This window comes from Paraburkholderia phymatum (assembly GCF_038900715.1).
Taxonomy (GTDB): domain Bacteria; phylum Pseudomonadota; class Gammaproteobacteria; order Burkholderiales; family Burkholderiaceae; genus Paraburkholderia; species Paraburkholderia phymatum_A.
In genome coordinates, this window is record NZ_JAYMRZ010000009.1 from 170,136 (window position 1) to 285,478 (window position 115,343).

Consider the following 115,343-nt stretch of genomic DNA (forward strand, 5'->3'; position numbering starts at 1 on the left):
GGGCTCGACTATCACCCGGTGCGCGCGGGCGAGCGTCAGCGGCCGCCGTTCGTCGACCGCGCCGGACCCGATGACGGCGATTTCCGCGTCTGGATGCTGCCGCCCGGCGCCGCCGCACGGACCAAGCGCGACGCGCAGCGCGCGGCGAGCGAGGCGTGCGCGGCGGAGATCGTGCGTCTGTTGCGCGGCGCGCGCGATGGCAGTGTGACGATCGGCGACAAGCCGCTCGCGCCCGGCAATATCGCGGTGCTCGTGCAGACGCACAAGCAGGGTAGTCAGATCAAGCGCGAGTTGTCCGCGTGGGGCGTGGGTAGCGTGGAACTGGCGCAGGCATCCGTGTTCGAATCGCTCGACGCCGAGCAGATCGAACGCGTGCTGGCCGCCGTCGATACGCCCGGCGACTTGCGCCGCCTGCGCGCCGCGCTCGCGACGGACTGGTTCGGGCTCGACGCCGCGTCGCTGTGGCGACTCGAGCATCTCGACGACAGTGCGTCCGCCTCGGGCGGTGCCGCGCAATCCATCGATGCGATGAGCTGGGTCGAGCGCTTTTCACGCTACCGGATGTTGTGGCACGAGCGCGGCTTCGCCGTGATGTGGCGCACGCTGATGCGTGAACTGAACGTCGCGCAGCGCGTCGTCGCGGGTGTGGAAGGCGAGCGGCGGCTCACCAACGTCAACCATCTCGCCGAACTCGTGCAGGCGCGCGCCGCGACCCAGCCGGGCATCGCGCCAACGCTGCGCTGGCTGGCCGCCCAACGTGCGGGCGGCGCAGGGGGCGGCGAGGAGGCGCAATTGCGGCTCGAATCGGATCGCAATCTTGTGCAGATCGTCACTGTTCACAAGTCGAAGGGTCTCGAATACGCGGTCGTGTTCTGTCCGTTTCTCAACGACGGCGGCATGCGCGAGCCGCCGTCTTCGGGCTTGCCCGATGCGCGCGAATATCACGACGACGACGGCGCGGCCGTGCTTCACTACGGCTGCGACGACGAGCAGAAGGACTACGCGAGCCGACAGGCCACGCGCGAGCAGGCGGCCGAGCGCGCGCGCCTCGTCTATGTCGCGTTGACGCGCGCTGTGTATCGCTGCTACCTGGTGGCGGGCACGTATCTGTCGCATAACTCGGTGAAGGAATCGGCGCGCAGCGTGTTGAACTGGCTGGTCGCGGGCAGTGGACGCGATTTCGACGAATGGCTGGCGAAGCCACTCGACGAAAGCGCGATCTATCAGCGTTGGCAGGCGCTCGCGGGCGGGTCGGTCGCCGTCGGCGCGCTGCCCGCCGTCGCGCGCCGTGTGCCGCTGGAAAGCATCGCCGACGGCACTGCGCTGATGCGCGCGCGCACGAACCGGCGCACGCTGCGCGACGCGTGGCGCATGGCAAGTTTCAGCTCGCTGATCGCGGCCGGTTCGCGCGCCGAAGAAACGACGTCGGCGAACGACGAGGCGCGTCCCGATCACGACGAACTGGCCGATGTTCCGGCGCCGCTGCACGCAAGCGCATTCGATGCCGCACCGGCCCCCGTCGAACTCGCGCCCGACGATATCCTCGCGTTTCCGCGCGGCGCGGCGGCAGGCGAATGTCTGCACCGCATGTTCGAACTCGCGGATTTCTCCGATCGCAGCACATGGGCGTATGCGATCGAACGCGCGCTGCACGAGCGGCCCGCGCCCGCCACGCCCGAGCTTGCGCAACGGCTGCCGGCGATGATGCATCGTCTGCTTGGCGACGTCGTGAGCACGGACCTCGTGCCGGGCATGACGCTCGCGGCGCTCGATCCGAAGCGCCGGCTCAACGAACTGGAGTTTCTGTTTTCGGCGGCATCGCTGGATTTTCCGGCGCTGCGCGCGCTGCTTTCTGAGCACGGCTTCCCCGACGTCGCGCTGGAGCCCGGCACGCTGCGCGGCTACGTGAAGGGGTTCATCGACATGATCGTCGAGCATCAGGGGCGCTACTGGGTGATCGACTGGAAGTCGAACCATCTCGGCGATACGCGCGAGGACTACGCCGCCGCGCCGCTCGACGAAGCGATGACGAGTCACGCCTATCACCTGCAGGCGCTGCTTTATGTCGTCGCGCTGCATCGGTATCTGCGCGTGCGGCTCGCCGGCTATGAGTACGACAGGCATATCGGCGGCTATCTGTATCTCTTCGTGCGCGGCGTGCGACCGTCGTGGCGCGGCGCGGACCACGCGGCGGGCGTACATGCGCGACGGCCGGAGTACGCGCTCGTCGCCGCGCTCGACGCATTGATGGACGGAGGCACGGCATGAGCACATTCGATCAGCCATTGCCCGACGTCGAAGTGAACGTGCCCGCGCCCGCGGATTTCAGCACGGCGCTCGCCGAAGGTTTTGCACGGCGGGTGAGCGCGCTCGCGCAGCGCGGTCGCGCGTCGGCGGACGGCGTGCGCTGGGCCGCGCGCGCCGCATTCGCCGCGAGCCGCGCGACGTCGGAAGGCCACGTGTGCGTGTCGCTCGATGAACTTGCGCGGCGCTACGATGCAAACGCCGACGATGTGCGCGCCGCGCTGCTCGCAAGCGGTGTCGCAAGCGACGGCAAGGAGACGGCGCAGGCGTTGCGGCCGCTCGTCGTCGATGGGCAAGGGCGGCTTTATCTCGCGCGTTACTACGATTACGAGCGGCGGCTCGCGCAGTCGCTCGTCGGCCATGCGCGCGCGCCGCGCGGCGAAGCGCAACAGGCCGATCCCGTTTCGCGCAGCGCGTCGCCGCACGCGTTGCGCGAAAGGCTGCTGCGCTATTTCGGAGAGCCCCGGGACGACGAGATCGACTGGCAACGCGTGGCCGCCGTGATGGCGCTGTCCGGGCGGCTCACGATCGTCAGCGGCGGGCCGGGAACCGGCAAGACCACGACCGTCGTCGGCGTGCTTGCGTGCCTGCTGGATGCGCGCGCCGATCTGCGCATCGCGCTCGCCGCGCCGACGGGCAAAGCCGCGCAACGGATGCAGGAAGCGTTGCTCGCGCGCGCCGGCTCGTTGCCGCCTGAACTCGCCGTGCGTCTGCCGCAAACGTCGTTCACGCTGCATCGCTTGCTGGGCACGGGGCCGGACGGGCGCTTCAGGCATCATCGCGACAACCCGCTGCCTTATGACGTGATCGTGATCGACGAGGCGTCGATGATCGACGTCGCGATGGCCACGCATCTGTTCGATGCGCTCGCACACGACACGCATCTCGTGATGCTCGGCGACAAGGATCAGCTGGCGGCTGTCGAAGCGGGTGCCGTATTCGCCGAGCTGAGCGCGCAGCCGGCGTTCAGCGACGCAGGCGTCGGCGCGATTGCGACAGCGCTGGGCATCGACCAAGACCGGTTGCGCGTGGCGTTGTCCAGCGCCAGTCGCGATACGCAGCGCAGCGAGGCGCCGCCGTTCGCCGACGATCTGTTCGCCGCGCCGTCGGACGCAACGAGCGACGCGCAATCGCGGCCCGCGCCGCTGGCCGACTGCGTCGTCTGGCTGGAGCGCAACTATCGCTTCGGGCTGGAGTCGGCGATCGGCCGGCTGTCCGTCGCGATCCGGCGCGGTGACGCGCAGGCCGCGCTCGACGTGCTGGAGACCGATCCCGTTGCGCATCGCGCGGCGGCATTGCACGTGGATGCGGAACCCGCGCCTTCGGAGCGCACGATCCAGCGGCTTGCCGCCGGTTTCGCGCCGTATGCAGACGCGCTGGCCGCGACGCTTGGCGAAGCGGCATCCGGCACGGCGCCGCAGCCGCTTGCGCTGTTCGACGCCCTCAACCGCTTTCGCATTTTGTGCGCGACGCGCCTCGGGGCGCGCGGCGTCGATCAGATGAATGCCGCGATGGCGGCGCAGGTGCGCCGTGCCGCGCGCGTGCCGCTGACGGCGGGCGCGCAGTGGTTCGCAGGCCGTCCGATCATGGTCACGCGCAACGACTACGCGCTGGGTCTCTTCAATGGCGATATCGGCATCGCGCTGCCGGGCGCGGACGGCTCGCTGCGCGTGCACTTCCGTGGCGCGGACGGCAGCTTGCGCGCAGTGTCGCCCGCTGCGTTGCCGCCGCACGATACCGCGTTCGCGCTGACGGTTCACAAGTCGCAGGGATCGGAGTTCGATCATGCGGTGCTGATGCTGCCGTCGACGTTCAGCCGCGTGCTATCGCGGGAGCTCGTCTATACGGCGATCACGCGGGCGCGCGAGCGGGTCGAGGTGATCGGCTCGCGGGCGGTGCTGACGCGCGCAATCGCGACGCCGACGCAGCGTGACTCGGGCCTCGCTGCGCGGATCGCCGAAGCGGCGCAAGAAGGCGGTTGCTGATTCGAGACGAGGAAGGCGCGCGGAATACGGGGAGCGCGCCAGGAAGACGTGGAAGGCGGGAGGCAGACGAGAAGGCGGCGAAGCAAATTAGGAAGCCGCGAGGAAAACGGGGAAGCCGCGAAGCGAACGAGGAAGCCGCGAGGCGAACGAGGAAGGTGCGAGGCGAACGGGGAGGTGCGAAGCGAACGGGAAAGCCGCGAGGCAAACGGGAAAGCGCGAGGCAAACGGGGAAAGCGCGAGGAAAACGGGGAAGCCGCGAGGCGAACGAGGAAGGTGCGAGGCGAACGAGGAAGGTGCGAGGCGAACGAGGAAGGTGCGAGGCGAACGGGGAGGTGCGAAGCGAACGGGAAAGCCGCGAGGCAAACGGGAAAGCGCGAGGCAAACGGGGAAAGCGCGAGGCAAACGGGGAAAGCGCGAGGCAAACGGGGAAAGCGCGAGGCAAACGGGGAAAGCGCGAGGCAAACGGGGAAAGCGCGAGGCAAACGGGGAAAGCGCGAGGCAAACGAGAAAAGCGCGAGGCAAACCAAGAAGCCGCGAAGCAAATAACGCGTGCAGCAGACGGCCGCTCAGTTCGCGGCCGTCCCGCGCGACGCTTGTGCTTCGGATTCCGGCGCCTGGCCGACAAGGTCGCGCATCGTGCGCCGATACCAGAACGTCCAGACCATCAGGCCGCCGAAAATCCCATAGCCGACCACGGGCGACACCACCAGCACCCGCTCGATCGGCCAGTGCCACGCCATCCAGATGCGCAGCGAGGTTTCGGTGATGAGGCCGACGCCCCATGTGACAGTCAGCACACGCAGCGCGCGAGCGAAAGCGGGCCGCTCGCGCCACAGCATGTCGACGTGCGCGGCGCCGTTCGTCATTTCGCGGGCGACGAAGGCGCGTGTCAGGTAGAAAATGATCGGCCGGCGCAGCAGCAGCGACAGCAGGAACGCTGCGCCGATCGCGCCCGATACCAGCGACTCGCGCATCAGCAGCACGCGCGAATCGCCGCCGAGCGCCATCGCGCCGATCGACAGCACGATGCCGAGCAGCACCATCAGGGCAAGCGCATCGACGCGTCGAAAGCGCACGAGCTCGATGACGCTCCAGATCACGGGCGGCGCGGCGGATGCGATCAGGCCACCCGTCTCGCCCCAGTACGGCTGCGCGAGGCGATACGTGACCCAGGGCAACAGCAGGTTGACCACCAGTTCCAGCACCTGCGCGGGGCGCATCTTCATCACGATGATTGGCCTATGAGCTAGAGACGTCAGTATTGGCGAGATCGGCGAATTGAAGCAAATGCGTCGCGCATACTGCGAGCGTTCATGCCGTGCGGCACATGCGAGTCGTCTGATACAGCATAGCCGGTACACGATACAGCATAGCCCGTACACTTGTTTTGCATCGTCCGACCATTTGACATGACTTCACGCTATCCGATCCCGCCGAACGAAATCGAACTGACGGCCGTGCGCGCGCAAGGCGCGGGCGGGCAGAACGTCAACAAGGTGTCGAGCGCGATCCATCTGCGCTTCGACGTGCGCGCGTCGTCGCTGCCCGACGTGCTGAAGATGCGTCTGCTTGCGTTGCAGGATCATCGGCTGACACGCGATGGCGTCGTCATCATCAAGGCACAGGAATACCGGACCCAGGAATTGAACCGCGCGGCGGCGCTCGCGCGGCTCGATGCGCTGATCGACAGCGTCAGCGTCACCCGCAAGGCGCGCGTCGCGACGCGTCCGACGCGCGCATCGAAGGAGCGCCGGCTCGAAAGCAAGGCGAAGCGCGGCGATGTAAAGGCGGCAAGGCGGCGCATCGAGCACGAGTAGCACACATGCGGCGCATGGCCCGCGGCGCGCAAGTCGCGCGCGGCGAGTGTCTCCGTTGAAAACCGAGTGGTGGAAGCGGCCGATCCTTCAGACAGGACTCGCCTTGCGCAGCTCGGGCAGAAAGTCGACGCAGAACACGCGCGTGACGCCGTCGCGCTCGACGGTCACGGCGGCTGTATAGCAATCCTGGCCGTCCATCTGCGAGCAGTGCGGCCCCATCATCGCGACGCGTCCCGGTGCCGCGAGCGCATGCTTGAAGTAGGCGCGCCGCGACCAGTTGTTGCGCGTGTCGGGTACGAGGGGGGCAAGGCGCGCCGGCGGAGGCGGCGTGCCGCAGGCGGCGATCGACGGCTCCAGCTGTTCGCCGCGGTCGCTCAGTATGAACACGCGGCGCGCGTCGGGCACGAGAAAAACGGGTTGCGCGGCCTGCTCGAGATCGCCCGTCTGCATGTACACGTTCGCGCCCGCGAGCACCGCTTCCGTGAAGCCCTCGAAACCCGGACGCTGATAGCGCGAGTGCGTGCGCTCGAAGCTCGCGAAGCGCTGCCACATGTCATTGATCAGTTCGGGCACGCGTGCGTTCGCCGCCTGTATCGACGCTTTCGGATGACCGAACCAGTAACCCTGGACGAAATCGACGTCGGCCTGCATCAGCGTCATCAGTTCGTCTTCCGTCTCGACGCCTTCGGCCAGCACCAGCGTGCCCGACTGATGCAGCATGTTGATCAGATGGCCGATCAGCGAATTGTCGTTGTCCTGGCGGCCCGCGCGCGCAACCAGCGAGCGGTCGAGTTTCACGATGTCCGGCCTGAAGCGCCACACGCGATCGAAGTTCGAGAAGCCCGTGCCGAAGTCGTCGATCGCGATCAGGAACTCGCGCGGCTGCGATGCCGCGAGCATGCTGGCGACAGCGGACTCGTCGTCGGCGGGCTGTTCGAGCACTTCGATCACGATGCGCTCCTGCGGCAGTCCGAAATGCTCGGACAGCTCGTCGATGAACGGGCGCTGCGGCCAGCCCGTCTCGAACACCTGCGGCCGCGTGTTGAGGAACAGCCAGCCCGTCTCGATGCCTTGCGCCATGAAGTTCGCGACATGCAGGCAGCGCGCGAGCCGGTCGAGCGCGCGCGCATCGGCCGTCGAGCGGGTGCCCGAAAACAGCACGGCGGGCGAGATCGGGTGGCCGACGGGATCGAAGGCGCGCAGCAGCGCTTCATAGCCGACCACGCGCTGATGCGTCACCGAGATCACCGGCTGAAAGACGCTGCGCAACGTAATGGTTCGCCACGGCGCGGCCCATCCGGCTTCGTCCCGCGCCATATGCTGCAGGAGGCCAGGGAGCGTCGTATCGTCGACGTTTGGCATGACGGCAGATTTGTCCTATGCAGCGTGCGGCGCGTGCCCGGACCAGGCGACATGTCCGCGGCAGGCATGCGCAACTTCGGCGCAATGGAGGTCGGGCCCGAAGGCAGTCGGATCAATGCCCGTCACGCGCGACTCCGCTTGGTTGTGCAGCTCAGATGCAGTCCAGTTCGTCGAATCAGTCTAGCAGTTCGCATGCTTAATGAATGTTCGGGTAATCACAGACGGAGTGAGAGTCTGTGCGGTTTCGTCTTGATGTTGGCGCGGAGAAACGGTGCATTTATGGCAGCGGCGTTATGCTGCTGATTTCTCAAAAGTGGAGTCCAGCATGTCGGAAATCGCGGTGGTGGCGATCTCGGTAGCGAAGCCGGGACACGAGGAGCAGCTGCGCAAGGCGCTTGAAGGCATCGTCGGGCCGACGCGCAAGGAACGCGGCGCATTGCAGTACGACTTGCACCGCGATCTGCGCGAGCCGCGCCGCTTCATCTTCTTCGAGCGATGGGAAAGTGAAGAGGCGCTCGCCGCGCATGCGAAGTCCGCGCATATCGAGGCGTACAGAAAGGCGTCGGCGGACTGGATCGAGTATGCGGAGTTACGCATCGTATCGAAGATCGCGTGAAGCGCGAGAGCAGCGGGCGACGCCGAAACAGGAAAGCCCGGCAATGCCGTTGCCGGGCTCGCGCTTGCTGGCGTTGCCACCGTGGGTGCTTGCCGCTTCTCCATGCGCATTTCGTTGATGTGCGCTTCGCGTGGTCTCATGCGGCCTTCATGCTGACCACGACTTTTGCGCCGGCGCGCGCATGAGGCTTGATGCGATCAATGCGTCGAGTGCGGCACGTCGAGGATCAGGATGATGGTCCAGTCGGCGTCGCCGTCGTGATGGTACTGACGTTCCGCGACGATGAACGGCTGCTGCTTGCCGGCCGGTCCGAGAAACAGCACGTCGCCTTCCATCGGCAGACATTCGACGGGCGGCAGCGCAAGGAACGCCTCCTGACTGCCGCGCGGCATGAGTTTTTCGATCTTGCGGGATGCTGCTTCAGTCCATTCGATGTCCAGCTGGATGTTGCTCATTCTGTCCTCCGCACAGGGTGCGCACGGGTTGGGTGGGTCATTCGGTGCGCGACTTTAGCATACCGTCAGCGCAGATCCCGCGACACGCGCTGCGCGGTCGGCCGCTCGCGGAAAACGCGCTGGAGCAATGAAAAAGCCGAGGCCGTGCGGGACGGCGTCGGCTTCTGTTCGAGCTTTCGCATCAAGGACGACAGCAGGCGCATGACATGGCGCCATCACGCAGTTGCCGCGTGTGGCGGCGCATGGAGCCTGACTGCGAGGGCCTGTCGCGAGGGCTTGCCGCGGTGGCTTACTGCGCCGGCTCGGCCTGCTTCTTGTGATGCATCGAGCCCTTGTGATGCTTCGGCATCGGCGCAGGCGGCGCGCTTTCCATTGCCTGCTGCTTCGACTGCAGTTCTTGCGCGCGCTGTTCGACGTCGGCGGCCTTCGCCGGATCGGTGCTCATCGTCACCCCCTGGTCCTGCTGCGCGTGCGCCGCGCCCGTCAGTGCCGAAAGGGAAACCAGGATTGCCAGGGACACTTTCTTCATCGCTGCCTCCGTAGAGAGTGGTTGTGGACCCGAGTATGGCTGTCCGTTGGAACGACAGTGCATTCTAGCCAGCAATGTTTGATCCAGCGTATTGTCTGTAACAGAATTCACAGACGGTTACGTTTCGTTACATCGACTCGCCGTCGTCACAGAGCCGCTTCCCAGAAGCCATTGCGCATCAAACCTATTGTGCTTCCGTTCGCCGCATTCGTCTCGACAAGTCAGATTTTCCCGCTCGTGCGTTGCACCGATGATTGTTCGACGCGCTCGAAAAATTCCATCGGATAGCTAAGCAAATTGCGGCCCGCCTGTCGGTTGCCCGCGATCAGAACCGGCCGATCTGCCGGTAGACATGGAACTGCGCAAGGCCGACCAGTTCGTGCAGCGCGATTTCCGCGTCGAACAGATTTTCGCCGCGCGGCAAGAAGCCGAGTTTCGCGTGGCGCGTGTTCGACACGACGGGCAGCGGCTGCATCCCGAAACGGTGAAAGTTGAGCAGCGCCCGTGGCATCTGGTAGGCGGATGTGACGAGAATCAACGAACCGTAATATCCGTCGTGCAAAATCGCTCTGACGTTGCGTGCGTTTTCGTAGGTCGTCAGGCTGCGGTTCTCGAGGATGATGTCGCCGCGCGGCACCTGGGCGCGCAGCAGGTAGGGCAGATAGGTGTCGGCTTCCGTCGCCTCGTGCTCCTGCGGATTGCCGCCGCTTACGATCACGTGACAAACGGGACTGACCTGCTTGCAGCGGGCGTAGAGGTCGGCGCTCTTGTCGATGCGGGCGTAGGCGTCCTTGGGCGGAACGAGCTTGCCGTCATGGTCATGGATGGTGCCCGTGCCGAGCAGCACGATCGCCGTATGGGGCGCGTACGTTGCGGGGGCAACCGTCTGCCCGCCGGGCGGCGCGTGACGCTGGGTCAGGTCGAGCAGCGGCTGGGCGAGCCAGCCCGAACCAAGCGCCCAGTAGAACGCAATCGCTGCCGCGCCGATTATCGTGCGCGCGCTGCGCAGCAGCACGAAAGCTGCAAAAAAAAGCAGCAATAAAGTTAAGAGAATCAATTTTATTGGGGTAACGTATGGTATTCGGACATTTCCACCCGCGGGCCATCGCGCCGATACGGTCGCATCGCCGCCATCTGGAAGCAGAACGCTAGCACGGCGTTCACACGGGGACCGAAAAAAACGGCGGCCAATGCCGTAATCGCGGACCTACGGGGGAAATCTCCGGCCATCCGCGATGCGCGCGTCGACAGACGCGCCATTGTGTCGCGAACAAATAAGTCATGGCTGCACTTAAAGAAAGAAGTGAGATGACCACTTATTCCAACGAAGCCGTACTTGAGGCGCTGCGACGGGCGCAATACCGTCAGGTGCCATGGGCCAAGCGCCCAGGCGTTTTTGAATATCTGCGTTCGCTTGGCATGATGGACACCGTTCGTCAACGGACGGTCGCTCCCGCGCCGGGTTTCCATGCTCCCGTGGACATCGCGGTGCTGACCGAACGTGGCCGCTCCGAATTTGCGCGGCTCGCCCGCGACGAGCGTTCGCTCGACTGGGACGCGCGCCGCATGCGCAACTACGTTTTTGCCGGCGCGGTCGCCGGAGAGAGGGCAGCTGCCGTCTAGACGACGGGCTCTCGCAGGACGCGCGCTCACCATGACAGTGCGGCGTGCGGAAAACGCGTCGTGCGAGGCGCGTCGAGGGCATGTCGCCGCCATTTCCGCTTTTAACACTTTCTTTACGTATGCCGGGCGATGTCGCGCGGCATGCGCGCCGAGTGGCTCTACAGAAGCATTGGACGAAAAAAAGCCCGTATCGCGAGGATACGGGCGTACCGGAATTACTTCTGCCACGCTGTGCTAATGGCAATTGTGAGACTGGCGACCCGGCAGGTGGTTCCCGATTTCACGGATCTTCGTCGCCGCTGCTGCAAAAGCAGCGCTGCGGCGGCCAGTCCGCCTGCTCGCGGCGCGAGTCAGTGCGCGTCCGCCGCCCGCCGTTGCGTGGGCTCGTCTCGCTGCCCGTCGGGCCGCGCCCGCACGTTGCTGGCGATATCGCCGCGCAAATCGCCGCGCGGCGAAGGCGGCGTGAACCCCTGATTACGCGCTTCCGTCTGCTGCCACGCCTGAAGCGTGGCCGGCTGTTCCGGCCGCCAGTTCCAACCCTGCTGCGGGCGTTGCTGCGCGAACGCGGTCGCGGCAATCACTGAAGCGACCATGCCGCAGAAACGCAGTGACATTGGCCTCATGATCGACTCCCGACAAGCCAGTCGGGGCTTGTTTGCATACTTGTACGGTATGCCGCACTGCGAAAGCGTGCTGTAAATAAAAGTAAATGGATGTTTCGCCCCGTCACGGAAGGTATGCAGGTCGCAAAAACGGGAATCGGCGGGCGGCAGGCGCGGGCGCGCGCGGAACGTGGCGGAACTGTGAAGCTGGAAGGCATGCGGTAACGGATGGAAAAATCCGCGGCACGCCTGATGCGTCGTCAGCGAAAGGCGCGAGGCGTCGCGATCGGACGGACGTGCGGCACCGCCGATCTCTCAACGGATCGCCTTCCGCTCTGAACGGGACGCAGGGAAGACGGGGAGGGAATTGGGCGAAAGGCGGTCCCAGAAACGCACCGGGCGCCCCAAGAGGCGCCCGGTGGCGTGGATTGCTACGTCAGGCCATCTTGACGGGCGCGCGCCAGGATTCCGGATTGGTCCAGAACGCGCCGCGCAGACGGTCGCGGCTCGGCGGTGCCGGTGGTTTGGCCGCCGTTGCGCCAATGCGTCCGCGCAACGAGATCTCACGGCCGCTCGTGCCCAGCCGCTTGACTATTTCGGCGAGCGTGCCGTCGGCTTGCCATTCGTCGAAACGGCGACGGCACGTCGGCGGCGACGGATAGCGGCCCGGCAGCTTGGACCAGCCTTCTCCCGTCGACAAAACCCACAACACGGCGTTGACTACCGCGCGAGCTTCGACGCGTGGTCGACCACGGCGTTCGCTCCGTGCCGGCTCCGCACAGAACAACGCCTCGACCAGCGCCCACTCGTTGTCTCTCAAATCGTCGAACACCATCATGTTTCACCTCAGCGAAGCTAACTCCGGTGCGCTGCCCCGCGCTGCGCACTCTTCATGCACCCGAATCCATATCGGGCGCCGGCGGAGAGCCGGCCTGTACCGTTGCGAACTGCTTTTTTCGCCAGTCCGAATCGGCGCCGACTCCTGTGCAAGGGGAAACGCACGAAGCGTGCCATCTTTCACCCAACTGCCTCGAAGCCCCGCCGCATCAAGCCGTTACGGGCGTTAGCCTGGCCCGTATGAGAATCCAAAAAACCCATCCAGCAAATCGGGACAATCACCAATCTTGTGCAATCAGGCCCGCCCCGCGTGCGTTTGCGCCTTCCTGCTGCATTGCAGCGACGCGAAAGAGACGATGCGTAAATGCATCGCAAGTCATAAAATCGGCATCAAACGACATTATTCATGAGGGGAAGAGATGAATGTGACGCTGCGTCAACTGCGCGTGTTCATCGAGGTGGCGCGACTGCAGAGCTTCAGCCGGGCGGGGAGCGAGATTGGGCTGACGCAGTCGGCGGTGAGCCGGTGCGTGCGCGAGCTGGAAGCGGAAATCGGCCTGAAGCTGATCGATCGGACGACGCGCGAAGTGCAGCTCACGGACGTCGGCGGCAATCTGGTCGCGAGCGTGTCGCGGCTGCTCGGCGATCTCGACGATGCGCTGCGCGAAATCCGCGAGATCGGCGAGCAGCGGCGCGGCCGCGTGATGGTGGCCGCCAGCCCGACGATCGCTTGCCGGCTGATGCCGCCGATCGTCGCGGCTTGCGGCAAGCAGTATCCGTTCATCACGCTCGGCCTGCGCGACGACGTGCAGAGCGACGTGGTGCGCAAAGTGAAGTCGGGCGAAGTGGATTTCGGCGTCATCATCGGCCCCGTGTCCGCCGACGATCTGATCGCCGAGGCCTTGATGACCGATTCGTTCTGCCTCGTCTCGCGCGACGATCATCCGCTCGCGGGGCGCAGCGAGGTGGCGTGGCGCGAGCTGGAAGGCGAGCGTCTCGTGTTGCTCGACCATGCGTCGGGCAGCCGGCCGATCATCGATGCCGCGCTGGAGGAGTACGGCGTCAGCGCCAACGTCGTGCAGGAGCTCGGGCATCCGTCGACGGTGTACGGCCTGGTGCAGGAGGGCATCGGCGTGAGCGTGCTGCCGTGGCTCGCGATGCCGTTGCCGGCGGGGTCGTCGCTGGTCACGCGGGCGCTCGTGCCGCGCGCCGAGCGGACCGTCGAGCTGGTGCGGCGGCGCGACCGCTCGCTGTCGCCAGCCGCCGATGCCGTGTGGAACCTGATCCACCAGGTGCCGGGCCGCACCGAGGACTTGCGCTGAGCGCGAGCGTGGCCACGTTGCCGGATTTGCGGCCCCGTATTTTGCGACACGCTACACTCCCATTTCTTGCCGACCCGCCGGAATCTTCGATGAGCGAAACCGATTTGCCCCAGTTCCCCCATGCACGCGATGCCGTGCGCTCGCTGCGCGCGTCGCAGATCCGCGAAGTGGCGAACGCCGGTTTCGGCGTGCCCGACGTGCTGCCGTTCTGGTTCGGCGAATCGGACCGCGTGACGCCGCCGTTCATCCGCGTTGCCGCGAGCGCGGCGCTCGCGTCGGGCGCGACGTTCTACACGCACAACCTCGGCATTGCGCCGTTGCGCGAGACGCTCGCCCGCTACGTGAGCGCGCTGCACGGGCCGACGTCGGTCGAGCATGTGGCCGTCACGAGCGCGGGCGTCAATGCGCTGATGCTGGCCGCGCAGCTGGTGGTCGGCGCGGGCGACCGCGTGGTGGCCGTGACGCCGCTGTGGCCGAATCTCGTCGAGATTCCGAAGATTCTCGGCGCGCACGTCGAAACCGTGTCGCTTGCTTACGGTGCAAACGGCTGGCAACTCGATCTGGACCGGTTGCTCGCGGCGCTCACGCCGGACACGAAGCTGCTGATGCTGAACTCGCCGAACAATCCGACGGGCTGGGTGATGAGCCGCGACGACCAGCGCGCCGTACTCGATCATTGCCGGCGCCTGGGCATCTGGATCGTCGCCGACGAAGTCTACGAACGTCTCTACTACGCGGGCGAGCCGGGGCAATGTGCGCCGTCGTTCCTCGATCTCGCGGGTCGGGACGAGCGCGTGATCTGTGTGAACTCGTTTTCGAAGGCCTGGCTGATGACAGGCTGGCGACTCGGCTGGATCGTCGCGCCGGCGTCGTTGATGGACGATCTCGGCAAGCTCGTCGAGTACAACACTTCGTGTGCGCCGGCGTTCGTGCAGCAGGCGGGCATCGCCGCCATCGAGCAGGGCGGACAGTTCACGCGGGAACTTGTCGGTGAGTTGTGGGCGTCGCGCGATCATCTGGTCGGGGCGCTGTCGGCGCTGCCGGGCATCGATGTGAAAGCGCCGCCGGGTGCGATGTACGTGTTCTTCTCGTTGCCGGGTGCTTCGCGCAGCCTCGATCTGTGCAAGGCGCTCGTGCGCGAGGCGGGGCTCGGTCTTGCGCCGGGCAGCGCGTTCGGCCCGGAGGGAGAGGGCTTCGTGCGCTGGTGCTATGCGTGCGACCCGGCGCGTCTCGATGCGGGCGTCGAGCGTCTCAAGGGCTATCTCGCGCGCCAATGAGCGCATCGACATGTTCGGAACGCGGGGCGACGCAACGGCGCAGCGCCTCGCACCGTGATGCACGGCAGAGTATGCCGATTAAGGTGCAGTTTGGATTTCGTCTTTACGCACCGATTGTTTTTGCGTAATATGGCAGCCAGTCACGCGGATCCCTCGCGGAATTTCGCTGCTCCGTCGTCCGGCTGGGTTTGGCTCGATGCCTGTTTCGCCGCCCCCCGGTGCGTGCTCCCATCAATATGACCGATCAAAATCGGGCGAGCGCGTCTTCAGTTCCACATCGTCTGTTTGATCCGGTTCTTTGACCACAGGGTCTGACCTAGCTGCATGAATACCCAAGAGGCGAAGATCGTCCTCGAGACTGCCTTGATCTGCGCGCAGGAGCCGTTGAAGATCGGCGATTTGCGTAAGCTCTTCGCCGACGGCGTGTCGGCAGACACGGTTCGCACGTTGCTTGAAGACTTGAAGCAGGAGTGGTCCGGACGCGGTGTCGAACTCGTCGGACTCGCTTCCGGCTGGCGTTTTCAGAGCAAGCCCGCGATGCGCGCGTATCTCGACCGCCTGAATCCCGAGAAGCCGCCGAAGTACTCGCGCGCGGTCCTCGAGACGCTCGCGATCATCGCGTACCGGCAGCCTGTCACGCGCGGCGATATCGAGGAGATTCGCGGCGTGACCGTGAACACGCAGGTCGTCAAGCAGCTCGAAGACCGCGGCTGGATCGAAGTGATCGGTCATCGCGACGTGCCGGGACGCCCTGCACTGTATGCGACGACGCGTTCGTTCCTCGATGACCTCGGCCTGAAGTCGCTCGAAGAACTGCCGCCGCTCGACGATCCGTCGGCACAGTCGAACATGGATCTGCTCACGCAGCACGCAATCGAATTCGCGGATGGCGAAGCGGGCGACGAAAGCGCCGCAGCGGATCTCGGCGACGTCGAAGGCACGGCTCATGCTGCATCGGAAGCAGCGGAACCCGCTGGTGTCGCCGAAGCCGAGACTCACGGCGAGCAAACGGAACAAGCTGGCGAGCAACCAGAGCCTGCGGAAGAAGTGCATGCACTGCGCGGCGTAATGCACGACATGCACGACGCGCAAGGCACGCAAGACGCCGCGCCCGACGACGCCAAAAGCAGCATCGGGCAAGCGGACGTGTTGCCGTCCACCGAACAGCACAGCACCGCGCAGGCGGCGCATGAAACGGAGTCGGCTCACCCAGCCGGATCTGCCGCGCAGTCGGAAGACGAACACGAAGACACGCGCAAATCGCATAACGAGACCGGGCACGCGCAGCGCGCCAATCCGGCCGAAACAGACCAGACTCACGCGGTGCATGACGATCGGCACGATCGTCGCGACACCGCCCAGGACGCAGGCGAGCTGACCGACGACGAAGCCGAGTCGCGCAGCGCCTGACGTAACCGTACCTTTTGGCGCGCCCGCAACGGGCGCGCGACCAGACATTTTGAGGTTGTTTTGACAGACATCCACGACACCGATTCGCCCGAATCCGAGCGCGCCGTTGCCGCCGCGCGTCCCGACGAGACGCGTACGGCGCGAGCATCGGCAGCCGACAGCGAGCGGCCCGCGCAGGCGTCCGAAGGCGAAGGCGAAGAGCGTCCGCGCCGCGGCTTGCGCCGGGGGCCGCGCAGCCTGATCGCGCGTCGCCGCGCCGGCACGAAGGCGAAGACGGCCGAAGCCGCCGACGCGCAGCCGGCGCCCATCGCGGCGGAAGCGCCGCCCGACGGCGAAGTCGTCGCGCAGGTGCGCACGCCGCGTAAGGACGCGGGCGTGAAAGGACACGGTGGCCAAGGCGGCCAGGGCGGCCGCCGCGCGGGCGGCAAGCAGGGCGGGCAGCAAGGCGGCCAGCGCAAGAATCGCGGCGGCGGTAGTGTCGCGGCGCCCGCAGCCGCCGCTGAAGGTGACAAGCAGGATGACCTGTTCGCGTACGTGACATCGCCGGCGTTCGACGCCGACAACTCGACGACGGGCGGCGTGCGCGCGCCGATGCTGCGGCGTGGCCGCGCGGCGGCGCCCAAGCGCGTGCTGGCGCCGGACGACGACGCACCGAAGCTGCACAAGGTGCTCGCCGAAGCGGGCATGGGCTCGCGTCGGGAGATGGAAGAGCTGATCGTCGCGGGCCGCGTGTCGGTGAACGGCGAGCCGGCGCACATCGGCCAGCGCATCATGCCGACCGACCTCGTGCGCATCAACGGCAAGCCCGTCAAGCGCAAGCTGCAGAACAAGCCACCGCGCGTGCTGCTGTATCACAAGCCGACGGGCGAAATCGTCAGCCACGCCGATCCGGAAGGCCGTCCTTCCGTGTTCGACAAGCTGCCGCCGATGAAGACGGCAAAGTGGCTCGCCGTCGGCCGTCTGGACTTCAATACGGAAGGCCTGTTGATGCTCACCACGTCGGGCGATCTGGCCAACCGCTTCATGCATCCGCGCTACAGCGTCGAGCGTGAATATGCGGTGCGCGTCGTCGGCGAACTGACGGAAGGCAACCGGCAAAAGCTGTTGCACGGCGTCGAGCTGGACGACGGTCCGGCGAACTTCCTGCGCATCCGCGATGGCGGCGGCGAAGGCACGAATCACTGGTATCACGTCGCGCTCGCCGAAGGGCGTAACCGCGAGGTGCGCCGCATGTTCGAGGCCGTCGGCCTGATGGTCAGCCGGCTGATCCGCACGCGTCACGGCCCGATCCTGCTGCCGCGCGGCCTGAAGCGTGGCCGCTGGGAAGAGCTCGAGGACAATCAGGTGCGCAGCCTGATGGCGTCGGTTGGCCTGAAGGCGCCGACCGAAGAGAAGAGCGGCGGCCGCCGCAACGAAACGGAGCGTCGTCAGCCCGATCCGATGCAGACGTCGATGGGCTTCATCAACCGCGAGCCGGTGCTGATGTCGCATGGCCGCTTCGATCAGCAGCCGCGCGGCGGGCAGGGTCGCCGCGGCAAGGCGCCGAGCGCGTTCGGCGCGGTGAATTCCGGCCTGGGTGGATTCGGCAACACGAACGGCAATCGCGAAGGGCGTGGCCGTGGTGGCCGGGATGGCCGCGACGTCGACGGCAATCGCGCGCCGTCGGGCAATCGCGCGGCAGCGGGCGGCAATGCGAAGCGCAGCGGCGGTAATCGCACGCCGAACGGCAACCGTCCTAACAACGGAAATCGCGCCGGCGGCAATCCGAACGCCGGCGGCAACCGCAGCGGCGGCGCGCCGCGCAACCGTTCGCGCGGACGCTGATCGCCCCGGCGCGGCAGGCGGTCTCGGGCTCGAGCCGTCCGCCGCGACGTTGTGATCGCGCTGCGGCGTCGGTGTCTCGATTCAGCTCCACCGTTTGCAGGCGCATTCAAGCTGTTTGAAGCGCGGGTGCAAACCCGCGCAAACTGCCCGAAAAAGCCCAGCTTTAACCCTTGATTGCGGCGAAATCAGCCGCAAATGCGGCTGGCGAGCCCACCGGCTGTTTGCGTTTGTCCTGAAAAATGGCTACAATCACAAAGTCACTGGGCGTGCGGTTTCATGTGCGGCTCAGGTGCGACCACCGGCAATAAGATGATGGGCGTTTCGCCCATTTTTTTTTGCCGCTCAGTTCTTACGTGGGTCGGCATCTCGGGTAGCACGAACGTGCGCCGGCTTGGCGCGCAGCTCGCGGGTGTATCGCAAGGCTTGCAGCGCGAACATCTTAGAGGGCAGCACTGTGCAACTGACGGAACTGATTGAAACCACGGTCGTGGGCCTCGGCTACGAGCTCGTCGATCTCGAGCGCACCGGGCGCGGCATGCTGTGCATCTATATCGACCAGCCTGCCGGCATCGCGATCGAAGACTGCGAAAAAGTTACTCGTCAGCTCCAGCACGTTCTGACGGTCGAAAATATCGATTACGAGCGGCTTGAAGTATCGTCGCCGGGTCTGGACCGGCCGCTGAAGAAACTGGCGGACTTCGAACGCTTCGCGGGCAGCGAGGCGGTCATCACATTGAAAAAACCATTGGACGGACGGAAATCGTACCGGGGCATCCTGCATGCACCCGAAGGCGAAACGATCGGTCTGGAATTTGAAGGGAAGGAAGGCGCCGCGATGCTGGATTTCACGCTCGCGGATATCGACAAGGCACGCCTCGTTCCGAAAGTTGACTTTAGGAGCCGCAAACAATGAGTCGCGAAGTGTTGATGCTGGTGGATGCGCTGGCACGCGAAAAAAATGTCGACAAGGACGTGGTTTTTGCCGCGCTCGAGGCAGCGCTCGCGTCTGCATCCAAGAAACTCTTCGACGAAGACGCGGACATCCGCGTCCATATCGACCGTGAAAGCGGCGAGCACGAGACGTTCCGTCGCTGGAAAGTCGTGCCGGACGAGGCGGGCCTGCAGGAGCCGGATCAGGAAATCCTGTTGTTCGAAGCGCGCGAGCAGAAGCCCGACGCGGAGATCGACGACTTCCTGGAAGAGCCCGTTCCGTCGATCGAATTCGGCCGCATCGGCGCGCAGGCCGCCAAGCAGGTGATCCTGCAGAAGGTGCGCGACGCGGAGCGCGAGCAGATCCTGAACGACTTCCTCGAGCGCGGCGAAAACATCATGACGGGCACCGTCAAGCGTCTCGACAAAGGCAACTTCATCGTCGAGTCGGGCCGCGTCGAAGCGCTGCTGCGCCGCGATCAGCTGATTCCGAAGGAAAACCTGCGCGTCGGCGACCGCGTGCGCGCCTATATCGCGAAGGTCGATCGCACCGCGCGCGGCCCGCAGATCGAACTGTCGCGCACCGCGCCCGAGTTCCTGATGAAGCTCTTCGAAATGGAAGTGCCGGAAATCGAGCAGGGCCTGCTGGAAATCAAGGCGGCGGCACGCGATCCCGGCGTGCGCGCGAAGATCGGCGTCGTCGCTTACGACAAGCGCATCGATCCCATCGGCACCTGCGTCGGCATTCGCGGCTCGCGCGTGCAGGCCGTGCGCAACGAGCTCGGTGGCGAAAACGTCGACATCGTGCTATGGTCGGAAGATCCCGCCCAGTTTGTGATCGGCGCGCTCGCGCCGGCAGCCGTCCAGTCGATCGTCGTCGATGAAGAAAAGCATTCGATGGACGTCGTCGTCGACGAGAACGAACTGGCCGTCGCTATCGGCCGCAGTGGCCAGAACGTGCGTCTTGCCAGCGAGCTCACCGGCTGGCAGATCAACATCATGACGCCGGACGAGTCTGCGCAGAAGCAGAACCAGGAACGCGGCGTACTGCGTGACCTGTTCATGGCTCGTCTCGATGTCGACGAGGAAGTCGCCGACATCCTGATCGACGAAGGTTTCACGAGTCTCGAAGAGATTGCGTACGTGCCGCTCAACGAGATGCTCGAAATCGAAGCATTCGATGAAGACACGGTTCACGAACTGCGTAATCGCGCTCGTGACGCACTGCTGACGATGGCGATTGCGAACGAGGAGAAGGTCGAAGGCGTTGCGCTCGACCTGAAGAGCCTGGAAGGCATGGATGCCGATCTGCTCGCGAAGCTGGCTGAACATCAGATCCAGACGCGCGACGAACTGGCAGAACTGGCTGTCGACGAGCTGGTCGAGATGACGGGGATGAATGAGGACGCCGCGAAGGCGTTGATCATGAAGGCCCGTGAACACTGGTTTCAATGAGATCCACGACCATGAACCACTGATCTGATCGCGGCCGCAAGGCTGCATGACCCGATGCTAACCGCAAGGAATCGGTCCTTGCATTAAGAGGAATGAATGGCGAGTAACAACGTAGCCCAATTTGCCGCGGAACTGAAAATGCCTGCAGGCGTGCTGCTCGAGCAGCTGCAGGCGGCGGGCGTCCAGAAAGCGAGTGAAGACGATGCCTTGTCTGAGACGGACAAGGCGCGTCTGCTCGACCACTTGCGCAGGTCGCACGGCTCGAACGATGCTGACAAGCGCAAGATCACGCTGACGCGCCGGCATACGTCGGAAATCAAACAGTCCGACGCCACGGGTAAAGCTCGCACCATTCAGGTCGAAGTGCGCAAGAAGCGCACGTTCGTCCGCCGCGATGAAGCGGCCGAACAGGCGGAAGTAGCGGGCAACGGTCAGGAAGCGGAAGATCTCGAACTGCAGCGTCGCGAGGAAGAAGCGCGTCACGCGGCGGAGCTGCTCGAAAAGCAGGCGCTGGAGCTGAAGGAGCGCCAGGAGCGTCTCGCGCGCGAAGAAGCCGAGCGCCAGGAACGCGAGCAGGCGGCCGAGGCGGAGCGTCGCCGTGCCGAAGATGAATCGGCGAAGAAGCGCGCAGCGGCCATGGCCGAAGCGGCGGCTCGCGAGCAGGCCGAGCAGGAGCGCGCATCGCAGGATGAAGAGCGCGCAGCGGCGGAACGCGCAGCGCAGCGCGAAGCGGCGAAGAAGGCCGAAGACGCTGCACGCGAGCAGGCCGAGAAGGCACGCCTCGAACAGGAAGAAATCGCGAAGCGCCGCGCGGCGGCTGAGGCCGAAGCACGCGCGATCCGCGAAATGATGAGCACGCCGCGCAAGGCGCAGGTGAAGGCGCCGGAACCGGCACCGAAGCCCGCCGAGCCGGCCAAGCCCGCCGAAGCGAAGGGCACGCTGCACAAGCCGGCGCGTCCCCCTGGCGAAACGTCGGCGCGTCCGGCCGCGAAGAAGCCTGCGCCCGCAGCAGCGGCGCAACCGGCTGCGACTGCGCAGCCGGCGGGTCCCGCTGGCGACAAGAAGAAGCCGGGCGGCAAGGGCGGATGGCAAGACGACGCAGCGAAGCGCCGCGGCATCAAGACGCGCGGCGACACGAGCGGCGGTGTCGATCGCGGCTGGCGCGGTGGTCCGAAGGGCCGTGGCAAGCATCAGGAAGCCACGACCTTCCAGGCGCCGACCGAGCCGATCGTGCGTGAAGTGCACGTGCCGGAAACCATTACGGTTGCCGACCTCGCTCACAAGATGTCGGTGAAGGCTTCGGAAGTCATCAAGGTGATGATGAAGCTTGGCCAGATGGTCACGATCAACCAGATGCTGGACCAGGAAACGGCGATGATCGTCGTCGAGGAACTGGGCCACCATGCCGTCGCGGCGAAGCTGGACGATCCGGAAGCGATGCTGATCGAAGGCGATGCGTCGGATGCGCCGCAACTGCCGCGTCCTCCCGTCGTCACGGTCATGGGTCACGTCGACCACGGCAAGACCTCGCTGCTCGACTACATCCGTCGCGCGAAGGTTGCGGCGGGCGAAGCGGGCGGCATTACGCAGCACATCGGCGCGTATCACGTCGAAACGCCGCGTGGCGTCATCACGTTCCTCGATACGCCGGGTCACGAAGCGTTCACGGCAATGCGTGCGCGCGGTGCGAAGGCAACCGACATCGTGATTCTCGTCGTCGCAGCCGATGACGGCGTGATGCCGCAGACGAAGGAAGCGATCTCGCACGCGAAGGCGGGCGGCGTGCCTCTCGTCGTCGCGATCAACAAGATCGACAAGCCGGAAGCGAATCCGGAACGCGTGAAGCAGGAACTCGTCGCGGAAGGCGTGGTGCCGGAAGAATACGGCGGCGATTCGCCGTTCGTTCCGGTGTCGGCAAAGACGGGCTCGGGCATCGACGATCTGCTCGAAAACGTGTTGCTGCAAGCCGAGGTGCTGGAACTGAAGGCACCCGTCGAAGCACCGGCGAAGGGCCTCGTGATCGAAGCGAAGCTCGACAAGGGTAAGGGTCCTGTTGCAACGATCCTCGTCCAGTCGGGTACGCTCAATCGCGGCGACGTCGTGCTGGCAGGCAGCGCCTACGGCCGCGTGCGCGCGATGCTCGACGAAACCAGCAAGCCGACCAAGACGGCGGGTCCGTCGATCCCGGTGGAAATCCAGGGTCTGTCGGAAGTGCCGGCGGCGGGCGAAGAAGTCATCGTCATGCCGGACGACCGCAAGGCTCGCGAAATCGCGCTGTTCCGTCAGGGCAAGTTCCGCGACGTGAAGCTCGCGAAGCAGCAGGCCGCGAAGCTCGAAAACATGCTCGAGCAGATGGGCGAAGGCGAAGTGCAGCATCTGCCGCTCATCGTCAAGGCCGACGTGCAGGGCTCGCAGGAAGCACTGGTGCAGGCGCTGCTCAAGCTGTCGACGGACGAAGTGCGCGTGCAGATCGTGCACAGCGCGGTCGGCGGCATCAGCGAATCGGACGTCAACCTGGCGACGGCATCGAAGGCGGTCATCATCGGCTTCAACACCCGCGCGGACGCGCAGGCTCGCAAGCTGGCGGAGACCAACGGCATCGACATCCGCTACTACAACATCATCTACGACGCAGTGGATGAGGTGAAGGCGGCGATGTCGGGCATGCTGGCGCCGGAGAAGCGCGAAGTCGTCACGGGCATGGTCGAAGTGCGCCAGGTCTTCAAGGTGCCGAAGGTCGGCACGGTGGCGGGCTGTATGGTCACGGACGGTGTGGTCAAGCGTACGTCGTCGGTGCGCGTGCTGCGCAACAACGTCGTGGTTCACACGGGCGATCTCGATTCGCTCAAGCGCTTCAAGGACGACGTCAAGGAAGTGCGCCAGGGCTTCGAATGCGGTATGTCGGTGAAGAACTTCAACGACATCCAGGAAGGCGACCAGTTCGAAGTCTTCGAAGTCACAGAAGTCGCGCGTACGCTGTAATTCAGGCGTCGAGCGCATGAGGGGCGGGGCGGGCGCTTGAGCCCAATCCCGCCCCTTTGTTTTTTGCATCGAATGTTGAGTTGTCGTGTTTGCGTTGGAGTCCGTGGCTCGTTGCCGCCGAATGCGCGAACACATTGCCACCGGATCACGGATTCACCATGCCTAAGAAACGTACATCTCCCAACCGCAACGTACAGATCGCCGATCAGATTCAGCGCGATCTGTCCGAACTGATTCGCGAGGTTAAAGACCCGCGCATCGGTATCGTCACTTTTCAGAGCGTCGAGCTGACGCCTGACTATGCGCACGCGAAGGTCTACTTCACGACGCTGACGGGCGATCCGCTCCAGACGCAGGACGCGCTCAATCACGCGGCCGGTCATCTGCATAACCTGTTGTTCAAGCGCCTGCATATCCACACGGTGCCGACGCTGCATTTCCACTACGACAAGACGATCGAGCGAGCGGTGGAGATGTCGCGCCTGATCGACGAGGCGAACGCCACGCGCGCGAAAGACGACTGATCGAAGTCGAGGCACGCGCGCATATGACTCAGAATCCACGTCCCAAAGTGCCGCGCCGCGCGCTCGATGGCGTGTTGCTGCTCGACAAGCCAGTGGGTCTGTCGAGCAACGACGCGCTGATTCGCGCGAAGCGTCTGTATCTCGCGAAGAAGGCGGGCCACACGGGCACGCTCGACCCGCTCGCATCCGGACTCCTGCCGCTTTGCTTCGGCGAAGCGACGAAGTTTTCGCAAGACCTGCTCGACGCGGACAAAACCTACGAAGCGACGATGCGCCTGGGCATACGCACGACAACGGGCGATGCGGAAGGCGAAGCGATCGAAACGCGCGACGTAGCGTGCGACCAGCCCGCCGTCGAGCGGGCGCTCGCGCAATTTCGCGGCGACATCGTGCAGGTGCCTCCGATGTATTCGGCGCTCAAGCGCGACGGCAAGCCGCTGTACGAGTATGCGCGCGCCGGGCAGACCGTCGAGCGCGAAGGACGTCAGGTGACGATCCATGCGCTGGAGCTCGTCGCGTGTGCGCTGCCGGATGTGACGTTTCGCGTGACGTGCAGCAAGGGTACCTATGTGCGCACGCTGGCCGAGGACATCGGCGAGGCGCTTGGTTGCGGCGCGCATCTGGTGATGCTGCGGCGAACGGGCGTCGGCGTGCTGACGCTCGAGCACTCGGTCACGCTCGACGCGCTGTCCGACGCGACGGAAAGCGAGCGGGACGCGTGGCTGCAGCCTGTCGACGCGTTGCTGACGACGTTCCCGTCGGTGCAACTCGATGCGGAAGCGACGCGTCGCTTCCTGCACGGCCAGCGCTTGCGGCTTGCGGATCTTTCCGTCGGTGACGATGTGCTGCACGCCGCCCGGACGCGCGTTTATGCGAGCGAAGGCAAACTGCTTGGCGTGGCGAGAGTGGGCGAGGGCGTGCTTGCGCCCGAGCGACTGATCGTGACGGCCTGATAACGGTCTCGCAACGATCTGATAACGGCCTGACGGCAGCAAGACTCGCTAACAGACAATCTGCGCAAGCAGCAAAAAAGGCGGACCGCAATCGAGCGGCACCGCCTTTTTTCTTGCCGACTGATTGATGCGACGACGAATCGAGGCATCAGCCGGCAATGAGCAGAATCAATGCGCCGCTGACGCCGCCGCGCTCGCGTCGCCGCTGGCCGCGCGTTCGGGACGCGTGACCCAGATCAGCGCAATCAGCGCAACGAAAATTCCCGCCGACACATAGAACAGATCGTTCACGCCGAGTTGCGCGGCCTGCTGCGTCGTCATCGAGTTGAAGAGCCCGTACGCTTGCGCCTGGTTCAACCCGACGCCGCCCATCTGCGTGATCGACTGGTCGAACACCGGGTTGTATGCGTTCGCGCGCTCGGTCAACTGCGCGTGATGCAGGATCGAGCGATGGTCCCACGCGGTCTCGAAGATCGAGGTGCCGATGCCGCCGCACATGATCCGCACGAAGTTCGACAGACCGGAAGCGGCCGGAATCCGGTTGCCGGGCAAGCCCGACAGCGTGATCGACACGAGCGGGATGAAGAAGCCCGCCATGCCGATGCCTTGAATCAGCGTCGGCAGCATCAGCGAGTACGTGTCGACGCCGGTCGTGTACCGCGAGCGCATCCAGAAGCACAGCGCGAACACGAGAAACGACGCCGTCGAGATATAGCGCGGATCGGTGCGCGGCAGGATCTTGCCCGTCAGCGGCGACAGCAGGATCGCGAACACGCCGACGGGGGCCATCACGAGGCCGGCGTCCGTCGCCGTGTAGCCGATGTCGGTTTGCAGCCAGAGCGGCAGCAGCACGAGATTGCCGAAGTACAGGCCGTAGCCGATCGCGAGCGCGACCGTGCCGCCCGTGAAATTGCGCAGCTTGAAGAGCGACAGGTCGACGACGGGATGCTTGTCCGTCAGCTCCCACACGATGAAGAACGCCAGCGCGATCACCGCGGTGAGCGCGAGCACGACGATCGTCGTCGACGAGAACCAGTCGAGGTCCTTGCCCTTGTCGAGCATGACCTGCAGCGAGCCGACCCACGTAATCAGCAGCACGAGGCCGACGATGTCGATCGGCGCTTTCTTGATGACGGAATCGCGGTTGCGGAAGATCGCCCACGTCGCGGCCGCGGCGACGATGCCGACAGGGATGTTTACGTAGAAAATCCACGGCCACGAGATGTTGTCCGAGATCCAGCCGCCGAGAATCGGACCGGCGACGGGCGCGATCAGCGTCGTCATCGCCCACATCGAGAGCGCCATCGGCGCCTTCGCGCGCGGATAGCTCGCGAGCAACAGCGTCTGCGACAGCGGAATCATCGGGCCGGCGACCGCGCCCTGAAGCACGCGCGACGCGAGCAGGAACGGCAGATTCGGCGAGAGGCCGCACATCCACGACGAGATCACGAACAGCACGATCGACGCCATGAAGAGACGCACCTGGCCGATGCGGTCCGTGAGCCAGCCCGTCAGCGGCACGGAGATCGCGTTCGCGACCGCGAACGACGTGATCACCCACGTGCCCTGATCGGCGGATACGCCGAGGTCGCCGGAAATCGACGGAATCGAGACGTTCGCGATCGACGTGTCCAGCACATTCATGAAAACGGCGAGCGACACCGCGATGGTGCCGATCACCAGTTGCGCGCCCTCCAGCGGCGGGTGAGGGACGTGCGCTTGAGCCTGAGCCATCTATTGTTCGAACCTTGTTGAATGCAGATGGATGCCGCTCACATCAGCTTCGGCGTGGCCTTCGAGCCGGACGCCGCCTTCTGCGGCGCGCCGGCGTTCGGACCTGCGTTTTCCGAAATGATGCGTGCGATTTCCGAGTCGGCTTCGTCGCCGTACTTGTCGAAGACGTTGGTCTGATAGACGGTGTTCTGCGCGCTGCCGAGCTCGCCGCCCGTGTCATCCTTGATGCTCACGTCGACCTGCATCGACAGGCCGATGCGCAGCGGATGCTTTTCGAGCTCCTGCGGATCGATCGCGATACGCACGGGCAGACGCTGCACGACCTTGATCCAGTTACCCGTCGCGTTCTGCGCGGGCAGCAGCGAGAACGCCGAACCCGTACCCGCCGAGAAGCCGACCACCTTGCCGTGATACTTCACCGACGAGCCGTAGACGTCCGCTGTCAATTCGACGGGCTGACCGATGCGCATGTGCTTCAGTTGCACTTCCTTGAAGTTCGCGTCGACCCACACGGCGTTGAGCGGCACGATCGCCATCAGCGGATTGCCCGGCGACACGCGCTGGCCGACCTGCACCGAGCGCTTCGCGACGTAGCCCGTGACGGGCGCGGGCAGCGTGTTGCGCGCGTTGTTCAGATACGCGTCGCGGACCTTGGCGGCTGCGGCCTGCACGTTCGGATGGCTTGCGATCGTCGTGTTGGCCGTCAGCGCGCGGTTGGACGCGAGTTGCTGCTGAGAGGCGTCGAGCGCGGCTTGTGCGCTCTTCACGGCATCGCGTGCGTGCGAGATTTCTTCCTGCGACACGGCGCCCGTTTGCGCGACGGTCATGCGGCGCTTCAAGTCGTCCTGGGCACGCGACAGATCGGCCTGACGAACGGCGACTTGCGCCTGGTACTGGCTGTCGTCGGCGTAGAGGCCGCGCACCTGGCGCACGACCTGGCCGAGATTCGCTTCCGCCGATTGCAGAGCGATGCGCGAATCGGCGGGATCGAGCACGACGAGCGGATCGCCGGACTTGACGGTTTGCGTGTCGTCCGCGTTCACGGCGATCACCGTGCCCGTGACTTGCGGCGTGATCTGCACGACGTTGCCGTTCACGTATGCGTCGTCGGTGTCCTCGTGGAAGCGCGCGACGAGGAAGTAGTAGAGGCCGTACGCGATCGCGGCAATCAGGATCACGATGACGAGCAGCGTCATCATGCGCTTGCGTTTGCCGTTGCTGGCCGGCTGCGCGTTAGCGGGTTGTTGGGGCGTGCTCATGAATAGGCTCCGGATTCTGTCAGTCTGTATCGTTTATTCGGATCGCAATGTGCTGTGCGTGTGCTTGCTCGCTTCGCGCGCTCAGTTCGACGCATGGGCCGCCGACGCGGGCGAGGACGCCGCCGACGACGATGCGGGCGCATCCGTCGGCACGACGAGTCCCGTCTGCGTCGCGTCGAAGCCGCCGCCGAGCGCCTTGATCAGCGCGATCTGCAAGTCGCGGCGGCGCATCTTCAGGTTCGTCACAGTCTGCTCCGCGGCGAGGCGGTTCTCGTCGGCGTTCAGCACCTGCAGTTGCGGCGAGAGTCCTGCCTTGTAGCGGATCACGGCGAGTTCATACGCCTTCGTCGACGCGTCCAGTGCGCGTTGTGCATCGCCTTGCTGGCGGTCGATCGAGCGGATCGACGAAATCTGCGTGGCCACGTCGGACAGCGCGTTGATCAGCGTCTGGTTGTAGTTCGCGACGTCCAGGTCGAAGTCGGCGTAGCGGCCCTTCAGTTGCGAGCGCAGCGCGCCGGCGTCGAAGATGGGCAGGTGGATCGCGGGGCCGAACTGGATCTGACGGCTCGAAGCCGTCAGGAAGCGGCTCCAGCCGAACGCGTCGAAGCCGAACGCGGCGGCGAGGTTCACGTCCGGGAAGAACTCGGCCTTCGCTTCCTTCACGTCGTGCATCGCGGCTTCGACCTGCCAGCGCGCGGCGACGATGTCGGGGCGGCGCGAAACGAGGTCGGCGGGCACGTTGTCCGGCAGCGTGACGGCGCCGCCCGGATTGAACACAGGCTTGGCGATTTGCAGGCCGCGGTCCGGGCCTTTGCCGAGCAGCGCGCCGAGCTGGTAGCGGGTGGTCGTGATCTGGCCGTCGAGTTCGGTCAGGTTCGACTGGCTGGTCGCGATGTTGCCGTTCGCCGTCTGACGCTCGACGTTCGTATCGAGACCGGCGGCGACGCGGCCGTTCGTGATCGAGCCGACCGTCTGGCGGTTCTTGATCTCGCGCTCGGCGATGTCGCGCAGCGCGTAAAGCTGCGCGAGCGCGTTGTACGTGCGCGCGACGGACGCGGCGAGCGTCACGCGTGCCTGTTGCATATCGGCTTCGGCGGCCTTTTCCTGCGACACAGCCTGGCCGAGCCGCTGACGGTTCTTACCCCAGAGGTCGAGATCCCAGGAGGCACTGGCGAGCACATTGTTTTCGCTATACCACGTCCCGCCGAACGGCGGCGGGAACAGCGCGTTTTCCGAATACAGCTCGCGGGTCCACGAGTAGCTGCCCTCGACTTTCGGATACAGCGCCGATTTCGACGACTCGATATAGGACGACGCCTTTGCGATACGCGCCTGCGCCTGCGCGATCGACGGATTGCCCTCGAGTGCTTCCGAGATCAGCTGAGGCAGCTGCGAATCGCCGAACTGGTTGGCCCAGTCGAGCGTCGGCCACTGGCCGCCTTCGGCGGGCAGGCTTTGCGCGGACTCGAACTGCGAACTGGGCGCGATCTGCTTGTCGTCCTTCAGATCGAAGTAGTTCGCGCAGCCGGCCAGGGTCAGCGCCGCGACGGCGGCAGCGACGGCGGCCCGGCACGACGATGCGCGCGCGCGCGTCGTCAGGAATTTCATCGCTGGACTCTCTGCGTGTAATGGCATTTTTCTTTAATGGACGGTGCAACTATTTTCTTACGATTTGCTGTCGGTATTGCTTGCCGAGTCACGGTTTTCGCCGAGTAATTCACAGCTATTTGTCAAGACTCGTCTCAGAAGGCTCTTGAGGAATCCTGTTTCCTCTGGCGTGAAACCGGACAGCAACTTCTCTGTGACGCCTGTGAAGACAGCCGGCATGCGCGCGGCGATTGCGTGGCCTTCGGCCGTCAGCGCAAGCCGGACGACGCGCCGGTCTTCGTCGCTGCGGACGCGCGTGAGCAGTCCGCGTTTTTCGAGGCGATCGACGAGGCGCGTGACCGCGCTTGCGTCGATTCCGTATTCGCGCGCCAATTCGGCCGCTAGCAGGCATTTGCCGCTCGCGACCATGAACAGCACGCTGGCCTGCTGGCTGGTGATGCCGAGTTCGGCCATCGTGCGTTGCGTCACGAGGTTCGACAGCGCCGATTTCACGCGCGAAATCAGATAGCCGACGCTTTCGCCCAATTGGTATTCGCTGACCTCGGGCGACGGCGTGTTGGACGGTTCGGTCATGATTCTCGTGCGACTGCAATGGTTGACTATGCACGATTGTAGAATCGATTAATTGACGCGGCAAGCGTTATTACAGCTTAGGCAAGGATCTATCTTGCGCAGGGTGAAAGTCTGCGGAAAGCTTGCTGACGTGGCAGACGGGCAGGGCGCATGTGTTGCGTTATCGAGATATTGGGGCGCGCTATCGGGGAATACCAGAAACGCGTCATCGGCGCGTGCTATAATTTTCGGTTCCCAAAAGTGCGCTTTGGGCTTGGCGAAGTAGCTGGGCAGGTGGCGCACTCCACTCGTTTCCAGCGTCTCCAGGTTCCTATGTCCCGCGCTCTCCGCAACATCGCCATCATCGCTCACGTCGACCACGGCAAAACCACGCTCGTCGACCAGCTGCTCCGCCAGTCCGGCACCTTCCGCGAAAACCAGCAGATCGCGGAACGCGTGATGGACTCGAACGACATCGAAAAAGAGCGCGGCATCACGATTCTCGCCAAAAACTGCGCCGTCGAATACGAAGGCACGCACATCAACATCGTCGACACCCCGGGCCACGCCGACTTCGGCGGTGAAGTGGAGCGCGTGCTGTCGATGGTCGATTCGGTGCTGCTGCTCGTCGACGCCGTCGAAGGCCCGATGCCGCAAACCCGTTTCGTCACGAAGAAGGCGCTCGCGCTGGGCCTCAAGCCGATCGTCGTGGTCAACAAGATCGACCGCCCGGGCGCGCGCATCGACTGGGTGATCAACCAGACGTTCGAACTGTTCGACAAGCTCGGCGCGACGGAAGAGCAGCTCGACTTCCCGGTCGTCTATGCGTCGGGCCTGAACGGCTACGCCGGTCTCGATCCGAGCGTGCGCGACGGCGACATGCGCCCGCTGTTCGAAGCGATTCTCGAGCACGTTCCCGTGCGCCCGGCCGATCCGGACGGTCCGCTGCAACTGCAGATCACGTCGCTCGACTATTCGACGTATGTCGGCCGTATCGGCGTGGGCCGTATCACGCGCGGCCGCATCAAGCCGGGCCAGCAGGTGGTCCTGCGCTTCGGTCCGGAAGGCGAAATCCTGAGCCGCAAGATCAATCAGGTGCTGTCGTTCGAAGGTCTCGAGCGCGTGCAGGTGACCGAGGCTGAAGCCGGCGACATCGTGCTGATCAACGGCATCGAAGACGTCGGTATCGGCGCGACGATCTGCGCGCCGGACAATCCCGAAGCGCTGCCGATGATCACCGTCGACGAACCGACACTGACGATGAACTTCCTCGTCAACTCGTCGCCGCTCGCGGGCAAGGAAGGCAAGTTCGTGACGAGCCGCCAGATCCGCGATCGTCTGATGAAGGAGCTGAACCACAACGTCGCGCTGCGCGTGAAGGACACCGGCGACGAAACGGTGTTCGAAGTGTCGGGCCGCGGCGAACTGCACCTCACGATCCTGGTCGAGAACATGCGCCGCGAAGGGTATGAGCTGGCCGTGTCGCGTCCGCGCGTGGTGCTGCAGGAAGTCGACGGCGTGAAGCACGAGCCGTACGAACTGCTGACGGTCGACGTCGAAGACGCGCACCAGGGCGGCGTGATGGAAGAACTGGGCCGCCGCAAGGGTGAAATGCTGGACATGGCGTCGGACGGCCGTGGCCGCACGCGTCTGGAATACCGCATTCCGGCGCGTGGCCTGATCGGCTTCCAGGGCGAGTTCATGACGCTCACGCGCGGCACGGGCCTGATGAGCCACGTGTTCGACGAATACCTGCCGCTGAAGGAAGGTTCGCTCGGCGAGCGCCGCAACGGCGTGCTGATTTCGCAGGACGACGGCGCGGCTGTCGCCTACGCGCTGTGGAAGCTGCAGGATCGCGGCCGCATGTTCGTGAAGCCGGGCGACGCGCTGTACGAAGGCATGATCATCGGAATTCACAGCCGCGACAACGACCTCGTCGTGAATCCGATCAAGGGCAAGCAGCTGACCAACGTGCGCGCGTCGGGCACCGATGAAGCCGTGCGTCTCGTTCCGCCGATCCAGATGTCGCTGGAATACGCGGTCGAATTCATCGACGACGACGAACTCGTCGAAGTGACGCCGCACAGCATCCGTCTGCGCAAGCGTCACCTGAAAGAGCACGAGCGCCGCCGCGCGAGCCGCGAAGCAGCAGCGAGCTAAGCTCGCGTGCCTTTGCGGGCATGCACCCGGCATCAGCAAAAAGCCGCCTTCGGGCGGCTTTTTGCATGGCGCGTGGCACCTCGTCGGACAGTGCTCGAATATGCGCCTAAAATATTCTTGCGCAGTGCGGCAAAGACTATTGCGAAAGCATAAAACCTGCCGCAGAGCCCCGTCGGACGGGGATTTCAATTGGGAGCTGTCCTATATCAACCATTGGTTATGTGATATGCTCCGGCGAATGCAAGTTTTAGGTCCTTCCAAGCAAGACTTGATTCGCGCAATCCGCTAAACGGTCAGGCCGTGTCGCGGAAGGTTCAGTTAACCCGCTATTTCTCGAGAAGCTCGAAGAAAGGTGAGCGTAAAATGATGAAGCAATTCCAGTCGAACTCGTATTTGTTCGGCGGCAATGCTCCGTACGTAGAAGAGTTGTACGAAGCATATCTCGACAATCCCGCGTCAGTGCCCGAGACCTGGCGCAACTATTTCGACGCATTGCAGAACGTCCCTGCATCGGACGGCACCGCGGCCAACGATGTGGCCCACGGCCCGATCGTCGAATCGTTTGCTCAACGCGCGAAGGCCAATGCGTTCCTTCCGCGAGTCGCCGGCGAAGATCTCACCACCGCGCGAAAGCAAGTCTATGTGCAGTCCCTCATCGGCGCATATCGCTTCCTCGGCTCGCAATGGGCCAACCTCGATCCCCTGAAGCGCCGCGAACGTCCGAACATTCCCGAGCTCGAACCCGCGTTCTACGACTTCACCGAAGCCGACATGGACCAGGTGTTCAACACGAACAACCTGTACTTCGGTTTCGAGCAGGCTTCGCTGCGTGACATCGTCAAGGCGTTGCGCGACACATACTGCGGCACGATCGGCGCCGAGTACATGTACCTGAGCGATCCGGAGCAGAAGCGCTGGTGGAAGGAGAAGCTCGAGTCGATCCGCTCGACGCCGAACTTCTCGAACGAGAAGAAGAAGCACATCCTGAACCGTCTGACGGCGTCCGAAGGCCTCGAGCGCTTCCTGCACACCAAGTACGTCGGTCAGAAGCGCTTCTCGCTGGAAGGCGGCGAAAGCTTTATCGCGTCGATGGACGAAGTCGTGCATCACGCGGGCAAGAACGGCGTGCAGGAAATCGTGATCGGCATGGCGCACCGCGGTCGTCTGAACGTGCTGGTCAACACGCTGGGCAAGATGCCCGCCGACCTCTTCGCCGAGTTCGAAGGCAAGCACGTCGACGATCTGCCGGCGGGCGACGTGAAGTACCACAAGGGCTTCTCGTCGGATATCGCCACGGAAGGCGGCCCGGTTCACCTGTCGCTCGCGTTCAACCCGTCGCACCTCGAAATCGTGAATCCGGTGGTCGAGGGCTCGGCGAAGGCACGCATGGACCGCCGCGGCGACGAGCAGGGCCTGCAGGTGCTGCCCGTGCAGATCCACGGCGACGCCGCCTTCGCAGGCCAGGGCGTCGTGATGGAAACGCTGAACCTCGCGCAAACGCGCGGCTACGGCACGCACGGCACGCTGCACATCGTCATCAACAACCAGATCGGCTTCACCACGTCCGATCCGCGCGACGCGCGTTCGACGCTGTACTGCTCGGACGTCGTCAAGATGATCGAGGCGCCCGTTCTGCACGTGAACGGCGACGATCCGGAAGCCGTCGTGCTGGCGACGCAGCTGGCCATCGACTTCCGCATGCAGTTCCACAAGGATGTCGTGCTCGACATCATCTGCTTCCGCAAGCTGGGTCACAACGAGCAGGACACGCCGGCTGTCACGCAGCCGCTGATGTACAAGACGATCGCGAAGCACCCCGGCACGCGCGCGCTGTACGCCGAAAAGCTGGTGCAGCAGGGCGTCATCACCGCCACGGAAGGCGATGAGTTCGTCAAGGCTTACCGCAAGGCGATGGACGAAGGCCACCACACGGTCGACCCCGTCCTGTCGAACTACAAGAGCAAGTACGCGGTCGACTGGGTGCCGTTCCTGAACCGCAAGTGGACGGATGCCGCCGATACGGCCGTGCCGCTCGCCGAGCTCAAGCGTCTGGCCGAGCGCATCACGACGATTCCGGAAGGCTTCAAGCTGCACCCGCTCGTGGAGCGCGTGATCAACGATCGCCGCGCGATGGGCCGTGGCGAGGCGTCCCTCGACTGGGGCATGGGCGAGCATCTGGCGTTCGCATCGCTGGTCGCATCGGGCTACGCCGTGCGTCTGACGGGCCAGGACTCGGGCCGCGGCACGTTCACGCACCGTCACGCGGTGCTGCACGACCAGAACCGCGAGCGCTGGGACGGCGGCACGTACGTTCCGCTGCAGAACATCGCTGAAAACCAGGCGAAGTTCTCGGTGATCGACTCGGTGCTGTCCGAAGAAGCCGTGCTCGGCTTCGAATACGGCTACTCGACGGCTGAACCGAACACGTTCGTCGCGTGGGAAGCGCAGTTCGGCGACTTCGTCAACGGCGCGCAGGTCGTGATCGACCAGTTCATCTCGTCGGGCGAAGTGAAGTGGGGCCGCGTGTCGGGCCTGACGATGCTGCTGCCGCACGGCTATGAAGGCCAGGGTCCGGAGCACTCGTCGGCGCGCATCGAGCGCTTTCTGCAGCTGTGCGCAGACCACAACATGCAGGTCGCCCAGCCGACCACGCCGGCGCAGATCTTCCACCTGCTGCGCCGTCAGATGATCCGCCTGTTCCGCAAGCCGCTGATCGTCTTCACGCCGAAGTCGCTGCTGCGTCACAAGGAAGCCGTGTCGGATCTGTCGGAACTGGCGAAGGGCTCGTTCCAGCCGGTGCTCGGCGAAACGGACGCTTCGATCGACGCGAAGAAGGTCAAGCGCGTGCTGGTCTGCTCGGGCCGCGTGTACTACGACCTCGTCGCGCATCGCCGCGAAGCGAAGGCACAGGACGTCGCGATCTTCCGTATCGAGCAGCTCTATCCGTTCGCGCACAAGCAGTTCGAAGCGGAACTGAAGAAGTACGACAACGCAACCGAAGTGGTGTGGGTGCAGGACGAGCCGCAGAATCAGGGCCCGTGGTTCTACATCGAGCATCACCTGCGTGAAGGCATGAAGGAAGGACAGAAGCTCGCGTACAGCGGCCGTCCCGCTTCGGCCTCGCCGGCTGTCGGCTACTACGCGAAGCACTACGAGCAGCAGAAGGCGCTGATCGAAGGCGCGTTTGGCCGCCTGAAAGGCGCGTCCATCGTTAAATAACCAACGAGAGCGAACCGGGAAAGCGCTGAGCGCTTTCCCGCCCCGCGTCTGAAACACCCATGTAAGCGCGACACCACGCGCACAAATCAGACGCGGCTCGCACAAGGTTCGTTGTCATCCGATACGTATTCAGAGAAATCAAATGGCTATTGTTGAAGTCAAGGTTCCCCAGCTGTCCGAGTCGGTCTCGGAAGCGACGATGCTGCAGTGGAAGAAGAAGCCGGGCGAAGCCGTCGCCCAGGACGAAATCCTGATTGAAATCGAAACCGACAAGGTCGTGCTCGAAGTGCCGGCTCCGTCGGCGGGCGTGCTCGCGCAAGTCATCAAGAACGACGGTGACATCGTGGTCGCCGACGAAGTGATCGCGAAGATCGACACGGAAGGCAAGCCGGGCGAAGCCGCCGTCGAAGCCGAAGTGAAGCCGGCTCCGCAAGCCGAGCCGGCAGCGGCGGCTGCCGCTCCCGCGCAGGCGGCGGGCGCTGCGGGCGCAAGCACGACGGCATCGCCGGCTGCGACGAAGATCATGGCCGAGAAGGGCCTCGCAGCTGGCGACGTCGCCGGCACGGGCCGCGACGGCCGCATCACGAAGCAGGACGTGCTGGGCGCAGGCGCCGCGGCACCGGCTGCGAAGGCTGCGCCGGCACCCGCCGCAGCGCCCGCACGCGCCGCGAAGCCGTCGCTGCCGCAAGTCGGCGCGCCGGCATCGGCCGAGCAGTGGCTGAAGGACCGTCCGGAGCAGCGCGTGCCGATGTCGCGTCTGCGCGCACGTATCGCCGAGCGTCTGCTCGAGTCGCAGCAGACCAACGCCATCCTCACGACGTTCAACGAAGTGAACATGGCGCCCGTGATGGATCTGCGCAACAAGTACAAGGACAAGTTCGAGAAGGAACACGGCGTGAAGCTCGGCTTCATGTCGTTCTTCGTGAAGGCGGCGGTCCACGCGCTGAAGAAGTTCCCGCTGGTGAACGCGTCGATCGACGGCAACGACATCGTCTATCACGGCTACTTCGACATCGGTATCGCTGTCGGCTCGCCGCGCGGCCTGGTGGTGCCGATCCTGCGCAACGCGGATCAGATGAGCCTCGCCGACATCGAGAAGAAGATCGCCGAGTTCGGCGCGAAGGCACGTGACGGCAAGCTGTCGATCGAAGAAATGACGGGCGGCACGTTCTCGATTTCGAACGGCGGCGTGTTCGGCTCGATGCTGTCGACGCCGATCATCAACCCGCCGCAATCGGCGATCCTCGGCGTGCACGCGACGAAGGAACGCGCCGTTGTCGAAAACGGCCAGATCGTGATTCGCCCGATGAACTATCTGGCGCTGTCGTACGACCACCGCATCATCGACGGCCGCGAAGCCGTGCTGTCGCTGGTCGCGATGAAGGACGCGCTGGAAGATCCGGCTCGTCTGCTGCTCGACCTGTAATGCCTGTCTCGCGACGCGGCCGCGGCTTGAAACCGCGGCGCGCCGTCGCGATATGAATACAGGCCTCTCGCATTTCCGCAGTACCTGAAGCCACGCGCGCCGCGAAGCGCGGCCGCGTCGGCTAGTCATCAAAAGGATAGTCATGTCCAAAGAATTTGACGTCGTCGTGATCGGTGCCGGTCCCGGCGGCTATATCGCAGCCATTCGCGCCGCGCAGCTCGGCAAGACGGTTGCCTGTATCGAGAAGTGGAAGAACCCGGCCGGCACGCTCAAGCTGGGCGGCACGTGCCTGAACGTGGGCTGCATTCCGTCGAAGGCGCTGCTCGCGTCGTCGGAAGAGTTCGAGAACGCGTCGCACCATCTCGCGGACCACGGCATCAGCGTGGAAAACGTGAAGGTCGACATCACGAAGATGCTGGCCCGCAAGGAAGGCATCGTCGAAAAGATGACGAAGGGCATCGAGTTCCTGTTCCGCAAGAACAAGATCACCTGGCTCAAGGGCCACGGCAAGTTCACGGGCAAGACGGACGCCGGCGTGCAGATCGAGGTGTCGGGCGAAGGCACGGATGGTGAAACGCGCGAAGTGGTCACGGCGAAGAACGTGATCATCGCGACGGGCTCGAAGGCGCGTCACCTGCCGAACGTCCCGGTCGACAACAAGATCGTCGCCGACAACGAAGGCGCGCTGTCGTTCACCGAAGTGCCGAAGAAGCTCGCTGTGATCGGCGCGGGCGTGATCGGCCTCGAACTGGGCTCGGTGTGGCGCCGTCTGGGTTCCGAGGTGACCGTGCTCGAAGTGCTGCCGGAATTCCTCGGTACCGCCGATCAGGCGCTCGCGAAGGAAGCCGCCAAGCAGTTCAAGAAGCAGGGCCTCGACATTCAGCTGGGCGTGAAGATCAGCGAAGTGAAGAACTCGGGCAACAGCGTGTCGCTTGCGTACACGGACAAGGACGGCAACGCGCAGACGCTCGACGCCGACCGCCTGATCGTGTCGATCGGCCGCGTGCCGAACACGGATAACCTGGGCCTCGAATCGATCGGCCTGAAGGCGAACGAGCGCGGCTTCATCGACGTCGACGATCACTGCGCGACGTCGGTGCCGAATGTGTACGCGATCGGCGACGTGGTGCGCGGCCCGATGCTCGCGCACAAGGCCGAGGACGAAGGCGTGCTGGTGGCCGAGATCATCGACGGTCAGAAGCCGCACATCGACTACAACTGCATTCCGTGGGTCATCTACACGGAACCGGAAATCGCGTGGGTCGGCAAGACGGAACAGCAACTGAAAGCGGAAGGCCGCGAGGTCAAGACGGGCCAGTTCCCGTTCATGGCGAACGGCCGCGCGCTCGGCATCAACAAGGCGGATGGTTTCGTCAAGATGATCGCCGACGCGAAGACGGACGAGCTGCTCGGCGTGCATATCATCTCCGCGAATGCGTCCGATCTGATCGCCGAAGCCGTGGTGGCGATGGAGTTCAAGGCTGCGTCGGAAGACATCGGCCGTATCTGCCATCCGCACCCGTCGCTGTCCGAAGTGATGCGTGAAGCGGCGCTCGCCGTCGACAAGCGCGCGCTGAATATGTAAGAAGCATCTGCCCGGAGTCTTATCCGGGCAAACGCGAATCACGACGAAGGCGGGTGGGTTCAACCCCTCCCGCCTTCTTCATTGCTGCGTCACATAATGAACGTCACCGAATACTACGAACAGGAACTGCAGACACGGGGATACGAGTCCGATCCGGCGCAACGCGCTGCCGTCGATCGTCTGCAGCGGTGCTATGAAGAGTGGACTGCGTATAAGGCGCGTCGTCCGAATGCCTTTATGAAGCTGATCATGCACCCTGATCTGCCGAAGGGCGTCTATATGTGGGGTGGGGTGGGGCGCGGAAAGAGCTTCTTGATGGACAGCTTCTATGCGGTTGTACCGCTCGTGCGTAAGACGCGTCTGCATTTTCACGAGTTCATGCGAGAGGTCCATCGCGAACTCGAAGAACTCAAAGGCCAGGCCGATCCGCTCGACGAACTCGCGCGGCGCATCGCGAAGCGCTACCGGCTCATCTGTTTCGACGAGTTCCACGTGTCCGATATCGCGGACGCGATGATCCTGTATCGCCTGCTCGACCGCCTGTTCACGAACGGCGTGCAGTTCGTGATGACGTCCAACTACGATCCCGACACGCTGTATCCCGACGGCCTGCATCGCGACCGTCTGCTGCCCGCGATCGAGCTGATCAAGAGCAAGCTCGACGTGGTCAATGTCGACGCGGGCATCGACTACCGCAGGCGCACGCTGTCGCAGGTCGAGGTGTATCACACGCCGCTCGGCGCCGCCGCCGACAAGGCGCTGCGCGATGCGTTCGCGAAGCTCGCGGCCGTGCCCGACGAAAGCCCGCTGCTGCACATCGAGAAGCGCGAGCTGAAGGCGCTGCGGCGCGCGGACGGCGTCGTCTGGTTCGATTTCGCGACGCTGTGCGGCGGCCCGCGCTCGCAGAACGACTACCTCGAACTGGCGAGCCGGTTCCATGCGGTGATCCTTTCCGGCATCCCGCAGATGACGCCGCGCATGCAGTCGGAAGCGCGGCGCTTCACGTGGCTCATCGACGTATTCTACGACCACAAGGTCAAGCTGCTGATGTCGGCGGCCGTGGAGCCCGAGGAACTCTACACGGAAGGGCCGATGGCCAACGAGTTCACGCGCACGGTGTCGCGCATCGTCGAGATGCAGTCGCAGGAATATCTGGATGCGCCGCGCCGGATCGTCGATACATCGCTCACCTGATCGATTTCGTTCGAACGACACACCGTTTGGGATAGCGCAACCCGCGCTGACCCTTACGGCAGCGGCTAGCCGTGCATTTTCAGGATTCGGATTGGTCTGATATCCGGTAGTGGGTCAACTCTATATCGTCGAGGCACCCTTGACGAAGGAGAAAACATGACCCCTTGCCGTGATATCACCGACGAAGAATGGCAGCAGGTCGCGCCGTTGCTGCCGGAACTGCGCCCGCGTTCCGAATTGCGCGGCCGTCCGCTCGCCAACACCCGCTCCGTGCTCAACGGCGTGCTCTGGGTGATCTATAGCGGCGCCACCTGGTCCGCGATGCCGCGCAAATACCCGTCGTATCAAACCTGCCACCGCCGCTTCAAGGCGTGGCATAAGGCAGGCGTGCTGAAGCGCGTGATGGACCAGCTGTTCGGCGATGCCGGCAGCGAATTGTGCAGCATGATGGAAGCGCGCATGCGCATCCACGCGCCGAACGCAGTCGCGGCAGCCGAAAACGATGCGGCCACCGCGCAACCGGTCATGCCCGCCACGCCGTTGTTCCCGCCGCCGGGCGCGCCCGCATCGACGCCGCTGGTATTCGACTACGCCAGTCACTTCATGAATGCGGCTTGACGGATCGAACGAATTGAACGCACGCAATAACGAAAAGCCGGCCTCGCGAAAGTAATCGCCAGGCCGGCTTTTTTCGTTCATGCTTCGCTGCCACGAACGAAGCGCCGCGCTACCGCATCAGTTCTGCCGAATCCACGTCTGCGAACGCCCCAGCAGCGATACGCCGATATAGCCGCGCACCACGAGCTTCTGTCCGCTGTCTTCTATGTGCATCTTGCACTTGTAGAGCTTGCCGTTCTCCGGGTCGAGAATCTGCCCGCCGTCCCAGTTGTCGCCGTCCTTTTTCATATCGTTGATGATCGTCATGCCGAGAATCGGCTGATCCTTGCGCGCGTCCGTGCAGGCGGTGCAGCGCCGGTCGGGCTGATCGTTCGGATTGAGCCCCTTGATGACTTTTCCGCTTAGCGTGCCGTTCACGTCTTGCGTGATCTGCACGAGCGCCTTGGGTTGGCCCGTGTGATCATCGATGGTTTGCCATGTGCCGACGGGACTGTCGGCCTGCGCGAATGCAGTGACGGCGCCGGCAAGCAGCACGCCCGCGACAGCCGCCTGTTTCAACGTCTTGCCGAACGCGGAACGCGCGCGCTGGGTGAGTGATGTCATCGTCTTCCTCCTTGTTGAAAATCGTCGCGAACGGGACTCGCGCGGCGCCGTGTGAGCCTCGATGCGAGGCGGCGCCCTGTGTTTTATGTGCAGCGTTGGAGAGGGCAGAATACGTGAAAGCGTGCGCGTCGTTTGATAGTGAAGCCTCTAATCGAAGCCGCCGTTTCGCGAGCGCTTCATGGCTGCGATGCCGCCATCAGTTCAGCTGATAAGAGAACGTCGCGTTGATGCGCGGACTGCGCGACGCGCTTTCGATGGGGGCATCGCCGAGCGCCTTCGCGAGAGAAAGATCGAGGCTATAGTGCTTCGCGTCGGAGAGCCGAAAGCCGATCGCAACGGATGACAACCTGTTCGGCTGCGGCGTGCCCGCATGCAGATAGACGCGCGCCATGTCGAACGACACATACGGCGTAACCGTGCGCAGATACGTGAACCCCAGCGCGACCGCGCGATTGATTTCGAACGATGCGCCCCAGCCCGAGTCGCCCGATGTCTCGCCCGGCTGGTAGCCCTGCGCGAAACGTTGCGCGCCGAACGAAATCTGCTCGGAAGTGGGCAGCGTGTCTGGGCTGTATTGCGCCGTCGCGGCGACCGCCGTGCCGATGCCGAACGGCCACTCGTTGGTTTGCGACACGCTCGCGCCCGTGCGCACGAACGTGATCGAAGCGGGATTGATGGTCGTCGTGCCGGGGATGTTCGAGTCGCCGGCCTTGCCCGCGCCGAGTATGTCGAACGCTTTCGCAACGTTGATGCTGGCCTTGCGCATCTGGCCCGTCTGCACTTGCGCATAGTCGGCTTGCAACTGAAGCACGCGCACCTGCGAGCGCAGCCCGATCGCCGCGCCCGTGATCGTGTTGCTGAAGCGGTCTTCGTCGTGCGATGCATACGCCGTCACGGTGCCGGTGAGGCTGTGCGTGTTGCTCAGCATCAGCGGATACGACAGCGAGCCGCCGATCCTGTCGTTGATCACTGTGCGTTGTACATACGAGGGCAGGCCGGGGTTGTTCTTCGGATTGCCGCGATAGTGCGATGCGTCGATTTTCGCGGTCATCCCGTCTGTGCCGATGGGCAGTGCGCCGTGCGCCGCGAGATACGTGACGTTGTCGCGGCCCTTCGGCAGCAGCGCCGATACGCTGAGCTGCTCGCCGAGCGACGTGAGCCCGTTCTCCGTCGCCGTCAGCAGGCCCTGGACGCCCGGATGATTGAAGTCGATGCCCGTGCTGATGTCGAACGGCTTTCGGTCGACGTTCAGTTCGAGCGTTGTCGCGCCGTCCGTGCTTTGCGGCGGCGGCACGTTGGCCGTGACTTTCACGCCGGGCAAGAGGCCCATCACGTTGATGTAGCGCTCGAAAGTCGCGCGGCGCAGCGGCCTGTCCGCGGCGATATGCGCGGCGATCGCGCGCAGCTTGTCCTCCGTCTTGCCGGGCTTGCCCGTGATTTTCACGTTCGCGACGTAGCCCTCGACGATCGTCACGCGCACGACGCCGTTCTCGAACGTCTGCGCCGGCACGAACGCGAACGACAACGCATAGCCGCGCTCCTGATACAGACGCGTGACGCCGTTCGCGACGTCGATCAGTTCGCCGATCGTGATGTCCTTGCCGACGAGCGGCGTGAAGCGTTGCGCGACCTCGTCGAAGGGAATCGACTTCACGCCTTCGACCTGAAACTTTGCGGGCGTGAGATGCCGCGCGAGCAGTTCCTGAAGCTGCGGCGCTTGCGGCTGGATCTGCGCTGTCGCGTTGGGCCCTTTGTCGGGTGCCTTGATTTGCGGAAGCGCATCGAGCGGGTTGCCGCCCACAGCGTTGCCGCTGACGGTGGGGCGCGTTTGCGCGTGCGTCTGTGACGTGCTCGCGATGATTGCCGCGAGGAAGAGTGTCCATTGCTTGTGACCGAGTTTCATCGGTTGGTCCTCGTTGGCCTGTTTTTGTCGTTGCGGGTGCGGTGCCTTGTCCGGGCAGCGCGCCTGCTTATGTGATGCGTGTTTTGTTTTGTGTGATTCGTGCGGTGCGCCGGCTGCGGTTTCTTTCATGCTTCATGCTGTTGCTTGCCGTTGCCGTTGCCGTTGCCGTTGCCGCTGCCGATGCCGATGCCGATGCCGATGCCGATGCCGCTGCCGTAGCCGTAGCCGTAGCCGTAGCCGCTTGCCGCTGTCGCTGCCGTTGCAGATGCAGATGCAGATGCAGATGCAGATGCCGCTGCCATTGCCGTTGCCGTTGCCGCTGTCGCTGTCGCTCGCCGTCGCCATCGCCGTTACCGTCGCCGTTGCCGCTGCGACTGGCCGCTTGCCGCTTGCCGCTGCCGCTGCGACTCGCCACTCACGTCCTTGCGCTTGTTGCCAGCGCATCGAGCACGCGCGCATCGCGACACCGTGTTTCTCGCTTGCCGCAGCGTCGCGTGCTCCGTCCGGAGCGAAGCACGCGCGCTTCGTTTTCCTGAGCGCTTTACTTCTTCGCCGATGGCACGAGTGCGCCGACCAGCGATGCGCCGCCGCCTGTCGTGCCGCTTCCCACCGCCGTGGCGAGCGTGCCCGTGAGCGCGCCGACGATGCTGGTCACGGGCGCGAGCGGACTGCCGCTGGACGCACCGCCGCCGGGCGCGCTCGTCACCGTCGACAACGGGCTACCCGATCCCGCGCCCGTCGCTGCGCCCGTCGTTCCCGTCGCGCCTTGCAGCGGCGTGCCGCCGAGCAGCGTCGTCGCGGAGCCGAGCGGGTTGCCGCCCAGGCCGATGCTCGACAGCACGCCATCGAGCGGGCCAAGCGGACCGAGCGCGGAAGACAGCGGCGGCCCCGCTCTGACGACAGCCGCCGGTCCGCCGACGAGGCTCACGATCAGCCCGGGAATCGGCGCATAGCCATTCGGCCCGTTGGGATTCACAAGGCCGCCTGCGTTCGTCACCGTGTTGCCGAGCGAGCCGACGAGCAGACCCACATCCGCGCCGAGCGGATTTTGCGTGGTACTGCCAACGGTCGCGCCCGCGTTCTGTAGCGCGCCGCCGATCTGCGCGAGCACGCCCGACACCGGCTGGCCGAGTCCCGTCGTCGTGCCGACGGCTTGCGTCACCTGGCCGAGCGTGATCACGAGTGGGGTGATCGTGGTGCTGAGCGGTTGCGTCACCTGCTGAACGGGCGCCGACGACAGCGACACACCCAGCGTCGCGCCGCCTGCGTCGAGCGCGTTGCCGACGCTGTCCAGCACGCCTGCCACGGGTGTCGTGACGGGCGAGAGCGGCGCGAGATTGCCCGTGCCGAGACCGTCGACGGTCTCCGCGAGGCCGTGCACGACGCCGCCCGTCGAGCTGACGACGGGGCCGAGTCCCGCGACCGTGGTGCCGACCGGGTCGGAGGTCGAGCCGGTTTGCCCGAGGCCGTTGCTGACGGCGTCCGCGAGCGCGCCGACCGTCCCGCCCGCGCCGGATACCGTGTCGCCGAGCCCTTGCGTGACTTGCGGCGATACGCCCGGCACGTGCGTCGAGCCGATCGTGTTGCCGAGGTCGTCGACTGTCTTGGCCAGCGTCGATACTGCGCCCGACGTGCCCGTCGTCGCCGTGCTTCCGCCGCCCGTCGTCGCCGTGCCGCCGGACGGCGCGGGCGCGGGCGAGGGGCCCGCGGTGACGCCGTGGCCGCCGCAAGCGGCGAGCAGGCACGCGAGCGCGAACGCGGAAAGCGGGGCGCGCGGCGACGGGATCGCGGCGCGCGTGGCATGAGAGATAACACGTTGCGTGTGCATGGAATGCTCCTCGTTGTCTTGTGGATGTCGCCTGAAAACTTCGTCGGCTCGAAGCGTCGGGTCAAAGGCCGCGACGCTTGCCGACGCGGCCGCGCACGACGCAGGCAGCGCTGCCTGCGTCGATACCTGCGTCGATGCGCGCTTGGGGAAGGGCCGGGACGCGAGCAGGCCGCCGCGCCCCGACGCGGCCGCTACTTCTTCGCGCCGCCGCCGAGCACGCCGCCGACGAGCGACGTGACCGCGGAAAGCGGATTCGACGGAGCGTTCGCGCTGCTGCCCGCCGTCGACGTGAGCGAAAGCCCGCTGGGCGCGGACGAAGCCGTGGACGTGGACGGTGCGGACGAGGTCGACGTCGTCGGCGCGGCGATGGCGGGCGCGTTGAGCGTGCCCGTCACCGTCGAGACGACGACCGTGACGGCGCCCGTCACGGCGGACAGCGGGTTGCCACCGGCCGCGTTGCCCGCGCTGCCTGTCAAGCTGCCTGCCGCGCCCGTGACGGCGCCCGTGATAGCGCCGAGCGGACTGGCGCCGCCCGCACCGCTTGAAACACCGCCGAGCGCGCCCGTCACCGCACCGAGCGGATTGCCGCCGCCCGCGCCGCCTGCGAGCCCGCCAAGCGCGCCAGTCACCGCGCCCAACGGATTGCCGCCAGCCGCGCCGCCTTGCAGCAGTCCTCCGACTGCGATCGTGGTCTTGCCGGTATCGGCGACGACGTTGCCGATACCCGTCGATACGGGATTGCCGCCCGTCGATGCGACGATGCCGCCCGTCTTCACGAGCTGGCCGCCGAGCGTCGACAGAAGGCCGTTGACGGGCGCGCCGATGCCCGTCGTGTTGCCGACCGTCTGCGTGGTTGCCGCGAGCATCGACGTAATCGGCGTGATGGCCGTGCTGACCGGTTGCGTCACCTGCTGCACGGGCCCCGACGACAGCGCGCCCGTCAGCGTGCCGCCTCCATTCGTCACCGCGCCGCCGACCATCCCGACGGCGCTGCCGAGCGGGTTCGTCACGGCGGCGAGCGGCGCGAGTTGTCCGCTGCCGAGGCTTTTCACGAGATCGCCTGCGCTCGTCACCGCGCTGCCCGCATTGCTCACCACGCCGCCGACGCTCGCTACCGTCGTGCCGACGGGATCGGTCGACGCGCCGAGCTGGCCGAGCCCCTGCGCGACGCCGTTACCCAGCGTCGACACAGCCGTGCCGAGATCCGAGACCACGGCGCCTGCCGCCTGAGGCGTCCCGTTGCCGACGCCTGGCAGCGTCTGCGCGCCGATCACGCTGCCGACACCCGATACCGTCGAGCCCGCGTCGGCAACGACACCGCCTGCGTCGGCAGCGATGTTGCCGATCTGGTTGGCCGCCTTCGGAGTCGGATTCGATCCGCCGCCCGATCCGCTGCCTGAGCCGCTGCCGGAGCCATCGCCCGAACCGTTGCTCGCCGTGCCGCCCGTGCCCGCCGAACCGTTGTCTCCCGAAGCGCTGCTTCCGGAACCGCTACCGTCCGCGCCGCCCGAACCGCCGCCTTCCACACCGCTGATGCCTCCCGTCGAAATCGCGCCTTTGCTGCCGCCCCCCGTGCCCTGGCTCAGCGATCCCGAGCCGCCGCAAGCGGCAAGAGATAACGTCACCGTCACTGCGCCTGCGATCATCGATGCCCGTACCAGGCCTTGTATCGTTTGAATTTTCATTTCGTCCTCGGAAATTCCGTTTCTGTCGAGTGATGCCGGGCGCCCTATTTGCAACGTCCATGCCAGCGAGCGTGACTAATTGCGGCCGCCACTCGTGCAGCGCGTTCCGATCGAGCACTGGCGTGCTTTCGCGAGCAGTCGCGTGATCCGTATGAAAACTGATAAGGACCGCTAATGTGACGAGAAGAGGAGAAGGCGAGCGGCGGCGTAACGTAACGGCGAGGGGGTGCCGTTACGTGAGGACGGGTAACGCAACGTAACGCGACGCTTGAAACAAACGGCTTAAACGGGTGCTTGGTGAAACCGTTCTAACTCATGGTTAGCCCTATGTGCTGTTCCGCACAGACCACCGGTACGCTAAAGCAAGTGCTAAATATTCAAACGCAGCAGGCACGGATAGTCGTCACGCATCAGGATTGCTTACAAATGATTGGTCGGTTATAAAGCCGGCACGTTCTCGCGCAGGCAAAAATCTGTAAAGCCAGCGTAGAAAAACTTAAAGGGCACACGAGAACGCCCATGACAATGCCACTGCGGGCGGTGTGAGCCGTATCCCCAGTAACGAAAATGGAAAGTCCGAGGGTTACAACGTGAAAAACATCATCAGCCGGTTTCTGACAGACAACGAGGGCGTGACGGCAATCGAATATGGCCTGATTGCAGGTGTGGTGGCCATCGCAATCGCGACGGCGGCCGGATCGGTCGGGACCAATCTGTCGAATCTGTTCGACTCCATTGCTGGAATCATTTCGTCGAGCACACCGGCGAAATCGTCGTAAAGACTCAATCAGCTTATTTTCGAAGCATCAGGACGCGAGCGTCGGCACACGACGCTCGCGGAGTCTTTGCGTCTGTTCAATCGAATTTATGCCATGCGAGCTTTTGGATAGCTTCGCATTGCTTGCTATTGGCTGTTATTGGCTTCTATTGCTTGCTGGATTCTTATGGCTGCATGGATCGAAAGTCTTCTGTTCGTTGCGTGGACAACGACGGCGGCGCTGAGCGACCTTCGTTATCGGCGTGTCGCCAATGCGTGGATCGCCGTCGGGCTGGCCGCGGCGTTCGCGTGCGCGTTCACCGTGCGCGCGCCGTTCGGCGTGCCGCCTGGGCAAGCCGCGTTGGGCGCGCTGCTCGGCTTCGCGGCGCTGCTGCCGTTTTACGCGTTGCGCGTGATGGGCTCCGCCGACGTCAAGGCATTCGCCGTGCTCGGCGCGTGGTGCGGCGCGCATGCGCTGCCGGGGCTGTGGGTCGTGGCGACCGTCATGGCCGGGCTGCATTCGCTCGCGTTGCTCGTCGCGACACACACGTGGCCCGCTGCGCCCGGCGGCGGCTCAGCCGCCTTCGAGTTGCGCGGCCGTCGCGCGACGCCGTACGTCACGTGTCTCGGCGTTGCGGCGCTCGGCGTGCTCGCGTCGCGATACCTGCGGGGAGTCTGACGTTGAACGCGCCGATGCAACCGATCACACCTGCACCTCGACGCGTTCGCGCGCGTGGATTTTCGGCCAGTCAGCGCGGCTCGAGCGCGGTCGAGTTCGCGCTGGTGTTCCCGTTCTTCTTCATAATCTTTTACGCGATCGTGACGTTCAGCCTGATTTTCGTCGCGCAACAGAGCCTGACGCTCGCAGCCGAGGAGGGCGCGCGCGCCGCGCTGAACTACCAGCAGGCGCAGGACGTGAAGACGGCGCTCGACGATCGCGCGTCGGCCGCCTGCCTGGCCGCGTCGAATCTGACGAACTGGCTCGCGGCCAGGGCGAACTGCGACGCGAGCTGGGCGGCCTGTACGTTCGACGCGACGATGCGCTGCGTCACCGTCACGCTGACATACGACTACGGGCGCCATCCGCTCGTCCCGCCGATTCCGCTGCTCGATGCGACATTGCCGTCGCAGTTGACGAGTACGTCGATGGTTCAACTCAACCCGGGGTATGTGCTGTGATCGCGACGCCGCGCCTGCATCCTTTACATCACGCGAGCGAGACAAGCGGACCCGTTCGCCGCGCGCCGCACCGCAAAGGCAGTGAATCATGCCGAATCTGACTCGAATAGTCGCAGGGGCGCTGATCGCGCTCGCCGTGCTGCTCGGCGCGCTGGCGATGACGCTGGCCCGTCGCCCCGCGCCCGCACCGGCGTCCGTTGCGCAGACGCAGCCGGCGTTTCCCGTCGTCGTCGCGCTGCGCGTGCTGCCCGCCGGACAGCCGATCCCCGCCGACGCGCTGCGCATCCAGCGTCTGCCCATCGATCCGTCGGGCGCTTTCGCCGATCCGTCGCTGATCGCGGGCCGCGTTCCCACCACTGATATCGGCGTGCAGGCGCCCGTGCTCGAAGCGCAGTTGTCGTCGGGCATTGCCGAGCGCATCGAGCCAGGCGAGCGCGCGGTGGCCGTGCGCGTCGATGAGCAGAATGCCGTCGGCAACCGGTTGCGTCCCGGCAATGTCGTCGATGTGTTCTTTACGTTGAAGCGCGATGGCCTGAGCGTCGGTCCGGCGGGTCAGGCGGAAGTGGAGCGCACGCAGGCGCGTCTGCTGCTGTCGCGCGTGCGCGTGCTCGCGTGGGGCAACGTCACGGCGAGCGGCGCGCCCGATACGAACACGCCCGCGCGAACGGCCGTGCTCGCCGTGCCGCTCGCCGATGTCGACCGGCTCGTGCTGGCCGAAGGCGCGGGGCATCTGATGCTCGCATTGCGCAATCCACGCGATACCGACGCGCTCGACGCCGCTGCATTGCCTGCTTATCCCGCCGTGCTGAAGACTGCCGCGAGCACCGATGCGCCCGAATCGACGCGCGCGGCGGCGGGCGTCGCGCTCGACGAACTGTCGGGCAGCAGCGCGCGCCGCGCGTTGCCGGGTCCGTCGAAAAGCGCGCCCGCGCCGGCAAGGCTCGTCGCGCGCACTCGCGATGCAGGTGGCGGAATCGAAGTGATACGGGGCGGCCGCTCGGAAACGGTCGCGTGGTGATCGCGCGTCGCGCGTGACGAGAAGAAGACGGGCGAAAAGCAAAGCAAACAGCTAGGGCAAACAGCAAGACAAACAGCAAGGCAAACAGCCAGCCAAACAGCTAGGGCAAACAGCGAGACAACCCGGCGACCCATTCGCCGGCGAACGACAAAAGAGCGTTTAGGGAGAGGGCGCGAATACGCGTTCAGCGGAACATGAGGAAACGGATTCTTGCGTGGCGAGTGATCGTCGGCGTATGCATGCTGCCGATGATTGCGTTGCCCGTCATGAGCGACGCCGCCGGCATCGCGGCAAGCCAGGCGAGCGCAGCGACGGCCGCCACGCCGGCGATCGATCTCGCCGTCGGCGCGCAACGGACGCTCGCGGCGGGTCACACGCTACAGCGCGTGGCCGTCGGCGATCCGAACGTCGCCGATGTGCTGATCCTCAAAGGCGGCACGAAAGCGGACTCGCACGGCGGCGTGCTGCTCGTCGGCAAGTCGGCGGGCACGACGAGCGTCATGCTGTGGGAGCGCGACCGCGACACGCCGCTCACCTACACCGTGAACGTGACGGCAGCCGCAGCGGCCGATCTGCTCGACGGCGGCACGCCCGAAGTGAAAGTGCTCGGCGGGACGGCTGTGATCAAGGGCACGGCCGCGTCGATGCAGGCGCATCAGCGCGCGGCGGGCGTGGCGGCGGGAGCGCTCGCCTCCGTCGCATCGAATGGCAAAGGCGGCGATGGCAAGAGCGCCGGCATAACAGTCGGCACGACAGTCGACACATCGACGATCGTCACGCGTCCCGTCGTGCAGGTCGACGTGCGCGTCGTCGAATTCAGCCGCGCGGTGCTCAAGCAGATCGGCTTCAACTTCTCGAAGGGAAGCAACGGGTTTGCGTTCGGCTCGTTTGCGCCGTCGTCGCTGAACAAGGCGACGTTCACACCGGGCCAGGGCACGTCGTTCGATTCGACGATGCCGATCGCGTCCGCGTTCAATCTCGTGTTCGGCTCGGTCGCGCACGATCTGTTCGCGGATCTGAGCCTGATGGAGAGCAACAACCTCGCGCGCATCCTCGCCGAGCCGACGCTCGTCGCGCTGTCCGGTCAGAGCGCGAGCTTTCTCGCGGGCGGCGAGATTCCCGTGCCCGTGCCGCAAGGGCTCGGCACGACGTCGATCGAATACAAGCCGTATGGCGTCGGCCTCACGCTCACGCCGACCGTGCTGAGCCCGCAGCGCATCGCGCTGAAGATCGCGCCCGAGGCGAGCCAGCTCGATTTCGTGCACGCGGTGACGGTCAACGGCATCTCGGTGCCCGCGATCACGACGCGCCGCGCCGATACGACCGTCGAACTCGGCGACGGCGAGAGCTACGTGATCGGCGGACTGATCGATCGCGAGACGGCGTCGAACGTCGACAAGGTGCCCGTGCTCGGCGATTTGCCGATACTCGGCGCGTTCTTCAAGCAGCTGAACTATTCGCAGAGCGACAAGGAGCTGTTGATCATCGTCTCGCCGCATCTCGTGTCGCCGCTCGCGAAGGGCGCGGCGTTGCCGTCGACGCCGGGCGAACAGTCCGAGCAACGCGACGCGCCCGTGTGGCGCTCGCTGCTGGGCGGCGCGGCGTCGCGCGATGCCGCGCCGGGGTTTTCGAAATGAATGCGCGATGCGGTGCGAGCGACGGATGCGAAACACGACGGCTGAGCGAAACCGAACGGCGGTCGCACAGGCGGCCACGCGCAAAGGAAGCACACCATGAACGCGAGAACCCACGCTTTGGCTGAGCGCGCCGTCACCGACTGCTTCGTGTTCGCGACGCTCGCCGACGAGCACGCGCGCTGGCTCGCCGGATCGCTTGTCGCGGCGGGCGCCGTCGATCGCGTGAGCCTCGATCCGAAAGCGTTCGTGCAACGCATCGGCACGCTCAATCCGTCGCTCGCGTTCGTCGATTTTTCCGGCGGCCAGATGGCGGCGGCGAGCGCGGCGGCGAACGCGGCGCGCGCCGCGTATGCGGGCTTGCAGATCGTCGCGGTCGGTTCGATGAGCGAGCCCGAGAGCGCGCTCGCCGCGCTGCGCGCGGGCGTGCGCGATTTCATCAATCTGTGCGCGCCCGCTGCAGACGCGCTGCGCATCGCACGCCAGGTGCTCGACAACGTCGTCGAGCCCGTGAGCCGTCACGGCAAGCTGACGGCGCTGATCGGCGCGCGCGTCGGCATGGGCGTGAGCACGCTCGCCGCGAATCTTGCCGTGCTGCTGCAACGGCGCGACGCCGCGCAAGGCCGCGAAGCGCTGCTGCTCGATCTCGGCCTGCCCGCAGGCGACGGCACGCTGCTGCTCAACACGCGCAGCGACTTCAGCTTCGTCGAGGCCGTGCGGAACGTGCGCCGCATCGATCAGACCTTCGTGCACACGGCGCTGTCGCATCATGCGAGCGGCCTTGCGCTGACGAGCCTGCCCGCCGATCTCGCCGAGATGCGCGAGGTCTCGCACGCGTCGTCGATCGCCTTGCTGAACCGGCTGCGCGCGTTTTTCGATCAGCTGATCGTCGATCTCGGCGGCTTCAGGAACGGCGAGTTCATCGCGAACGTCGTGCAGGCCGCCGACGAAGCGTGGCTCGTCTGCGATCAGGGCGTGCCGTCGGTGGTATCGGCCGTCGGCGTGCTGGACGGCTTGCGCGAGCACGGCATCGACATCGAGACGCTGCGACAGAAAGTGCGGCTCGTCGTCGGCAAGTACGAGCCGGAACTGGGGCTCACGGCGGCTCAGATCGCGCAGCGGCTCGAACTCGAACTGATCGCGACGCTGCCCGAGCGGCGCGTCGCGCTCGGGCAGTCGATGAACCAGGGCAACCTGCTCGCCGACACCGCGCCGCGCGACGCCTACGTGCGCGCGCTCGATACCCTCGTGACGCGTGTCGCGGGCGCGCCGTCCATAACGGGCGCGGGCTCGGGCGTGCGCGCTGCGAATCCGCATGGCAAGTCGGCGCTCGATGCGTTGCGGCGCTTCATTCCCATTTCCAGCAAACGGTCATAGACGATGGCAAAAGAAATCGAATTTGCCGACGACGCACCCGCGTTCGCGCAGAGCCAGCAGTTCCAGGACATCAAGAACGCGGCGCACGAACATCTGCTCACGCGCATCGAGGAACTGGGCGCCGAGTTTGGCCGCTGGTCGCGCAACGCGATCCATCAGTTCGTCGATCTGGAAATGGACAGCTTCGTGCGGCTGCGCCGGTTTCCCATCAACGAGAGCGAAGTGCGGCTGATCGCGCAGGCGCTGACGAAAGAGCTGGCGGGCTTCGGGCCGATCGAGGATCTGCTGAACGATCCCGCCGTCGAGGACATTCTCGTGAACGGCTACAACGACGTGTACGTATCGCGTCACGGCATCCTCGCGAAAATTCCCGTGCGCTTCGCGGACAACGCGCATCTGCTGCGTATCGTGCGGCGCATTCTCGCGCCCATCGGCCGACGGCTCGACGAATCGAATCCGATGGTCGATGCGCGTCTGCCCGACGGCGGCCGCGTGAACGTCGTGATCGAGCCGCTGTCGATCGACGGCCCCGTCGTGTCGATCCGCAAGTTCCGCAAGGACCCGCTGCGCCCCGACGATCTGCTCGCGAACGGCACGTATGACGCGGAGATCGGCGCGCTGCTCGACGCGGCCGTGAAGGCGCGCTGCAATATCCTCGTGTCAGGCGGCACGAGCTCGGGCAAGACGTCGCTGCTCAATGCGCTCGCGTTTCATATCCCCGATGTCGAGCGCGTCGTGACGATCGAAGATACGGCCGAGCTGTCGCTCAACCATCCGCATGTGGTGCGGCTCGAAAGCCGTCCGGGCGGCTTCGACGGCAGCGGCCTCGTGACGATCCGCGACCTGTTGCGCAACACGCTGCGCATGCGCCCGGACCGCATCATCGTCGGCGAAGTGCGCGGCGGCGAAGTGCTCGAAATGCTGCAGGCGATGAACACGGGCCACGACGGATCGATGGGCACCGTGCACGCGAGCTCGCCGCGCGAATGTCTGTACCGGCTCGAAATGCTCGCGGGCTTCGCGGGCTTTCAGGGCACGGAATCGAGTCTGCGCCGGCAGATCGCGAATGCGATCGACTTCATCGTGCAGATCGGGCGGCTGTCGAATGGGCGGCGCCGCATCCTGTCCGTCACCGAGGTCACGGGGCTGTCGGACAACATCATCGCGACACAGGAACTGTATCGCTACGAGCCGCTGACGACGCCCGAAGGCGAAGAGGCCGACAACTGGACATCGCTCGGCATCCATCCGCATTCGCCGAAGCTCGCGCGGTTCAGGCAGGCGCTCGGCGGCGGATTCGGCGATCCGATGACGGGCGGATTCGGCGCAGGATTCGGTGGCAGGGGCGGCGACGGAGGCTTCAATGTCTAGCGACAGCGCCGCGCTGCTCGTTGCCGCGCTCGCGCTGCTGTGCGTGGCGTGCGCGCTGCTCGTCGTTCGGCGCGGCGCGCGGCGCAACGAGCGCGCGGGCACCGAGCGCTTCATCGACAGCCGCATGGCGCAGATGGCGTCGGCATCGGCATCGGCGGGCGTCGTGACGGCGGGCATGCATCCGGTGGCAACGATGCGCGCGCAGCCGCTCACGACCCAGCAAGCCGCGCAACCGATGCGCGCGCAACCGCTCGCGCAGACGGCTGCGACGGCCGCCGACTCGAGCCGCTGGCGCAAGCTCAAGGCACGCGTCGCGCTCGTGCTCGATCAGTCGATGAGTCGCGCGGGGATTTCGAACGCGAGGGTCGCGATGCTTGCACCGTTGCTCGGCTCGCTCGCGCTGTCCACGTTCGCGGGCAGCCGCAGCGGCGCGGGCGCGTTCTTCATGACGCTCGCGACGTGCGCCGTGCTGCTCTACGTGCTGATGTCGCGCCGTATCCTGAAGCGGCGTCAGACGATCGTGCGTCAGCTGCCGTCGTTTCTCGACGGCATCGTGCGTCTGATCGTGCTCGGCAACAGCGTGCCTGCCGCGTTCCAGGCTTCGCTGCAGACGACGGAAGCGCCGCTGCGCCAGTGTCTCGATCACGTGTCGCGGATGCTGCGCGCCGGCGTCGAGATCGACCGCGCGCTGTATCACGTCGCGCAGGTCTATCGGACGAGCGAGCTGGAGCTGGTGGGCGCGGTGCTGCGCCTGTCGGTGAAATACGGCGGGCGCGCCGACGTGATGCTCGATCGCATGGCGTCGTTCATGCGCGATCTCGAACAGGCGGAGCGTGAACTCGTCGCGTTGTCGGCGGAGACGCGATTGTCCGCCTGGGTGTTGACGCTGTTGCCGCTCGGCATCGGCGGGTTTCTGATCGCATCGAATCCGCACTATTTCGCGTGGATGTGGAACGATGCGACGGGCCGCAAGCTCGTCTGGCTTGCGTTCGCGCTGCAGATGTTCGGCGCGTTTCTGCTGTATCGCCTCGCGCGGCTGAAGGGCTGACGATGGACGCGTTTTCGCTTGCCGCACTCGCGCTCGCGTTTGCCGCGCTTGCTTCGCTGCTGGCGGGCGTGATGCTATGGAAGCGTCATGTGGCCGGCCGGCGCAGCGCGCGCTTGCTCGCCGACGTGCTCGATCAGCGCGCATCGCAGGCGCAGGCGGCCGCGATGCGCACGGCGTCGAGCGCCAACGCAGGTTCCAGCGTCGACACGAGCGCAACGGGCGCCGCCGATCGCACGACGCAAGGCAATCCCGCTGCCTCCGGGCAAGCCGCAAGTCCGCATCCGCTGCTGGAGCGCGCGGCGCGCGCGGGCATGCGCTGGCTCGATTCGCCGCTCGGCCGCCATGTCGTCGCCGACGAAGACCGGCGTCTGCTCGAACAATGCGGTTTCGTCGACGCGCGGGCGCGAGGCCTGTTCCTCTTTGCGCGGATCGGCGGCGCGCTCCTGCTGCCGCTCGCCGCGCTCGCGCTGATGGGCTTCGAACTGCATGGGCCGCGCGCGCCCGCCGTCGTCGTGATCGCGCTGCTCGCGGGCTTCATGTTGCCGAAGATCGCTGTGCAGCGGCGCGCGACGGCGCGGCGCGCGGCCGTCGTCGACGAACTGCCGATGCTCGTCGATCTGTTGCGCCTGTTGCAGGGCGTCGGCCTGTCGCTCGATCAGAGCCTCCAGGTGATGGTCAACGATTTTCGCGGTGTGCTGCCCGTGCTGTCCGGCGAACTCGCGATCGCGCAGCGGCAGGTCGCGGCGGGCCGCACGCGCGAGCAGTCGCTGCAGCGTCTCGCGTCGAGCTACGCGAACGAAGACCTGCGCGCAATCGTGCGTCTGCTGATCCAGGTGGACCGCCACGGCGGCGCGGTGCAGGAGCCGCTCAGGCAGTTCGGCGACCGTCTGCGCGAAGCGCGCCGCTCGATGCTGCGCGAACGGATCGGCCGTCTCACCGTGAAGATGACAGGCGTGATGGTGGTGACGCTTCTGCCCGCGCTGCTGATCGTGACGGCGGGGCCGGGCGTGCTCGCCGTCGTGCATTCGCTGGCGGCGTCGGCGGCCGTGCATCGCTAGGGATACGAAACATCATGGACGATCGAATGAACCCATCTCGTCGCGCGGTGTGCATGAACGCGATCCGGCATGTGATCCGGCTCGCCGCGCTTGCCGGCGTCTGCGCGCTGCTCGGCGCGTGCGCGGTGAAGGAAGCGGGCTATGGCGTCGGCGTGCAGGCCGAGCGCGAAGCGAAGCTGCAACAGTCCGCGCACGATACCGCGCCGGATACGCCCGGCATGTATCTCGGCCTGATCGACCGGATGCAGGCGCAGGGGCTGTACTACGCATCGCTCGCGCATATCGATGCATACGAGAAACAGTACGGCGCGTCGCCCGATTCGATCCTGCTGCGCGCCGACGCGTTGCGCGCCACCGATCAGCCCGCGTCGAGCGCCGCCGCCTATACGCAGTTGCTGAACACGCCGCTCGCGGCGCGCGGCTATCGCGGGCTTGGTCTGCTGGCGGGCGCGTCGGGGGATTTCGAACGCGCATCGCAGGTGTTGGAGACGGCCGTCGAGCTCGCGCCGACGGATGTCGCGACGCTCTCCGATCTCGGCTACGCGCGTCTGCGCGCCGGCGATGTCGCGGGTGCGCGCGTGCCGCTGATGAAGGCCGCCGAACTCGACGGACACAACCGGAAGGTGATCGGCAACGTCGTGCTGTACCTGCTCGCAGACGGACAGACGGCGCGCGCGCAGGCGCTCATCAAGGACCAGAAGTTCGCGCCGGACGTGCGCGCGCAGGTTCGCGACGAAGCGGCGAAGGTCGCGGCCGCGAGTCGGGCGCGACGCAACGGCGAGCCGCGCGCGCAGAAGCCGCACGCGTCGCCTGCATCGGGCGGGCCCGTCGCGAGCGTTCAGGACGTCGATCAGTCGCAGCGCATGCTGCAACGGTTTGCACAGTGAAGGCGCGCATCGCGCGATTGACCGGCAGCGAGGCAAGGGAGCAAACGATGAAAACGGCCGTGGCATGGCGAGGTGTGGTGGCAGCGGGTTGCGTGACGGTGGCATGTTGCGCGATGGGCAGCGCGTGCGCGCAAGGCGCGAATGGCAATGCGGCGAATGGCAATGCGGCGAATGGCAGTGCGGCGAATGGCAATGCGGCGAACGGCAATGCGGCGAACGGCAATGCGGCGAACGGCAATGCGGCGAACGGCAATGCGGCGAATGGCAATACGGCGAATGGCAATACGGCGAGTGTGAATACGGCGAGTGCGACTGGGAATACGGCGAACGGCAGCGCACGCGTGCCCGCGCTCGCGAGCGAAATCGGCCATTCGACGCGCAACTGGCTCGACCTGCAGCGCAGCGGCGCGGCTGCCGCTCCCGCTCTGCCGATGCTCGGCGAAGAAGCGGGCTTCGCGTATCAGCGCTACATGGACTCGTTCAGGACGAAGATTCCCGCGTCCTTCGGTTCGTCGTTGAACGGCGGCGGCAACCTGCTGCACGTCGATTACACGAACGTCGGCGGGGCGTCGCAGAACTGAGATGGCGTCGAAAGACATTCGTTGCCGTCCGTCGATGCCCTCGCGGCGAGCGCGCTTCGTTCCCGCGAGCGTGCGCCGTCAGCGCGGCGCGGCGGCTGTGCTGGCGGCCGTGTGGATCGGCGCGGCCGTTGCGGCGCTGGGCGTGATCGACGTCGGCAACGTGTACCTCGTGCGCCGACAGTTGCAGCGCACGGCCGACATGGCCGCCGTCGCGGGCGCGCAGACCATCGGCATGGCGGGCGGCTGCGCGACGGCGTCGGCCTCGGCGCAACAGAGCGCGGCGCAGAACGGCTACAAGGGCGCCGGCCCCGTCGACGTCGTGTGCGGCAGATGGAGCACGACGGGCGGGGCCGCGCAGTTCGATACGTCGGGCGCGATGCCGTTGAACGCGGTGCAGGTGACGGCCACGCAAAGCGTGCGCCATTTCTTCATCGGACCCGCGCGCGACGTGCAGGCGGTCGCAACGGCGAAAGCCGTCGATACCGCATCGTTCGCGCTGTCGACGAGTCTCGCCACGCTGTCAGGCGGCGCGATCAACGGACTGCTGGGCGCGTTGCTCGGCGCGAACGTGTCGCTGGATGTCGTTACATGGCAGGCGCTCGCGTCGGCGAACGTGAGGCTCGGCGATCTGGCGACGCAGCTCGGCGCGGCATCGATGAACGATCTGCTCGATTCGAACACGACCGTCGCGGATCTTGCGGGCGCGATGGCGACGGTGCTGAGCCGCAACGGCGCCGCGAGCGCGACCGTGGCGTCGGCGCTCGCAACGATCCGGGCGGCGGCGAACGGCGGGCCGAAGCTCGCGCTCGGCGACAGCGCGGGTGCGCCGGGACTGCTCGCGATCGGGCTCGCCGATAAGCAGGCGGCGGCGTCCGCGACGGTCAGCGCACTCGACGCGCTGATCGTTGCCGCCGAACTCGCGCATGGCAACTCGGCGCTCGATCTGGGCGCGGCGCTCGATCCGTCGGCGATACCGGGCGTCACGTTGCCCGTCAGCCTGACAGCGAAGGCCGCGATTCTTCAGCCGCCTGTCATTGCAGTGGGCGAGGCGGGCATGGACAGCAGCGGCAACTACCGCACGAGCGCGCATGCCGCGCAGGTCCGCGCGTACCTGGACGTCAAGCTACAGGTGCCGCCGATCCTGCTGCTGCCCGGCGTGACCGTCGATCTGCCGCTCTACGTCGAGGCCGCGCAGGGTACGGCGAATCTGGCCGCGACGCAGTGCGCGGCATCGAGAGCGGCCAGCACGAGCACGATCGTCGTGCGGACGGGCATCGCGAACGCATGCATTAGCGGCGATGCCGCGTCGAACATGAGCAACCCGACATCGCCAGCGACGTGCCAGCAGCCGGCGACGATCGCATCGCTGACGGTGCCGCTGCTTCTGACGTCGGTGTCGGCGAATATCAATGCGGGGAGTGTGTCGCCGCCGTCGGGTCTGCATGCAACGCTCCAGGCGTCGGAGCCGGCGACGCTCACGTTCGACGGCGTCGCCGGTGACGCCGACGACTATCAATCGACCAACACCAACGGCCTGGGCTCGGCGACGAGCGGGCTGCTGGCCCAGCTCGCGGCACAACTGCAACAGCCGCAACAGCCAGGTACGCTCTTCGTGACCGTGGGCGGCGTCGCGGCGAATCCGGCGGTGTCGAGCGCGGTGCAGCCGCTGCTGGCCGTTCTGGTCGGCGCGCTGACGCCGCTCCTCAACGGACTCGACACGCTGCTCGTTCCGCTTTTGCAACTGCTCGGCGCACAGGTCGGCGTGAGCACGGTCCACGCGATCTCGCAGACGTGCAGCGACGCGCAGCTCGTCAACTGAACGGATCGACGGATCGACGGAAAACGCGATGACCATCCCATCAATCGAAGGTGAACGGATTCTTCATCCATGAAAACCGCTACCAGGATCGAGGAACTGGACCTGTATGTCTGGGAAGGCAAGGCCGATATCGTCGATCGCGTCGCGCGCTGCATGGCGAGCTTCGACGTCGAAGTGATTCGCGCCGACGATATCGCGCTGTCGCCGGAGCACACGTCGGTCAGGCCGTCGCTCGCGATCATCAGCGTGTCGGTGATCGATACGGCGGGCTTTGCCGTGCGCGATCTGCAGGCGACGCACGCGATGCCCGTGATCTGGGTCGGCGCCGCGCCGCGCGATCACGACCCGGCGATGTTTCCCGCCGAGTACTCGCACGTGCTGCCGCTCGACTTCACGTGCGCCGAACTGCGCGGCATGGTGTCGAAGCTCGTCGTGCAGCTGCGCGCGCATTCGGCGCAGACGCACGAATCGGGCGCGCTCGTCGCGAACTCCGAATGCATGCAGGCGTTGCTGCATGAAGTCGAAACATTCGCCGATTGCGATACGAGCGTGCTCGTGCATGGCGAAACGGGCGTCGGCAAGGAGCGCATCGCGCAACTGCTGCACGAGAAACATTCGCGCTACGGACAGGGGCCGTTCGTAGCGGTGAACTGCGGCGCGATTCCCGATGGGCTCTTCGAATCGCTCTTTTTCGGACACTCGAAAGGGTCGTTCACGGGCGCCGTCGGCGCGCACAAGGGCTATTTCGAGCAGGCCGACGGCGGCACGCTCTTTCTCGATGAAATCGGCGATCTGCCGCTGTATCAGCAGGTCAAGCTGCTGCGCGTGCTCGAGGACAGCGCCGTGACGCGCATCGGCTCCGCGACGCCCGTGAAGCTCGACTTCCGGCTCGTCGCAGCGACCAACCGGAACCTGCCGCAACTCGTGAAGGACAGCACGTTTCGCGCGGACCTGTACTACCGGCTCGCGGTGATCGAACTGAGGATTCCGTCGCTGGAAGAGCGGGGCGCCGTCGACAAGATCGCGATCTTCAAGGCGTTCATCGCGGCCGTCGTGGGCGCCGGGCGGCTCGAGACGCTGCCCGACCTTCCGTACTGGCTCGCGGATGCCGTCGCCGATACGTACTTCCCCGGCAACGTGCGCGAGCTGCGCAATCTGGCCGAACGGATCGGCGTGACCGTGCGGCAGATTGGCGCGTGGGACGCGGCGCGGCTGCACCGGCTGCTGGCGATCGCGCGCAGCAGCCAGCCCGTGCCCGCCGAGAGCGCGGCGGAAGTGCTCGTCGACCGCAGCAAATGGGATATGGCCGAACGCAGCCGCGTGATTGCGGCGCTCGATGCGAACAGCTGGCGTCGCCAGGACACTGCGCACTACCTCGGGATCAGCCGCAAGGTGCTGTGGGAAAAGATGCGCAAGTACCAGATTTTCGACGAGGAACCCGAAACGCGCGAAAGTGAGTAATAATTAGCCGGTTTTGCAAAACTACAACACGATACGGGCAGAATCATATGGACCAGAAGTCGAAAATTCGACACATCGCGCTGTCGGCGGGCATTCTTTTTGGGGCTGTTCACGGGGCATATGCGCAGGCTTCAGCGGAAAACGGCGCGGTAGGCGCCGGCACGGCTGCCACGGCCGCGACTGCCGTCGTTGCGCAAGCGGGCACGGCCACGGCTGCGGCTCCCGCCACGTCGGCGAGTCCAACGCTTGCACTCACGCCCGACGAGGCGAAGCAGTCCGCGACAGGCAATGTCGCGGAACTGCAACAGATGATCCACGGCAGCGACATCGCCGAACTGCGCACGACGTACAACGGCAGCTACGGGGCGAGCCTGCTGTTCAACGCGAAAGAGATCACGTACTACGTCGCGCTGTTCCAGCAGAAGAACTTCTGGCGCGTCATCAAGACGCAGGACGACGCGCGCGCCGAGCAGATCTATCGCGACTTCGCGCGTCAGACGGCGCAACTGTCCGACATCGAAATTCGCCGCACGAGACTCGAAGCGCAGAAGGCGTATACGGATCGCCTCGTCGCGCTGTCGCAGGAGCGCGCAAGCCGCCTGCAAGCCGACCTGAATGTCGCGCACGAGCAGCAGAGCATCGTCAACAGCATGCAGCAGCAGACCCGCGCGGAAACGGCCTCGCTGGCGCAGCAAAAGGCGCAGGCGCAGGAGCAGTTGCGCGCCGCGCAGCGCCAGGTGCGCGATCTGCAGCGGCAACTCGAAAGCGGGTTGCCCGCGCACTGATCCGGTGCGGCCTTTCGTGCGAGCCGCGCGGGCTTTTTATGGCTGCGCGGCTTGTTTATGGATCAGTCGCGGCTCGTTCCGCGCTCGTTCGCGGATCAGTCGCGGCTGGTTCACGGCTCATTTGCAGATCATTTGCCGCTCGTTCGTGGCTCATTCAGGGATCAGTCGCGGCTGGTTCACGGCTCATTCACAGATCATTTGCGGCTCGTTCGTGGCTCATTAGGGATCGGTCGCGGCTGGTTCACGGCTCATTCACAGATCATTCACAGATCATTCGCGGCTCATGCGCGGATCGTTCACCGCCCATTCGCGAATCAGCATGGCGAGAGAGCATGCGCATGCTCGCGCACGCGATCATTCACGCGTCCAAGGCGCGCAATGCCTGAATACGCGAACCGCGCGCACTGTTGCCGCGCACGACGGACCGCTCGCTCCTGCTCCTGTTTGACGGCGACCGTCCGCTCAACGCGACTTCTTCTGCTTGCGCTGATGGTTCCCTTCGTCGGCTTCGTCCGGATCGACGGCGATGGGGTCGCTTGCTGGGAAGGTTTCTTCGAGTGCCTCGTCGAGGCGTTCTTCCGTGGTGTGGGGTTCCTCGGATGGCTTCGGTGCTTTCGGCTTCGTGCTGGACATGACGTGCTCCGCTATGACATACGACGGTATCGAGCAACCAGAATAGCTCAATAGCGCGAACGCGACCGCCTGGCCGGATGGTATAGGACGATGCGCATGCTCAATCGACGCACACGCGCGCTGTCATTCGACTTCCGAAAAGCGTCGTGAAGCGGGAATAGATGGAATAGGCAGCGCGATGCAGGCCGATGGAATTTCTCGCCTGACGATTCGTTCTTAGCGCATCGGGACGGCGGCGCACAGCGAGCCGGTCGCGGCGGACATGTGAGGGAGGCCCATGCAAGCGGACGGTTATCGCAGTAGACAGCGCCTGAACGCGACGCACGTCGTCGAATCGGAGCTTCAGCATCTGGAATGGGCGACGCGTCAGCCGATGATGCGCAGGCTCAACGCACGCTACTGGCGTCGCAGGGTACTGGAAGTGAAGGGTGGCTATGAGTTGACCGCGCAGCAGGGCATGCGGATCGAGAGGATGCTGAAGCAGCTGGCGGATCGCGCCGGTTCGTCGGTTGCGTGAAATGCCGGCGCGCCGCGCGCGCCCGATCGATGCGTCGTCGCCTGTTTGGCGACTCGTTTGGGCCGCTTGTTGAGCCGCTTATCCGACCCACTTGTTCGACGGCTTTTGCGACCGCTTATCGGGTGACTATCTGGCGCCGGTATCTGGCGGCGCGTTGGACGGATGGCCGCCGTGGCGGCCTGTCAGACGGCTTGCGCCGCTTATTCGGCGTTCCCGCCGTTGTTGTTGCCCTGATCGTTGCCCGTACCCGCGCCATACAGACGCCGGCGGCGCGTGACGACCACCGGGCCGTCCGACGACGACCGGTCCGACGGCGCTTGCGGCGCGCCGCCATACGGCTCGCGCTGTTCGCGCGGCTCGCGGTGCTCGCGCGAGCCGTGCGGACCGCGCGCGGCGTGTTCGCCATGCGACGGCCGCCCGCCTGCGCGCGGCGCGGGGCGCGAGCCCGTGTCGAGCTGGATCGTCGAAATGGCGCGCTTGTAGATGCCTTGCAGCCCGACGGGCGTGCGCAGCATCACCAGGTACTGATCGAACGACTCGATGCAGCCCGTCAGCCGGATACCGTTGACGAGGTAAATTTCGACGCGCTTGCGTTCTTTGCGCGCCGCGTTCATGAAGTCGTTTTGCGGATGCGATTCTGCGGGAGGCATGGACAATTGTGTATAGAAAATCGGTTGTTCGCCGGGGATTTTACCCGTTGTGGCCGCGGGCCGGCATGACGGGCGCCAAACGCGAACCGACTGACGCCCACTATAACCACTTGTGAGCGCGGAAGCATCCTCTAAAGTCCATGTGTAACGTTGAGTTACGAAATCCTGCTCTGCAGTGCGCGCCATCCAACGTTGCGGCACGCAATGGACATGCCGCGCAACGACCATGCCGCGCAGAGCATGTCCGTCGGGGCAAGGTCGGGGGTAAGACCGGAAGCAGGACCCGAAGGCGGACAGGTAATAAATGGCCGATGCTTCGGAATAAAGCGCAAGTCGTGAGCGTTTATCAGTCAGGTATCGCACACAACGCTGCGGCATCCGCCGCCGGCATCGCGCGATTCCGCATGATTTGTCCATTCAACGCATGGCTGCGTCACGCGTGGCGCAGTCGGTACAGGAGGGTCTTCATGAAAGTGTCCAGACTGGTATCTGCCGTATTCGTAATCGTTGCGCTAGGGGTTGCTTCGTTGTCGTTGAGCGCGTGTCAGTCCACCGGCGACATGAGTTCGTCGGGCGCGAGCAGCAGCGGCACAAGCGGCAGCAGCGGCGGCTATTGATGCGCGCGCTCGCTTGACGGCTAGCGCCGGGTGAAGTTCGAAGCGGAGGTGATTTCGTGGCTCCCTCAGTTGCGCCGCTACGCGCGCGCACTGACGGGCGACCCGGCTTGGGCGGACGATCTGGTTCAGGATACGGCCGAGCGGGCGCTCGCGCGATGGAAGGGGTTCCGCCCCGACAGCAATCTGCGCGCGTGGCTCCTCACGATCCTGCGTCACCTTTACATCGACCAGTTGCGCGTGCGCCGCGAAATCGCAGTGGACGACGAGAGCGCGCCGTGGCGCAATCTCGAAGCGCCGCACGGTGAAGTCGACGGACTGGTGTTGCGCGACGTGCAGCGCGCGCTTTATTGTCTGCCCGTCGAGCAGCGCGAAGTGATGCTGCTCGTGTGCGTGGAGGAGTTGAGCTATCAGGAAGCGTCGGCCACGCTCGGCGTGCCGATCGGCACGGTGATGTCGCGGCTGTCCCGCGCGCGCGAGCATATGCGGGCGCTTTTGACGGAAGGGCCAGTGCAACACAAGTCACCGTCGCTGAAAGTAGTCAGAAACGGGGCGAGAAGCGGGCAATGAACAACGACGAACATTCGACCGATTCCACGGGCGCGCCCGACCTGCGCGCGCTGTCGGCATTCGTCGACAACGAATTGCCGGAGAGCGAGCGCGCGGCCGTGCACGAGCATCTTGCGAAGGATCCGCAGGCGGCCGCGCAGGTTGCGTCGTGGCGCGCGCAAAAGGCCGCCTTGCAGGCGCTGTGCGGCGTGGGCGAGAGCGGGAGCGAGCGCGAGGAGCCACAGGTGATCGTTCTGCGTGCCCGCGTGCCGTGGTGGCGGCGCGTGGGCATCGCGGCGTGCTGGGTGATCGCGGGCGCGGGGCTTGCGCTCGCGCTGGGTCCGCTCGTGCCGCGTCTGACGGGCGGCGGCAACGGCGACATCATGTCGTTCGCGAAGCGCGCGGATATCGCCTACGCCGTCTACACGCCGGAGCGCCGCCATCCCGTCGAAGTCGCCGCGAGCGAGGAAGAGCATCTGATCACGTGGCTGTCGAAGCGGCTCAACCGTCATCTGTCCGTGCCTTCGCTGCAGGAATACGGCTATACGCTCGTCGGCGGGCGGCTGCTGCCGGGCGAGGCGGGGCCTGCCGCGCAGTTCATGTACGAGAACCCGAGCGGCGCGCGGCTCACGCTCTACGTGACGGGCATTCCGAGGGACGAAACCGCGTTCCGTCTGTTCCGTGACGGCAATCGCCGCACGTTCTACTGGATCAACGACCACATGGGCTACGCGCTCTCGGGCCCGATCGAGGAAGCCAAGCTGCGTTCGATCGCGATTGAAGTCTGCGGCGAACTCGGCGGGCGTCCGGAGGCGTGGCAGTAGCGCGCGCTCGCGCGGGGCTTTTTTCCGCTTCGCGTTCTCTGCTCGAAACAAGCGAAACACGGGGTAACAAAACGACCTACGCTGTAATCGGCGGTGCAGGAATAGCGCCGCACGCGTGTGCGTTTATGTCGTTGTGCAGGCGCGTGTTCCGCCGGCTTCGACGGGCGCGAAAGAGTGGCTTGTCACCTGCCTGCAAGGCAAATCGATGGGGTCTTCACGGCGTCGGCGCGCGATGCGTGCCGCGACACCGCACCGTCGAAGCAGGATCAATCATGCGTACTTTGTCAGGAATCAGCGCGGCGCTGTTCGTGTGCGCCGGTTGCGCGGGGCCCGCCGCGCAACCCGTCGCCGCGCAGGAGCAGTTCGGCGACAACGCCAGCGACCTCAACTCGGGCGACACCGTCTGTCAGCCCGTCGTGGGCCAGGCGGAAATCGACGGCACGATGCAGCAGATCAGCGGCATCGCGTGCAGGCAGCCGGACGGCACGTGGCTGATGCAGCAGGGCAACGGCACGGACACGACCGCCGTCTATCCCGTTCCGGCCTATCCTTACTATGATCCGTGGTATTGGGGACCGCCTGTCGTCGTTGGCGGCGCGTCGTTCGTGTTCGTCGACCACTTCCACCATTTTCACCATATGCATCACGTGCATTGGGGGCATCCGGTCGGCGGCTTCAACGGACATGGCGGCTTCAACGGACATGGCGGCTTCAACGGGCACGGCGGATTCCACGGCGGGGGCGGCATGCACGGTTGGGGCGGCGGATCGCACGCATGGGGCGGCATGGGCGGCATGCACGGAGGCGGCGGCGGGCACGGACGCTGAACACGCCGTCGCGCGTGCCGCATGAGCGCCGTCCGTCGAATGGCATGAGCGCCGTTCGCCGAGCGCCTTCTGTCGAATGCCGTCCGTCGAATGCCGTCACGAGCAACCCATAACTCGACGCACCACTCAACGCAGCATGGCCGACGCCACATGGAGGCGCCTTGACTCGCACTCTGCCGCCGGACGTTTCCGCCGCGACATTCGATCGCGCGCTCGCCGCATTCGAAGCGATCGTCGGCGCGACGCAGGTCGCGTCGTCGGCGGCGAGCCTCGCGCCTTATGCCGATCCTTTCGCGCCGGGCACGCTCGCCGCGTCGTTCGTGCCGTCGGCCGCGCTGCTGCCCGCGAACGTCGACGAGATCCGCGCGATCCTGCGCGTCGCGAATGAATACCGCATCCCGCTGTGGACGGTGTCGACGGGTCGCAACTTCGCGTATGGCGGCGCGGCGCCCCGGCTCGCGGGATCGGTGGTGCTCGACCTGCAACGGATGAACCGCATTCTCGCCGTCGACGAGCCGCTCGCGTACGCGCTCGTCGAGCCCGGCGTCAGCTACTTCGACCTGCATCACCATCTGCGCGAGCGCGGCTACAGGCTGTGGGTTGATCCGCCCGCGGCGGGCTGGGGCAGCATCGTCGGCAATACGCTGGAGCGCGGCTTCGGCACGACGGCCTACGGCGATCACGCGGCGACGCAGTGCGGAATGGAGGTCGTGCTCGCGAATGGCGACGTCGTGCGCACGGGCATGGGCGGCATCGAGATCGGCACGTCGTGGCAGGCGTTCAAGCATGGCTACGGGCCGTCGTTCGATCCGATGTTCATGCAGTCGAACTACGGCATCGTCACGAAGATGGGTGTCTGGCTGATGCCCGCACCGAGCGCGTATCTGCTGGGCGAAATCCAGTTTCAGCGCGACGACGATCTGGACGCGATCGTCGAGACGCTGAGGCCGCTGCGCCTCGACGGCACGATCGGCAATCATGCCGTCATCGAAGGCGCGCTGCGGCGCGCGGCGGGCATCGGGCCGCGTTCGCAGTGGTATCGGGGCAAGGGCGTGATGCCGGAAAGCGCGATCGCGTCGATGACCGACGCGCTGAAGATCGGCCGCTGGAACCTGCACTACGCGCTATACGGCGGGCGCGACGTGATCGACGCGAAAGAGACGCTCGTGCGTCGCGCGTTCGGCCGCATTCCGGGTGCGCGGATGATGTCGAAGGTCTACGACGGCAACGCGGAGCCCGAAGCGGGCGGCGATCGCAATCTGGCGGGCATTCCCGCGATGACGGCGTTCCGGATGCTCGACTGGCGCGGCGGCAGTGGCGCGCATGTCGATTTTTCGCCCGTGTGTCCGGCGACCGGGCGCGATGCGATGCGCCAGTACACGATGGCGAAGGCGCGCGCGAACGAATACGGCTTCGATTACTACGGCGGCTTCACGGCGGGCGAGCGGCATCTGCATCACATCGCCGCGGCGATCTTCGATCACGCCGACGCGCGGCAAAGCGAACAGGCCGGCGATCTGCTGCGCGCGTGGATGAGCGATGCGCACGGCGCGGGCTATGGCGAATACCGCTCGCATCTCGTCTACATGGATTTCGCGGCGGCGCGATACAACTTCAACGATGGCGCACTGCTGCGGCTGTCGGAGACGATCAAGGACGCGCTCGATCCCGCGGGCATTCTGTCGCCGGGCAAGCAGGGCATCTGGCCGAAGGCGTTTCGCGGCAGGCGCGGCTATACATGATGGGCGCGCGCGGGAGCACGGAGGTAGAGAAGGAGGTAGCGTCGACATGGAACGTCGCACATTCATCGCGGCGGGCGCATGGCTATCGGCGACGGCGGCGTGGCGCGTGCCGTGGTTTCACGCCGATGGCCTGCTCGCCGACATCGCGCTGATCGATACGAGCTTGCCGGAATCCGCGGCCTTGTCGGCGCATGCGGCGCACGTGCGCCTGCCTGCTTTCGACATCAACGACGCGCCGCACGCCGATATCGCCGTGCTGTGGTACGAGGCGCTCGCGCCGCGCGCGGCGCAGGCGGACGGGCGTCTCACGCTGATCGGCGTCACGCGCGCCGCCGATTTCTTCGTGCTCGCGCGTCTCGCGCTGCAACCGGGCGCGGCGCTCGCGCAAACGCATGCGGCGATGCCTGCACAGGAACACAGCGCGGCCGTCGCCTTCGCGCTGACGACGTGATCAGAATTTGTACTCCGGGTTCTTCGGATCGAACACCATGTCTTCGAAGGTCTTCGGCGTGATCGTCACGAACACGATGCGCTCGAAGATCTGTCCATCGTTGCCATACGATTCGACCATTCTGAAATACGGATGCCGTAGATCGAGCCCGAGCACTTCCTTCTTCGCATAGAACTCGGGCTGGCCCGTCGGCGTCTCGTAGGTGAACGCGACGACGCGCACGCCGTCGAGCGTCTTCACGTCGATCTGCGCCGGATGCGTGATGCCGGCGTCGGCGAATTTTCTGCCTTCGTCGAGAAACTGCTGCGCGATGAATTCGGTGCCGAGATCGCGCACGCGATGGTTCGACTGCGCGCGCGCCAGCGATCCGTCGATCGACGCCCACAACGGCATGATGTTGAACAGGCCGCCGAGGTGGCCGTACATCGCATCGCTGCGCCTGGACTCGTCGTAGATGATTTCCTGGCCCGAGTGCGGACCGCCCGGCAGCCATTTGCCGTAGATACGCAGCGGATCGCGCGTGAGCCGCACGAGCATATGATCGGGCTTGCGCGGCCACACCCCGCGAATGCGCTCCTGGCGCAGCATCGTGAACTCGTACGACGGATAGCCGTTCGGGCCTTCCTCGATATAGCGCGGCACGGTCAGCGGGTCGAATGATTCGAACAGCGCGACGAGTTGCGCATCGTCCATCTGTTCGAGCGCACCGCTTTGCGCGGCGCGACGCAGCCATTTGACCTGCTGTTCGAGCGGCAGCTTCGCGACTTGCGCGGCGGCATCGCTCGCGACCGGCGGAGTGCTCGGGGCGCTGGCGGCATTCGGCGCGCCCGGCATGTTCGGCATGTTCGGCGCGCTCGGCGCCAGTGCCGCCGCGTTGTTGTTCTGCGCGAATGCCGTGCCCGCGATGCCCGCCATCAGCGCGCAGACCGTGCAGACCGTGCAGACGACGTGGGCGGCGCGAAGCCGGGTCCAGCGCGAGCGTTTCTTCACAAACATCGGTTGATGCATGCATCGCTCCAAAAAGCGCGGACGGCTTCGTCGCCCCGGCTGCGCGTTCAGACGCGCAAGGGTACGCAAACGCGCGCGTAGGCCGTCACGATGATTTCAGCTTCTCCAGTTCCTGATCGCGCAGCTCGCGCCGCAGGATCTTGCCGACATTCGTTTGCGGAAGCTCGTCGCGGAACTCGACGACCTTCGGCACCTTGTAGCCCGTCAGATTCTTGCGGCAGTGCGCGATCACCTGTTCCTCGGTGAGCGACGGATTGCGACGCACGACGAACACCTTCACGCGCTCGCCCTGCGCGGCATCGGGAATGCCGATCGCGGCCACTTCGCGCACGTCGGGATGCATCGCGATCACGTCCTCGATCTCGTTCGGATAGACGTTGAAACCCGACACGAGGATCATGTCCTTCTTGCGATCGATCAGACGGATATAGCCGCGCGAATCCATCACGCCGATATCGCCCGTCGCGAGCCAGCCTTCGTCGTCGAGCACCTTCGCGGTCTCCTCGGGCCGGTTCCAGTAGCCTTTCATTACCTGCGGGCCCTTCACGCACAGCTCGCCCGCCTCGCCGATATTCGCCCAGCTGCCGTCGTCCTTGCGAAAGCGCACTTGCGTCGACGGCGCGGGCAGGCCGATCGAGCCGTCGAATTCGCGCATGTGCTTCAGATCCACGGGGTTCATCGATACGATCGGTGAGCATTCCGTGAGCCCGTAGCCTTCGATGATCGGCTTGCCCGTCACTTCGCGAAAACGGTCGGCGACGGCCTTTTGCATCGCCATGCCGCCCGCCATCGCGAGCTTGAGCTTCGAGAAGTCGCGCTTGCGGAACTCCTCGTCATCGAGGAACGCGTTGTAGAGCGTATTGACAGCCGTGATGCCCGTGAACGTCTCGTGACGCAGGATCTTCATCACGCGCTTTGTGTCGCGCGGATTCGCGATCAGGATGTTGCGTCCGCCGAGGCCCATGAAGATCATCGCGTTCACGGTCAGCGAATAGATGTGATAGAGCGGCAGCGGCGTGAGCACCGTTTCGATTTCGTCGATGAGCTGGCTCTCGGCCCATACCTTCGCCTGCAACAGATTCGCGACGACGTTGCGGTGCGTGAGCATCGCGCCCTTCGCGACGCCCGTCGTGCCGCCTGTGTATTGCAGGAACGCGAGGTCCGTGGTCGCGATCCGCATGGGCGTGAGCGCCCGGCCGTAGCCGGTCGCGAGCGCATCGAGCAGTGGGACGGCTTGCGGCAGGTCGTAAGCGGGCACGAGCTTCTTCACGTGCCTCAGCATGAAGTTGATCAGCTTGCCTTTCAGGTTCAGGCCGTCCTTCAGCAGATCGCCCAGGCCGGTGACGATCACGTGCTGCACGCGCGTGCCCGCGAGCGAATCCTGGACGGTCTTCGCGAAGTTCTCGAACACGACGATCGTCTGCGCGCCGCTGTCCTTCAGTTGATGCGACAGCTCGCGCACCGTGTACAGCGGATTCACGTTGACGACGATCGCGCCCGCCTTCAGCACGCCGAAGAGCGCGACGGGATATTGGAACGTATTCGGCAGCATGATCGCGACGCGCTCGCCGGGCTTCACGCCGATGCTCTGCAAGTACGAAGCGAAGGCCGTCGCCTTGCGTGCAAGCTCCGCATACGTGAGGCTCTCGCCGACGCTCACATAGGCGACGCGCTCGCGAAAGCGCGTCGTGCAGTCGTCGAAGAACTCGACGAGCGACGCATACTGCGATGCGTCGATCTCATGCGGCACGTCGGGCGAGTACGACGCGAACCAGATGCCGTCCGTGTCCGGCGCGGCGTGGGCGGAGGAGGGCGCGGCAGGTGGCTGTGCCGGTGGCTGCGACTGTGATTGCGACTGCGACCCGGACTGCGTTTGCGTCTGCGCGGAATGCGAAGCGGTGGGTTCGGTCATGGTGGCGTCTCCTGGGTCTCTCGTCGTCGTTGTGTGCTGTTTGGGCATGAACCGTTCGGGTTGCCAAAGGTAGCCGGCGATTGGGTGGCAACGGTCGGGAGCGCGATTCTACCGCTCCAGGATCGCGACGACGCCCTGGCCGCCCGCCGCGCAGATCGATATCAGGCCGCGCCCGGTGCGCGCTGGCTTGTCGAGTTGCGCAAGCATCTTCGCGAGGCCCGCGACGATGCGCCCGCCCGTTGCGGCGAACGGGTGGCCCGTCGCGAGCGATCCGCCGTTCACGTTCATTTTCTCGCGATCGATGGTGCCGAGCGCGCCCTCGAGTCCCAGTTGCGTGCGGCAGTACTCATCGTCCTGCCAGGCCGCGAGCGCGCACAGCACCTGCGCGGCAAACGCCTCATGAATTTCGTAGAAGTCGAAGTCCTGCAACGTCAGGCCCGCGCGTTTCAGCATGCGCGGCACGGCGTACGCAGGCGCCATCAGCAAGCCCTCCTTTTTGTCGAAGAAATCGACGGCTGCCGTCTCCGACCACGTCAGGTACGCGAGCACGGGCAGGCCACGCGCGGCCGCCCATTCCTCGCTCGCGAGCAGCACGGCCGATGCGCCGTCCGTCAGCGGCGTCGAGTTGCCCGCCGTCATCGTGCCCGCGTCGCGGTCGAACACGGGCTTGAGCGACGCCAGCTTTTCGAGCGTCAGATCGCTGCGCAGATTGTTGTCGCGCGCGAGTCCGCGATACGGCGTCATCAGGTCGTTCAGGAAGCCGCGTGCGTAGGCCTCCGTCAGCTTGCGGTGGCTATCGTAGGCGAGCACGTCTTGTGCCTCGCGCGAAATGCTCCAGCGCTTGGCCATCCGCTCGCAATGCTCGCCCATCGACAGCCCCGTGCGCGGCTCGCTGTTGCGCGGCAGCAGCGGCTTGAAGAACATGCCTGGCCGCAGCTTCGTCAGCGCGCCGACGCGTTGTGCCGCCGATCTGGCGCGATTCGCTTCGAGCAGGATCTTGCGCATCCGTTCGTTCACGCCGATGGGCGCATCGGAGGTCGTATCGACGCCGCCCGCGACGCCCGCATCGATTTGCCCGAGCGCGATCTTGTTGGCGACGAGAATCGCCGCTTCGAGGCCCGTGCCGCACGCCTGCTGCACGTCGTAGGCGGGCGTTTCCTTCGCGAGCGTGGTCGACAGCACGGCTTCGCGCGTCAGGTTGAAATCGCGTGAATGCTTGATGACGGCGCCCGCCGCAACTTCGCCGAGGCGCTCGCCGTGCAGGTTGTAGCGGTCGATCAGACCTTGCAGCGTGAAAGTCAGCATGTCCTGGTTCGAGGCCGTCGCGTACGCGGTATTCGAGCGCGCGAACGGGATGCGGTTGCCGCCCAGTATCGCGACGCGGCGCGCGGCGGGAAGCGGTTGTGACGGGTGAGGCATCGGGAAGCTCCGTGGTCGCGTCCGTCTGTGCGACGGATCAGGTCGGCATGAAACACCCGGCGCCTGCTTCAGAACGAATCAGGCGGGGCGATGATTCCATCGTGATGGCGGATTGCGTGTGTGATCGGTTTGCGTGAATGGATTGCGTGATCGGTTGCGTGAGCGGGTTGCGTGAACAGTTCGCGTAATCGGCTCGCGCGATCGGCTTGCGCAATCGGTTCGCGCAACCGGCTCCCGCAACCGGTTCGCGCAACCGGCTCGCGCAACCGGCTCGCGCAATCGCGTTGCGAAATCGTGCCGTGGGCGCGGCTTCCGCGCAGTCCGCGGCGCGCCCCAGCCGCCTCATTGCAGATTCCACTGAAACCGGCCCCGCAGATGCGGCTTGCCGCTCTGCGGATCGCGCACTTCGAACTCGCGCGCAGTCGGCGAGGGCGATGCCGTCCACAGCGACGCTTCGCCCGGCAGCAGCATCGGCGTCCGGAATTCGCCCGCGAGCGTCGCGTCGGCGAGCCGCTTAGGCGGCTGCAGCGCGGCGGCCGTGCGCGCCAGCGTCCACATGCCGTGCGCGATCGCGCGCCGAAAGCCGAACGCCCTTGCGGACAGCATCGACAGATGGATCGGGTTGTAGTCGCCCGATGCGCGCGCGTAGTCGCGGCCCAGTTGCGCGGGCAACTGCCAGCGCGAGTGGCGCGCTAGCGCGCTGCTGTCGGTTTCGAGCGGGCTCAGCGGATCGCCGTTCGCCGCGACGCCTCGCTTCAGATACACGCTGTCGCCGTCCCACACGGCTTCGCCGCGCCGGTAGATGCGCGTGTGCATCACGAACGCCTGGCCTTTGTCGTGGCGCAGCCGCGCGCCGAATTCGACTTCGACGCGCAGCGTGTCGTCGAACGCGAGCGGGCGGCGCATGCGCACGCTGTTCGCGAGATGGACGATGCCGGGCGCGGGCCACGGAAACGCCGGGTCGGTCAGCAACAGCAGATGCAGCGGAAACGCGAGCAGATGCGGATACGTGAACGGAATGCCCTGCTCGGGAAAGAAGCCGCAGACGCGCGCATAGCGCTCGATCGCGACGGAATCGAGCGTGACGGCAGGACGCACGAGCCGCAGCGCGGGCAGCTCCGTCGGGCGGTTGCGCTGAAAGCGCTTGGCCACGCCCGACAGCGCGCGCGCATACAGCTTCGCGGGCTGCGGCAGTTCGGGCAGGACGACTGTTTTCGGACGCGGCGCGCCGAACATCCGGCTGGAGTCGAACAGGGCCATGGCGGTCACGCTCCTATCAGGCTTTGGCCGCACACGCGCACGACCTGGCCCGTGATGCCCGCCGAGCCCGGATGCGCGAGCCACGCGATGGTCTGCGCGACATCGACGGGCTGGCCGCCCTGGCTCATCGAGTTCATCCGGCGGCCGGCTTCGCGGATCGCAAGCGGCATCTTCGCCGTCATCTGCGTTTCGATGAAGCCGGGCGCGACGGCATTGATCGTGATGCGCCGTTTCGCCAGATGCGGCGCCATGCTGTGCACGCGGCCGATCACACCCGCCTTCGACGCCGCGTAGTTCGTCTGCCCGACGTTGCCCGCGATGCCGCCGATCGACGACACGCAGACGATGCGCCCGCCGTCGCGCAGCGTGCCCGCTTCGAGCAGCGCGTCGTCGATGCGCTCCTGCGCGGACAGATTGATGTCGATCACGTTGCGCCACGCCGGCTCGCTCATCTTCGCGATGGTCTTGTCCTTCGTGATGCCCGCGTTGTGCACGAACACATCGACGCCGAGCTCGTCGAGGGCCGCCGCGATCTGCGCGGGCGTTTCGGGCGCGGCGATGTCGAACGGCAGCGCCGTGCCGGAGATCTGGCGCATGGTGGCGTCGAGCGCGTCGGTGACGGCGGGCACGTCGATGCCCGTCACGTGCGCGCCTTGTGCGGCGAGCACGTGCGCGATCGCCGCGCCGATGCCGCGCGCCGCGCCCGTCACGACGGCCCGCTGGCCCGCGAGCGGCTGGGTCCAGTCGAAATCGCCGCCGAGCGCGGAAGGCGCCGTGCCGATCCGCACGACCTGGCCCGACACATACGCCGAGCGCGGCGACAGGAAAAAGCGCAACGTCGATTCAATGCCGCTCTGGATGCCGCTGTCGTCGCTGTTTTCCGCGCTGCTCGTGGCGTCACTTTTGGCGCTGCTTTTGGCACCGCTCTTCGCACCATCCGCCACGTAGATCAGATTTGACGCGATGCCGCGCCGCGCTTCCTTGCCGAGCGAGCGCGTCACGCCTTCGAGCGCGCGCTGCGCCGTCCATTGGCGCGGGCTCGCGCAGGCCTCGGGCGGGCGGCCCAGCACGACGATCCGTCCGCACTTGTCGAGCGAGCGCAGCGCGTCGTGAAAGAACGCATACACGGTGTCGAGCTGCGCGCTGTCCTCGATGCCGCTCGCGTCGAATACGAGCGCCCGCACGCGCGCCTGCGAGCCCGTCTGTGCGCCCGCTGCGGGGTCGGCGGGCTCGAAGCGGCCCGTCATCAGGCCGTGGCGGTTCGCAAGCGGCACCCACGCGCTCGCGCCCGCGTGTGCGACGCTCGTCATGCCGATGTGCGCGATCACGCCGGCAAGCGCGTCGAGCAGTTGCGGCGACGGCCCCGCGCCGACGGCCACGATGCCGTCGAATTCGGGCGCATCGGCACGATAGCGGCGCAGCACTTCGGGCAACGGCCACCGGAGCGAGCGCGCGACACGCGCCCCCAGCGGTGAATTGACGAAGTTCAGGTAGGAATCGTTCATCGCGTTGTTGGCTCCTGGCCTGACGGATGGCGTCAGTGTGCACGGTGCGCGTGGCTTGCCGCAAGCGTGGGTGAATTACGTGTTCGTCGTGCAATCGTCGCGGATTCGTCATGCGTTCGTCGCGCGTTCATCGCATGGCCTTCAGGATGCCATCGACGTGCCATCAACGTGACATCAGGCGGCCAGCTGCGTCGCCTTGTCGAGTGCGTCCTTGCGTCGCTGCAGATCGGCGAGCATGCCGAAATCCGCGGCGAAATCGTCGACCTTCACGACCTCGGCAGCAAAGCGCGCGTAGTCGTCGAGCACCTTGCGCTCGTCCTCGTCGATGAAGCCGCGCTGCTGTGCCGCTTCGTTCCAGTCGGCGAGATCGGCGAGGCTTTGCGGAAGCGGATCGATGCGGCCGTGCCGGATCGCCTCGCGCAGGCGCTGCTCGATCTGCGCGACACGCGGCGCGAGCGCGAACGCCAGCTCTCCGTAACCGAGCGTGTCGACGTCGACATGCGGTACATACGAGTCCGCGAGCAGCCGGTCGCGCGCGGCGCCCGGTGTCTGCATCAACTCGGCGACAGCGCTGCCGAGCGCATCGGACGGCGCGCGATGCGGCAAGCCGAACGGGAACGCAAGCGCGCGCACGAAGCCTGCGGCCACGCGGTTCGGATAGTTGCGCAGCGCGCCGTCGAGGGCTGTTTGCGCGCGATGCAGCGCATCTTCGACGCCCCATTGCACGAGTGGCAGATCGCTCGCCTCGCGGCCTTCGTCTTCGAAACGCTTGAGCGTCGCGGAGATCAGATAGAGCTGCGACAGCACGTCGCCCAGGCGCGCCGAGATGCGCTCGCGCCGCTTCAGGTCGCCGCCGAGCACGAACATCGACACATCCGCGAGCAGCGCGAATGTCGTCGACAGGCGCGTCGCCGCGCGGTAGTAGCGCGCGAGAGGAGCATGCGCGCGTTGCGGCTTCGCGATCAGCGCGCCGCCCGTCACGCCATCGACGAAACAGCGCACGACGTTCGACAGCGTGAAGCCGATGTGGCCGAAGAGCGCTTCGTCGAAATCGCGCAGCGCCTTTGCGTGGCCCGTTTCATCGTTCGCTTCATGGTCCGCTTCATGGCCTGCCTCATCGTTCGCTTCGTGGCCCGATTCATGGCCCGCTTGATGACCCGCTTCACGCCCCGCCTCGCGCGCCGCGGCCATTTCCTTGAGCACGTACGGATGACAGCGAATCGCGCCCTGGCCGAAGATGATCAGGCAGCGCGTGAGGATGTTCGCGCCTTCGACGGTGATCGAGATGGGCACCTGTTGATACGCGCGCGCGAGGAAATTCGACGGGCCGATGCAGATGCCCTTGCCGCCGAGGACGTCCATGCCGTCGTCGATCACTTCGCGGTTGCGCTCGGTGATGTGGTACTTCGAGATCGCCGAGATCACCGACGGCTTCTCGCCGAGATCGACAGCCTGTGCGGACAGGCGGCGCGCGGCGTCCATCACGTACAGATTGCCGCCCATGCGTCCGAGCGCTTCCTGCACGCCTTCGAACCGGCCGATCGCCGTGCGGAACTGCCGCCGCACGGCCGCATAAGCGCCGACCCCGCGCACCGCGACCTTCGACATGCCCACATTCGATGACGGCAGCGAGATCGCGCGGCCGGCCGCGAGACATTCCATTAGCATGCGCCAGCCGTTGCCGACCTGAGCGCGTCCGCCGATCACCCAGTCGAGCGGGACGAACACGTCGTTGCCCCAGTTCGGGCCGTTCTGGAACACGGCGTTCAATGGCCAGTGGCGGCGCCCGATGTTCACGCCCGGATGGCTCGTCGGAATCAGCGCGCACGTGATGCCGGGTTCGTCCTCGCCGCCGAGCAGATGATCGGGATCGAGCGCGCGAAACGCGAGGCCGAGCACCGTCGCGATGGGGCCGAGCGTGATGTAGCGCTTGCTCCATGTCACGCGAAAGCCGAGCGTCTCGCGTCCTTCGAACGTGCCGTTGCAGACGATGCCGATGTCGGGGATCGCCGCCGCGTCGGAGCCCGCGTAAGGGCTCGTCAGCGCGAAGCAGGGGATTTCGTCGCCGCGCGCGAGACGCGGCAGATAATGATTCTTCTGCGCGTCGGTGCCGTAGTGCAGCAGCAGTTCGGCGGGGCCGAGCGAGTTCGGCACCATCACCGATACGGCGGCCGCCGAGCAGCGCGTGGCGAGCTTCATGATGACCTGCGAATGCGCGTACGCGGAGGAGCCTTTGCCGCCGTATTGCGCCGGAATGATCATCCCGAGGAAGCCTTTGTCCTTGATGAATCGCCAGGCCTGCGGCGACAGATCCTGCCAGACGGCCGTCGTGTCCCAGTCGTTCGCGAGATCGCACAGCTGCTCGCATTCGTTGTCGAGAAACGCCTGCTCTTGTGCCGTCAGCTTTGCCGGACCGTGGCCGAGCAGCGTGTCCCAGTGAGGGCGTCCCGAGAAGAGCGCGGCGTCCCACCAGACGGTGCCTGCTTCGATCGCATCGCGCTCGGTCTGCGACATGTCGGGCAGGATCTTGCGGAAGACGCCGAGCACGCGCCGGCTCACCCACGCGCGGCGCAGCGGCCTGATCGTCAGCACGAGCGCGGGAACGATCAGCACGATCGCGAGACAGATGGCGGTCAGCGTGTCCGCCGCGCCTGTCAGCCGCGCGGCCGCGACCCATACGATCAGAAACGCGAGCCACCACGACCCGCGTGCCCGCAGGTAAACGAGCGCCCCGACGGCGACGATCAGCGCAACGATGAACCACGACATGACGACCCCTCCTGTTCGACGATACGACGCCGGCTGTGAGCGTGTCCCGCGATGCGCGAGCGGCTCGCGTGTTCTTCGCGTTGTTCTCGCGTTGTGTTCCCGAGTTGTTCTCGAGTCGTTCTCGAGTTGTTCGATGCGCGGCGAGCGTGTCCGCCGTTATCTGCGGTTATCCGTTGCAGCCGGCGTGCCCGCGCGATTCCTTGCATCGTCGCGCGCAGTGGAGGGCTGATTCGTCGGCCTTGGTTCGGCCTCGGGTTCAGCCTTTTTCAGCCTTTTGTTCAGCCTCGGGCGTGGCTCGGGTTCGGCCGTTCATTCAGCCCGTACTGCGCCGCGGCGCACGAGAGAACCGCGCGCCATCACTACGCGAGAGAGGATTCCCCGCGTCAACCGTGCGCGGCGAAGCGTGAGCCGGCATCGTGTGCGTCCGCTTGCTCGCCGCTGCGGGCCGGCTGGCCGTACGGTTGCGGGTCGGCGTTGGGTTCGGCGTTGGGCTCGGCGAGCATCGGCGGTTGCTGTGGCGTGCCGGGTATCAGCACCCGCGCGTGAACATCGGCCGGCGACGCGCTGTGCGCCGCGACATCCGCCTGCGCTTCGCGGACGGCATCGCAAGCGATGTCGGCGCTGCCCGCGTCGCCGAGCACGGATGCGAACGTTGCGAGCTGGCTCGCGTCGGGCAACGGCGCCTTCAGCGCGGATACGATCAGCGACGCGAGCCGCGCGATCAGTTGCAGGTCGTTCATCGACTTGCCTTGCGAGAACTCGGTGATGAGGTTGTCGGTGTCGGCGCCCGCGAGCACGCCCGACAGCGCGCCGATCGCGAAGTGCAGACGCCAGCCGAGCTCCTCGCGCGGCAGATGCGGCAGCGCGCGCTGGAACGCTGCGAAAAAGCGCTCGGATACCGACGCGTAATGCGCGCTCAGAAAGTCGCGGATGAACGAAGAGGGATCGGTGTACGCGCGGCCGAGCAGCCGCAGGAACGCCTTGCCGCCGATGCGCGTATCGCGTGACACGCGCAGCGCCGGAATGAACATCGCACCGAGCACGTGCTCGCACGTGAGGCGCGGGCCGAGCAGCGCGTCGAAGCGGTCGAGCAGCTTCAGGCGCTCCTGGTTCAGCAGATCGAGACGCCGCGACAGCATCGCGTGCATCAGCGCTTCCTTGCTGCCGAAGTGATAGTTGACGGCGGCCAGATTGACCTCGGCCTTCGATGTGATCTGCCGCAACGACATCGCTTCGTAACCGCATTCGATGAAGAGCGTTTCGGCTGCGTCGAGGATGCGCGCTTTCGTGTCGCCGGTGTGCCGGCTCGTCGTGCGAGTTGCCATGTTCCGTCTCCCTGTGTCGGCTTTCTGGCCGGCCGCAAACAATCGATTCAATTTTGATTTTGAAACGTGCGTTCTTTTCAGGATAAAAATGGAGTTCGTGATCGGGCAAGAGATGAGTGTCGATGGACTCCTCTAAAAAGCGTCCGACCGCGCATCCCCTCGCAGACGACGCGGACAAAAAAAGCCGCTCCGATTCGAATCGGAGCGGCCTCGTAGATGCTGCGTTGGCTGGGGCGCTGTGCAGCGCCCTTATGTGATGTCGTGTGCTGCTTTGTCTGGTTGCTTCGCGGTGCTCAGTGTACCGTCGCCGTGACCTGTTCGGCGGATTGTGTCATATCGATGCCGCGCCGTTCCCGGCTGAAGAGAATCAGCACCGCGATCACGACGGCGACCACGCCCGCGACGACGGCCATCGCCATCGCGTAGTTGTTGTTGTTGCTGACGGCAAACGACGCCTGCATCGTCGCGTTGACGGAGGCGAGCAGGTTGCCGAGCTGATAGACGAGTCCGGGGAACGTCGCGCGAATTTCATCGGGCGAGATCTCGTTCAGATGCACGGGGATCACACCCCACGCGCCCTGCACGGAGATCTGCATCAGGAACGCGCCCGCCGCGAGCGCGACGGCCGTGCTCGAGAACGCCCACAGCGGCAGCACGGGGAGTGCGATCAGCGCGGCGATGAAGATCGCGCGGCGGCGGCCGATGCGCTCCGAGAACGCGCCGAACGCAAGCCCGCCGACGATCGCGCCGATGTTCAGCGTGATCGTGATCAGCGACACCGTGTGCGGATCGAAGTGATGCTGCTCGCGCAGGAAAGTCGGATACAGGTCCTGCGTGCCGTGCGAGAAGAAGTTGAAGGCCGTCATCAGGATGATCGCGTAGATCGACAGCACCCAGTTGCGCTTGAGCGTGACGAGCAGGCCGGGACGCGCATGCTTTTCCATCGCGACCCACGCAGGCGATTCCTTCACGTGCGCGCGCACGTACATGACGAGCAGCGCGGGCAGCACGCCGACGAAGAACATGCCGCGCCAGCCGATGTATTGATAGAGCACGCCGAACACGATCGACGCCAGCAGATAGCCGCTCGGATAGCCCGCTTGCAGCAGGCCCGATACGAAGCCGCGCGCTTTCGGGGGCACGGTCTCCATCGTCAGCGCGGAGCCGACGCCCCATTCGCCGCCCATCGCGATGCCGAAGAGGGCGCGCAGGACGAGCAGCGTCGTGAGATTCGGCGAGAAGCCGGACAGCAGTTCGAGCAGCGAGTAGCACGCGATGTTGACCATCAGCGTCGGACGGCGGCCGAACTTGTCGGCGAGACGTCCGAAAATCAGCGCGCCGAGCGGCCGCATCGCCAGCGTGAGCGTAATGCCGAATGCGACTTCCGGGATTTTCGTATTAAATTCCGCCGCGATATCTTTCAGAATAAAGACCATCAGAAAGAAATCGAATGCGTCGAGGGTCCAGCCTAGATATGCAGCGATCGTGACGTTTCTTTGTTCCCGAGTCCAGCTCATTTCAATTGTTCTCCTGTCGACCGGAGTCACGCTTTCACGCTCGCTCTGATCTCATGCAACCTGGTTGTAGTCTCCGATATCCCGTGCCGCCCAATCCATTCAAAGGGCAATTGCACGGCACGCCGCGCCCCGTATGCGAAGGCTCCGAACGAGTGTACGCCGACCATTAAGCGGCTGCATGTAACGCGACAGGCGAATCGGTGTTATTCCTGGGACACGCGGCCATTAATTGGGGCAATGTATATGGACAGGTGAATCAAATGAATTAATAGTCAGAATATTGAAGGCTATTTGAAATGAAATATTATTTTTTTGAAGTGAAAGGTTCCAGTCTGAATTCGGCCTTTCTAATGCCCATTTCTTGCTTTGCGTATCGCGCCAGACAGGTCAGACGGATTTGAGATGCTGCTCGTAGAGGGCGGCCGTCTTTTGCGCCATGCCTTCCTGGGAAAAAAGCGCGCGGCCGCGTAAAGCCGCCACAGCCGACGCGCGCTCGCGAAGTCGCGCGTCGCATACGAGCGGCTCGAGTATGCGATCGAGCGTCTCGGGGTCGTCGAACGGCGTAATGAAGCCCGATTCGCCGTCGACGATCTGGTCTCGCGCGCCGCCGCTCGGCGTGCGCACGGGCAGCAGACCGGCGCACATCGCCTCGGCGACCACCAGCCCGAAGCCTTCATAGCGGCTTGGCAGCACGAAGACGTCGCTCGCCCAGTAGACGGCTGCGAGATCTTCGACGAAGCCCATGAAAGTGAAGAGATGCGCGGTGTCGGCGTGCTGCAGCGCGTACTGCCTGATCTCGCTCTCCTGATCGCCCGAGCCGACGAAGACTACCCTGAACTTCGCGTCGGGGCGACGCGATTTCAATGACCGTGCCGCGTCGATCAGCAGGTCGTGACCTTTGTTCCACGATAGCCTGCCGGCGAGCAGGAGGATGCATTCGTCGTCGGCGAAGCGCAGCGCGCGGCGTGCCGCGAGGCGTTCGTCGGGCGTGGGTAGCCGATACGTGTCGGAATCGATGCCAAGCGGAATGTGCATGACCTTGCGACTGGCAATACCGACGTCGTCGCGCAGCCAGTCGCTGATTTCGAACGAGGTGGCGATCAGCGCGAACGGGCGTGTCGCGTTCAGCAGGAGCCGGTATTTGACCGATTGCTGGCGGCGGCGCGCCTGCGATGCGATCTCGTGAGGCTGGCTGCTGTGGATCGACGGATGAAACGTTGCGAGGCATTGGGCGCCCGTCAGCAAACGCAGCAGCGCTGCGCAAGGCAACGAAGAGAATCCGTGGCCGTGCAGGATCGCGATGTCGAACGCCCGAATGACGCGATAGCAACGTGCGATATGCGCGGCTGACGGCAGCATCGTGTTGAGCCCGTCGATGATCTCCCAATGCGCGACCATCGACCGGATGCGGTCATAGCGCATTTTCGATTGGGCGTCGAAGTGAACGTGGCCGCTGATGACGACGACCTTCCAGCCATTTGCAGCGAGTGCCCGTATCAGCGTCTCGACGTGTGACGATACGCCGTCGTTGCAGTACATCGCCCTCAGCAGGAAACCCACGGTTTTCGCCCCAGCCGGCATCGACATCCTCCCGTTCCCCACGCGCTCGCAGGTTCGTTCGTCATTGAAGCGTGAACGTCGTAGGAGGTCGGTTTGCTAGCGCACGCATGCTCTCGTGGGCGAGAGAAGTGCCTGTCACTATTCGTGTGCGATGGGCGGGCGCAAAAGCTAAAAAACCCCGCAGGCGGCTTGCTTGCGGGGGTTTTTGTTTTTGCAGTGAGAGCGTGGCGCTCAAGAGAGGACTCGGTCAGCAAGCGCAGCCTTTCGAGTCCTCGCGCAAAGCGCGCAGGCGCTTTGCTTCCTGGGCCGGAAATGAAAAAAGGCCGGCATTTGCCGACCTTTTTAAATACGTGGTGCCCAGGAGAGGACTCGAACCTCCACGGTGTTGCCACCGCTAGGACCTGAACCTAGTGCGTCTACCAATTCCGCCACCTGGGCACGTCTCAAGCTAGACCGCTATTGTAGCGAGAAGAATCTGCGTGTCAATCGGTATTTCGAAAAACGCTTCATCTTTTCGCCTGGTTGTTCGCGCATCAAATGACTCAATGCGATTCGCCAACCAACCGACCTGCAACTTCCGCAACGCGCTACACGCGGTTCAGGAACCGCAGCACGACGCGCTGCTCTCACAACAATGAAAAACCGCCCGAAGGCGGCTTTCATTTGAATCTGGTGCCCAAGAGAGGACTCGAACCTCCACGGTGTTGCCACCGCTAGGACCTGAACCTAGTGCGTCTACCAATTCCGCCACCTGGGCAAGGTGCGTTTGAAGCAGAGACAGCGATTATAGCGTGTCGACGAACCGTGTCAAGCGTTTCTCGAAAACGTCCGCGCGGCACGCGCGATGCGCATGAACACGCCGCGCGCATGTCGCGCAATCGCCCGCCGGGCGGCGCGTGGCGGGCGAGACGGGTGTTAGAATCCCTGCAATAGAAAGCTGGCACGGCGCATGGGCCCGTCGCGCGCATGACGGGCAACCGGGGCCGTGCCGTCGTCTTCCGTCAGATAGAGCAGTCGCAGTCAAGAGTGCAGTTGCAGTCAGATAGAGCAGCGTCATCACACCGCCGACGTCCACGCAACGAGAACAATCATCGACAAGCCCTTGAGCAAATATCCGTATCCGATTCCAAGCCGCGAAGAAATCCTCGGCGTGCTGCGCACGAGTGAAGCGCCGCTTGCCGCGAACGACATCGCCGAAGCACTGTCGATCAAGCGCCAGGAGCGCGAAGGGTTCTTCAAGCGCCTCGCCGCGATGGAGCGCGATGGCCAGATCAGACTCGATCAGCGCGGGCATTATCAGCTGACCCATCCGTCGAACTTCGTCGCGGGCCGCGTGCAGGGCCATCGCGACGGCTACGGTTTTCTGATCCGCGACGACGGCCAGGACGATCTGTTCCTGCCGACGGGCGAAATGCAGAAGGTCATGCACAACGATCGCGTGCTCGCGCGCATCGTCGGCTATGACCGGCGCGGGCGGCCCGAAGGCCACATCGTCGAGGTGACGGACCGCGCGAACAAGCGCGTGATCGGGCGCCTGCTGAACGAGAACGGCGCGCTGATCGTCGTGCCCGAAGAGAAGCGCATCGGCCACGACATCCTGATCACGCAGAACACGAAGAAGGCGAAGGTCGGGCAGGTCGTGGTCGTCGAGCTGACCGATTTTCCGAGCCGCCATTCGCAGCCGCTCGGGCGCGTCGTCGAAGTGCTCGGCGATATCGACGATCCCGGCATGGAAATCGAAATCGCCGTGCGCAAGTACGGCGTGCCGCACGAGTTCGGCCAGGCCGCGCTCGACGATGCCGCGAAGCTGCCGGACGAAGTGCGTCCCGCCGACATCAAGCATCGCGTCGACTTGCGCGACGTGCCGCTCGTGACGATCGACGGCGAAGACGCGCGCGACTTCGACGACGCCGTCTACTGCGAGCCGATCAAGGTCGGACGCGGCGAGGGCTTTCGCCTGATCGTCGCGATCGCCGACGTGTCGCATTACGTGCTGCCCGACAGCGGCCTCGATGTCGATGCGATCGAGCGCAGCACGTCGGTGTATTTTCCGCGCCGCGTGATTCCGATGCTGCCGGAAAAGCTGTCCAACGGACTCTGCTCGCTCAATCCGCAAGTGGACCGCTGCGTACTCGTGTGCGACATGGTGATCACCGCGCGCGGCGAGATCAAGGCGTATCAGTTCTATCCCGGCGTGATGCATTCGGCCGCGCGTCTCACGTACACGGAAGTCGCCGCGATCCTCACCAACACGAAGGGCCCGGAAGCCACGCGCCGCGCCGCGTTGCTGCCGCAACTGCAGCATCTGTACGGCGTCTACAAGTCGCTGTTCGCCGCGCGCCAGAAGCGCGGCGCGATCGACTTCGACACGACGGAGACGTACATCGTCTGCAATGCGCAGGGCAAGATCGAGCAGATCGTGCCGCGTCACCGCAACGACGCGCACAAGCTGATCGAGGAATGCATGCTCGCCGCGAACGTCTGCGCGGCCGACTTCATGAAGCGCAACAAGCACCCGGGCCTGTATCGCGTGCACGCGGGGCCGACGGCGGAGCGCCTCGAAAACCTGCGCACGTTCCTGCGCGGCATGGGCCTCACGCTCGGCGGCGGCGACACGCCGCACGCGAGCGATTACGCCGCGCTGATGGCGCACATCCGTGATCGCCCCGACGCGCAGATGCTTCAGACGATGCTGCTGCGCTCGATGCAGCAGGCCGTCTACAGCCCGGACAACATCGGCCACTTCGGTCTCGCGTATGAGGCGTATGCGCACTTCACGAGCCCGATTCGCCGCTATCCCGATCTGCTCACGCATCGCGCGATCTACGCGATCCTGCAGGGCCGCAAGTACGAGCCGAAGACGCCGCACGGCGTCGAGCTGAACACGGCGCTTTCGCCGCGTGCCCGCGCACTGCAGGCCGAAGACGAAAAGCGCGGCGGCCGCAGCCGTCCGAACACGGCGATCTGGGAAGAACTCGGCTTGCACTGCTCTTCGAACGAGCGCCGCGCCGATGAGGCATCGCGCGACGTCGAAGCATGGCTCAAGTGCTACTTCATGCGCGACAAGCTCGGCGAAGAGTATGGCGGCATGGTGAGCGGCGTGACGTCGTTCGGCATCTTCGTGCAGCTCGATGCGCTCTTCATCGAAGGGCTCGTGCATGTGACGGAACTCGGCTCCGATTACTTCCAGTACGACGAGATCAAGAACGAACTGCGCGGGGAACGCACGGGCATTCGCTATCGCCTGTCGGATCGCGTGCGCGTGCAGGTGAGCCGCGTCGATCTCGACGCGCGCAAGATCGACTTCCGTCTCGTGCGCGATCTGCCCGTGAAGCCGCAAGCGCATCGCGCGACGTCGGCGGAGAAGGCAAGCGATCTCGGCGGTCCGCGCGTGCGCTCGATCGAACGCGCCGAGCCCCTCGACGGCGCGCGCCGCAAGAAGGCCGCGCCTGCACAGACGGCGGCCGTGAAGGAAGCGCGCGCGGCGCGCAAGGCGGGCGCGTCGAAGAAGCGTCCGGCGTCGAAGTCGTCCGCGAAGCCCGCGCGCAAGAAGCGTTGATTCTGTTGTAACGCCGCCGCGTTTTCACAGCGCGCGGCGCCCGTTCTCATCGGGCGCGCCTCAAACGTTTTCGCCGGGCGCGCTCATTCAAAGGTTGTTTCAGTCATGTCACGTCTCAAGGTTCTCTACGGTTTTCACGCGGTGACGGCACGCTTGCGTCACGATTCATCGACGGTCGAAGAAATCTTTTACGACCAGTCGCGCCGCGATCGCCGGATGAACGAGTTTCTCGCCGTGGCGAAAGAGGCGGGCGTGCGTCTGATCGCCGCCGATGAAACGCGCCTGTGGGGTCTCGCGCATACGGAGCGCCATCAGGGCGTCGTCGCGCGCGCGGGGGACCTGCCGCTCGCGCAGAACCTGTCGGAACTGCTCGACGGGATTCAGGGCCCGGCGTTGCTGCTGGTGCTCGACGGCATCACCGATCCGCACAATCTCGGCGCGTGTCTGCGCGTCGCCGATGCGGCAGGCGCGCATGCCGTGATCGCGCCGCGCGATCGGGCCGTCGGCCTGAACGCGACGGCGGCGAAAGTGGCAAGCGGCGCAGCCGATACGGTGCCGTACATCACCGTCACGAATCTTGCGCGCGCGTTGCGCGAGCTGAAGGATGCCGGCGTGTGGGTCGTCGGAACGGCAGGCGATGCGACGGCTTCGTTGTACGAGACGAAGCTCGATGGGCCCGTCGCGCTCGTGATGGGCGCGGAGGGCGAGGGCATGCGCAGGCTTTCGCGCGAGACCTGCGATGAGGTGATGCACATTCCGATGGCCGGCTCGGTCGAGAGCCTGAACGTTTCCGTTGCTTCGGGCGTGTGCCTGTTCGAGGCCGTGCGGCAGAGGTCGGTGAAGAAGTAACCGTCACGATGCGAAGCCACGACCGGGGCCGTCGCGTTCGGATCTCATGAATCGACAAGCTGCTTTCCAGATAGAAGCCGTTCGCCGCGCGGTCGTCGTTGCGCTCGCGGCGCTCGTCACCGCCGCGTGCACGACGAACATCGTCGAGCGCGGCACCTATTACGCCGACATCTCTCGCCACGCGCAGTACGCCGACACCCGCATCCGTTTCCTCGTGATGCACTACACCGAAATCGACGAAGCGCAGTCGCTCGACGTGCTGACGAACGAGCAGGTCAGCGCGCACTACGTCGTGCCGGATCATCCGCGCGAGAAAAGCGGCGAGCCCATCGTGTGGCAGCTCGTTCCCGAGTCGCAGCGCGCATGGCATGCGGGCCTCAGCTACTGGCAGGGCACGACGGAACTGAACGCCGCGTCGATCGGCATCGAGAACGTGAACGTCGGCCCCATCGATACGCCGCAAGGCCGCACGTGGCAGCCGTATCCGCCTGAGCAGGTCGACGCGATGATTCGCCTCGCGAAGGATATCGTCACGCGCTATGGCATTCCGCCGACGCGCGTCGTCGGCCACAGCGATATCGCGCCGCAACGCAAGATCGATCCGGGGCCGCTCTTTCCGTGGAAGCAGTTGTACGACGCGGGCATCGGCGCATGGCCTGACGACGCGACGGTCGCGAAAGAGCTGGCGGGCCGCGATCCGCATGCGAGCGCCGACGTGCGCGCGCTTCAGCAGAAGCTCGCGCGCTATGGGTACGAAGTTGCGACGGACGGCGTGCTCGACGACAAGACGCGCCGTGTGTTCGCAGCGTTCCAGATGCACTTTCGTCCCACCGACTATTCGGGCGATCCGGACGCGCAGACCGATGCGATCGCGCAGGCGCTGCTCGACAAGTACATGCCGCAGGCGGCGTCAGAACCGGGCCAGCCGGCGCCATGAACGCGATGAGTGCCATGAATGCACGTCGCGCGCGATGTGCTCGCGCACGACATCCCTGACGAGTCGAGAGCAAGAAATCCGGCTTCGCGCGCCGACTCCGGTAAACTTGCGCTTTTCCGCCTGCTCGGCATTTCCTCACCATGACTCAAGACGAACTCAAGCAACTGGTCGGCCAGGCTGCCGCCGACTACGTCCTCGCGAACGTACCGGAAGGCGCAGTGATCGGCGTCGGCACCGGCTCGACAGCGAACTGCTTCATTGACGCGCTGGCCGCGCACAAGTCGCGCTATCGCGGCGCCGTGTCCAGTTCCGTCGCGACGACGGCGCGCCTGCAATCGCACGGCATCCAGGTTTTCGATTTGAACGACGTCGAATCGCTGCCCGTGTACGTCGACGGCGCCGATGAAATCGACCACAGCGGCGCGATGATCAAGGGCGGCGGCGGCGCGCTCACGCGCGAAAAAATCGTCGCGTCGGTGTCGGAGAAATTCGTGTGCATCGCGGACGCGAGCAAGCGCGTCGATGTGCTCGGCCAGTTTCCGCTGCCCGTCGAAGTCGTGCCGATGGCGCGCACGGCGATCGGCCGACGCATCACGGCGATGGGCGGCGTGCCCGTCGTGCGCGTGACGAAGGACGGCTCGCCCTATATCACCGACAACGGCAACGAGATCATCGACGTCAAGGGGCTGCGGATCAGCGATCCGCGCGCGGTCGAAGCGCAGATCAACGCGTGGCCGGGCGTCGTGACCGTGGGCCTGTTCGCCGCGCGCGGCGCGGACCTGTGTCTGCTCGGCACGGAGAAGGGCGTCGAGACGATCGACTACTCGCGAGTCTGATCGGCCCGCATGAATACGCATCCGGTGCGTACCTGATGCGCCCGTAACGAGCACATGACACGCGCGCTGCCTCGCGTTCGAGCGAGGCGGCGCCGCTCCGACGACCCTCCAGCAACGCTCCGCACCTCACACCGCAACGTCTCCAATCGCGCGAGACATCTGCCGCAAATACGCATCGAGCGAGAAATTCCGTAGCGCATCGGCGCGCCCTTGCGCCGCGAGTCGTTGTGCGAGCATCGGATCATCGCGCAATGCGCGCATTGCCGCGACGAGTTCATCGACATTGCCCGGCTCGACCAGCCATCCGTTCTCGCCGTGCGCGACGATCTCTTTCACGCCGCCCGCCGCCGTCGCAATGACCGCGCGTTGCGCCATCATGCCTTCGACGATCACGCGTCCAAACGGCTCCGCTTCCGTCGACGTATGCACGATCACGTCCATCGCGCTCATCCATGCGGGCACGTCGTCGCGGAAGCCCGCGAAGTGCACGCGTTCGCCGACGCCCAGCGCCTGCGCCTGGCGATGCAGTTCGCGCTCGTACTCATGCTCGCCGAAGAGCGCCGCGCCCACCAGCACGAGATGCGCGCCGGGCAACCGCGCGAGCGCCGCCAGCGCGACGTGTTGGCCTTTCCATGGCGCGAGGCGCCCGAACAGGCCGGCAAGCCACGCGTCTTCCGGCAAGCCGAGACGACGGCGCAGCGCCGCGCGGTCTTGCGCATCGGGCACAGCGAAAGCAGCCGCATCGATTCCGTTGTGGACGACGCGAACGGGGTAATCAGGACGCAGCGTCAGTGAAACGAGTGCATCGGCCGATGCGCGCGAGTTGGCGATCACATGATCGACAGCATGCAGCGCGAGCCAGCGGACGATGGTCAGTTGCATCCGGCCGAAGTGATCGCGCGACAGAATGTCGTGCAGATACCAGACGATGGGACGCCCGTGCAGCAGCTTGCCGAACGCGCCCAGCACGAGCGCTTTCTGCGAGTTGAGGAACACGAGATCGTAACGGCGAGCCTTGCGCGCGATCGACACCACCTGCGCGGCGATTGCAGGCAATGCGCCTAGCCATGCGAAGCGGAGCGCATCGCGGCGCACGCCGGAAACGCGCGCATTAGCCGACACATCGACGGATACGCCCGCGCTCTCCAGACGCTCGCGAAACGGGCCGTCTGACAGCAGCAACACCTTGCCGCGCGCAGCCCAATGACGCGCGAGCGGCAGCAGCGCGAATTCTGCGCCGCCGAGTTCGCCGCTCTGATCGATGAACAGCACAGTGGGTGACTTGTTCTCGAAGGCCGCTTCTGCGTGCGGCGTTTCGACGTGCGCGACGCCTTGCGCAACGATGTCGCCGATGACGGCGGCGTGAGTCGGATCAGATGGAGTCATCTCGCAAGCGCAAACAGGTGGTGGCGTCATTATTTGCCGCGCTTCGCGGCGGCACTGTTGGACGGCACACGCAGACACCCCATCGGCGCGATGTGTCGAGGCAACCGACCTTCAACCGAGCTTCAACCGATCTTCAGGCGGAGCCTGTCGGCCGCTTCGTGATCGAACGGCTGGGGCTGCGCATGCGCGGCGACCGTCCGCATCACTTCGATCATGAACGCGCGCCGGAAGATCGCCGATGAAAAACGCTCGGCATTCGTGCGGCACGCCTGTGCGGTGATATCGGCGTCGTGCTTCTCGAACAATGCAATGGCCGCGTGCATCGAAGCCACCGTCTGTTCATGGAAGTGCACGCCCGTTGGATACGGCTCGCCATATGGAATCACGGTTTCGAGCGCGCCGCCCTTGCCATACGCGATCACGGGCGTGCCGCATGCCTGTGCTTCGACGACGGCAATCCCGAAGTCTTCTTCGGCGGCGAATACGAACGCGCGGGCGCGCTGCATGTGATCGCGCAGCACGTCGAACGGCTGATAGCCCATGATCGTGATGTTGGGCTTCGCCTTCGCGCGAATCTCCGCCATCTGCGGGCCGTCGCCTATCACGACGAGGCGCCGCTCGGGCGTGGCCGCGAACGCTTCGACGATCAGGTCCATCCGCTTATACGGCACCATCCGCGAAGCCGTCAGATAGAAATCGTCCTTGCTCGCGTGCATCTCGAATGCCTGCACGTCGACGGGCGGCGGCACGACGGCGGCCTCGCGCCGGTAGGTCTTCATGATCCGCCGCGCGACGAAGCGCGAATTGGCGATCAGCTGATCGACGCCGTTCGCGGTGCGCGCATCCCAATTGCGCAGACGATGCAGCACCAGACGCGCCGCCCACGAACGCGGGCCGCTCGTCAAACGCGCTTCACGCAGATATTGATGCTGGAGATCCCACGCGTAGCGGATCGGCGAATGCACGTAGCTCACATGAGTCTGGTCCGGGCCGACCAGCACGCCCTTCGCGACAGCATAGGAACTGGTGATGATGAGGTCGTATGCGGTCAGGTCGAACTGCTCGATCGCGAGCGGCATCAGCGGCAGATAGCCGCGATAGCGGCGCCGCGCGAAAGGCAGCTTCTGGAGGAACGAGGTCTGCACGGACTTGCCGCGCACGACCGACCGGTCCTCCAGAAAATCGACCAGACTGAACAGGTCGGCGTCCGGGAAGCATTCGATGATCTGCTGCAGTACTTTTTCCGCACCGCCGGACACGACCAGCCAGTCGTGGACGATAGCCACTTTCATGATGGCGACTCCTTACTGAGCGCACCTGATGCCGTTGAGAAAAAATAACCGGTTCCAGGTCGCGCGTAAGTGCGGGCGAGCACACACGACACGCTCGCAACACACGCCGGATGCACATGCGCACTGTGCGTGCGCAACGAAACAGGCCGCGCATTTCGTCGGACGACGAGATGCGCGGCCTGTTTGCAGGAGGCCTGAAAGGTTGCTGGTACTAGTCAGGCTTGTGGCTGATATCGAGCGCCGTGTACGCATATTTGTACTCGGTGCCGTCATAGCGTCCGCTGTGCTTAGGCGGAATCGCGTTCAGCACGCCGCCGATCACATGCGCGCGTGCGCGACGCAGCTTCTTCATCGACATGCGGATGTCGCGCTCGGTGTGCGCGCCCGAGCGGATCACGAGGACGGTCGCGCCCGCAACGTTCGAGATGATCGCAGCGTCGGCGGCCGCGAGCAGCGGCGGCGTATCGACGATCACGAGATCGAACTGCGCGGACAGCAGATCGAGCACCTCGGCGAAGCGGTTCGATGTGAGGATTTCTGATGGATTCGGCGGATAGCCGCCTGCCGCGATGAAATGCAGACCGGCCACACCCGTTTCGCGCGTCGCGACTTTCAGATCGACCTGACCCGTCAGCAGTTCGGTCAGTCCGCCGCTCGGCGAGCGTCCGAAGTAGTGTGCGAGACGTCCGCGCCGCAGGTCGGCGTCGATCAGCAGCACGCGCTTGCCGGACTCCGCGAAGAGCGTCGCGAGATTCGCGCACAGGAAGCTCTTGCCGTCCGAAGGGGCAGGGCTCGTGAACGCGACGATCCGGTTCGCGGCATCGATCAGACCGAATTGCAGCGACGCGCGCAAGCCGCGCAGGCCTTCGACGGCGATATCGAACGGATGTGTCTTCGACAGCAGCGTGCGCGTGGCCGCATACGGCGACGGAATGATGGTCTGCGTGTTCACAGCCTCGCGAACGGGCGCGCCCGTTTTCAGCGCGAACGATTTCGCGAGGCGCGTCAGTCCCGCCGGCAACTTGCGGGCATTGCCGGCCGGCAGCGTCGATGTCTTCGCCGACCCGGACAGCAGCATGCGGTCGCCGCGCAACTGCTGCTGGCTCATTGCAATCGCGCCGAAAATCGGCAGCTGAAAGCGGCGTTCGACGAACTCGGGGTCGGCGATGCCCTGGAAGAACGTGCGTCGGCAGAACGCGAACAGAATGCCGGCGAGGATGCCCAGCACCGTGCCCGCCGAGATGATCAGCGCGGGGTTCGGACGCACGGGCGACGAAGGCACCAGCGCTTCGTCGATGATATGCACGTTGCCCATCGTGCCCGCGCGCGTGATCGACAGCTCCTGAATGCGGTTGAGCAGCAGCACGTAGATTTCTTCGGCGACCTTGGCGTCACGTTGCAGCGACATCGCTTCGCGCTCGGAGCCGGGCAGCGTCTTGAACTGATCCTCGAAGCGGCCGCGCTCGCGCGTCATCGCCGAGAGCTGCGCGTCGACGGTTTTCACTTCCGGGCTGTCTTCGGTGAAGCGCGTGAGCAGCTGCGCGCGTGCAATGCGCAACTGCGCGATCTGCTTCTCGTACTCGATGCCGCCCGACAGATAGATGCTCGCCTCCTGAGTAGGCTGGAACGAGCCGCTGCGGCGCTGATATTCGGAAAGCGCCGTCTCCGCGCGCGTGACCTCTTCGCGCAGACGGGGCATTTCGCTGTTGAGGAACGACAGCATGTGGCTCGCTTCTTCCTGCGCGCTTTCCTGCCGGTGCTTCAGGTAGGACGCGGCGACGGCATTCGTGATCGCTGTGATCAGGCGCGGATCGGTGCCCATGTACGACAGCTGCACGATGCCCGTGTCGTGGCCTTTCTCGGTGACTTGCAGTCCGTTCGCGAGTCCCAGGACGGCGTCGAGCTGATTGAAGCGCATCACATGGAACTCGGTGCCCGGACGGGCGACGAGCTTCGTCACCTTCAGCGCGATGCCGTTGGCCTCGGCCTGCGTGCCGGCCTGACCCGTCAGCAGCGTTGCGCCGTTCGGATCGAGCAGCTGATAGCGGCCGTCGCCGAGCGCGCGCAGCGTCAGCATCGCGCCTTCCAGGCTCTTCGGAACCGAGAGCGAATCGACCGCGAACAACTCGCCGCCCCACGCATACGAGCGCATGCCGAAGAGCGCGTCGAGGGGATGCCCCGGCCGCGCGAAGATCGACGTCAGCTTGCCGAGAAACGGCATCGTGTTCGGCCACGCGCTGAAGTTCAGCTTGAACTGCTCGACGACGGGCTCGACCACCGCGCGGCTTTTCATGATCTCGACTTCGGCCTCGGTGTGCATGCCGCCCGACGGCACGAGCGCCGCCAGCTTCGAGTTGCCGCCGCCCGCATTGCCGCCGTTGCCGGAATCGACCTGCACGAGCGCATCGGCCGAATAGACGCGCACCTGGATGTGCGCGTAGAGCACCGAGCACGCGATCACCAGCGCCGCGATGCCGATGACCCACCAGATCTGCTCGATGATGATTCTCAGCAGATCGCGCATCACGGCATCTTCGTCGTTGCCCGGCGGAGCGTCTTCCATCATGTCATAGGTACTCATTGTTTTCTCCATCGCGTGGCGACGATCAGCGAGCGAGTTCCTTCGTGAAGAAGAGCGTTTGCAGCGCCGGCGTGATCGTGTCGAGGATGCGGTTGAAGCGCGCGACGCTCGCCACTTGCACGTACACCACGTCCTTCGGTTGCAGTTGGAATTTCGTCATCAACATGATCGCGTCGACCTGTGTCATGTCGAGCCTGTACACATCGGGCGCCAATGAGTTGTCGACGCCCGGTGACTTGTCGGCGCCCAGTGACTTGTCGACGCCGCGAATCACGTAGATCGAGCGGGGATCGGCGTTGCGCACATCGATACTGTTCACGCCCGCGATCGCGTCGGCGAGCGTGAGCTTGCCGCGGTTCATCGGCAGCGACGTGGGCTTGGCGACTTCGCCGAGCACGAACACGCGGCTGTTCGAGCGATCGGGGATGTCGACGAGGTCGCCGTCTTTCAGGATCACGTTCTGGTTCGGGTCGCCCGTTTCGAGCAACGAAGCGACGTCGACGCGATAGCGCACGCCGTTGCGCGTGATGCCCACGTCCTGCAGATCCGCGTCCGCCTGCGCGCCGCCCGCGCGATTGATCGCGTCGAGCACGGACAGCGGCAGGTCGGTGATCGATTCAGGCGTCGGATTGCGGACATTGCCCGTCACCTGCACGATCTGGCTGTTGAAGCCCGACACGCGCACGTCGATCTGCGGATCGCGAATGGTCTTGCTGATCGCCTTCGTCAAGAGTTGCTGCACGTCCCGCGTCGTCTTGCCGAGTACCTTCACGCGGCCCGCGCGCGGGAAGAAGATCGTGCCGTCGCGCGCGACGCGCACGGCAAGGCCGCTTTCGCCGCCCGTCGATGGCGAAAGCGCCGCGATCGTGCTGCCCTGCGGGGACGCCAGATTGCCCGGCGTCGCGCCGCCCGCCGCGCCCTGCGGGATGGGCGGCAGATTGGCGCCGCCGCCCGTCAGTTCCGGATGGTCCCAGACGATGATGGTCAACTGGTCGTTGACACCGATCCGGTAATCGTAAGTAGCGCGTTCCTCGGGAGTGAGGCACTTCAGCGGACAGACGGAAGGCTTCGCGGCCGCGCGCTCCTGAGCAAAGTAGGCGATATCGATCGGCGTGACCTCGTACTTCGGCGCCGCGTACTGCGGCTGCCGGCTTGTGTCGAGCCGGTCCGAATCGAGAAACGGTCCGGGCGCGAGCGCGCACGCTCCCAACGACACGCAGGTCAGCCCCGCGAGCAATGTTCTGATAGTCATGATCGCAATTCCCCCGTATGTGCCAGCGTTCCGCTAACGGATGGCTTCGTGCCACGCGCGATGCATCGCACGCAGTCCGACCCACCATTTGCGCAACGCAAGCGTGATGCTTTCGCCGCCTGCCGCGAGCGTCAGCGCGCGCACGAGACCGGGGTCCGCGCGATTGCCGATGAGCGTCACGTAGCCGACGAATGCCCAACGACCGATCGACGACAGGTGCTCGCACATGATCAGCCGCAGGTTGAACGACGCGTTATAAAAAGCCGTGGCATTGAAGATATGGCGCTGGTCCTCGTCGCCGCGCACGGCCGGGTAATGCTCGACAAGCAGGTCCGGGTCGTACACGAGCGTCCATCCGCGCCGGACGACATCCAGACAGAAAGCCATTTCGCAATGCACCTGCGCGCCGTTGCCGCGCAGACGCTGATCGAAACGCACCGGGCCGATGGCTTCACGGCGGAACGCCATGTTCACGGCCTTGAGCACCTGCACGGCGCGCGGCGCGCCGCAACCGATGTGATGGTTGCCGATCGCGCGTCCGTACCAGCGCACGAGACCGACCGATTCTTTTTGTCCCGTGAGAACCGCGTCGCGCTCGTGAACGATGTCCCGTCCGCCGATGCCGCCGAGCGCGCGATCGTTTGCAAACGCGGCATCGATACGCGCGATCCAGTCCGCGTGCGGCGCGGCGTCGTCGTCGGTGAAGCAGACGATGTCGCCCGTTGCGGATTCGATGCCGAGGTTGTACGCGGCCACGACGCCCGGGACCGTGACGTGCGCGACCTGCACGCGAATGCCGCGATACGTGCCGGCATGGCGCGTGAACCATTCGAGCGTAGGGCGATCGTCGGCGCGCACGATCACCACGACCTGATCGGGCCGCCTCGTCTGCGCGTCGAGCGCGGCGAGGCAGCGTGCGAGATCACCGACGCGTCGATACGTCGGCACGACCACAGAGACTTTCACGTTGAACCCCGTACCTTCTTTCAATACGCGTTGTGACCCACAAAGCCCTTGAATATCGTCATCATCACGATGCGCATGTCGAACCAGAACGACCAGTTGTGGATATAGAAGAGGTCGAACTTCACGCGCGCTTCCATTTTTTCGATCTTGCTGGTGCTGCCGCGATAGCCGTTCACTTGCGCCCATCCGGTGATGCCCGGCTTGATGCGATACCGGTACATGTAGCCGTACACCAGATCCTTGTAGAGGTCGTCGTGTTCGAGCGCATGCGGGCGCGGCCCGACAACCGACATCTGCCCGAGCAGCACGTTCACGAATTGCGGCAGCTCATCGAGGCTCGTGCGCCGCATGAACGCGCCGATCTTCGTCACGCGCGCATCGGATCGCGCTGCCTGCGTCAGTTGTCCATGCGATTCGCGATGCACGGTCATCGAACGGAACTTGTAGATCGAGAACGGTTGACCATCGATGCCCTTGCGCTCCTGCGTGAAGAACACCGGCCCCGGCGAGCTGAGCCGCACGGCAAGCGCAAGAATCGCGAAGACGGGCGCGAGCGCGACGAGCACGACGAGCGCGAACAGGCGATCGAATATCAGCTTCGGCCACATCTGGATCGACGAGACGGGCGTTGTATCGAGGTTGATCGTGGGCAGCCCGGCCACGCTGACGATCTCGTGATTGAACAGCGACAGGCTGCGCACGTCGGGCACGAAGCGCAGGTTCACGAAGTCGTGCTGGAACGTCCGGCGAAACCGGTAGATCACATGCTCATCGGAAAGCGGCAACGCGAGCCACACTTCGTTGATGTGCTCGTCGCGGACCTTCCTTGCGAACTCGTCGAGGTCGCGCAGCATCGGCAGTCGCCCGGTGCGCGCACGCTCACCCGTGTCGAGGATGTCACCCATGTCGGCGCTGGTGTCGAACAGGCACACCGGCTTGAAGCCCGCCTGCGGCGCGCGCTCGAGGCGCGCCACCAGCGTGCGGGTAAAGCCGGGCGCGCCGACGAGCGCGACCGTGCGGAAGTTCAGTCCGCGCCGGCGGACCATCCGCAATCCCAGATGCGCGCCGAACTTCGTCGCGAGAATCATCGCCCCGGAGATCACCGTCGCATACCCGAACCAGAGGCGCGACACGGTGTCCATCCGGTGCAGCGTGAAGACGAGGACGAGCCCGAGCGCGACCGCGACGAGCCATGCCATCGCGACGCGCCCGAGCATCACCGCGAGCGGCTTTCCGCGCCACGTTTCGTAGATGCCGAACGCGGGAAAGAGCAGCAGCACCAGCACGCAATTGAACGCGATCAGCAGCTTCTCGTTATCCGCGAGTTCGTGCGAAGCGGGAAACCGTGCCCAATGGGCGATGAGCGCGCCTGCAATCACGAAGATCGCGTCGAGGCAACGCGCAACGTTCCTGAACATAATGGAGCCTTAGCTCACACGGTTTCCGCTTGATGCAGGCGCGGCAGCAGACGATCGAATTCGCGTTTAACGAGGCCATAGCATTCGCATGCGCGGGCTTCGAGGCCCTTGCGGTCCAGCACGCGGATGTGGCCGCGGCTGTGATGGATCAGGCCGTCGTTGTGCAGCTTGCCCGCCGCTTCCGTGATGCCTTCGCGGCGCACGCCGAGCATGTCGGCGATCAGTTGCTGCGTGACGGAGAGATCGTCCGATGCGACGCGGTCGACCTCGATCAGCAGCCACCGGCAAAGTTGTTTGCTCAACGAATGATGTCGGTTGCAGGCGGCCGTCTGCGCGACCTGCGTGAGCAGCGCGTGCATGTAGAGCAGCATCAGGCGGCGCAAAAAATCGGAGCGCGCGAAGTGCTGGCGCAGCGCTTGTGCGGACATCCGGTACGCGAATCCCGAGCATTGCACCTGCACGCGGTTCGGCATCGTCTCGCCGCCCGTCAGCACGGGCACGCCCGTCATGCCTTCGCGGCCTACCGCGGCGATCTCGACGGAGCCGCCGTCTTCCATCGTCGACAGCATCGAAATGATCGCCGTGGTGGGGAAGTAGACGTGATGAATCCGCTGGCCGGAATCGCACAGCAGTTGTTCCGTGCGCAGATGAACGAGTTCCAGGTGAGGGGCAATGGCCTGCCACTCGTGGGATGGCAATGCGCCGAGCAAATGATTGCCGTGCAGGTCGGATTGAAGCGTTAGCATGATCGGTCCTCGCAAGAAGCCGCGCGCTGCACGACTCCCTTATTTTTTAACCCGGCGCTGTGCTTCTTTTTGGTTTGCCGCCTGGCTAGCGGCAAGAAGCGTACAGACCGGCCCCGTCAAACCATCCGCGAATGCGCCCGTTCAAGTTCTGTCATTCACGCTGGTGATCACTGCGCCGGGTAATTAGCGAGGACTGTGCCAATTGACCTGAAAACCAGCACTGATGCGGCGCAGCGACGCGGATAATGAAACCCAACGCCGCAGAACGTATCGTTTTGTTTCAGATTTGCACAATGGCATTTTTCAGAAGATTTGAGAAACGGCATTAACTTGTGGAGCGTAAGTCGCTGATTTGTCAGGAAGTGCGAATATCGCTGAAGGCGTTCGGCTAATGCGTTCAGGCCTGAAAGCCCTTTAATGAGTGATTTCCGGATAGAACGCGTTTTGATTCAGATGTGTTCCGTTCCTTTTGTGTGCTGGCGCACGGATAGCGATTTTGATCAAAGCCGGTTTTTTAAAGGCGCGAATGTGTCCGACAAAAGCCAACGCCCGCTGCGCAAGTGTTTGCGCGGGGCGCCATTACTTCAGCCAAAAGAATTGCGATGATTATTGCCGTGTGACGAAAACGTTTAGCGGTAGTAGACGGCGGCCATTGCGTTGATTGCGCGAACTTCTCCGTCGGGTGTCCGGTTTGTATCACCTGCGTGCAATGGGATCAGCGGAACCTTCACGGGCCGGCCCGGCGCGAGATGAAACCAGTCGCGCCGCGCGCGAAAGTGCGAATCGGCGATATGGACGAAGCGCGCGAAGCGGCGCGTTTCGATCACGAGCTGCCAGCCATCGGACGAGGCCTCGGGCGTCGCCGTGAGGCCGAGATCGTGGCGCTCGATCGCGCTGCGCTCCGGTAAATGAAAAGCCTCGGACAGCACCGCGCCGCGCGCGGCGTCGCGCAGCGTCACGATGGTCACGTCATGGGCGCGCGGGCCGAAGCGGTACGCTTGCGTGAAATCGAAGAACTGGCCGAGCAGATCGGCTGCGGCGATCCGCTCGGTGCGGCGCGCGGCCAGTTCGAGCGCGCGGCTCGCGTGTGCAACGCTGACTGCGCCATCGCGCAGGCAAACGATGTCGAGCTGAACGCTCAGCGTCTGATTCGTCTCATTGATGAGATGCACGTCGAGGCCGTTCAGCCCTTCGTCGGTGATGACGGCCTGCACGGGTTGCAGCACGCCCGCGAGCGCATGCCACGCGCTTTTCGGGCGTCCCGTCGCATCGATCACACCCCAGCCCGCGCCTGCCCGAAGGTCCTGCAACTGCCACACGAGCGCGCCGCCGCACGTCGAACCCGCGCGGCGCCATTCGCCGAACACGTCGGCGAACAGGTCCGCGACGATGGCACGCGACAGGTCGAGATAGTGCTGCGGGTCTTCGTAGCGCAGCCGTGACGGTTGCACGCCATAGAGCGTGCGCAGGTAGTGATCGCGCACGTCGTCGAAATCCCAACCCGCGCCCGGGTCGCGCGGCACCGCATTCTTCCAGCGCGGATCGTGCGCGTGGATCGTGCCGAGCGCATCGTGCAGCGTCGCGTCGTCGGGGACGTTCGCGAAGGCGAGGCACTCGGCCGCGAAGCGCACCTGCGCGCGGCGCGCGTCGTCGAGCGGACGCTGATACGCGCCTACACCGTAGTAATGGGTGATGCCCGTGCGCGTCGAGAAGGGCCAGGCGCCGCCTGTCGGTGAATGCGCGACGTAGGGCACGTCGGGCCGCTCGCTCGCGACGATGGCGGGCAGCCGTTCGGTGAATAGCGGCTGCACGCGCTGCGCAACCGGCAGGCCGAACATCGCGGCCTGCTGGTCGATCTCGCTGCCGCCGCACAGCACCGCGAGCGACGCGGCATGCCGCGTACGCGCGAGAAACTGCGTGGCTTCGCGCGCGACGGTTGCGATGAAGGCATCGTCGTTCGGGTAGTCGAAGTTCGCGAACGGGAAGTCCTGCCAGATCAGGATGCCGTGCTCGTCGGCGAGACGGTAGAACGCGTCGGACTCGAACACCATCGTGCCGGACACGCGCAGCATGTTCATTCCCGCATCGCGCACGAGTGCGAACGCCTGCGCGAGCTGTTGCGGCGAGCCGGCGAGCGTGACGAGGTCGGCGCTCGTCCAGCACGCGCCGCGGCAAAACACGGGCACGCCGTTGATCTTCAGCGCGAAGCCTTCGCCGTCGCCGCCGCGCGTGACATCGATCGTGCGAAAGCCGACGTGGCCCAGTTCGATATGCAGACCGGTCTGCGTATCGGCTTGCATACCGGTATGCATACCGGTCCGCCTGTCGCCGATGTGAACGGCAAGCTCATGCAGCGTCGGTGTGCCGTGCGTGTGCGGCCACCACCGCTCGACCTTCGGAATGCGCAGCGAGCCCGTCAGCGTGCGTTTTGACGCTTCCGCCGAGGTGTCCGCGCGCGAATGATCGGCGCGCCATTGCAATGGGGCTTCAACGCCCCCGCACGTCAGCGACGCGTGCGGCCCGGTCGCATCGCCGGCCTGCGGATGCACGAACGTAAGCGTCAGCGTGACGATGCCGTCGTCGCCGTCGAGCCGGGTTGTCACGTCGACGCGATCGATGGCGAACGGCGCGCTGCCGAGCAGCTCGATCGCGCGCCACGGACCGACGGGCTGCACCTGAGGGCACCAGCCCGGCATATAGCCGAGCAGCGTGGTGCGCACGTTGCGCAGCGTCGGCGGCGTGACGAGACGCGGCCGCCAGCGCGCGCGCGAGCGCCGCGCGCCGAGCGCGGGCGCGAGCGAGCGGAAGCACAGCGCGAGCGTCGCGTCCTCGTGCAGTTCGAACGCGATGTCGTGCGTGACGAACATCGAATCCGATGTGAGCAGCCGTTCGCCGTCGAGCCAGATTTCGACGAGCGTGGCGAGCCCGTGCAGACGCAGGCGCTGCATGCCACGGCCCGCGAGCCGCAGGCGATACCAGTGGTCGTCGTATGCGAACGCGGGCGCGCGCTCGATATCGAGCAGGCCCGCCGCGCGCCATGCCGATGCAACCGTGCCGGGCACCTGCGCGGGCAGCCAGCCGGCGTCGGGCAGGTCGGCGGGTGTCGCGCATGCGCCGGGGGGCGTCGTCACGCATTGCCAGCCGTGCGTGAGGGGCTGCGGCCAGCAGGATGCACGAAGGGCGTCGCCCGTATGGGCCGAGGTAGTGGAAGCGACGCTCGCGCGTTGCGGCACGAGCGCCAGGAGGTCGTTTGGCAAGGCGCGCACAGCGTGTTCCGTTGAGGCGGCGAACGCGCCCGCCGAGGCGCGCGGCTCGCCGCGGCAGCCGCTACAGCGTCAGCGACGCAAGCGGCGGGATGGTCTGCTCGTAAGCGGCTTCGAGCACGTCGAAGCAGTCGTCGCAGGTGTCGCGGCGGCCCCGCGCCATCGCGCGCACGAGGCGGAACTGCATCACCATCGCTTCCGAGGCGATCCTCTGCGCCGATGCCGCAATCGGCTGAGGAATCTCGAAGCCTTGCGCCGACAGCCAGATCAGATACTTCGACAGGAACTCGAAGTTCGCGCCGAGCTGCCGCATCAGGTTGAACGAATACGGATGGAAGAAGGGCTCGCCGCGCTCGAGCAGCATCTCGAGATGCGCGGGGAACGCCTTGCGCCATTCGCTGACGGGATTGCGCAGCGGCCTGCGCGCCAGATGCGCGCGCAGCAGTTCCGCCGATGCATGCGCGAGCGCCATGCCTTCCAGCGCGGGCCGCGCCTGCTTGGCGAACTCGACATACGGGAACAGATAGTCGGGCTGTCCCGCGAACTGCGGCAGCTTGCGGAACACGCCGTCGTAGTCCTCGCCGTCGAGCGTGTGATAGCCCGTGTTGTGGAAGTAGCCGAGACGGCGCGCGGCGGGATCGATATGGTCGATGCCGACCGTCGTCTTCGGATGCTCGCGGCGATACGACGTGGCGCGCGTATTCGGCAGATAGTAGCCGTCGACTTCGACGAGCACCGTATGGCCCCGCAGCGTCTGCGCGAACACGCGGTCTTCGAGCGAATCGTAGATGGCCAGCTCCTGCACCTGCGTGCCGTACAGGCGCTCGATGTCTTCGAGCGGAAACTTGAAGAACGTGAACTGGTCGCCTTCGAAGTCCTGCGTGACCGTGAACGCGAACGCGGCGCGCGGATCGAGGCCGAAGCCGTGCAGCAGCTCGATCCACAGGTCGATGTAGCAGTTCGTTTCCTGCCATACGCGCTCGCCCTGATGCAGCGCATGCGACGCGTGGCTGCGCATCGGCCGGGGCGCATCGGAGGCGCCCGCGACGGCACCTGTTGCAGCGCCCGTGGCAATCGCCGTCAGCGCGGACGTGACGGGTGGATTCATGCGCGCGCTCCCGCAAGACCCTGTTCGATCCGCGCCTTCGTGTCGCCCCACAAAAGCGCGCGCACGTCGTCGGGCCACGCGTTCACGTCGAGTCCGTGATGACGGAAGAGGGCGAGCGTGATGCGCTCCATGCCGAAGCCCACGCATCCCGTATGCGCGACCGAGCCGTCTTCGCACTCGATCTTCCAGATCGCGCCGAAGTGGTCCATGTGATAGTTGAACGACAGGCAGGCCGTCTTGCTGTCGGGATTCGCGACGGGAATCAGCAGTTCGAATTTCAACGCCTGCGCGCGCTGGCTGTCCGCGATGATCTTGCCGCCGCGTCCGAAGAACGGATCGTTGGCGAGATCGACGTCGACGGGCAACTGGAGCAGCGAAACCAGCAGCGAGCCGCGCTCGATCCACATCTGGCGGAACGCCATCACCTGTTGCGCGTCGCCGAGGCGCACGTACTCGCGCTGGCGGAACATCTGCATGCGCGCGGGATCGAGCGACGGCTCATGGCGGAAGCAGTACGACAGCACGTCGATCGTGCGGCCGCCGGCGGGCAGCGGGCCGCGCCGCGCCATCACGGGATAGATCGGATAGCACGCGGCGGGCGTCAGCACGACGCGCGTCGGCTTTTGCTGTGACATCCATTCGGTGTCGCGGTCGTCGTCGCTTTCCTTCATCGCGTCGTCGAGACAGCGCAACAGGCGCTGCTGGCCCCCTTCCGTGCCGCAGAACGAATGGATCGTGCCCGCCAGATTCGGAAAGCTCTTCAGATACTCGCTGTCTTCGAAGTCCGTGCGGCGCATCGCGGGCGGAAAGCGCAGCACTTCGGGGTCCTGATCGGCGCCCAGATGCGTGATCGCCGCATTCAACCGCTCGACGACATCTTCGAACACCTGGCTGCGGCCATACAGGCCGTTTTCGCCCGTATCGATCAGAATGCCGCTCGCGAGAAGACGCTCACGCAGCGTCGGGTCGGCGCCCGCGGACTGCGCATCGGAGGCGGCGAGCGCGGCCGTATCGGTCATCGTGTTCATCTCAGGCCCTCCCCGGTGCGGCGGGACGCTGCGCCAGCAGCAGGCTCGCCGTGTTCATCGCGATGCGGTCGTTGTTGATCATCAGCGGCGCGGAATGCAAGTCGCGCAGATGCCGCCCGACGCTGTACTCGGTGCCGTTCTTGTAGCCCGCCATCCCGCAGATCAGCAGCACTTCCTGCACGACCTGGAGGGCCGTCGTCGAAATGCTGGTCTTGAGCGTGTTCATGTCGGACGCGAAGCCGAGCATCGCGGACAGCGGCGCATCTGCCTGGCATGCGCCGAGCTTCGTCTGATGCGCGGCGCGCGCGGCGTCGAGCGCGACCGAGAGGCGCGCCTGCATCATCTGCAGCAGCCCGACGGCTTGCGCGAGGCGCACGCCCGACGGCGGCACGAAACCGGGCTTGCCGCGCGTCTGTGCGCGGAAGAACGCCTTCGCGCGGTTCACGGCGTCGGCGGCGATGCCCGTCCACACGGAGGCCCACAGCGTGTGCGAGACGGGCAGCATCGTCTGGTCGGCGATGATCGCGAAGGGCGTCGGCAGAATCTGTCCGGCGACGCCCGTGGAGACCAGACGGAAGCCCTCGCTGCACGTGCCGCGCATGCCCATCGAGTCCCATCCGCCGCGCTTTTCGAGCTGCGTTTCGTCGCGCAGCGTGACGATCATCACCTGATCCGATGCCGCCGATTCCGCGGTGCGGCGCGCCGTCACGAGAATCACGTCGGCCTGTGCGCCATACGAGATGGTGGGTGCGAGCTTCTCGATGCGGAACATGTCGCCATCGATTTCGACCGCGCACGCACTCGTGCGCAGATTGCCGCCGATCGTCTCTTCCGACGTCGCGGACGCGAGCAGCCACTGCTTTTCGACAAGCTGCATCAGCAGATCGCGATGCCACGCCGATTCGCTGCCGTGCTCCTCGATGCACGCGACCTGGATCTGATGCATCGCGTAGATCATCCCCGTCGACGCGCAGCCTTGCGCAAGGATCTCGCAGATGGCTGCCACGTCGGCGAGCGACAGCCCGGCGCCGCCGAAGCGCGCGGGCACCATCGCGGACAACAGACGTTCGCGCCGGAGCACCTCGAATGCCTCGACGGGAAAGCGCGCTTCGCTATCGACGGAGTCGGCGTGCTGCGCCGCGACTTGCGCGGCGCGCTGCGCGGCGGCGCGCCAGGCCGGTTCCGGTTCGATTGCGACGAGCGCGGCCGCTGCGTCCACCTGGGGCGTGTCGGCTGCTTCGGCCGCGGCTGCGGATTCTGCCTGCATCAGCGGCGCATTCATGCTGCCGCCTTTGCGAGTTGCAGTTCGGTGACGGCAGCGGCCAGCGAATCGATGCTGGAAAAGAGACGGCGCGTGAGCATGCGATCCGGAATCTCGATGCCGAATTCGTCTTCGATCGCGAGCATCAGGTGGACGGTCGCGAGCGACGAGAGGCCTGCTGCATAGAGGTCCGCGTCGTCGGCAAGCGTGTCGGCGGGTACGTCGAGCCGTGCCGATTCGGAAAGAATGCGTCGCAGTGCTGTTTTCATGAACGGAGCCCCTCAGAGTGTTTTGGCGAGAGCGGGTTGCTTCGAATCCGGCGACGCGTGCGCGCTTGCATGCACCTGTGACACCTGGTCAGCGAGGGGCGCGCGCGGGACGGACCAGTGCGCCGGTTGTCCGCATTTAACGGATTGCGACGCAGCAACGTCGGTGCGCTGGCGCACGGAAACACAAGGGTCCGCAGCGTACTGTGTCGTCGTGGCAACGGGCTTGACGGCCGCCCGAAACGTTCTGGGGAAACGTAATGATGAACTGGAAAACACTCGAGTTCGAACAGTTCACTGCGCGCGAACTTTATCTGGTCATGCGCGCGCGCAGTGCAGTGTTCGTCGTCGAGCAGGCGCACGTCTGTCTCGATGCGGACGGCCACGACGAGAACGCCTTGCATGTGTTCGCCGTGGACGACATGTCGCGTCCGATGCCCGTGCTCGCGTATGCGCGTCTGCGTCCGGGCGACGACGAAGACCCCGAAGTGGTGATCGACAAGATCATGACGAGCCCGAGGCGGCGCGGAGACGGCACGGCCGAGATGCTCATCGAGCGCGCGTTGCAGGCCGTTGCGCAGCGCTGGCCGGGGCGTGCCGTGCGGGTGACGGCGCCCGAGGGGCTCAAGTGCTTTTACGAGCAGTTCGGCTTCAGAAAGACAGAAGGGCCGTTCCTCGAGCACGGCGCGCCGCACATCGGCCTGTCGTACAGCCATCGTCAGAAGCAGACGCAATCGGGCGACGCTCGCCGCGCGCGGCACGGCGTTGCGTTCGGCAGCACGTTCGAGCTGCTGTAATGGCGATGTCGCCACCGACGACGCGCCGCGCTCCCGGCGTGCCGCGCGAGGCGCCGCGTTCCCCGCAAAGGCGGGCGCCCGCGCGCGTTCGCTCGCCGCGCAAGACGGTGCTGGTGCCCGTCGCCCTGTTCGTGTTCAGCATCGTGCTGATCGCCGTGCATCTGGCGCGGCCCGTCGAGTTTCTGTTCCCGCTTGGCTCGCTGGCGATCGCGTATTGGCTGTATCGCAAGTCGCCGCCGCATTACGTGGGATTCGTCTGCTGGCTGTTCTTTCTTTCGCCGTGGATCCGGCGCCTCGCCGATTTCGTCAACGGCTCGTTCAGCGACAAGAGCATCATCATGATGGCGCCGCTGCTCGCGGTGGCGCTGTGCGGACTGTCGCTGATCACGAGCGCGAATACGCTCGGCCAGCGCCGCAACGCGCCGTTGATCCTGATCGTGATCGGGCTCACGTACGGCTTCATTGTCGGCATCGCGCAGACGGGCTTCGGGCCCGCCGTCTACACGCTGGTCAACTGGCTGTTTCCGCCGCTGGTGGCGTTCTATCTCAACGTCACCTGGCAGCACTACCCGGACTATCAGCGCGTGCTGCTCAGAACGGCCATCTATGGCGGACTCGTGATGGGCGTCTACGGCGTGATCCAGTACGTCGCCGTGCCGCCGTGGGACCTGTTCTGGATCATCTCGGTGAAGATCTCGTCGTTCGGCAACCCCGTGCCTTACGGCTTGCGCATATGGAGCACGATGAATTCGCCGGGCACGTTCGCCGTCACGATCATGTACCTGCTGCAGATATCGCTTGCTTCGAGCGAGTTCGTGCGGATTCCCATGATGCTGTCCGCCGGGTCCGCGCTGCTGTTCACGTCGGTGCGCAGCTGTTGGGGCGGCCTCGTGATCGGGCTGGTCTATCCCGTCGCGATGCTCGACGGCAGGAGCCGCCTGAAGCTGCTCTGCGCAGTCGTCGGCGTCGCCGCGCTGTGCTCGCCCGTGATGATGTTCGACCAGGTCTCGGACGGCGTGCTCAAACGCATGCAGACGATGAGCGACATCAGCAACGACAACAGCTTCCAGTCGCGCCAGATGCTTTACGAAGCCTGGCTGTCGACGGCGTTCTCGAACATCTCCGGCGACGGTCTCGGTTCGACCGGGCTGGGCACCAAGCTTTCATCCGATCCCGTCAAGGCGGCATCGCCTGCCGGAACGATCGACAGCGGCATTCTCGAAGTGCCCACGGTGCTCGGCTGGCCCGGCTCGCTGCTTTATGTCGGCGGCATTCTGATGCTGATGTGGCGGGCGTTTCTTGCGAGCATCGTGCGCTCGAAAGACCGTCTCGCGATCTGCGGGGCAGGCGTCTCGCTCGCGATCTTCGCGATGATGACGATGACGAACACGCTGATAGGCGTGACGGGCATGTTCTATTTCATCGGCGTGATGCTGCCTGTGATCGGTCTGCGTCACGCGCGCCGAACGGCGCACGCGGCCAAAAAGGCGGCCGCGCGGACGCCCGCACCTGTAGCGCCGGCCCAGGCGATGGCGCGCAGCGTACGCACGCAGGCACAGCGCGCGCCGCTGCAGGGTGGCGCGACACCTCTGTACAAGGTGAGGCTATGAGGATTCTGATCGTGACCCACGTCGTCGCGAAGAACGACGGCCAGGGGCGCGTCAACTACGAGATCGCACGCGCGGCGCTGGCGGCGGGCCATGCCGTCACGCTGCTCGCGACGAACGTTGCGCCGGAACTGAAGACGCTTGCGCGCTGCGTGCCCGTGCCCGAAGCGCGCGTGCCGACGCGGCTCTTGCGATACCAGTGGTTCGCATGGCAGACCGCGCGCTGGATTCGCGCGCATCGCGACGAATTCGACATCGTGCATGTCAACGGCTTCATCACGTGGGCGCGCGCCGACGTCAATTCGGTTCACTTCGTTCACGACGGCTGGTATCGCAGCGGCTACTACCCGTTTCGCTTCCGGCGCCGTCCATACGACGCGTATCAGGTCGCGTTCACGCGGCTGAATGCGCTGCTCGAAGCGCATGCGTTTCGCCGTGCGCGGGTGGTCGTTCCCGTGTCGGAAAAAGTTCGCTGCGAGCTGCAAAGATGCGGCCTCGGCGATGCGCAGATGCACGTCATTCACAACGGTGTCGATATCGACGAATTCGCGCCGGGTACAAGCGAGCGCGAGCGCCTGGGCTTGCCGTCCGATGTGTTCATGCTGCTGTTCGCCGGCGATCTACGCATCTCGCGAAAGAATCTCGATACCGTCTTGCGCGCGCTCGCGTCGATGCCGGCGCGCGTGCATCTGCTCGTCGCGGGCGACGCGCGCGGCAGCGCGTATCCGCGCATGGCGGAAGCGCTCGGTATCGCCCAACGCGTGCATTTCGCCGGCTTCGTGAAGGACATGCCCGCGCTGATGCGCTCCGTCGATGCGTTCGTGTTTCCATCGCGCTACGAGGCGATGAGCCTCGCGCTGCTCGAAGCGCTGGCGTCGGCGTTGCCCGTCGTGACCGCGCGCACGGCGGGCGGCGCGGAAGTGATCGGGCCGCACTGCGGCGTCGTGCTCGACGATCCCGACGACGCCGTTGCGTTGACGCGTGCCGTCGGGCAACTCGTCGACGGACACGATCGCGCGCGACAGATGGGGCAGGCCGCGCGCGAGCTGGCGACATCGCTCAGCTGGTCCGCGATGGCCGCGCGCTATCTGTCGCTCTACGAACGTCTGGGCGCATCGCGCGAGGCCGCGCCGCAGCCGCAAGCGGAACGGGCGGAATGCCCGGCAGCGGCGGCGGACTCATGAGCGGCCCGATCGATTCGTTGCAGATCGGCATGCATTGGTTCGCGGAGCGGCCGGGCGGTCTCGACCGCATGTTCGTCGAACTGGTGGAGTCGCTGCCCGCGCAAGGCGTCAGCGTGCGCGGGCTGGTGGCGGGCAGCGATGCCGTCGCGTCGTCGTCGGGCGGGCACGTGCAGTCGTTCGCGGCGCCCGAGTCGCGTCTTGCGCCGCGTCTGTGGCGCGCGCGCAAGGTGTCGTCGCAATTGAATCGCGCGCGCAGACCGGATGTGGTGGCGACGCATTTCGCGTTGTACGCGGCGCCGACGGCGGGCGTGTTCAACAACGTGCCGCGCGTCGTGCACTTTCATGGGCCGTGGGCCGACGAGACGGTGCCCCAAGGCGGCAGCGCGTGGGCACGCGGCGCGCGCCGCTCGGTCGAGCGTTTCGTGTATCGCGGCGGCACGCGGCATATCGTGTTGTCGAAGGCGTTCGGCGACATCCTGCACACGCGCTATGGCGTGCGCGAAGACCGCATTCGCGTGGTGCCGGGCTGCGTCGACATCGCGCGCTTCGACACGGGTGTGACGCGCGCGAGCGCGCGTGCCGTGCTCGGGCTGCCGCACGACCGGCGCATTCTCTTTTGCGTGCGCCGGCTGGTGTGGCGCATGGGCATCGAGGATCTGATCGACTCGATGTTCCTCGTGGTTCAGAAGGCACCCGACGTGATACTCGCGATCGCCGGGCGCGGTCCGCTCGAAGCGACGCTGAAGGCACGCGTGGCGGCGCGCGGACTGGAGCGCAACGTGCGCTTTGCCGGTTTCGTGCCGGACATGGAGTTGCCGCTCTGGTACGCCGCCGCCGACATGAGCGTCGTACCCACGGTCGCGCTCGAAGGCTTCGGCCTGACGACGATCGAATCGCTCGCGAGCGGGACGCCCGTGCTCGTGACGCCTGTCGGTGGACTGCCCGAGGCTGTGGCGCCGTTGTCGCCAGATCTGGTGTTTTCGTCGGCCGGGTTCAACGCGATCGGCGCGGGACTCATCGAGGCGCTGCGCGGCGCGCGCACGCTGCCCGATGCCGACGCCTGCCGCGCGTATGCGCGCGCGCGCTTCGATCGAGGTGTCGTCGCATCGCAGGTCGCGCAGGTCTATCGGGAAGCGATCGACAACTTCTGATTGTTCATCGCCGCCTCGCGCGATTCGCATGCGAGCGGCGCGAGGCCGCGTGCATCTCGGCGTCGTTCCCGAGTCGCGCGTTTCAGTCCTGACGCGCGAAGTATTCCGGGCTTTGCGTCGTGCGCAGTCTTGCTGCCCAGCGGTTGAACGCGTCGCGAGCGGGCACTTCGATGAAGCGATAGGTCAGCCCCGAGACGGCGATCAGCACGACCACATACGCGAGCAGCACGGCTGCACCCATCGCGGGCCCCCACGCGCCACGCACGACATAGCCGAACGCGCAGATGAGGGGCGGGTGCATCAGATAGATCGAGTAGGAACGCTGCCCGAGCATCTGCGCGGCGCGCGTCTTGAGCGTGCTCGCCGCCCAGCCTCGATCCGATGAAAGCGAAAGGATCAGCAGCGTGAACACGAGCGGCAGCAGAAGGGCGATCGCGGGGGCATCGGCGAGGCACGCGAACACGACGACCGTCGCGGCGAGCGCGATGCCTTGCAGCCTGTTCGCATGCGAGGCCGCGTAGCGCGAGAGATGAAACGCCGCGCATCCCATGAAGAACGAAGCGATGCAACGCGCGAAGCCGAAGTCGTAGGTGACGTCGAGACATCGCGTCTTCGCGATGCAATCGTGCCACGCGATGCTGGCCCAGCAGGTGACGGCATACGCGAGCACGCTCAGCACGGCCATCGCCACGAGCCGCGCGCGCGTCGGCAGCGCGATGCACACGCCCGCGAACACCAGGTACGTGTAGAACTCGGTGCTGATGCTCCAGCTCGCGTAGTTGAGGATCGCATGATCGAACATGCCGAGGCCGTGCGTCATCGTCAGCGTGGTGAATATCTCGGCCACCGACGGCATCGTGTAGTCGAACGCCGCCGGATTTCTGAACATGCCCTGATGTCCGAACGCAACGAGTAGCTGCTTCGCCAGCACGTAGGCGTTGGGCAGCAGCACGTAGATCAGCGTGGAAAAGACGAGCAGCGGAAAGAGCCGCCCGAAGCGGCGGATCACGAAGGTCCAGAAGTCGGCGCCGTCGTTCAGGCGGCTCTCGTAGGACGAGCAGATCACGAATCCGCTCAGCACGAAGAACAGATCGACGAACAGATAGCCATGCCGGATGAAGCCGGGATAGGGCAGGCCGAAGTTGTCGAAGAGGCTGAAGTGATAGAGCGCGACCAGCAGCGCGGCGAGCCCGCGAGCGCCTTCGAATGAATCGATCGTTGCATGTTTGCGCATGACTGCCCCGTAACGAATGGCCCGTATTCACGACCGGTTGCGGCATGATCCGGCGCCCGGATGGCACCCGGATGGCGACCAGATGGCGACCCGGGCCGCGAGCCCGCGATACCTCTGGAGCGATGGGTACATGGGCGAATGTCCAGCGATTGCTGCCACTGTGCACGATCGTGCGGCAAGAATCTGTGCGCGCCACCACATCTGCGTTGCCCGTGGTTCGCGCGCTTCGGATGCAGCAATGCCGGGCCGCTACAACATTGGCTTGCCGCTGTTCGGCGGCGCGGAGGGCTTACTGGCGCGCGACGGGTTCGCCGGCGCTCGCGGGCGGCGGCGTCGCGCTCGCGGATAGGCCGGCGTCGAACGCCGAACGCGCGCGAAAGCGCTTCGACACGATGTGCCGCACCTCGTGCACGGCGCGCTTGCGCCACGCCGGTTCGGCATGCAGCGCCCATGCGAGCGATGCCACGACCATCGCGAACCAGCACACATGGCGCGCGATCGACATCGGCGGAAATACGGTGGCGGCGATGAACGCTCCCGTGACGAGCAGCGTCGGCAGCACGAGGTAGCGCGCGAGACCGCCGCCCAGTTTCGCGGCCCGGAACAGCAGCACGGTCTCCGCGATGTAGCGCAACGTCCATGAACATGCCGCGCCGACCAGGCCGAAGTGATGCAGCGTCCACCAGAGCAGCGCCACCAGCGGCGCGGCCTGCAGCGTATGGAACCACGCGACGATACCGGGCCGGCCGCTTGCCGCCAGATGGCTGCCGGGTATGTGCGCGAGCGCGTTTGCCCACACGCCGATCAGAATGATTTCGCCGATCGACGTCGTGCGCGCAGCGAAGTCGTGGCCGACCCACAGCGTGATGAACGGCTGCATCAGGAAGATGCCGAATACGATGGGCGGCGTGATCAGCACGCACAATGCGTGCGTCGCGCGCACGGCGAGCTCGACGGCATCGTGTGCCGGCAACGCGGACAGGCGCGGGAACAGCGTGCGCGAAAAGACGGCGGGCAGGATCTTCGCGCGGGTCGCGAGATTGAACGGCACCTGATACCACGCGACGGGTTGCGGTCCCAGAATGCTGCCGATCATCAGCCGGTCGGCGGAGTCCAGCAGCGGACTCAGAAAATTGCTGACCATGATGGCCGCGCCATACGAAAACAGCGGCTTCAGATGACGCCGCTGCGGCGGGGCGTCGAAGCGCAGCGGAAACACGCGGATCGCGACGAAGAGCAGAATCAGCAGCGACACGCCGCTGCCGAGCATGGCCGCGCGGATCACGTACTGCAATTGCGGCGCGATCAGCAGCGCGGCAAGCAGCGGGACGGTCTGGAAGATCAGCACGCCCGCGAATTGCGCGGCATTCAGCGGTCCGAACTGCTCGCGGCCGCCGAGCGCGCCGACGAACACGGAGGTCAGCGTCGCGATGGGAATCGCGCACGCGATGAACGGCAGTGACTCGGTGACTTCTGCGCTGATCGACGGCGCGATATGGAAGTGCGCGAACAGAAAGCTCCCGGCGAAGTACAGAATGATGCCGCCGAGCGTGCCGAACAGCGCGTTGAGGACGAGAGCCGTCCAGAACACGGACTCCCGCTCGTGCGCGGACGCTTCGGAAAGCTGTGCGATGCGGTTGGCCGTCGCCGTCGACAGCCCGAAGTCGAAGTAGCCGAAATAGCCCTGCAAGGTCCAGACGATGGCGAGCACGCCGTAACGCTCCGCGCCGATGTGCTTCAGGTAGAGGGGCACCGTGATCAGCGAAACGATGATCGGCAGCGCGCCGCCGAGCAGGTTGGCGATGCCGTTACGCTTCAGACTGGGTTTCGAAGATTGCATTGAGGGTTCGACGTGCTTCAGTTGAGGCCGATCGACAGCCGGTCGGCACGACAGGAGACGGCGTGCGCAGCGATCTTGTCCAGAATGGCCTGCGCGACGCGCTCGACGCTCGGCCAACCGGACATGTGCCCATACGACACAGCGTTCTCGGGCCCGACGCTGCCGTAAGGCGCGGAGTAACCCCATACGCCGTCGTGCCCGCGCGCGTCGCCGAAGGGCCCGCCGAGCACCGCGACAGTCGGCCGCCTGAACGCCGCCGCCGCGTGCAGCAGCATCGATGGGTTCGTGACCACGACGTCGGCCTGCTCGGCGAGCGCGAAGGTCGCGCGCAGCGGCGTCTGGCCCGCGAGCGAGCGGATACTCGGCGCCGCGCCGCTGTGCTCGATCACGGTTTGCGCGCAAGACTTTTCCGCCGCGCCGCCGACGATGACGATATCGCTGCCGCCCGCATCGGCGAGCGCCCGCGACACGCGGCCAAGCGCCTCGCCCAGCGCCTCGGGCGCCCAGCTCTTGTCGGGCAGGCCCGCCGCGCATCCGACGAGGAGCCGCACGGGGCGACGGCCCGCGACGGCGCCCGTGCGCCACACGTGAGCCGCCTGGACCCGCTCGAAGTCGGTCAGATACAGTTGCGGCCTCGCCTCGGGCAGGTCGCGCGCGCCGAGCAACTCGGCTTGCGCGAGCGCCGCACGCGACACATGGACCATCGGCGAAAACCGGATATGGTCGTGACAGCCGCTCCAGCCGCCGCGATAGCCGCGCACGCCGATCCGATATCGAACGCCGAGGCGCAGCATCAGCAGCAGGCCGAACTGACTGCCGAGCACGTCGATGCCCACGTCGAAGCCGCCGCGCTCGCGCGCCGCGCGCACCTGCGCCGAATCGCGGATGAAACGCAGCGCTGCGCCCATCGACTGGTCGGGCATGATCTTGTTGTGCCACGGGGCGTCGAGTTCGAGGATTTCATCGACGAACGGATTGTTTTCGACAATCGCGCGCCCCCAGCGCCCGATGCCCGCCACAAGGTGGGCATTGGGAAAACGCCGTCGCAAGGCTTCGAAGATGGGCGTCGTCGTCAGCAGGTCGCCGAGATCGTTTGGCCGCAGCACCAGAATGCTGCGGGGCGCTTCATTGCGCGAGCCGATGGGCTGCGGACCCAGTCGGCCCGCAACCCAAAGCGGCAGTTCGGCGAGCGAGCCCTTCCACCCCATCGTGATGCTCCCTTTCGCGTTGTCGTTCGCGTCGTGTATTGGCTGACGGCAGCCCGGCAGGCCGTGTTCGCGCCGCCGTCCGTCGATTGCGCGCATTGCCGTGGATTGTGCGGCCCCGTCGCCCGGCGTTCTGTGCTGGAGCCAACCAAGCCGCCGAGTTTTGCGCGCGCCGCCGCGCGACGGATGTTTGCGATTCGATGCAGTGGTGCTGGCCGACGTCGGCTGGTGCGGACGATGCAGGCGATGCGGCCGTTTAATTGCCGAACCGGGCGATGCCGATTCCGAAGAAGTCGGCCGACGCAGCGGGCTTGCCGCGCTGCCTGACGAGTTCGCTGCCCACTACGTTCGGTACGCCATCGGCGTCTTGCCAGGCGCCGACGAGCCAGACGCGCGGATGCGTCGCCAGCAGCGCATCGATCTGCGTCCGGTCGCTCTCGATCGCCGCCGGCGCACCCTTGTTGCTGCCGAGATAGGGACGCTTGAGGCCGAGCGCCGGATAACGCGCGGGGACGGCTGCAAGTTCGAACGAGGTGTCGAGATTTCGTGCGTAGTAGTGCAATCCGACTTCCATCTCGTTCGGATAGAGCAGCACGGCATCGCCGGCACGCACGTTATCGCGCAGATAGCGCACGGCGCCGCGCAGGTCTTCCGTCGGCGCGCGGTAATAGCCGACGCACTGCACGAGGCCCAGCGCGATCAGCACGGCCAGCAGGCCATGCCGCAGGCCCGGCGACGGGATGGCCCCGAACAGTCCCAGCGACACCACGAAAAGAAAGAGCGGCGCCATCCACGCGAACGTGCGCGTGATGAAGACAGGCGTGAACAGCCAGGAGATCGTAAAGATGCACAGCACGGGCAAGAGCAGCATCGACGCGACGTAGATCGCCAGGCCGCGGTTGTTGCGGACCATGCTGAGCCACGCGAGCACGGCGACGGCTGCGGCGGGGATGAACGCGTACTTGCCTCCCGCCGCGAGCGTATAAGGCCAGATGAGCATCTTCGGCGAGATCGTCACCCAGAACGCAGAGGCGACCGTGCGGCTTTCGATCAGCAGGATCGGCACGCACGGGCTCCATACGAGCAGGCTGAGCGCGAGCGAGCCCGTCGCGAGCAACAGGTCCACGCGTCGGTAGCGGGAGAACAGCATGATTGCGGCAAAGCTCGCGACCGAGTTGCTGAAGATGATGAAGGGGCTCGTGTTGTGCAGCCACAGCACGATGCCGCCCGCGATCCCCGACAGCACCGCGAGGCGCACGCCATGTTCGACGCGCGCGCGTTCGCGCCGCGCGTCGAACACGCGGCGCAGCATGCTTGCGGTCAGCAGGATCAGCAGCGT

At 65.4% G+C, this 115,343-nt stretch carries 92 protein-coding genes, 2 tRNA genes and 1 pseudogene (2 of these 95 cut by a window edge); 49 read left to right on the forward strand and 46 right to left on the reverse strand.

From position 1 onward, the window contains the following. Positions 1 to 2,268, forward strand: partial view of an exodeoxyribonuclease V subunit beta gene (gene recB, locus VSR68_RS18505; RefSeq protein ID WP_342941208.1) — the 3' portion only. 1,461 nt of this gene lie to the left of the window's left edge; only the last 2,268 of its 3,729 coding nucleotides appear in the window; the start codon falls outside the window, past its left edge; it ends in the stop codon at positions 2,266 to 2,268. Then, positions 2,265 to 4,289, forward strand: a complete 2,025-nt coding sequence (gene recD / locus VSR68_RS18510) for an exodeoxyribonuclease V subunit alpha (RefSeq protein ID WP_342941209.1) — start codon at positions 2,265 to 2,267, stop codon at positions 4,287 to 4,289. The genes recB and recD overlap by 4 nt, the downstream gene beginning before the upstream one ends. Before the next feature lie 566 nt (positions 4,290 to 4,855). Here recD and VSR68_RS18515 read toward each other — a convergent pair. Beyond that, positions 4,856 to 5,515: a VC0807 family protein gene (locus tag VSR68_RS18515; protein WP_342941315.1), complete on the reverse strand. Its 660-nt coding sequence runs from the start codon at positions 5,513 to 5,515 to the stop codon at positions 4,856 to 4,858. A gap of 183 nt (positions 5,516 to 5,698) precedes the next feature. Here VSR68_RS18515 and arfB point away from each other — a divergent pair, with 183 nt between their 5' ends. Then, positions 5,699 to 6,106, forward strand: coding sequence for an alternative ribosome rescue aminoacyl-tRNA hydrolase ArfB (gene arfB, locus VSR68_RS18520; RefSeq protein WP_342941210.1), 408 nt, complete (start codon positions 5,699 to 5,701; stop codon positions 6,104 to 6,106). A gap of 87 nt (positions 6,107 to 6,193) precedes the next feature. Here the strand turns inward: arfB and VSR68_RS18525 are convergent, their stop codons facing one another. Beyond that, a complete protein-coding gene (locus VSR68_RS18525) occupies positions 6,194 to 7,468 on the reverse strand; it encodes an EAL domain-containing protein (RefSeq protein WP_342941211.1) in 1,275 nt (424 codons plus the stop codon). A gap of 325 nt (positions 7,469 to 7,793) precedes the next feature. Here VSR68_RS18525 and VSR68_RS18530 point away from each other — a divergent pair, with 325 nt between their 5' ends. Further along, on the forward strand, positions 7,794 to 8,084 hold the full coding sequence (locus VSR68_RS18530; RefSeq protein ID WP_342941212.1) for a putative quinol monooxygenase: 291 nt from the start codon (positions 7,794 to 7,796) through the stop codon (positions 8,082 to 8,084). Between the two features lie 197 nt (positions 8,085 to 8,281). Here VSR68_RS18530 and VSR68_RS18535 read toward each other — a convergent pair whose 3' ends face one another. From VSR68_RS18535 to VSR68_RS18550, 4 genes are all read right to left on the reverse strand, one after another. Then, entirely contained in the window at positions 8,282 to 8,539 is a 258-nt protein-coding gene (locus tag VSR68_RS18535; protein ID WP_152762150.1) for a DNA-binding protein, read from the reverse strand. 65 nt (positions 8,540 to 8,604) lie between these two features. Continuing rightward, complete coding sequence (locus tag VSR68_RS18540) at positions 8,605 to 8,742, reverse strand: hypothetical protein (protein WP_342941213.1); 138 nt, start codon at positions 8,740 to 8,742, stop codon at positions 8,605 to 8,607. Positions 8,743 to 8,828: 86 nt separating this feature from the next. Then, positions 8,829 to 9,068 carry a hypothetical protein gene (locus VSR68_RS18545; protein ID WP_342941214.1) on the reverse strand — a complete coding sequence of 80 codons (240 nt, stop codon included), beginning with the start codon at positions 9,066 to 9,068 and terminating at the stop codon, positions 8,829 to 8,831. Positions 9,069 to 9,393: 325 nt separating this feature from the next. Beyond that, positions 9,394 to 10,083, reverse strand: coding sequence for a YdcF family protein (locus VSR68_RS18550; protein ID WP_342941215.1), 690 nt, complete (start codon positions 10,081 to 10,083; stop codon positions 9,394 to 9,396). A 293-nt stretch (positions 10,084 to 10,376) separates the two neighbouring features. Here VSR68_RS18550 and VSR68_RS18555 point away from each other — a divergent pair, with 293 nt between their 5' ends. Continuing rightward, entirely contained in the window at positions 10,377 to 10,691 is a 315-nt protein-coding gene (locus VSR68_RS18555) for a hypothetical protein (protein WP_209931180.1), read from the forward strand. Between the two features lie 350 nt (positions 10,692 to 11,041). On the opposite strand, the gene VSR68_RS18560 is transcribed toward VSR68_RS18555, so the two are convergent. Continuing rightward, a complete protein-coding gene (locus VSR68_RS18560; protein ID WP_342941216.1) occupies positions 11,042 to 11,314 on the reverse strand; it encodes a hypothetical protein in 273 nt (90 codons plus the stop codon). Positions 11,315 to 11,732: 418 nt separating this feature from the next. Continuing rightward, positions 11,733 to 12,128: pseudogene (locus VSR68_RS18565) on the reverse strand (transposase); the annotation flags it as partial. Between the two features lie 421 nt (positions 12,129 to 12,549). Here VSR68_RS18565 and VSR68_RS18570 point away from each other — a divergent pair. The 9 genes from VSR68_RS18570 to truB all read left to right on the forward strand — a co-directional run bounded on the left by VSR68_RS18570 (position 12,550) and on the right by truB (position 24,807). Further along, positions 12,550 to 13,452, forward strand: coding sequence for a LysR family transcriptional regulator (locus VSR68_RS18570; RefSeq protein ID WP_087732727.1), 903 nt, complete (start codon positions 12,550 to 12,552; stop codon positions 13,450 to 13,452). A gap of 89 nt (positions 13,453 to 13,541) precedes the next feature. Further along, positions 13,542 to 14,729: a pyridoxal phosphate-dependent aminotransferase gene (locus VSR68_RS18575; RefSeq protein WP_342941217.1), complete on the forward strand. Its 1,188-nt coding sequence runs from the start codon at positions 13,542 to 13,544 to the stop codon at positions 14,727 to 14,729. Between the two features lie 324 nt (positions 14,730 to 15,053). Continuing rightward, positions 15,054 to 16,139, forward strand: coding sequence for an SMC-Scp complex subunit ScpB (scpB, locus tag VSR68_RS18580; RefSeq protein ID WP_342941218.1), 1,086 nt, complete (start codon positions 15,054 to 15,056; stop codon positions 16,137 to 16,139). 60 nt (positions 16,140 to 16,199) lie between these two features. Then, positions 16,200 to 17,963, forward strand: coding sequence for a 23S rRNA pseudouridine(2605) synthase RluB (rluB, locus tag VSR68_RS18585; protein WP_342941219.1), 1,764 nt, complete (start codon positions 16,200 to 16,202; stop codon positions 17,961 to 17,963). A gap of 454 nt (positions 17,964 to 18,417) precedes the next feature. Further along, positions 18,418 to 18,876, forward strand: a complete 459-nt coding sequence (gene rimP / locus VSR68_RS18590; protein WP_012401123.1) for a ribosome maturation factor RimP — start codon at positions 18,418 to 18,420, stop codon at positions 18,874 to 18,876. Continuing rightward, positions 18,873 to 20,348 (forward strand): transcription termination factor NusA, encoded by a 1,476-nt coding sequence (nusA, locus tag VSR68_RS18595; RefSeq protein WP_342941220.1) that lies wholly within the window; start codon positions 18,873 to 18,875, stop codon positions 20,346 to 20,348. Before rimP ends, nusA begins: the two co-directional genes overlap by 4 nt. Positions 20,349 to 20,444: 96 nt before the next feature. Beyond that, a complete protein-coding gene (infB, locus tag VSR68_RS18600) occupies positions 20,445 to 23,330 on the forward strand; it encodes a translation initiation factor IF-2 (protein WP_342941221.1) in 2,886 nt (961 codons plus the stop codon). 158 nt (positions 23,331 to 23,488) lie between these two features. Further along, positions 23,489 to 23,854 (forward strand): 30S ribosome-binding factor RbfA, encoded by a 366-nt coding sequence (gene rbfA / locus VSR68_RS18605; RefSeq protein WP_087732733.1) that lies wholly within the window; start codon positions 23,489 to 23,491, stop codon positions 23,852 to 23,854. A gap of 23 nt (positions 23,855 to 23,877) precedes the next feature. Then, complete coding sequence (gene truB / locus VSR68_RS18610) at positions 23,878 to 24,807, forward strand: tRNA pseudouridine(55) synthase TruB (protein WP_342941222.1); 930 nt, start codon at positions 23,878 to 23,880, stop codon at positions 24,805 to 24,807. Between the two features lie 168 nt (positions 24,808 to 24,975). Here truB and VSR68_RS18615 read toward each other — a convergent pair whose 3' ends face one another. The 4 genes from VSR68_RS18615 to VSR68_RS18630 form a co-directional block, all read right to left on the reverse strand. After that, positions 24,976 to 26,541 carry a DHA2 family efflux MFS transporter permease subunit gene (locus VSR68_RS18615; RefSeq protein ID WP_342941223.1) on the reverse strand — a complete coding sequence of 522 codons (1,566 nt, stop codon included), beginning with the start codon at positions 26,539 to 26,541 and terminating at the stop codon, positions 24,976 to 24,978. A 38-nt stretch (positions 26,542 to 26,579) separates the two neighbouring features. Then, entirely contained in the window at positions 26,580 to 27,800 is a 1,221-nt protein-coding gene (locus VSR68_RS18620) for an EmrA/EmrK family multidrug efflux transporter periplasmic adaptor subunit (protein ID WP_342941224.1), read from the reverse strand. Between the two features lie 81 nt (positions 27,801 to 27,881). Next, on the reverse strand, positions 27,882 to 29,408 hold the full coding sequence (locus VSR68_RS18625) for an efflux transporter outer membrane subunit (RefSeq protein WP_342941225.1): 1,527 nt from the start codon (positions 29,406 to 29,408) through the stop codon (positions 27,882 to 27,884). A gap of 57 nt (positions 29,409 to 29,465) precedes the next feature. Then, positions 29,466 to 29,981, reverse strand: a complete 516-nt coding sequence (locus tag VSR68_RS18630; protein WP_342941226.1) for a MarR family winged helix-turn-helix transcriptional regulator — start codon at positions 29,979 to 29,981, stop codon at positions 29,466 to 29,468. Between the two features lie 312 nt (positions 29,982 to 30,293). On the opposite strand from VSR68_RS18630, the gene typA reads away from it, so the two are divergent. The 6 genes from typA (at position 30,294) to VSR68_RS18660 (ending at position 40,162) form a co-directional block, all read left to right on the forward strand. After that, a complete protein-coding gene (gene typA, locus VSR68_RS18635) occupies positions 30,294 to 32,120 on the forward strand; it encodes a translational GTPase TypA (RefSeq protein ID WP_342941227.1) in 1,827 nt (608 codons plus the stop codon). Between the two features lie 363 nt (positions 32,121 to 32,483). Then, positions 32,484 to 35,339 carry a 2-oxoglutarate dehydrogenase E1 component gene (locus VSR68_RS18640; RefSeq protein ID WP_342941228.1) on the forward strand — a complete coding sequence of 952 codons (2,856 nt, stop codon included), beginning with the start codon at positions 32,484 to 32,486 and terminating at the stop codon, positions 35,337 to 35,339. Positions 35,340 to 35,481: 142 nt separating this feature from the next. After that, positions 35,482 to 36,765: a 2-oxoglutarate dehydrogenase complex dihydrolipoyllysine-residue succinyltransferase gene (odhB, locus tag VSR68_RS18645; protein ID WP_342941229.1), complete on the forward strand. Its 1,284-nt coding sequence runs from the start codon at positions 35,482 to 35,484 to the stop codon at positions 36,763 to 36,765. Between the two features lie 142 nt (positions 36,766 to 36,907). After that, positions 36,908 to 38,350: a dihydrolipoyl dehydrogenase gene (lpdA, locus tag VSR68_RS18650; RefSeq protein WP_342941230.1), complete on the forward strand. Its 1,443-nt coding sequence runs from the start codon at positions 36,908 to 36,910 to the stop codon at positions 38,348 to 38,350. 96 nt (positions 38,351 to 38,446) lie between these two features. Beyond that, a complete protein-coding gene (gene zapE / locus VSR68_RS18655) occupies positions 38,447 to 39,544 on the forward strand; it encodes a cell division protein ZapE (protein WP_342941231.1) in 1,098 nt (365 codons plus the stop codon). A 156-nt stretch (positions 39,545 to 39,700) separates the two neighbouring features. Then, a complete protein-coding gene (locus tag VSR68_RS18660; RefSeq protein ID WP_342941232.1) occupies positions 39,701 to 40,162 on the forward strand; it encodes a transposase in 462 nt (153 codons plus the stop codon). A gap of 117 nt (positions 40,163 to 40,279) precedes the next feature. On the opposite strand, the gene VSR68_RS18665 is transcribed toward VSR68_RS18660, so the two are convergent. The 5 genes from VSR68_RS18665 to VSR68_RS18685 all read right to left on the reverse strand — a co-directional run bounded on the left by VSR68_RS18665 (position 40,280) and on the right by VSR68_RS18685 (position 46,181). Then, positions 40,280 to 40,765, reverse strand: a complete 486-nt coding sequence (locus VSR68_RS18665; RefSeq protein WP_342941233.1) for a DUF2147 domain-containing protein — start codon at positions 40,763 to 40,765, stop codon at positions 40,280 to 40,282. 196 nt (positions 40,766 to 40,961) lie between these two features. Continuing rightward, positions 40,962 to 42,668 carry a ShlB/FhaC/HecB family hemolysin secretion/activation protein gene (locus tag VSR68_RS18670; RefSeq protein WP_342941234.1) on the reverse strand — a complete coding sequence of 569 codons (1,707 nt, stop codon included), beginning with the start codon at positions 42,666 to 42,668 and terminating at the stop codon, positions 40,962 to 40,964. A gap of 125 nt (positions 42,669 to 42,793) precedes the next feature. After that, entirely contained in the window at positions 42,794 to 42,970 is a 177-nt protein-coding gene (locus VSR68_RS18675; protein ID WP_342941235.1) for a hypothetical protein, read from the reverse strand. Positions 42,971 to 43,209: 239 nt separating this feature from the next. Further along, a complete protein-coding gene (locus tag VSR68_RS18680) occupies positions 43,210 to 44,496 on the reverse strand; it encodes a collagen-like triple helix repeat-containing protein (protein ID WP_342941236.1) in 1,287 nt (428 codons plus the stop codon). A 191-nt stretch (positions 44,497 to 44,687) separates the two neighbouring features. Continuing rightward, positions 44,688 to 46,181 (reverse strand): collagen-like triple helix repeat-containing protein, encoded by a 1,494-nt coding sequence (locus VSR68_RS18685; RefSeq protein ID WP_342941237.1) that lies wholly within the window; start codon positions 46,179 to 46,181, stop codon positions 44,688 to 44,690. 590 nt (positions 46,182 to 46,771) lie between these two features. Here VSR68_RS18685 and VSR68_RS18690 point away from each other — a divergent pair. The 14 genes from VSR68_RS18690 to VSR68_RS18755 all read left to right on the forward strand — a co-directional run bounded on the left by VSR68_RS18690 (position 46,772) and on the right by VSR68_RS18755 (position 61,156). After that, entirely contained in the window at positions 46,772 to 46,960 is a 189-nt protein-coding gene (locus VSR68_RS18690) for a Flp family type IVb pilin (RefSeq protein WP_342941238.1), read from the forward strand. A 165-nt stretch (positions 46,961 to 47,125) separates the two neighbouring features. Beyond that, entirely contained in the window at positions 47,126 to 47,617 is a 492-nt protein-coding gene (locus VSR68_RS18695; RefSeq protein WP_342941239.1) for an A24 family peptidase, read from the forward strand. 14 nt (positions 47,618 to 47,631) lie between these two features. Next, positions 47,632 to 48,117, forward strand: a complete 486-nt coding sequence (locus VSR68_RS18700; RefSeq protein ID WP_342941240.1) for a TadE/TadG family type IV pilus assembly protein — start codon at positions 47,632 to 47,634, stop codon at positions 48,115 to 48,117. A gap of 85 nt (positions 48,118 to 48,202) precedes the next feature. Continuing rightward, the gene (gene cpaB / locus VSR68_RS18705; protein ID WP_342941316.1) at positions 48,203 to 49,135 is read left to right on the forward strand and encodes a Flp pilus assembly protein CpaB; all 933 of its coding nucleotides are present in this window, start codon (positions 48,203 to 48,205) and stop codon (positions 49,133 to 49,135) included. Positions 49,136 to 49,329: 194 nt separating this feature from the next. Beyond that, entirely contained in the window at positions 49,330 to 50,772 is a 1,443-nt protein-coding gene (locus VSR68_RS18710) for a type II and III secretion system protein family protein (RefSeq protein ID WP_342941241.1), read from the forward strand. A 96-nt stretch (positions 50,773 to 50,868) separates the two neighbouring features. Beyond that, positions 50,869 to 52,146 carry a fimbrial protein gene (locus VSR68_RS18715; protein ID WP_342941242.1) on the forward strand — a complete coding sequence of 426 codons (1,278 nt, stop codon included), beginning with the start codon at positions 50,869 to 50,871 and terminating at the stop codon, positions 52,144 to 52,146. Positions 52,147 to 52,149: 3 nt separating this feature from the next. After that, entirely contained in the window at positions 52,150 to 53,517 is a 1,368-nt protein-coding gene (locus VSR68_RS18720; protein ID WP_342941243.1) for a CpaF family protein, read from the forward strand. Continuing rightward, positions 53,510 to 54,565 carry a type II secretion system F family protein gene (locus tag VSR68_RS18725; protein WP_342941244.1) on the forward strand — a complete coding sequence of 352 codons (1,056 nt, stop codon included), beginning with the start codon at positions 53,510 to 53,512 and terminating at the stop codon, positions 54,563 to 54,565. The genes VSR68_RS18720 and VSR68_RS18725 overlap by 8 nt, the downstream gene beginning before the upstream one ends. A 2-nt stretch (positions 54,566 to 54,567) precedes the next feature. Then, positions 54,568 to 55,623, forward strand: coding sequence for a type II secretion system F family protein (locus VSR68_RS18730; RefSeq protein WP_342941245.1), 1,056 nt, complete (start codon positions 54,568 to 54,570; stop codon positions 55,621 to 55,623). Positions 55,624 to 55,676: 53 nt separating this feature from the next. Next, the gene (locus VSR68_RS18735) at positions 55,677 to 56,510 is read left to right on the forward strand and encodes a tetratricopeptide repeat protein (RefSeq protein WP_342941317.1); all 834 of its coding nucleotides are present in this window, start codon (positions 55,677 to 55,679) and stop codon (positions 56,508 to 56,510) included. Positions 56,511 to 56,557: 47 nt separating this feature from the next. Beyond that, a complete protein-coding gene (locus VSR68_RS18740; RefSeq protein WP_342941246.1) occupies positions 56,558 to 57,091 on the forward strand; it encodes a DUF3613 domain-containing protein in 534 nt (177 codons plus the stop codon). Position 57,092: 1 nt separating this feature from the next. Then, the gene (locus tag VSR68_RS18745) at positions 57,093 to 58,910 is read left to right on the forward strand and encodes a TadG family pilus assembly protein (protein ID WP_342941247.1); all 1,818 of its coding nucleotides are present in this window, start codon (positions 57,093 to 57,095) and stop codon (positions 58,908 to 58,910) included. Between the two features lie 69 nt (positions 58,911 to 58,979). After that, a complete protein-coding gene (locus tag VSR68_RS18750; RefSeq protein WP_342941248.1) occupies positions 58,980 to 60,371 on the forward strand; it encodes a sigma-54 dependent transcriptional regulator in 1,392 nt (463 codons plus the stop codon). A 47-nt stretch (positions 60,372 to 60,418) separates the two neighbouring features. Beyond that, positions 60,419 to 61,156, forward strand: a complete 738-nt coding sequence (locus VSR68_RS18755) for a DUF2968 domain-containing protein (protein ID WP_342941249.1) — start codon at positions 60,419 to 60,421, stop codon at positions 61,154 to 61,156. 462 nt (positions 61,157 to 61,618) lie between these two features. Here VSR68_RS18755 and VSR68_RS18760 read toward each other — a convergent pair whose 3' ends face one another. Further along, the gene (locus VSR68_RS18760; RefSeq protein ID WP_342941250.1) at positions 61,619 to 61,789 is read right to left on the reverse strand and encodes a hypothetical protein; all 171 of its coding nucleotides are present in this window, start codon (positions 61,787 to 61,789) and stop codon (positions 61,619 to 61,621) included. Between the two features lie 277 nt (positions 61,790 to 62,066). On the opposite strand from VSR68_RS18760, the gene VSR68_RS18765 reads away from it, so the two are divergent. After that, on the forward strand, positions 62,067 to 62,306 hold the full coding sequence (locus VSR68_RS18765; RefSeq protein WP_342941251.1) for a hypothetical protein: 240 nt from the start codon (positions 62,067 to 62,069) through the stop codon (positions 62,304 to 62,306). 200 nt (positions 62,307 to 62,506) lie between these two features. Here the strand turns inward: VSR68_RS18765 and hfq are convergent, their stop codons facing one another. Then, positions 62,507 to 62,956: an RNA chaperone Hfq gene (gene hfq / locus VSR68_RS18770; RefSeq protein ID WP_342941252.1), complete on the reverse strand. Its 450-nt coding sequence runs from the start codon at positions 62,954 to 62,956 to the stop codon at positions 62,507 to 62,509. 467 nt (positions 62,957 to 63,423) lie between these two features. Here hfq and VSR68_RS18775 point away from each other — a divergent pair, with 467 nt between their 5' ends. The 6 genes from VSR68_RS18775 (at position 63,424) to VSR68_RS18800 (ending at position 67,963) form a co-directional block, all read left to right on the forward strand. Next, positions 63,424 to 63,573 carry a hypothetical protein gene (locus VSR68_RS18775; protein WP_342941253.1) on the forward strand — a complete coding sequence of 50 codons (150 nt, stop codon included), beginning with the start codon at positions 63,424 to 63,426 and terminating at the stop codon, positions 63,571 to 63,573. A gap of 30 nt (positions 63,574 to 63,603) precedes the next feature. Next, on the forward strand, positions 63,604 to 64,140 hold the full coding sequence (locus VSR68_RS18780) for an RNA polymerase sigma factor (protein WP_342941254.1): 537 nt from the start codon (positions 63,604 to 63,606) through the stop codon (positions 64,138 to 64,140). Next, positions 64,137 to 64,943 carry an anti-sigma factor gene (locus VSR68_RS18785; RefSeq protein ID WP_342941255.1) on the forward strand — a complete coding sequence of 269 codons (807 nt, stop codon included), beginning with the start codon at positions 64,137 to 64,139 and terminating at the stop codon, positions 64,941 to 64,943. Before VSR68_RS18780 ends, VSR68_RS18785 begins: the two co-directional genes overlap by 4 nt. 272 nt (positions 64,944 to 65,215) lie before the next feature. After that, positions 65,216 to 65,770 (forward strand): hypothetical protein, encoded by a 555-nt coding sequence (locus tag VSR68_RS18790; protein WP_342941256.1) that lies wholly within the window; start codon positions 65,216 to 65,218, stop codon positions 65,768 to 65,770. 161 nt (positions 65,771 to 65,931) lie between these two features. Further along, positions 65,932 to 67,512 (forward strand): FAD-binding oxidoreductase, encoded by a 1,581-nt coding sequence (locus VSR68_RS18795; RefSeq protein ID WP_342941257.1) that lies wholly within the window; start codon positions 65,932 to 65,934, stop codon positions 67,510 to 67,512. Between the two features lie 46 nt (positions 67,513 to 67,558). Continuing rightward, positions 67,559 to 67,963 (forward strand): hypothetical protein, encoded by a 405-nt coding sequence (locus VSR68_RS18800; RefSeq protein WP_342941258.1) that lies wholly within the window; start codon positions 67,559 to 67,561, stop codon positions 67,961 to 67,963. On the opposite strand, the gene VSR68_RS18805 is transcribed toward VSR68_RS18800, so the two are convergent. From VSR68_RS18805 to VSR68_RS18855, 11 genes are all read right to left on the reverse strand, one after another. Continuing rightward, on the reverse strand, positions 67,964 to 68,971 hold the full coding sequence (locus tag VSR68_RS18805) for a DUF1571 domain-containing protein (RefSeq protein WP_428983533.1): 1,008 nt from the start codon (positions 68,969 to 68,971) through the stop codon (positions 67,964 to 67,966). 85 nt (positions 68,972 to 69,056) lie between these two features. Continuing rightward, positions 69,057 to 70,883: an AMP-binding protein gene (locus tag VSR68_RS18810; protein WP_342941259.1), complete on the reverse strand. Its 1,827-nt coding sequence runs from the start codon at positions 70,881 to 70,883 to the stop codon at positions 69,057 to 69,059. A 108-nt stretch (positions 70,884 to 70,991) separates the two neighbouring features. Then, positions 70,992 to 72,302 (reverse strand): acetyl-CoA C-acetyltransferase, encoded by a 1,311-nt coding sequence (locus VSR68_RS18815; RefSeq protein WP_342941260.1) that lies wholly within the window; start codon positions 72,300 to 72,302, stop codon positions 70,992 to 70,994. Positions 72,303 to 72,644: 342 nt separating this feature from the next. Beyond that, the gene (locus VSR68_RS18820; RefSeq protein WP_342941261.1) at positions 72,645 to 73,562 is read right to left on the reverse strand and encodes a MaoC/PaaZ C-terminal domain-containing protein; all 918 of its coding nucleotides are present in this window, start codon (positions 73,560 to 73,562) and stop codon (positions 72,645 to 72,647) included. Positions 73,563 to 73,567: 5 nt separating this feature from the next. Beyond that, positions 73,568 to 75,067 carry a 3-oxoacyl-ACP reductase gene (locus tag VSR68_RS18825; protein WP_342941262.1) on the reverse strand — a complete coding sequence of 500 codons (1,500 nt, stop codon included), beginning with the start codon at positions 75,065 to 75,067 and terminating at the stop codon, positions 73,568 to 73,570. 174 nt (positions 75,068 to 75,241) lie between these two features. After that, on the reverse strand, positions 75,242 to 77,836 hold the full coding sequence (locus VSR68_RS18830) for an acyl-CoA dehydrogenase (protein WP_342941263.1): 2,595 nt from the start codon (positions 77,834 to 77,836) through the stop codon (positions 75,242 to 75,244). Positions 77,837 to 78,219: 383 nt separating this feature from the next. Then, the gene (locus VSR68_RS18835) at positions 78,220 to 79,161 is read right to left on the reverse strand and encodes a TetR/AcrR family transcriptional regulator (protein ID WP_342941264.1); all 942 of its coding nucleotides are present in this window, start codon (positions 79,159 to 79,161) and stop codon (positions 78,220 to 78,222) included. A gap of 293 nt (positions 79,162 to 79,454) precedes the next feature. Next, positions 79,455 to 80,678 carry an MFS transporter gene (locus tag VSR68_RS18840; protein ID WP_342941265.1) on the reverse strand — a complete coding sequence of 408 codons (1,224 nt, stop codon included), beginning with the start codon at positions 80,676 to 80,678 and terminating at the stop codon, positions 79,455 to 79,457. 387 nt (positions 80,679 to 81,065) lie between these two features. Then, a complete protein-coding gene (locus VSR68_RS18845) occupies positions 81,066 to 82,238 on the reverse strand; it encodes a glycosyltransferase family 4 protein (RefSeq protein WP_342941266.1) in 1,173 nt (390 codons plus the stop codon). 351 nt (positions 82,239 to 82,589) lie between these two features. Continuing rightward, positions 82,590 to 82,676, reverse strand: a tRNA-Leu gene (locus tag VSR68_RS18850). Between the two features lie 232 nt (positions 82,677 to 82,908). After that, positions 82,909 to 82,995: transfer RNA gene (locus VSR68_RS18855), tRNA-Leu, on the reverse strand. Positions 82,996 to 83,340: 345 nt separating this feature from the next. Here VSR68_RS18855 and rnr point away from each other — a divergent pair. The 4 genes from rnr (at position 83,341) to rpiA (ending at position 88,419) form a co-directional block, all read left to right on the forward strand. Beyond that, positions 83,341 to 85,797, forward strand: coding sequence for a ribonuclease R (gene rnr / locus VSR68_RS18860; protein ID WP_342941267.1), 2,457 nt, complete (start codon positions 83,341 to 83,343; stop codon positions 85,795 to 85,797). 105 nt (positions 85,798 to 85,902) lie between these two features. Next, complete coding sequence (gene rlmB / locus VSR68_RS18865) at positions 85,903 to 86,646, forward strand: 23S rRNA (guanosine(2251)-2'-O)-methyltransferase RlmB (RefSeq protein WP_342941268.1); 744 nt, start codon at positions 85,903 to 85,905, stop codon at positions 86,644 to 86,646. A 46-nt stretch (positions 86,647 to 86,692) separates the two neighbouring features. Next, complete coding sequence (locus tag VSR68_RS18870; RefSeq protein ID WP_342941269.1) at positions 86,693 to 87,583, forward strand: N-acetylmuramoyl-L-alanine amidase; 891 nt, start codon at positions 86,693 to 86,695, stop codon at positions 87,581 to 87,583. Between the two features lie 140 nt (positions 87,584 to 87,723). After that, entirely contained in the window at positions 87,724 to 88,419 is a 696-nt protein-coding gene (gene rpiA / locus VSR68_RS18875; protein WP_342941270.1) for a ribose-5-phosphate isomerase RpiA, read from the forward strand. 126 nt (positions 88,420 to 88,545) lie between these two features. Here the strand turns inward: rpiA and VSR68_RS18880 are convergent, their stop codons facing one another. The 12 genes from VSR68_RS18880 to VSR68_RS18935 form a co-directional block, all read right to left on the reverse strand. Beyond that, positions 88,546 to 89,805 (reverse strand): glycosyltransferase family 4 protein, encoded by a 1,260-nt coding sequence (locus VSR68_RS18880; protein ID WP_342941271.1) that lies wholly within the window; start codon positions 89,803 to 89,805, stop codon positions 88,546 to 88,548. A gap of 122 nt (positions 89,806 to 89,927) precedes the next feature. Continuing rightward, positions 89,928 to 91,097: a glycosyltransferase family 4 protein gene (locus tag VSR68_RS18885; protein ID WP_342941272.1), complete on the reverse strand. Its 1,170-nt coding sequence runs from the start codon at positions 91,095 to 91,097 to the stop codon at positions 89,928 to 89,930. A 211-nt stretch (positions 91,098 to 91,308) separates the two neighbouring features. After that, positions 91,309 to 93,678: a polysaccharide biosynthesis tyrosine autokinase gene (locus tag VSR68_RS18890; RefSeq protein WP_342941273.1), complete on the reverse strand. Its 2,370-nt coding sequence runs from the start codon at positions 93,676 to 93,678 to the stop codon at positions 91,309 to 91,311. 25 nt (positions 93,679 to 93,703) lie between these two features. After that, on the reverse strand, positions 93,704 to 94,930 hold the full coding sequence (locus VSR68_RS18895) for a polysaccharide biosynthesis/export family protein (protein ID WP_342941274.1): 1,227 nt from the start codon (positions 94,928 to 94,930) through the stop codon (positions 93,704 to 93,706). Between the two features lie 33 nt (positions 94,931 to 94,963). After that, on the reverse strand, positions 94,964 to 95,896 hold the full coding sequence (locus VSR68_RS18900) for a glycosyltransferase family 2 protein (protein ID WP_342941275.1): 933 nt from the start codon (positions 95,894 to 95,896) through the stop codon (positions 94,964 to 94,966). Between the two features lie 20 nt (positions 95,897 to 95,916). After that, a complete protein-coding gene (locus VSR68_RS18905; protein ID WP_342941276.1) occupies positions 95,917 to 97,314 on the reverse strand; it encodes an undecaprenyl-phosphate glucose phosphotransferase in 1,398 nt (465 codons plus the stop codon). A gap of 14 nt (positions 97,315 to 97,328) precedes the next feature. Then, positions 97,329 to 98,060, reverse strand: a complete 732-nt coding sequence (locus VSR68_RS18910) for a Crp/Fnr family transcriptional regulator (protein ID WP_090861816.1) — start codon at positions 98,058 to 98,060, stop codon at positions 97,329 to 97,331. A gap of 629 nt (positions 98,061 to 98,689) precedes the next feature. Beyond that, complete coding sequence (locus VSR68_RS18915) at positions 98,690 to 101,326, reverse strand: glycosyl hydrolase 2 galactose-binding domain-containing protein (RefSeq protein ID WP_428983534.1); 2,637 nt, start codon at positions 101,324 to 101,326, stop codon at positions 98,690 to 98,692. Between the two features lie 61 nt (positions 101,327 to 101,387). Then, the gene (locus tag VSR68_RS18920) at positions 101,388 to 102,341 is read right to left on the reverse strand and encodes a DUF1839 family protein (protein WP_342941320.1); all 954 of its coding nucleotides are present in this window, start codon (positions 102,339 to 102,341) and stop codon (positions 101,388 to 101,390) included. Positions 102,342 to 102,427: 86 nt separating this feature from the next. Beyond that, positions 102,428 to 103,459, reverse strand: a complete 1,032-nt coding sequence (locus VSR68_RS18925) for an amino acid--[acyl-carrier-protein] ligase (protein WP_342941277.1) — start codon at positions 103,457 to 103,459, stop codon at positions 102,428 to 102,430. A gap of 1 nt (position 103,460) precedes the next feature. Further along, positions 103,461 to 104,741 carry an acyl-CoA dehydrogenase family protein gene (locus VSR68_RS18930; RefSeq protein WP_342941278.1) on the reverse strand — a complete coding sequence of 427 codons (1,281 nt, stop codon included), beginning with the start codon at positions 104,739 to 104,741 and terminating at the stop codon, positions 103,461 to 103,463. After that, positions 104,738 to 104,989, reverse strand: a complete 252-nt coding sequence (locus VSR68_RS18935; RefSeq protein ID WP_152762274.1) for an acyl carrier protein — start codon at positions 104,987 to 104,989, stop codon at positions 104,738 to 104,740. The genes VSR68_RS18930 and VSR68_RS18935 overlap by 4 nt, the downstream gene beginning before the upstream one ends. A gap of 260 nt (positions 104,990 to 105,249) precedes the next feature. On the opposite strand from VSR68_RS18935, the gene VSR68_RS18940 reads away from it, so the two are divergent. From VSR68_RS18940 to VSR68_RS18955, 4 genes are read left to right on the forward strand one after another with little or no spacing between them, the layout of a single operon-like run. Then, positions 105,250 to 105,783 (forward strand): GNAT family N-acetyltransferase, encoded by a 534-nt coding sequence (locus tag VSR68_RS18940; protein ID WP_342941321.1) that lies wholly within the window; start codon positions 105,250 to 105,252, stop codon positions 105,781 to 105,783. Then, on the forward strand, positions 105,783 to 107,393 hold the full coding sequence (locus VSR68_RS18945) for a hypothetical protein (RefSeq protein ID WP_342941279.1): 1,611 nt from the start codon (positions 105,783 to 105,785) through the stop codon (positions 107,391 to 107,393). The genes VSR68_RS18940 and VSR68_RS18945 overlap by 1 nt, the downstream gene beginning before the upstream one ends. Beyond that, on the forward strand, positions 107,390 to 108,574 hold the full coding sequence (locus tag VSR68_RS18950; RefSeq protein ID WP_342941280.1) for a glycosyltransferase family 4 protein: 1,185 nt from the start codon (positions 107,390 to 107,392) through the stop codon (positions 108,572 to 108,574). The genes VSR68_RS18945 and VSR68_RS18950 overlap by 4 nt, the downstream gene beginning before the upstream one ends. Beyond that, positions 108,571 to 109,725 carry a glycosyltransferase family 4 protein gene (locus VSR68_RS18955; RefSeq protein ID WP_342941281.1) on the forward strand — a complete coding sequence of 385 codons (1,155 nt, stop codon included), beginning with the start codon at positions 108,571 to 108,573 and terminating at the stop codon, positions 109,723 to 109,725. Before VSR68_RS18950 ends, VSR68_RS18955 begins: the two co-directional genes overlap by 4 nt. A gap of 82 nt (positions 109,726 to 109,807) precedes the next feature. Here VSR68_RS18955 and VSR68_RS18960 read toward each other — a convergent pair whose 3' ends face one another. From VSR68_RS18960 to VSR68_RS18975, 4 genes are all read right to left on the reverse strand, one after another. Then, positions 109,808 to 110,959: an acyltransferase gene (locus tag VSR68_RS18960; RefSeq protein ID WP_342941282.1), complete on the reverse strand. Its 1,152-nt coding sequence runs from the start codon at positions 110,957 to 110,959 to the stop codon at positions 109,808 to 109,810. A gap of 289 nt (positions 110,960 to 111,248) precedes the next feature. After that, positions 111,249 to 112,799 (reverse strand): flippase, encoded by a 1,551-nt coding sequence (locus VSR68_RS18965; protein ID WP_342941283.1) that lies wholly within the window; start codon positions 112,797 to 112,799, stop codon positions 111,249 to 111,251. Between the two features lie 17 nt (positions 112,800 to 112,816). After that, positions 112,817 to 114,103: a glycosyltransferase family 9 protein gene (locus VSR68_RS18970; protein WP_342941284.1), complete on the reverse strand. Its 1,287-nt coding sequence runs from the start codon at positions 114,101 to 114,103 to the stop codon at positions 112,817 to 112,819. A 157-nt stretch (positions 114,104 to 114,260) separates the two neighbouring features. Further along, positions 114,261 to 115,343, reverse strand: partial view of a hypothetical protein gene (locus VSR68_RS18975; RefSeq protein WP_342941285.1) — the 3' portion only. The gene runs 537 nt beyond the window's last position; 1,083 of the gene's 1,620 nt are visible here — the last part of the coding sequence; its start codon lies beyond the right edge, outside the window; the stop codon is at positions 114,261 to 114,263.

What these genes read in the sequence shown, in the direction of transcription:
- VSR68_RS18750 (WP_342941248.1), top strand. Translation starts at nt 58,980, where the DNA reads ATGAAAACCGCTACCAGGATCGAGGAACTGGACCTGTATGTCTGGGAA.
- VSR68_RS18885 (WP_342941272.1), bottom strand. Translation starts at nt 91,097, where the DNA reads ATGAAAGTGGCTATCGTCCACGACTGGCTGGTCGTGTCCGGCGGTGCG.
- VSR68_RS18930 (WP_342941278.1), bottom strand. Translation starts at nt 104,741, where the DNA reads ATGAATGCGCCGCTGATGCAGGCAGAATCCGCAGCCGCGGCCGAAGCA.
- VSR68_RS18950 (WP_342941280.1), top strand. Translation starts at nt 107,390, where the DNA reads ATGAGGATTCTGATCGTGACCCACGTCGTCGCGAAGAACGACGGCCAG.
- VSR68_RS18840 (WP_342941265.1), bottom strand. Translation starts at nt 80,678, where the DNA reads ATGAGCTGGACTCGGGAACAAAGAAACGTCACGATCGCTGCATATCTA.
- VSR68_RS18890 (WP_342941273.1), bottom strand. Translation starts at nt 93,678, where the DNA reads ATGAGTACCTATGACATGATGGAAGACGCTCCGCCGGGCAACGACGAA.
- VSR68_RS18815 (WP_342941260.1), bottom strand. Translation starts at nt 72,302, where the DNA reads ATGCCTCACCCGTCACAACCGCTTCCCGCCGCGCGCCGCGTCGCGATA.
- arfB (WP_342941210.1), top strand. Translation starts at nt 5,699, where the DNA reads ATGACTTCACGCTATCCGATCCCGCCGAACGAAATCGAACTGACGGCC.
- VSR68_RS18720 (WP_342941243.1), top strand. Translation starts at nt 52,150, where the DNA reads ATGGCAAAAGAAATCGAATTTGCCGACGACGCACCCGCGTTCGCGCAG.
- VSR68_RS18895 (WP_342941274.1), bottom strand. Translation starts at nt 94,930, where the DNA reads ATGACTATCAGAACATTGCTCGCGGGGCTGACCTGCGTGTCGTTGGGA.
- VSR68_RS18695 (WP_342941239.1), top strand. Translation starts at nt 47,126, where the DNA reads ATGGCTGCATGGATCGAAAGTCTTCTGTTCGTTGCGTGGACAACGACG.
- recD (WP_342941209.1), top strand. Translation starts at nt 2,265, where the DNA reads ATGAGCACATTCGATCAGCCATTGCCCGACGTCGAAGTGAACGTGCCC.
- hfq (WP_342941252.1), bottom strand. Translation starts at nt 62,956, where the DNA reads ATGCCTCCCGCAGAATCGCATCCGCAAAACGACTTCATGAACGCGGCG.
- VSR68_RS18545 (WP_342941214.1), bottom strand. Translation starts at nt 9,068, where the DNA reads ATGAAGAAAGTGTCCCTGGCAATCCTGGTTTCCCTTTCGGCACTGACG.
- truB (WP_342941222.1), top strand. Translation starts at nt 23,878, where the DNA reads ATGACTCAGAATCCACGTCCCAAAGTGCCGCGCCGCGCGCTCGATGGC.
- typA (WP_342941227.1), top strand. Translation starts at nt 30,294, where the DNA reads ATGTCCCGCGCTCTCCGCAACATCGCCATCATCGCTCACGTCGACCAC.
- VSR68_RS18870 (WP_342941269.1), top strand. Translation starts at nt 86,693, where the DNA reads ATGAATCGACAAGCTGCTTTCCAGATAGAAGCCGTTCGCCGCGCGGTC.
- VSR68_RS18620 (WP_342941224.1), bottom strand. Translation starts at nt 27,800, where the DNA reads ATGAGCACGCCCCAACAACCCGCTAACGCGCAGCCGGCCAGCAACGGC.
- VSR68_RS18530 (WP_342941212.1), top strand. Translation starts at nt 7,794, where the DNA reads ATGTCGGAAATCGCGGTGGTGGCGATCTCGGTAGCGAAGCCGGGACAC.
- VSR68_RS18670 (WP_342941234.1), bottom strand. Translation starts at nt 42,668, where the DNA reads ATGAAACTCGGTCACAAGCAATGGACACTCTTCCTCGCGGCAATCATC.
- VSR68_RS18640 (WP_342941228.1), top strand. Translation starts at nt 32,484, where the DNA reads ATGATGAAGCAATTCCAGTCGAACTCGTATTTGTTCGGCGGCAATGCT.
- VSR68_RS18515 (WP_342941315.1), bottom strand. Translation starts at nt 5,515, where the DNA reads ATGAAGATGCGCCCCGCGCAGGTGCTGGAACTGGTGGTCAACCTGCTG.
- VSR68_RS18935 (WP_152762274.1), bottom strand. Translation starts at nt 104,989, where the DNA reads ATGAAAACAGCACTGCGACGCATTCTTTCCGAATCGGCACGGCTCGAC.
- VSR68_RS18970 (WP_342941284.1), bottom strand. Translation starts at nt 114,103, where the DNA reads ATGCGCGCAATCGACGGACGGCGGCGCGAACACGGCCTGCCGGGCTGC.
- VSR68_RS18745 (WP_342941247.1), top strand. Translation starts at nt 57,093, where the DNA reads ATGGCGTCGAAAGACATTCGTTGCCGTCCGTCGATGCCCTCGCGGCGA.
- VSR68_RS18535 (WP_152762150.1), bottom strand. Translation starts at nt 8,539, where the DNA reads ATGAGCAACATCCAGCTGGACATCGAATGGACTGAAGCAGCATCCCGC.
- VSR68_RS18940 (WP_342941321.1), top strand. Translation starts at nt 105,250, where the DNA reads ATGAACTGGAAAACACTCGAGTTCGAACAGTTCACTGCGCGCGAACTT.
- VSR68_RS18675 (WP_342941235.1), bottom strand. Translation starts at nt 42,970, where the DNA reads ATGGCAGCGGCATCTGCATCTGCATCTGCATCTGCATCTGCAACGGCA.
- VSR68_RS18725 (WP_342941244.1), top strand. Translation starts at nt 53,510, where the DNA reads ATGTCTAGCGACAGCGCCGCGCTGCTCGTTGCCGCGCTCGCGCTGCTG.
- VSR68_RS18715 (WP_342941242.1), top strand. Translation starts at nt 50,869, where the DNA reads ATGAACGCGAGAACCCACGCTTTGGCTGAGCGCGCCGTCACCGACTGC.
- VSR68_RS18680 (WP_342941236.1), bottom strand. Translation starts at nt 44,496, where the DNA reads ATGCACACGCAACGTGTTATCTCTCATGCCACGCGCGCCGCGATCCCG.
- VSR68_RS18820 (WP_342941261.1), bottom strand. Translation starts at nt 73,562, where the DNA reads ATGGCCCTGTTCGACTCCAGCCGGATGTTCGGCGCGCCGCGTCCGAAA.
- VSR68_RS18800 (WP_342941258.1), top strand. Translation starts at nt 67,559, where the DNA reads ATGGAACGTCGCACATTCATCGCGGCGGGCGCATGGCTATCGGCGACG.
- VSR68_RS18810 (WP_342941259.1), bottom strand. Translation starts at nt 70,883, where the DNA reads ATGACCGAACCCACCGCTTCGCATTCCGCGCAGACGCAAACGCAGTCC.
- VSR68_RS18945 (WP_342941279.1), top strand. Translation starts at nt 105,783, where the DNA reads ATGGCGATGTCGCCACCGACGACGCGCCGCGCTCCCGGCGTGCCGCGC.
- VSR68_RS18830 (WP_342941263.1), bottom strand. Translation starts at nt 77,836, where the DNA reads ATGTCGTGGTTCATCGTTGCGCTGATCGTCGCCGTCGGGGCGCTCGTT.
- VSR68_RS18835 (WP_342941264.1), bottom strand. Translation starts at nt 79,161, where the DNA reads ATGGCAACTCGCACGACGAGCCGGCACACCGGCGACACGAAAGCGCGC.
- nusA (WP_342941220.1), top strand. Translation starts at nt 18,873, where the DNA reads ATGAGTCGCGAAGTGTTGATGCTGGTGGATGCGCTGGCACGCGAAAAA.
- VSR68_RS18660 (WP_342941232.1), top strand. Translation starts at nt 39,701, where the DNA reads ATGACCCCTTGCCGTGATATCACCGACGAAGAATGGCAGCAGGTCGCG.
- VSR68_RS18880 (WP_342941271.1), bottom strand. Translation starts at nt 89,805, where the DNA reads ATGACTCCATCTGATCCGACTCACGCCGCCGTCATCGGCGACATCGTT.
- VSR68_RS18955 (WP_342941281.1), top strand. Translation starts at nt 108,571, where the DNA reads ATGAGCGGCCCGATCGATTCGTTGCAGATCGGCATGCATTGGTTCGCG.
- VSR68_RS18615 (WP_342941223.1), bottom strand. Translation starts at nt 26,541, where the DNA reads ATGGCTCAGGCTCAAGCGCACGTCCCTCACCCGCCGCTGGAGGGCGCG.
- VSR68_RS18570 (WP_087732727.1), top strand. Translation starts at nt 12,550, where the DNA reads ATGAATGTGACGCTGCGTCAACTGCGCGTGTTCATCGAGGTGGCGCGA.
- VSR68_RS18965 (WP_342941283.1), bottom strand. Translation starts at nt 112,799, where the DNA reads ATGCAATCTTCGAAACCCAGTCTGAAGCGTAACGGCATCGCCAACCTG.
- VSR68_RS18920 (WP_342941320.1), bottom strand. Translation starts at nt 102,341, where the DNA reads ATGCGCAGCCACGCGTCGCATGCGCTGCATCAGGGCGAGCGCGTATGG.
- rbfA (WP_087732733.1), top strand. Translation starts at nt 23,489, where the DNA reads ATGCCTAAGAAACGTACATCTCCCAACCGCAACGTACAGATCGCCGAT.
- VSR68_RS18785 (WP_342941255.1), top strand. Translation starts at nt 64,137, where the DNA reads ATGAACAACGACGAACATTCGACCGATTCCACGGGCGCGCCCGACCTG.
- VSR68_RS18910 (WP_090861816.1), bottom strand. Translation starts at nt 98,060, where the DNA reads ATGCTAACGCTTCAATCCGACCTGCACGGCAATCATTTGCTCGGCGCA.
- odhB (WP_342941229.1), top strand. Translation starts at nt 35,482, where the DNA reads ATGGCTATTGTTGAAGTCAAGGTTCCCCAGCTGTCCGAGTCGGTCTCG.
- VSR68_RS18710 (WP_342941241.1), top strand. Translation starts at nt 49,330, where the DNA reads ATGAGGAAACGGATTCTTGCGTGGCGAGTGATCGTCGGCGTATGCATG.
- lpdA (WP_342941230.1), top strand. Translation starts at nt 36,908, where the DNA reads ATGTCCAAAGAATTTGACGTCGTCGTGATCGGTGCCGGTCCCGGCGGC.
- VSR68_RS18525 (WP_342941211.1), bottom strand. Translation starts at nt 7,468, where the DNA reads ATGCCAAACGTCGACGATACGACGCTCCCTGGCCTCCTGCAGCATATG.
- rlmB (WP_342941268.1), top strand. Translation starts at nt 85,903, where the DNA reads ATGTCACGTCTCAAGGTTCTCTACGGTTTTCACGCGGTGACGGCACGC.
- VSR68_RS18540 (WP_342941213.1), bottom strand. Translation starts at nt 8,742, where the DNA reads ATGCGCCTGCTGTCGTCCTTGATGCGAAAGCTCGAACAGAAGCCGACG.
- VSR68_RS18925 (WP_342941277.1), bottom strand. Translation starts at nt 103,459, where the DNA reads ATGAACACGATGACCGATACGGCCGCGCTCGCCGCCTCCGATGCGCAG.
- VSR68_RS18905 (WP_342941276.1), bottom strand. Translation starts at nt 97,314, where the DNA reads ATGTTCAGGAACGTTGCGCGTTGCCTCGACGCGATCTTCGTGATTGCA.
- VSR68_RS18740 (WP_342941246.1), top strand. Translation starts at nt 56,558, where the DNA reads ATGAAAACGGCCGTGGCATGGCGAGGTGTGGTGGCAGCGGGTTGCGTG.
- VSR68_RS18765 (WP_342941251.1), top strand. Translation starts at nt 62,067, where the DNA reads ATGCAAGCGGACGGTTATCGCAGTAGACAGCGCCTGAACGCGACGCAC.
- VSR68_RS18755 (WP_342941249.1), top strand. Translation starts at nt 60,419, where the DNA reads ATGGACCAGAAGTCGAAAATTCGACACATCGCGCTGTCGGCGGGCATT.
- VSR68_RS18665 (WP_342941233.1), bottom strand. Translation starts at nt 40,765, where the DNA reads ATGACATCACTCACCCAGCGCGCGCGTTCCGCGTTCGGCAAGACGTTG.
- VSR68_RS18625 (WP_342941225.1), bottom strand. Translation starts at nt 29,408, where the DNA reads ATGAAATTCCTGACGACGCGCGCGCGCGCATCGTCGTGCCGGGCCGCC.
- VSR68_RS18685 (WP_342941237.1), bottom strand. Translation starts at nt 46,181, where the DNA reads ATGAAAATTCAAACGATACAAGGCCTGGTACGGGCATCGATGATCGCA.
- VSR68_RS18730 (WP_342941245.1), top strand. Translation starts at nt 54,568, where the DNA reads ATGGACGCGTTTTCGCTTGCCGCACTCGCGCTCGCGTTTGCCGCGCTT.
- zapE (WP_342941231.1), top strand. Translation starts at nt 38,447, where the DNA reads ATGAACGTCACCGAATACTACGAACAGGAACTGCAGACACGGGGATAC.
- VSR68_RS18825 (WP_342941262.1), bottom strand. Translation starts at nt 75,067, where the DNA reads ATGAACGATTCCTACCTGAACTTCGTCAATTCACCGCTGGGGGCGCGT.
- VSR68_RS18790 (WP_342941256.1), top strand. Translation starts at nt 65,216, where the DNA reads ATGCGTACTTTGTCAGGAATCAGCGCGGCGCTGTTCGTGTGCGCCGGT.
- VSR68_RS18630 (WP_342941226.1), bottom strand. Translation starts at nt 29,981, where the DNA reads ATGACCGAACCGTCCAACACGCCGTCGCCCGAGGTCAGCGAATACCAA.
- VSR68_RS18700 (WP_342941240.1), top strand. Translation starts at nt 47,632, where the DNA reads ATGCAACCGATCACACCTGCACCTCGACGCGTTCGCGCGCGTGGATTT.
- VSR68_RS18555 (WP_209931180.1), top strand. Translation starts at nt 10,377, where the DNA reads ATGACCACTTATTCCAACGAAGCCGTACTTGAGGCGCTGCGACGGGCG.
- VSR68_RS18775 (WP_342941253.1), top strand. Translation starts at nt 63,424, where the DNA reads ATGAAAGTGTCCAGACTGGTATCTGCCGTATTCGTAATCGTTGCGCTA.
- VSR68_RS18960 (WP_342941282.1), bottom strand. Translation starts at nt 110,959, where the DNA reads ATGCGCAAACATGCAACGATCGATTCATTCGAAGGCGCTCGCGGGCTC.
- VSR68_RS18735 (WP_342941317.1), top strand. Translation starts at nt 55,677, where the DNA reads ATGAACGCGATCCGGCATGTGATCCGGCTCGCCGCGCTTGCCGGCGTC.
- infB (WP_342941221.1), top strand. Translation starts at nt 20,445, where the DNA reads ATGGCGAGTAACAACGTAGCCCAATTTGCCGCGGAACTGAAAATGCCT.
- VSR68_RS18560 (WP_342941216.1), bottom strand. Translation starts at nt 11,314, where the DNA reads ATGAGGCCAATGTCACTGCGTTTCTGCGGCATGGTCGCTTCAGTGATT.
- scpB (WP_342941218.1), top strand. Translation starts at nt 15,054, where the DNA reads ATGAATACCCAAGAGGCGAAGATCGTCCTCGAGACTGCCTTGATCTGC.
- VSR68_RS18805 (WP_428983533.1), bottom strand. Translation starts at nt 68,971, where the DNA reads ATGCATCAACCGATGTTTGTGAAGAAACGCTCGCGCTGGACCCGGCTT.
- rpiA (WP_342941270.1), top strand. Translation starts at nt 87,724, where the DNA reads ATGACTCAAGACGAACTCAAGCAACTGGTCGGCCAGGCTGCCGCCGAC.
- VSR68_RS18760 (WP_342941250.1), bottom strand. Translation starts at nt 61,789, where the DNA reads ATGTCCAGCACGAAGCCGAAAGCACCGAAGCCATCCGAGGAACCCCAC.
- VSR68_RS18575 (WP_342941217.1), top strand. Translation starts at nt 13,542, where the DNA reads ATGAGCGAAACCGATTTGCCCCAGTTCCCCCATGCACGCGATGCCGTG.